This window comes from Reichenbachiella sp. (genome assembly GCF_965223055.1).
Taxonomy (GTDB): Bacteria; Bacteroidota; Bacteroidia; order Cytophagales; family Cyclobacteriaceae; genus Reichenbachiella.
Window position 1 is genome coordinate 1 of the sequence record NZ_CBDCVM010000011.1, and the last position, 115,343, is coordinate 115,343.

99 protein-coding genes, 1 tRNA gene and 1 pseudogene (1 of these 101 running past the window's edge) are annotated in these 115,343 nt (G+C 40.2%); 51 read left to right on the forward strand and 50 right to left on the reverse strand.

Annotation, left to right across the window (positions count from 1 at the left end; all coding sequences use genetic code 11):
- From ACOQO5_RS10960 to lepA, 3 genes are all read right to left on the reverse strand, one after another.
- Positions 1 to 224, reverse strand: a 224-nt coding sequence (locus tag ACOQO5_RS10960; protein ID WP_420581741.1) for a 7-carboxy-7-deazaguanine synthase QueE, incomplete at its 3' end; no start/stop codon positions are given.
- Positions 225 to 265: 41 nt separating this feature from the next.
- On the reverse strand, positions 266 to 1,138 hold the full coding sequence (locus tag ACOQO5_RS10965; RefSeq protein ID WP_420581742.1) for a bifunctional 5,10-methylenetetrahydrofolate dehydrogenase/5,10-methenyltetrahydrofolate cyclohydrolase: 873 nt from the start codon (positions 1,136 to 1,138) through the stop codon (positions 266 to 268).
- Positions 1,139 to 1,250: 112 nt separating this feature from the next.
- The gene (gene lepA, locus ACOQO5_RS10970) at positions 1,251 to 3,038 is read right to left on the reverse strand and encodes a translation elongation factor 4 (protein WP_420581743.1); all 1,788 of its coding nucleotides are present in this window, start codon (positions 3,036 to 3,038) and stop codon (positions 1,251 to 1,253) included.
- A 203-nt stretch (positions 3,039 to 3,241) separates the two neighbouring features.
- On the opposite strand from lepA, the gene ACOQO5_RS10975 reads away from it, so the two are divergent.
- From ACOQO5_RS10975 to hutI, 9 genes are all read left to right on the forward strand, one after another.
- Positions 3,242 to 3,757 carry a DUF4924 family protein gene (locus ACOQO5_RS10975; RefSeq protein ID WP_420581744.1) on the forward strand — a complete coding sequence of 172 codons (516 nt, stop codon included), beginning with the start codon at positions 3,242 to 3,244 and terminating at the stop codon, positions 3,755 to 3,757.
- A gap of 143 nt (positions 3,758 to 3,900) precedes the next feature.
- Positions 3,901 to 5,130, forward strand: coding sequence for a BspA family leucine-rich repeat surface protein (locus tag ACOQO5_RS10980; protein ID WP_420581745.1), 1,230 nt, complete (start codon positions 3,901 to 3,903; stop codon positions 5,128 to 5,130).
- A gap of 303 nt (positions 5,131 to 5,433) precedes the next feature.
- Entirely contained in the window at positions 5,434 to 5,769 is a 336-nt protein-coding gene (locus ACOQO5_RS10985; protein WP_420582547.1) for an arsenosugar biosynthesis-associated peroxidase-like protein, read from the forward strand.
- Between the two features lie 178 nt (positions 5,770 to 5,947).
- Entirely contained in the window at positions 5,948 to 7,003 is a 1,056-nt protein-coding gene (gene arsS / locus ACOQO5_RS10990) for an arsenosugar biosynthesis radical SAM (seleno)protein ArsS (RefSeq protein ID WP_420581746.1), read from the forward strand.
- 182 nt (positions 7,004 to 7,185) lie between these two features.
- Positions 7,186 to 7,539: a four helix bundle protein gene (locus ACOQO5_RS10995; RefSeq protein WP_420581747.1), complete on the forward strand. Its 354-nt coding sequence runs from the start codon at positions 7,186 to 7,188 to the stop codon at positions 7,537 to 7,539.
- Positions 7,540 to 7,594: 55 nt separating this feature from the next.
- A complete protein-coding gene (gene arsM, locus ACOQO5_RS11000; RefSeq protein WP_420581748.1) occupies positions 7,595 to 8,563 on the forward strand; it encodes an arsenosugar biosynthesis arsenite methyltransferase ArsM in 969 nt (322 codons plus the stop codon).
- A 92-nt stretch (positions 8,564 to 8,655) separates the two neighbouring features.
- Positions 8,656 to 8,943, forward strand: a complete 288-nt coding sequence (gene gatC, locus ACOQO5_RS11005) for an Asp-tRNA(Asn)/Glu-tRNA(Gln) amidotransferase subunit GatC (protein WP_420581749.1) — start codon at positions 8,656 to 8,658, stop codon at positions 8,941 to 8,943.
- A gap of 4 nt (positions 8,944 to 8,947) precedes the next feature.
- Positions 8,948 to 11,641 carry a tetratricopeptide repeat protein gene (locus ACOQO5_RS11010; protein WP_420581750.1) on the forward strand — a complete coding sequence of 898 codons (2,694 nt, stop codon included), beginning with the start codon at positions 8,948 to 8,950 and terminating at the stop codon, positions 11,639 to 11,641.
- 17 nt (positions 11,642 to 11,658) lie between these two features.
- Positions 11,659 to 12,891 (forward strand): imidazolonepropionase, encoded by a 1,233-nt coding sequence (gene hutI, locus ACOQO5_RS11015; protein ID WP_420581751.1) that lies wholly within the window; start codon positions 11,659 to 11,661, stop codon positions 12,889 to 12,891.
- Between the two features lie 4 nt (positions 12,892 to 12,895).
- On the opposite strand, the gene ACOQO5_RS11020 is transcribed toward hutI, so the two are convergent.
- The 3 genes from ACOQO5_RS11020 to rpsT form a co-directional block, all read right to left on the reverse strand.
- Complete coding sequence (locus tag ACOQO5_RS11020) at positions 12,896 to 13,477, reverse strand: DUF1684 domain-containing protein (protein ID WP_420581752.1); 582 nt, start codon at positions 13,475 to 13,477, stop codon at positions 12,896 to 12,898.
- Positions 13,477 to 14,172, reverse strand: a complete 696-nt coding sequence (gene radC, locus ACOQO5_RS11025; RefSeq protein ID WP_420581753.1) for a RadC family protein — start codon at positions 14,170 to 14,172, stop codon at positions 13,477 to 13,479. The genes ACOQO5_RS11020 and radC overlap by 1 nt, the downstream gene beginning before the upstream one ends.
- A 118-nt stretch (positions 14,173 to 14,290) precedes the next feature.
- Positions 14,291 to 14,542: a 30S ribosomal protein S20 gene (rpsT, locus tag ACOQO5_RS11030; protein WP_318172766.1), complete on the reverse strand. Its 252-nt coding sequence runs from the start codon at positions 14,540 to 14,542 to the stop codon at positions 14,291 to 14,293.
- A 167-nt stretch (positions 14,543 to 14,709) separates the two neighbouring features.
- Here rpsT and ACOQO5_RS11035 point away from each other — a divergent pair, with 167 nt between their 5' ends.
- Entirely contained in the window at positions 14,710 to 16,017 is a 1,308-nt protein-coding gene (locus ACOQO5_RS11035) for a serine hydrolase domain-containing protein (RefSeq protein ID WP_420581754.1), read from the forward strand.
- Positions 16,018 to 16,251: 234 nt separating this feature from the next.
- Entirely contained in the window at positions 16,252 to 17,802 is a 1,551-nt protein-coding gene (locus ACOQO5_RS11040; protein WP_420581755.1) for an OmpA family protein, read from the forward strand.
- Between the two features lie 45 nt (positions 17,803 to 17,847).
- On the opposite strand, the gene ACOQO5_RS11045 is transcribed toward ACOQO5_RS11040, so the two are convergent.
- Complete coding sequence (locus ACOQO5_RS11045) at positions 17,848 to 19,755, reverse strand: peptidase M61 (RefSeq protein ID WP_420581756.1); 1,908 nt, start codon at positions 19,753 to 19,755, stop codon at positions 17,848 to 17,850.
- A 282-nt stretch (positions 19,756 to 20,037) separates the two neighbouring features.
- Between ACOQO5_RS11045 and ACOQO5_RS11050 the strand changes: the two genes are divergently transcribed.
- Both ACOQO5_RS11050 and ACOQO5_RS11055 read left to right on the forward strand, forming a co-directional pair.
- Positions 20,038 to 20,574: a YceI family protein gene (locus tag ACOQO5_RS11050; protein ID WP_420581757.1), complete on the forward strand. Its 537-nt coding sequence runs from the start codon at positions 20,038 to 20,040 to the stop codon at positions 20,572 to 20,574.
- Between the two features lie 12 nt (positions 20,575 to 20,586).
- Positions 20,587 to 21,873 (forward strand): hypothetical protein, encoded by a 1,287-nt coding sequence (locus ACOQO5_RS11055; protein ID WP_420581758.1) that lies wholly within the window; start codon positions 20,587 to 20,589, stop codon positions 21,871 to 21,873.
- Positions 21,874 to 21,923: 50 nt separating this feature from the next.
- Here ACOQO5_RS11055 and ACOQO5_RS11060 read toward each other — a convergent pair whose 3' ends face one another.
- Positions 21,924 to 22,529 (reverse strand): hypothetical protein, encoded by a 606-nt coding sequence (locus tag ACOQO5_RS11060; protein ID WP_420581759.1) that lies wholly within the window; start codon positions 22,527 to 22,529, stop codon positions 21,924 to 21,926.
- 49 nt (positions 22,530 to 22,578) lie between these two features.
- Positions 22,579 to 22,959 carry a hypothetical protein gene (locus ACOQO5_RS11065; protein WP_420581760.1) on the reverse strand — a complete coding sequence of 127 codons (381 nt, stop codon included), beginning with the start codon at positions 22,957 to 22,959 and terminating at the stop codon, positions 22,579 to 22,581.
- Positions 22,960 to 23,150: 191 nt separating this feature from the next.
- Here ACOQO5_RS11065 and ACOQO5_RS11070 point away from each other — a divergent pair, with 191 nt between their 5' ends.
- The gene (locus tag ACOQO5_RS11070) at positions 23,151 to 24,218 is read left to right on the forward strand and encodes a VOC family protein (RefSeq protein ID WP_420581761.1); all 1,068 of its coding nucleotides are present in this window, start codon (positions 23,151 to 23,153) and stop codon (positions 24,216 to 24,218) included.
- 7 nt (positions 24,219 to 24,225) lie between these two features.
- The gene (locus tag ACOQO5_RS11075; RefSeq protein ID WP_420581762.1) at positions 24,226 to 24,801 is read left to right on the forward strand and encodes a PhnA domain-containing protein; all 576 of its coding nucleotides are present in this window, start codon (positions 24,226 to 24,228) and stop codon (positions 24,799 to 24,801) included.
- Positions 24,802 to 24,814: 13 nt separating this feature from the next.
- Here the strand turns inward: ACOQO5_RS11075 and ACOQO5_RS11080 are convergent, their stop codons facing one another.
- Together ACOQO5_RS11080 and ACOQO5_RS11085 are read right to left on the reverse strand one after the other, a co-directional pair.
- A complete protein-coding gene (locus ACOQO5_RS11080) occupies positions 24,815 to 25,207 on the reverse strand; it encodes an acyl-CoA thioesterase (RefSeq protein ID WP_420581763.1) in 393 nt (130 codons plus the stop codon).
- A gap of 131 nt (positions 25,208 to 25,338) precedes the next feature.
- The gene (locus ACOQO5_RS11085; protein ID WP_420581764.1) at positions 25,339 to 27,375 is read right to left on the reverse strand and encodes an ATP-binding protein; all 2,037 of its coding nucleotides are present in this window, start codon (positions 27,373 to 27,375) and stop codon (positions 25,339 to 25,341) included.
- Between the two features lie 538 nt (positions 27,376 to 27,913).
- On the opposite strand from ACOQO5_RS11085, the gene ACOQO5_RS11090 reads away from it, so the two are divergent.
- Positions 27,914 to 28,378: a hypothetical protein gene (locus ACOQO5_RS11090; protein ID WP_420581765.1), complete on the forward strand. Its 465-nt coding sequence runs from the start codon at positions 27,914 to 27,916 to the stop codon at positions 28,376 to 28,378.
- 36 nt (positions 28,379 to 28,414) lie between these two features.
- On the opposite strand, the gene ACOQO5_RS11095 is transcribed toward ACOQO5_RS11090, so the two are convergent.
- Positions 28,415 to 29,293, reverse strand: coding sequence for an SGNH/GDSL hydrolase family protein (locus tag ACOQO5_RS11095; protein ID WP_420581766.1), 879 nt, complete (start codon positions 29,291 to 29,293; stop codon positions 28,415 to 28,417).
- Positions 29,294 to 29,331: 38 nt separating this feature from the next.
- On the opposite strand from ACOQO5_RS11095, the gene ACOQO5_RS11100 reads away from it, so the two are divergent.
- Together ACOQO5_RS11100 and ACOQO5_RS11105 are read left to right on the forward strand one after the other, a co-directional pair.
- On the forward strand, positions 29,332 to 30,042 hold the full coding sequence (locus tag ACOQO5_RS11100) for a bestrophin family ion channel (RefSeq protein WP_420581767.1): 711 nt from the start codon (positions 29,332 to 29,334) through the stop codon (positions 30,040 to 30,042).
- Between the two features lie 29 nt (positions 30,043 to 30,071).
- Positions 30,072 to 30,245, forward strand: coding sequence for a hypothetical protein (locus tag ACOQO5_RS11105; protein WP_420581768.1), 174 nt, complete (start codon positions 30,072 to 30,074; stop codon positions 30,243 to 30,245).
- Positions 30,246 to 30,259: 14 nt separating this feature from the next.
- On the opposite strand, the gene ACOQO5_RS11110 is transcribed toward ACOQO5_RS11105, so the two are convergent.
- From ACOQO5_RS11110 to aspS, 4 genes are all read right to left on the reverse strand, one after another.
- Positions 30,260 to 30,652: a DUF2721 domain-containing protein gene (locus ACOQO5_RS11110; RefSeq protein ID WP_420581769.1), complete on the reverse strand. Its 393-nt coding sequence runs from the start codon at positions 30,650 to 30,652 to the stop codon at positions 30,260 to 30,262.
- A gap of 9 nt (positions 30,653 to 30,661) precedes the next feature.
- Positions 30,662 to 31,021 (reverse strand): response regulator, encoded by a 360-nt coding sequence (locus ACOQO5_RS11115; protein WP_420581770.1) that lies wholly within the window; start codon positions 31,019 to 31,021, stop codon positions 30,662 to 30,664.
- Between the two features lie 75 nt (positions 31,022 to 31,096).
- Complete coding sequence (locus ACOQO5_RS11120) at positions 31,097 to 32,209, reverse strand: BamA/TamA family outer membrane protein (protein ID WP_420581771.1); 1,113 nt, start codon at positions 32,207 to 32,209, stop codon at positions 31,097 to 31,099.
- A gap of 4 nt (positions 32,210 to 32,213) precedes the next feature.
- Entirely contained in the window at positions 32,214 to 33,968 is a 1,755-nt protein-coding gene (aspS, locus tag ACOQO5_RS11125) for an aspartate--tRNA ligase (protein WP_420581772.1), read from the reverse strand.
- Between the two features lie 114 nt (positions 33,969 to 34,082).
- On the opposite strand from aspS, the gene ACOQO5_RS11130 reads away from it, so the two are divergent.
- The 3 genes from ACOQO5_RS11130 (at position 34,083) to ACOQO5_RS11140 (ending at position 35,835) form a co-directional block, all read left to right on the forward strand.
- Complete coding sequence (locus ACOQO5_RS11130; RefSeq protein WP_420581773.1) at positions 34,083 to 34,643, forward strand: hypothetical protein; 561 nt, start codon at positions 34,083 to 34,085, stop codon at positions 34,641 to 34,643.
- Positions 34,640 to 35,095: a nucleoside deaminase gene (locus tag ACOQO5_RS11135; protein ID WP_420581774.1), complete on the forward strand. Its 456-nt coding sequence runs from the start codon at positions 34,640 to 34,642 to the stop codon at positions 35,093 to 35,095. The genes ACOQO5_RS11130 and ACOQO5_RS11135 overlap by 4 nt, the downstream gene beginning before the upstream one ends.
- Before the next feature lie 137 nt (positions 35,096 to 35,232).
- A complete protein-coding gene (locus ACOQO5_RS11140; protein WP_420581775.1) occupies positions 35,233 to 35,835 on the forward strand; it encodes a superoxide dismutase in 603 nt (200 codons plus the stop codon).
- A 73-nt stretch (positions 35,836 to 35,908) separates the two neighbouring features.
- Here ACOQO5_RS11140 and ACOQO5_RS11145 read toward each other — a convergent pair whose 3' ends face one another.
- The 3 genes from ACOQO5_RS11145 to ACOQO5_RS11155 form a co-directional block, all read right to left on the reverse strand.
- A complete protein-coding gene (locus ACOQO5_RS11145; RefSeq protein WP_420581776.1) occupies positions 35,909 to 37,441 on the reverse strand; it encodes a GNAT family N-acetyltransferase in 1,533 nt (510 codons plus the stop codon).
- A 73-nt stretch (positions 37,442 to 37,514) separates the two neighbouring features.
- Positions 37,515 to 38,270 (reverse strand): MbnP family protein, encoded by a 756-nt coding sequence (locus tag ACOQO5_RS11150; RefSeq protein ID WP_420581777.1) that lies wholly within the window; start codon positions 38,268 to 38,270, stop codon positions 37,515 to 37,517.
- Positions 38,239 to 39,345, reverse strand: a complete 1,107-nt coding sequence (locus ACOQO5_RS11155) for a cytochrome-c peroxidase (RefSeq protein ID WP_420581778.1) — start codon at positions 39,343 to 39,345, stop codon at positions 38,239 to 38,241. Before ACOQO5_RS11155 ends, ACOQO5_RS11150 begins: the two co-directional genes overlap by 32 nt.
- 109 nt (positions 39,346 to 39,454) lie before the next feature.
- Here ACOQO5_RS11155 and ACOQO5_RS11160 point away from each other — a divergent pair, with 109 nt between their 5' ends.
- From ACOQO5_RS11160 to ACOQO5_RS11210, 11 genes and pseudogenes are all read left to right on the forward strand, one after another.
- Positions 39,455 to 40,414: a cytochrome-c peroxidase gene (locus tag ACOQO5_RS11160; protein ID WP_420581779.1), complete on the forward strand. Its 960-nt coding sequence runs from the start codon at positions 39,455 to 39,457 to the stop codon at positions 40,412 to 40,414.
- A gap of 121 nt (positions 40,415 to 40,535) precedes the next feature.
- Positions 40,536 to 41,780 carry an ergothioneine biosynthesis protein EgtB gene (gene egtB / locus ACOQO5_RS11165; protein ID WP_420582548.1) on the forward strand — a complete coding sequence of 415 codons (1,245 nt, stop codon included), beginning with the start codon at positions 40,536 to 40,538 and terminating at the stop codon, positions 41,778 to 41,780.
- 16 nt (positions 41,781 to 41,796) lie between these two features.
- Positions 41,797 to 42,744: an L-histidine N(alpha)-methyltransferase gene (gene egtD, locus ACOQO5_RS11170; protein WP_420582549.1), complete on the forward strand. Its 948-nt coding sequence runs from the start codon at positions 41,797 to 41,799 to the stop codon at positions 42,742 to 42,744.
- Between the two features lie 372 nt (positions 42,745 to 43,116).
- Positions 43,117 to 43,416, forward strand: coding sequence for a hypothetical protein (locus ACOQO5_RS11175; protein ID WP_420581780.1), 300 nt, complete (start codon positions 43,117 to 43,119; stop codon positions 43,414 to 43,416).
- Positions 43,417 to 43,665: 249 nt separating this feature from the next.
- A tRNA-Leu gene (locus tag ACOQO5_RS11180) sits at positions 43,666 to 43,749 on the forward strand.
- 311 nt (positions 43,750 to 44,060) lie between these two features.
- Positions 44,061 to 45,110 (forward strand): annotated as a pseudogene (locus ACOQO5_RS11185) (M42 family metallopeptidase).
- A 62-nt stretch (positions 45,111 to 45,172) separates the two neighbouring features.
- A complete protein-coding gene (locus ACOQO5_RS11190) occupies positions 45,173 to 45,691 on the forward strand; it encodes a DUF6624 domain-containing protein (RefSeq protein WP_420581781.1) in 519 nt (172 codons plus the stop codon).
- Between the two features lies 1 nt (position 45,692).
- Complete coding sequence (locus tag ACOQO5_RS11195; RefSeq protein ID WP_420581782.1) at positions 45,693 to 47,189, forward strand: GH3 auxin-responsive promoter family protein; 1,497 nt, start codon at positions 45,693 to 45,695, stop codon at positions 47,187 to 47,189.
- Between the two features lie 216 nt (positions 47,190 to 47,405).
- A complete protein-coding gene (locus tag ACOQO5_RS11200) occupies positions 47,406 to 48,560 on the forward strand; it encodes a 1-deoxy-D-xylulose-5-phosphate reductoisomerase (RefSeq protein WP_420582550.1) in 1,155 nt (384 codons plus the stop codon).
- Positions 48,560 to 49,879 (forward strand): RIP metalloprotease RseP, encoded by a 1,320-nt coding sequence (rseP, locus tag ACOQO5_RS11205; RefSeq protein WP_420581783.1) that lies wholly within the window; start codon positions 48,560 to 48,562, stop codon positions 49,877 to 49,879. The genes ACOQO5_RS11200 and rseP overlap by 1 nt, the downstream gene beginning before the upstream one ends.
- A gap of 91 nt (positions 49,880 to 49,970) precedes the next feature.
- Complete coding sequence (locus ACOQO5_RS11210; protein WP_420581784.1) at positions 49,971 to 51,713, forward strand: transglutaminase domain-containing protein; 1,743 nt, start codon at positions 49,971 to 49,973, stop codon at positions 51,711 to 51,713.
- Here ACOQO5_RS11210 and ACOQO5_RS11215 read toward each other — a convergent pair.
- Positions 51,706 to 52,383, reverse strand: a complete 678-nt coding sequence (locus ACOQO5_RS11215; protein WP_420581785.1) for a hypothetical protein — start codon at positions 52,381 to 52,383, stop codon at positions 51,706 to 51,708. The genes ACOQO5_RS11210 and ACOQO5_RS11215 overlap by 8 nt on opposite strands.
- Positions 52,384 to 52,887: 504 nt before the next feature.
- The gene (locus ACOQO5_RS11220) at positions 52,888 to 53,424 is read right to left on the reverse strand and encodes a hypothetical protein (RefSeq protein WP_420581786.1); all 537 of its coding nucleotides are present in this window, start codon (positions 53,422 to 53,424) and stop codon (positions 52,888 to 52,890) included.
- Positions 53,425 to 53,526: 102 nt separating this feature from the next.
- Between ACOQO5_RS11220 and metG the strand changes: the two genes are divergently transcribed.
- Both metG and ACOQO5_RS11230 read left to right on the forward strand, forming a co-directional pair.
- Positions 53,527 to 55,617, forward strand: coding sequence for a methionine--tRNA ligase (gene metG / locus ACOQO5_RS11225; RefSeq protein WP_420582551.1), 2,091 nt, complete (start codon positions 53,527 to 53,529; stop codon positions 55,615 to 55,617).
- 168 nt (positions 55,618 to 55,785) lie between these two features.
- Positions 55,786 to 57,900 (forward strand): molybdopterin-dependent oxidoreductase, encoded by a 2,115-nt coding sequence (locus ACOQO5_RS11230; protein WP_420581787.1) that lies wholly within the window; start codon positions 55,786 to 55,788, stop codon positions 57,898 to 57,900.
- Positions 57,901 to 57,911: 11 nt separating this feature from the next.
- Here ACOQO5_RS11230 and ACOQO5_RS11235 read toward each other — a convergent pair whose 3' ends face one another.
- Positions 57,912 to 59,852: a YgiQ family radical SAM protein gene (locus ACOQO5_RS11235; RefSeq protein ID WP_420581788.1), complete on the reverse strand. Its 1,941-nt coding sequence runs from the start codon at positions 59,850 to 59,852 to the stop codon at positions 57,912 to 57,914.
- Positions 59,853 to 59,875: 23 nt separating this feature from the next.
- On the opposite strand from ACOQO5_RS11235, the gene ACOQO5_RS11240 reads away from it, so the two are divergent.
- Both ACOQO5_RS11240 and aroB read left to right on the forward strand, forming a co-directional pair.
- The gene (locus ACOQO5_RS11240; protein ID WP_420581789.1) at positions 59,876 to 60,007 is read left to right on the forward strand and encodes a hypothetical protein; all 132 of its coding nucleotides are present in this window, start codon (positions 59,876 to 59,878) and stop codon (positions 60,005 to 60,007) included.
- A 275-nt stretch (positions 60,008 to 60,282) separates the two neighbouring features.
- On the forward strand, positions 60,283 to 61,329 hold the full coding sequence (gene aroB, locus ACOQO5_RS11245) for a 3-dehydroquinate synthase (protein ID WP_420581790.1): 1,047 nt from the start codon (positions 60,283 to 60,285) through the stop codon (positions 61,327 to 61,329).
- Between the two features lie 77 nt (positions 61,330 to 61,406).
- Here aroB and ACOQO5_RS11250 read toward each other — a convergent pair whose 3' ends face one another.
- Complete coding sequence (locus ACOQO5_RS11250) at positions 61,407 to 61,586, reverse strand: hypothetical protein (protein WP_420581791.1); 180 nt, start codon at positions 61,584 to 61,586, stop codon at positions 61,407 to 61,409.
- Between the two features lie 278 nt (positions 61,587 to 61,864).
- On the opposite strand from ACOQO5_RS11250, the gene ACOQO5_RS11255 reads away from it, so the two are divergent.
- Positions 61,865 to 63,094 (forward strand): 3-phosphoshikimate 1-carboxyvinyltransferase, encoded by a 1,230-nt coding sequence (locus ACOQO5_RS11255; protein ID WP_420581792.1) that lies wholly within the window; start codon positions 61,865 to 61,867, stop codon positions 63,092 to 63,094.
- Between the two features lie 4 nt (positions 63,095 to 63,098).
- Positions 63,099 to 64,667, forward strand: coding sequence for a hypothetical protein (locus ACOQO5_RS11260; RefSeq protein WP_420581793.1), 1,569 nt, complete (start codon positions 63,099 to 63,101; stop codon positions 64,665 to 64,667).
- A gap of 9 nt (positions 64,668 to 64,676) precedes the next feature.
- On the opposite strand, the gene ACOQO5_RS11265 is transcribed toward ACOQO5_RS11260, so the two are convergent.
- From ACOQO5_RS11265 to ACOQO5_RS11275, 3 genes are read right to left on the reverse strand one after another with little or no spacing between them, the layout of a single operon-like run.
- Positions 64,677 to 66,437: a hypothetical protein gene (locus ACOQO5_RS11265; RefSeq protein ID WP_420581794.1), complete on the reverse strand. Its 1,761-nt coding sequence runs from the start codon at positions 66,435 to 66,437 to the stop codon at positions 64,677 to 64,679.
- Entirely contained in the window at positions 66,421 to 67,407 is a 987-nt protein-coding gene (locus ACOQO5_RS11270; protein ID WP_420581795.1) for a FecR family protein, read from the reverse strand. Before ACOQO5_RS11270 ends, ACOQO5_RS11265 begins: the two co-directional genes overlap by 17 nt.
- 33 nt (positions 67,408 to 67,440) lie before the next feature.
- The gene (locus ACOQO5_RS11275; RefSeq protein ID WP_420581796.1) at positions 67,441 to 68,013 is read right to left on the reverse strand and encodes an RNA polymerase sigma-70 factor; all 573 of its coding nucleotides are present in this window, start codon (positions 68,011 to 68,013) and stop codon (positions 67,441 to 67,443) included.
- A gap of 219 nt (positions 68,014 to 68,232) precedes the next feature.
- Here ACOQO5_RS11275 and ACOQO5_RS11280 point away from each other — a divergent pair, with 219 nt between their 5' ends.
- The 3 genes from ACOQO5_RS11280 (at position 68,233) to ACOQO5_RS11290 (ending at position 72,154) form a co-directional block, all read left to right on the forward strand.
- Positions 68,233 to 70,608, forward strand: coding sequence for an ATP-binding protein (locus ACOQO5_RS11280; RefSeq protein ID WP_420581797.1), 2,376 nt, complete (start codon positions 68,233 to 68,235; stop codon positions 70,606 to 70,608).
- A 154-nt stretch (positions 70,609 to 70,762) separates the two neighbouring features.
- Positions 70,763 to 71,881, forward strand: a complete 1,119-nt coding sequence (locus ACOQO5_RS11285; RefSeq protein ID WP_420581798.1) for a fatty acid desaturase family protein — start codon at positions 70,763 to 70,765, stop codon at positions 71,879 to 71,881.
- Positions 71,882 to 71,941: 60 nt separating this feature from the next.
- Complete coding sequence (locus ACOQO5_RS11290) at positions 71,942 to 72,154, forward strand: Kazal-type serine protease inhibitor family protein (RefSeq protein ID WP_420581799.1); 213 nt, start codon at positions 71,942 to 71,944, stop codon at positions 72,152 to 72,154.
- Between the two features lie 45 nt (positions 72,155 to 72,199).
- Here ACOQO5_RS11290 and thrC read toward each other — a convergent pair whose 3' ends face one another.
- The 15 genes from thrC to ACOQO5_RS11365 all read right to left on the reverse strand — a co-directional run bounded on the left by thrC (position 72,200) and on the right by ACOQO5_RS11365 (position 91,335).
- Positions 72,200 to 73,492 carry a threonine synthase gene (thrC, locus tag ACOQO5_RS11295; RefSeq protein WP_420581800.1) on the reverse strand — a complete coding sequence of 431 codons (1,293 nt, stop codon included), beginning with the start codon at positions 73,490 to 73,492 and terminating at the stop codon, positions 72,200 to 72,202.
- 45 nt (positions 73,493 to 73,537) lie between these two features.
- A complete protein-coding gene (locus ACOQO5_RS11300) occupies positions 73,538 to 74,461 on the reverse strand; it encodes a homoserine kinase (RefSeq protein ID WP_420581801.1) in 924 nt (307 codons plus the stop codon).
- Between the two features lie 3 nt (positions 74,462 to 74,464).
- The gene (thrA, locus tag ACOQO5_RS11305; RefSeq protein ID WP_420581802.1) at positions 74,465 to 76,909 is read right to left on the reverse strand and encodes a bifunctional aspartate kinase/homoserine dehydrogenase I; all 2,445 of its coding nucleotides are present in this window, start codon (positions 76,907 to 76,909) and stop codon (positions 74,465 to 74,467) included.
- A 216-nt stretch (positions 76,910 to 77,125) separates the two neighbouring features.
- Positions 77,126 to 78,385 carry a threonine ammonia-lyase IlvA gene (gene ilvA / locus ACOQO5_RS11310; protein ID WP_420581803.1) on the reverse strand — a complete coding sequence of 420 codons (1,260 nt, stop codon included), beginning with the start codon at positions 78,383 to 78,385 and terminating at the stop codon, positions 77,126 to 77,128.
- Between the two features lie 11 nt (positions 78,386 to 78,396).
- A complete protein-coding gene (locus ACOQO5_RS11315; RefSeq protein WP_420581804.1) occupies positions 78,397 to 79,722 on the reverse strand; it encodes a pyridoxal phosphate-dependent aminotransferase in 1,326 nt (441 codons plus the stop codon).
- A gap of 80 nt (positions 79,723 to 79,802) precedes the next feature.
- Positions 79,803 to 80,363 (reverse strand): acetolactate synthase small subunit, encoded by a 561-nt coding sequence (gene ilvN / locus ACOQO5_RS11320; RefSeq protein ID WP_420581805.1) that lies wholly within the window; start codon positions 80,361 to 80,363, stop codon positions 79,803 to 79,805.
- A 5-nt stretch (positions 80,364 to 80,368) separates the two neighbouring features.
- Positions 80,369 to 82,108 carry a biosynthetic-type acetolactate synthase large subunit gene (gene ilvB / locus ACOQO5_RS11325; RefSeq protein ID WP_420581806.1) on the reverse strand — a complete coding sequence of 580 codons (1,740 nt, stop codon included), beginning with the start codon at positions 82,106 to 82,108 and terminating at the stop codon, positions 80,369 to 80,371.
- A gap of 78 nt (positions 82,109 to 82,186) precedes the next feature.
- Positions 82,187 to 83,857, reverse strand: coding sequence for a dihydroxy-acid dehydratase (ilvD, locus tag ACOQO5_RS11330; RefSeq protein ID WP_420581807.1), 1,671 nt, complete (start codon positions 83,855 to 83,857; stop codon positions 82,187 to 82,189).
- A 110-nt stretch (positions 83,858 to 83,967) separates the two neighbouring features.
- A complete protein-coding gene (locus tag ACOQO5_RS11335; RefSeq protein ID WP_420581808.1) occupies positions 83,968 to 84,858 on the reverse strand; it encodes a branched-chain amino acid transaminase in 891 nt (296 codons plus the stop codon).
- Positions 84,859 to 85,262: 404 nt separating this feature from the next.
- Positions 85,263 to 86,345 carry a 3-isopropylmalate dehydrogenase gene (gene leuB / locus ACOQO5_RS11340; RefSeq protein ID WP_420581809.1) on the reverse strand — a complete coding sequence of 361 codons (1,083 nt, stop codon included), beginning with the start codon at positions 86,343 to 86,345 and terminating at the stop codon, positions 85,263 to 85,265.
- Entirely contained in the window at positions 86,335 to 87,873 is a 1,539-nt protein-coding gene (locus ACOQO5_RS11345; RefSeq protein WP_420581810.1) for an alpha-isopropylmalate synthase regulatory domain-containing protein, read from the reverse strand. Before ACOQO5_RS11345 ends, leuB begins: the two co-directional genes overlap by 11 nt.
- Positions 87,873 to 88,466, reverse strand: a complete 594-nt coding sequence (gene leuD, locus ACOQO5_RS11350; protein ID WP_420581811.1) for a 3-isopropylmalate dehydratase small subunit — start codon at positions 88,464 to 88,466, stop codon at positions 87,873 to 87,875. Before leuD ends, ACOQO5_RS11345 begins: the two co-directional genes overlap by 1 nt.
- Positions 88,467 to 88,470: 4 nt before the next feature.
- The gene (gene leuC / locus ACOQO5_RS11355; RefSeq protein WP_420581812.1) at positions 88,471 to 89,877 is read right to left on the reverse strand and encodes a 3-isopropylmalate dehydratase large subunit; all 1,407 of its coding nucleotides are present in this window, start codon (positions 89,875 to 89,877) and stop codon (positions 88,471 to 88,473) included.
- A 117-nt stretch (positions 89,878 to 89,994) separates the two neighbouring features.
- Entirely contained in the window at positions 89,995 to 90,165 is a 171-nt protein-coding gene (locus tag ACOQO5_RS11360; RefSeq protein WP_420581813.1) for a hypothetical protein, read from the reverse strand.
- A gap of 3 nt (positions 90,166 to 90,168) precedes the next feature.
- Positions 90,169 to 91,335 carry a 2-isopropylmalate synthase gene (locus ACOQO5_RS11365; RefSeq protein ID WP_420581814.1) on the reverse strand — a complete coding sequence of 389 codons (1,167 nt, stop codon included), beginning with the start codon at positions 91,333 to 91,335 and terminating at the stop codon, positions 90,169 to 90,171.
- Positions 91,336 to 91,477: 142 nt separating this feature from the next.
- On the opposite strand from ACOQO5_RS11365, the gene ACOQO5_RS11370 reads away from it, so the two are divergent.
- From ACOQO5_RS11370 to ACOQO5_RS11400, 7 genes are all read left to right on the forward strand, one after another.
- On the forward strand, positions 91,478 to 93,025 hold the full coding sequence (locus ACOQO5_RS11370) for a hypothetical protein (RefSeq protein ID WP_420581815.1): 1,548 nt from the start codon (positions 91,478 to 91,480) through the stop codon (positions 93,023 to 93,025).
- Between the two features lie 256 nt (positions 93,026 to 93,281).
- A complete protein-coding gene (locus ACOQO5_RS11375; RefSeq protein WP_420581816.1) occupies positions 93,282 to 94,460 on the forward strand; it encodes an acetyl-CoA C-acyltransferase in 1,179 nt (392 codons plus the stop codon).
- 170 nt (positions 94,461 to 94,630) lie between these two features.
- On the forward strand, positions 94,631 to 95,941 hold the full coding sequence (locus tag ACOQO5_RS11380; protein WP_420581817.1) for a toxin-antitoxin system YwqK family antitoxin: 1,311 nt from the start codon (positions 94,631 to 94,633) through the stop codon (positions 95,939 to 95,941).
- A 212-nt stretch (positions 95,942 to 96,153) separates the two neighbouring features.
- Positions 96,154 to 97,098, forward strand: coding sequence for a phosphoribosylaminoimidazolesuccinocarboxamide synthase (locus ACOQO5_RS11385; protein WP_420581818.1), 945 nt, complete (start codon positions 96,154 to 96,156; stop codon positions 97,096 to 97,098).
- A gap of 18 nt (positions 97,099 to 97,116) precedes the next feature.
- A complete protein-coding gene (locus ACOQO5_RS11390) occupies positions 97,117 to 97,494 on the forward strand; it encodes an STAS domain-containing protein (protein ID WP_420581819.1) in 378 nt (125 codons plus the stop codon).
- Positions 97,495 to 97,536: 42 nt separating this feature from the next.
- Positions 97,537 to 98,451, forward strand: coding sequence for a ribonuclease Z (locus ACOQO5_RS11395; RefSeq protein ID WP_420581820.1), 915 nt, complete (start codon positions 97,537 to 97,539; stop codon positions 98,449 to 98,451).
- Between the two features lie 667 nt (positions 98,452 to 99,118).
- Positions 99,119 to 99,934, forward strand: a complete 816-nt coding sequence (locus ACOQO5_RS11400) for a queuosine precursor transporter (protein WP_420581821.1) — start codon at positions 99,119 to 99,121, stop codon at positions 99,932 to 99,934.
- Between the two features lie 128 nt (positions 99,935 to 100,062).
- Here the strand turns inward: ACOQO5_RS11400 and ACOQO5_RS11405 are convergent, their stop codons facing one another.
- Positions 100,063 to 101,154 (reverse strand): o-succinylbenzoate synthase, encoded by a 1,092-nt coding sequence (locus ACOQO5_RS11405; protein WP_420581822.1) that lies wholly within the window; start codon positions 101,152 to 101,154, stop codon positions 100,063 to 100,065.
- Between the two features lie 226 nt (positions 101,155 to 101,380).
- Here ACOQO5_RS11405 and ACOQO5_RS11410 point away from each other — a divergent pair, with 226 nt between their 5' ends.
- A complete protein-coding gene (locus ACOQO5_RS11410; protein ID WP_420581823.1) occupies positions 101,381 to 102,577 on the forward strand; it encodes an S-adenosylmethionine:tRNA ribosyltransferase-isomerase in 1,197 nt (398 codons plus the stop codon).
- 95 nt (positions 102,578 to 102,672) lie between these two features.
- Here ACOQO5_RS11410 and ACOQO5_RS11415 read toward each other — a convergent pair whose 3' ends face one another.
- Entirely contained in the window at positions 102,673 to 103,485 is an 813-nt protein-coding gene (locus ACOQO5_RS11415) for an ion transporter (RefSeq protein ID WP_420581824.1), read from the reverse strand.
- Positions 103,486 to 103,704: 219 nt separating this feature from the next.
- Between ACOQO5_RS11415 and ACOQO5_RS11420 the strand changes: the two genes are divergently transcribed.
- Complete coding sequence (locus ACOQO5_RS11420; RefSeq protein WP_420581825.1) at positions 103,705 to 106,434, forward strand: triple tyrosine motif-containing protein; 2,730 nt, start codon at positions 103,705 to 103,707, stop codon at positions 106,432 to 106,434.
- Positions 106,435 to 106,493: 59 nt separating this feature from the next.
- Here ACOQO5_RS11420 and ACOQO5_RS11425 read toward each other — a convergent pair whose 3' ends face one another.
- The 7 genes from ACOQO5_RS11425 to ACOQO5_RS11455 form a co-directional block, all read right to left on the reverse strand.
- A complete protein-coding gene (locus tag ACOQO5_RS11425) occupies positions 106,494 to 106,940 on the reverse strand; it encodes a DoxX family protein (protein ID WP_420581826.1) in 447 nt (148 codons plus the stop codon).
- Between the two features lie 108 nt (positions 106,941 to 107,048).
- Positions 107,049 to 107,318, reverse strand: coding sequence for a hypothetical protein (locus tag ACOQO5_RS11430; protein WP_420581827.1), 270 nt, complete (start codon positions 107,316 to 107,318; stop codon positions 107,049 to 107,051).
- Entirely contained in the window at positions 107,318 to 108,661 is a 1,344-nt protein-coding gene (locus ACOQO5_RS11435; protein WP_420581828.1) for a PhoH family protein, read from the reverse strand. The genes ACOQO5_RS11430 and ACOQO5_RS11435 overlap by 1 nt, the downstream gene beginning before the upstream one ends.
- 141 nt (positions 108,662 to 108,802) lie before the next feature.
- A complete protein-coding gene (locus tag ACOQO5_RS11440) occupies positions 108,803 to 110,641 on the reverse strand; it encodes a peptidase M61 (protein WP_420581829.1) in 1,839 nt (612 codons plus the stop codon).
- A 75-nt stretch (positions 110,642 to 110,716) separates the two neighbouring features.
- Entirely contained in the window at positions 110,717 to 111,166 is a 450-nt protein-coding gene (locus ACOQO5_RS11445) for a GNAT family N-acetyltransferase (protein WP_420581830.1), read from the reverse strand.
- Entirely contained in the window at positions 111,153 to 112,745 is a 1,593-nt protein-coding gene (locus tag ACOQO5_RS11450; protein WP_420581831.1) for a M1 family metallopeptidase, read from the reverse strand. Before ACOQO5_RS11450 ends, ACOQO5_RS11445 begins: the two co-directional genes overlap by 14 nt.
- Before the next feature lie 58 nt (positions 112,746 to 112,803).
- Positions 112,804 to 113,967: a J domain-containing protein gene (locus ACOQO5_RS11455; RefSeq protein WP_420581832.1), complete on the reverse strand. Its 1,164-nt coding sequence runs from the start codon at positions 113,965 to 113,967 to the stop codon at positions 112,804 to 112,806.
- 73 nt (positions 113,968 to 114,040) lie between these two features.
- On the opposite strand from ACOQO5_RS11455, the gene ACOQO5_RS11460 reads away from it, so the two are divergent.
- Positions 114,041 to 115,343 carry the 5' portion of a VRR-NUC domain-containing protein gene (locus tag ACOQO5_RS11460; RefSeq protein ID WP_420581833.1) on the forward strand. The gene runs 350 nt beyond the window's last position, so the window shows 1,303 of its 1,653 coding nt (coding positions 1-1,303); its start codon is at positions 114,041 to 114,043; its stop codon lies off the right edge, out of view.

A 115,343-nucleotide genomic window follows, 5' to 3' on the forward strand; every position in this document is an offset into this window, starting at 1 on the left:
TCATACATCAATGGCTCACCTCCCGTAATAATGAGTGTCTTGCAAGGATATTGTTTTAGTTCCGTCAGGATTTCATCTATGGTAAGAAAAGGATGATCCTCCTCGTTCCAGGACTCTTTCACATCACACCAGACACAACCTACATCGCATCCTCCTAATCTCACGAATATGGCTGGTTTACCAGAATGAAAACCTTCCCCTTGAATGGAGTAAAAAATCTCCATGATGGGTAGTTTTTCTGATATTTTGGGTGTGAAAGCCAAACTTACAACAGGTTCTTCTTTGCAGCTTGGAGTGTATTCACCATAAGCATAGCAATGGTCATTGGACCCACACCTCCCGGGACTGGCGTAATATGACTAGCGATCGGCTCAATGTCCGCATAATCTACATCTCCCGACAATCGGAAACCTGATTTTTTTGAAGCATCTTCTACTCTTGTCGTACCCACATCTATCACAACAGCTCCTTTTTGAACCATATCCTTAGATATAAGTCCTGGCAGACCTACAGCTGAAATCAATATATCTGCCTGTCTGGTATGATTAGCCAAGTCTTTGGTGTATTTGTTGCAAAGTGAAACAGTCGCGTTCCCCTCTTTAGAAAGCATCAGAGCCAATGGTGCACCCACCAAGCGACTAGCGCCAACGATCACACAATTCTTTCCTTCTGTTTCGATTTCGTATCGCTTCAACAGCTCCATGACACCAAAAGGCGTAGCAGGCATCAATTTCGGATGATCGGAAGTAATACTGCCAAAATTTTCATTGACAAATCCATCGACGTCTTTTTCAGCTGAAATACTTTCGGTGACTTTATCCACTGAGATATGCGCAGGTAGTGGTAACTGCACAATAAACCCATCAATATCATCGTCGGTATTCAAATTATGTACGTGCTTCAGTAGTTTTTCTTCTGAAATACTATCTGCAAACTGCATCAAGGTGTATTCAAACCCTACAGCAGCACAAGCCTTAATTTTTCCACCCACGTAAGTATGACTGGCACCATCATCGCCTACAATAATGATTGCCAAATGAGGCGCTCGTTTGCCCTTAGCTTTTAGCTCATCTACCTGTGTTTTGATTTCTGATTTGATATCAGCAGATACCTTTTTACCGTCGATTATTGTAGCCATACTCTTTAGTTATCCTGTTTGCTTTGGGTCACTGAGGGATTATTACAACTACCAAAATACAAATCTCAAGCTCCAATATTGGAATTTGCCATCTGATTTTTGGAATTTGACATTAGTCTAATTTCAAAACTGCCATAAATGCATCCTGCGGGATTTCTACATTTCCCACCTGACGCATTCGCTTTTTACCTTTCTTCTGCTTTTCCAAGAGTTTACGCTTACGCGAAATATCACCACCATAACATTTGGCCAATACGTTTTTACGCATCGCTTTCACCGTTTCTCTGGCGATTATTTTATTACCAATTGACGCCTGGATCGGAATCTCAAACATCTGTCTTGGAATCAGTTCTTTCAGCTTTTCACACAATCGCTTGCCCCACTCATAAGCCTTGTCTCTGTGCACAATCGCTGACAAGGCATCTACCGGTTCACCATTGAGCATGATATCCAGCTTCACCAACTTAGAAGCTCTCAAACCAGTCAGTTCATAATCCAAAGAGGCATATCCTCTGGAAATCGTTTTTAATTTATCAAAAAAGTCGAATACAATCTCCGACAAAGGAATATCAAATGTCAACTCCACGCGTTCCGAAGTCAGGTAGACCTGATTCTGAATCGTACCCCGCTTGTCCATACAAAGTGAGATGATCGGACCAACAAAATCAGCCTTACTGATAATTTGCGCCTTGATGAATGGTTCTTGTACCTCTTTGATTCTACTCGGGTCAGGCATTTCTGACGGTGCGTTGATAAAGGTCTCTGTACCATCAGTCATTTCTGCTTTGAACTGCACAGAAGGCACAGTCGTGATCACAGTCATATCAAACTCTCGCTCCAAACGCTCCTGAATGATCTCCATATGCAGCATCCCTAAGAACCCGCATCTAAAACCGAAGCCAAGTGCCGCTGAAGTCTCTGGTTCCCAGATCAACGAGGCATCGTTGAGCTGTAGTTTTTCCATCGAGGCACGAAGCTCTTCATAATCGGTAGTTTCTACAGGATAAATTCCCGCAAATACCATCGGCTTCACATCTTCGAAACCTTTGATCATCTCCTGAGTTGGACGATCTACGTGGGTAATAGTATCCCCCACTTTCACTTCCTTTGCGACCTTGATTCCAGAAATAAGGTAGCCCACATTTCCAGCCGAAATTTCTTTCTGTGGCTTTTGTTCCAGTCCTAAAATACCGATTTCGTCGGCATCGTAAGTTTTACCTGTAGCCACGAATTTAACTTTATCTCCTTTTTTGATCGAACCATTGAATACACGAAAGATTACCTCGATTCCTCTAAAAGAATTGAATGTAGAATCGAAAATCATCGCCTGAAGGGGCTCGTCAGGATTTCCCTGCGGAGCAGGAATTCTATTTACAATGGCTTCCAAAATATCATCTACGCCAATGCCTGTTTTTCCACTGGCGTGGATAATGTCTTCTTTGTCGCAACCGATCAAATCAATAATCTGATCCGACACTTCTTCAGGCATGGCGCCTGGAAGATCAATTTTATTCAGGACTGGAATAATTTCCAGATCATGTTCTAATGCCAAATACAGGTTGGAAATAGTCTGCGCTTCGATACCTTGAGAAGCATCTACAATCAACAGCGCCCCTTCACAGGCTGCAATTGATCTTGATACTTCGTAAGAAAAATCTACGTGACCCGGGGTGTCAATCAAATTGAGCGTATAGTCTTTATTGTCAAACTTATAGCCCATTTGGATGGCGTGACTCTTGATGGTGATGCCACGCTCGCGCTCCAGATCCATGTCATCGAGCAATTGCTCTTGCATGTCGCGATCCGCTACTGTGCCGGTGTGTTGTAATAAACGATCCGCCAAGGTGCTCTTGCCGTGATCAATGTGTGCAATGATGCAGAAATTTCTTATGTTCTCCATTTTTTCAAAAAAGAATGCAAAAATAGGCAAAGTTTAGTTCAGTTTTGCATTCTGATTCAAAGATGAACTAGTGTTTTTTAATGTCATTTTCGCAATAAGGTTCGTGAGGATACGAACCAAGGCGATATAACTAAATCAAACGCCATAGATTGTGTCTCCACGAGCAGTAGAGATTAAAAAAAGTATAAATTTATAAAGCTATTATGACCGAACAATCCAACAATATATCCGAGTATATCATTTCCATTTATCGCAAAGAAGACCTGATGCGAGCCTATCAGTTCGACCTCGAAAAGTTTGGCACTCAGGTCATCAATTTCTTCCCGATCTCTGACAAGGAAAAACTGGCCGAAGTGAACCACTATGAAGAGTTCATGCAGAAAATGAAGGATCAGGGCATCGAAGAAAAAGGTCACCTAGAAGAAGTGAATGAGCTAGTAACAACGCTCAGCAAACTCCACGACCAGCTCAAATCTGACGATGAAGATTACTACGGCGTGTACCAAAAGGCCTTGCCCTTCATAGAAAACAATATGAGCCACGCCCAAGGAGCCATCCGTGATGAAATTCAAATCTGCCTCAACGGCATCTATGGCTTCCTACTACTCAAAATCGCAGAAAGAAACATAGAACCAGAAGATCAAGAAATGGTCGACAGATTCGGTGATTTGCTTTCACTGCTGAGTTATAAGTACGAGGAACAAAAGGCTTCTAACTAAAAACTAGCTTACCCGTTTGCGATTCGATTTGTGGTAGTCTTCCGATTCCCCTACTTTTGTTCCTGTTCTATAATTAACAAAACCTATCCGCTGCACTTCCGAGAAATTGCTCCCAGTAAGGAAATCGATCATATTTATTATCAATGAAAAAGTTTTCGCCTTTTATACTCACACTGTGTTTAATGATTTTATCCAACTGTGATGATGACGTATTTGTGGATTCTGATAAAGATGGCATAGAAGATTCTTCTGATAGATGTCTCGACACCTTATCAGGCCATGAAGTTGATTCTAGTGGATGTGCTGAATCTCAAAAAGACTCTGATTTCGATGGGGTTAGTAATGATTTTGATCTGTGTGATGATACACCATATAGAGATTTGGTAGATGAAAATGGGTGTTCCATATATATCTATCTTGATGACAATGGTGTTACAGTGAAAGCGTACCAAAATGCTCGAGCTGGTCAATCATATATTTTGAATGGCGTTTCATATTTAGTCGTGGATCGATATCAATTAGCTAATTTAATAGCTCAAGGAGATTCACTACCTCCAATTTGCACCTCACTAATTACTGACATGAGTGAGCTATTTCGTGATTCACCATTCAATCAGGACATCCGTTCTTGGGATGTGAGCAGGGTTACAAATATGGAACTTATGTTTATTCGATCATCCTTCAATCAAGATATAAGTGCATGGAATGTGGGCAGTGTTGTTGATATGAATTACATGTTCTATGAGTCACAATTCAACCAAAATATCAGCTCTTGGAATGTGAGTAAGGTTACTGATATGAGCGGTATGTTCTATAAGTCTCAATTCAATCAAGAAATCAGTGCTTGGGATGTGAGTAGGGTTACAAATATGGAACTTATGTTTCGTGATTCACCATTCAATCAGGACATCCGTTCTTGGAATGTAAGCAACGTCACCGATATGGAAGCCATGTTTGCTGAAACATCATTCAATCAAGATATTAGTTCTTGGGATGTGAACAATGTTATTACTATGGCAGGCATGTTCATTGACTCGCAATTCAATCAGGATATTAGTTCTTGGGATGTGAGTAACACAACCAATACGCTGGCTATGTTTGCAATATCATCCTTCAACCAAGATATTAGTCCTTGGGATGTGAGTAAGGTTACCAATATGAGGCATATGTTCTCTGAATCATCATTCAATCAAGATATCAGCTCTTGGAATGTGAGCAACGTAATAAATATGGTAAGTATGTTTCAAGATTCTCAATTCAATCAAGATATTAGCTCATGGGATGTTTCAAATGTAATCGAATGTGAAGATTTTAGTACTGATACGCCAAATTGGACTTTACCTAAGCCAAATTTTACCAACTGTACACCTTGACAAGCCAAAATCTCCTCAACCATAAACTTGGTCTTTCAACCGTGTGCATACTTTAAGATCGAATAAGTTACAACATTAGTTTGAGAAAAAACCTTCCCTTAAAACTGAGACATTACTCAGAATCCTTTTAAGGTGACTCTTAGAGATATTTCAATCATTTATCATTTCAAACGAACAGAGTGAAAGGGAAGTGAGAAATGACTCAATTAATTGGAATTATTTCCTATCGTTCATGGTTATTGGGATAGAAATTTTAAATTCAAGATTTTAAAATTCACCTACCTACTCATAACCAATACATACATGGAAAAGACATACTACGATCCGAAGGATCTAAAGAAATTTGGCAACATCACTGAGCTACAACCCAAGTTGGGTAAGAAATTTTTCGACTACTATGGCGACGTATTCAAAGAAGGCGCCTTGACGCAAAGAGAAAAATCGCTGATCGCACTCGCGGTATCGCATGCGGTGCAGTGTCCCTACTGTATAGACGCATACACTTCTGATTCATTGGAAAAGGGAGCCGATGAAACGCAGATGATGGAAGCCATCCACGTGGCCGCGGCCATCAAGAGCGGCGCGGTGCTGGTGCATGGCGTACAGATGATGAACAAGATTGATGATTTGACGATGTAATGGTGAATACAATATAAAGCCTCAAAAGTATTCCGTCATTGCGAACGCAGCGGGACGCGTAGTCTGAAGCAATCTTAAGATTAAATCCGTACCCGATCTTTAAGATCGCTTCGTTACCTCGCGATGACGATAATTTTATCTTTTGAGGCTATATGAAAAGAAGATTAAATCAGTATAAATGCTAAAAGAGCGAAAAATATCACTGCAAGGACAAGACCATCAGCTGAGTCATACGGATAAACAGATTGCCATTCTGGAAGAATTGGAGCAAACCAGCTTTTCGGATCAGCTAGAAGTCCTGGGTAAATCCCCATTTAAACCTTCTGGGATTGACATTTTTCAGGTGAACCTGGGAAAAATGTGTAATCAAGTCTGCAAGCACTGCCATGTAGATGCGGGGCCGGACCGAAAGGAGATCATGACCAGAGATACCATGCAACTGTGCTTAGATGCATTAGATCGATCGGATATTTCAACCGTAGACCTTACTGGTGGAGCCCCAGAGATGAACCCTGATTTCCGGTGGTTTGTCGAAGAGCTTTCAAAACGAGGCAAACACATCATGGTTCGCTGCAACCTGACCATCATTCTGGCCAACAAAAAATACAACGACTTACCAGAGTTTTTCAAAAATCATAAAGTGGAAGTCATCTCCTCCCTCCCTCACTTTTCCGCTCGAAGAACCAATGCCCAACGCGGAGACGGGGTGTTCGAAAAGTCGATTGAAGCATTAAAAATGCTCAATGCGGTTGGGTATGGACAACCAAGCTCTAACTTAAAGTTAATCCTGGTCTACAATCCTTCCGGTGCTTTTTTGCCAGCGGATCAGGGCGGCCTTGAAGCTGAATTTAAGCGAAAGCTGAAAGATGAATACGACATTGATTTCAATGAGCTGTATGCCATCACCAATCTACCAATTTCAAGATTCTTAGATTATCTGGTCGCTTCTGAAAATTACGAAGACTACATGCAGAAATTGATCGATGCTTTTAATCCAGCAGCCGTGGACGGCGTGATGTGCCGAAACACGATTTCTATTGGCTGGGATGGTTTTCTCTACGATTGCGATTTCAATCAGATGTTGGATTTGAAATTAAATGGCACTGCTCCGAACCACATTCGTGATTTTGATGTTGACCTGCTAACAAAAAGAGAAATTATTTTGAACAATCACTGCTATGGATGTACTGCAGGTGCAGGGTCGAGTTGTGGGGGTTCGGTTGTTAGTGAATAGTGTATAATGGCGAATGAATAATGGATAGAGTATATTGAAAAATGGATAATGATGAATGAATAATTGGTAGTGCACATTGAAAAATGGATAGGAATGAACAAATAATGGATAATAGATATAATTTACTCTAGGAAATATTCAATTCTCATTATTAATTTTTCATTCAAAAAGACCAACCTAACTTGAGTAAGAACATCCTAAAAGAAAAAAGTTATGACTTTGCACTTTCGATTATCAAGGAAGTATTAGTAATAAAAGATAGGCATAAAGAATTCGATTTATCCAGACAATTAATTCGCAGTGGCACAGCAGTTGGAGCTTTAGTTAGAGAAGCTGAATTTGGGCAAACAAAAAAAGATTTTATTCACAAACTTTCAATTTCTCTAAAAGAAGCAAATGAAACTGACTATTGGCTGAGTTTGCTCAAAGATGCAGGTCTGATGGAAATGTCTAGCTACAAAGAGTTGTCGCCTAAATGTGAGGAATTGCTCAAAATGCTAATTGCTTCCATCAAGACGGCAAGATCCAATTTATAGTACACAGTAATCATTAGTCACTCTACATTATTCATTAATCTCTAATCATTATACATTGAGTTATTTACAAACCACCAAAGACGTATATAAAGCCGCAGCAATCACTCCAGATGTAGGTCTTTGCTGCACCACTTCTCCTATATGGCAGTTGCCGGGACTAAGCATGCCGAAGATCATGCAAGAAATGAACTACGGTTGTGGTACCACGGTGCACCCAAGAGATTTAGTCAACAACCCTAACATTCTTTATGTAGGAGTCGGCGGCGGTATGGAACTGTTGCAGTTCTCTTACTTCAGCAGAAAAGAAGGTGGAGTCATTGGTGTGGATATAGTGGATGAAATGCTCGAAGCATCTAGAAAGAATTTCGTGCAAGCAGAAAAAGAAAACGACTGGTTCAATAGGAATTTTGTAGACTTGAAGAAAGGCGATGCATTGGATCTGCCAGTAGGTGATGAATCCATTGACGTTACCGCTCAAAATTGTCTATTTAATATCTTCAAAGCCGACGAACTCAAAACGGCATTGCAGGAAATGTACCGCGTACTCAAGCCGCACGGTCGATTGGTCATGTCAGACCCGATATGCAATCAGGTAATGCCCGAGCATTTGAAGGAGGACGAGAAACTCAGAGCCCTGTGCCTCAGTGGCTCAATCCCTATGAATGACTACATCAAAATGTTGACAGATGTAGGATTTGGAACCATCGAGGTAAGAGCCAAAAGGCCCTACCGTATTCTCTCCCCCAACCACTACGACATAGAAGAAAATATCGTCATCGAAAGTCTCGAGGTCTGCGCCATCAAAGACCCAATGCCGAATGACGGCCCTTGTGTGTTTACCGGAAAGGCAGCCATTTATTTTGGAAATGAAGCGTATCTGGACGACAAAAAAGGCCATGTTTTGATGCAGAATCAACCGCTGGCGGTTTGTGATAAAACGGCCGGAGCTTTAACCTCTTTAGGAAGAGACGATATTCATATCACTGAATCCACCTATTTCTATGACGGCGGAGGTTGTTGTTGACGTTGTTTGTCATCAGCAGATGCCTTTTTGTTCTCAGGACTAGTCGTCCAACACACATCTTTTGTTAAATTTGAGGCTTATAGCAGAATCAAATGGCAATAGATAAAAAGACCGTACAGAAATTGGCTCACTTGTCGAGACTGGAGCTTTCAGAAAAGGAACAAGAAAAGATGAGTGAAGATCTGGGTGACATACTAGATTGGGTGGAAAAACTTGAAGAAGTGGATACTTCTAATGTAGCACCATTGGGTAATGTCAATGAAGAACCTATTCACTTAAGAGAAGATAAAGCCGATAACTATTTTTCAGGAGACGAAGCATTGAAAAACGCACCTGAGAGTGATCAGGGGCATTTTATTGTGCCGAAGGTACTCAAATAATCTTATGAATAAATTTGCTTTCTGGACTGAATGGGCTAGACCATTCAAGCTCACTTTTATCCTACTCACCTCCCTTTTACTTTTATTTTGTATTGCATTTTTGGCTATTCAGTGGGGAGAGCTGAGTCCATTTTATTATTGGAAACTGACAGGATACATAGAAAATATATCCTTTCCTATATTTTCCAATCACTCTGATTTCATTGAAAGTACTATCACAATTGATTTGCCCCTCATCTTCCAAAAAGTATTTGGGGGGTCGAAAGTTCTACCTAGTTATTTCAGTTATGCATACCTCATACTATTATATATCTGTCTAGTAGGGTGTTTAACTATCTCCACTTATCTGGAAAAATTTTGGTACTACGTTGGAGTCGGATTTTGGATTTTGCTTATAGTTCTTAGCGGCATTGGCAATGTTGGCTTTTTTGGCATTTACAATCAAACGGCGATCATCATTGTACTTCTTCTATTCGTTCCTGTTTCATATTATTTCAATGCCATCAATGAAAATATTGGAATTGGCACGAGATTCCTTACTTTTTCTGGACTAATGGGTTTGGTCTTAGGAGTCATTTATTTCGGTAGCACCTACGAGGCTCCGCTATTATTTCTCACAAGATTTTCCTACTTGCCAGCGATTCTGATATGTGTGGTTTTTATCTTAATCATCGGGCACGAAATCATATATGGCATCCTATCTCTGACTACTCCATACGTTAAGTCTTCATCCAACAACACCAAACATTTTACCATATTAAGCTCGGTATACTTACTTAATTTAGTTGTTCTTTATTTGTACAGAGTGAATTATTTAGACTGGGATATTTATTATTTAAATGAATTTGCTCTGATCGCTATATCCTCTACTCTAGGCATTTGGGGCATCAAGTCTCGAGAAAATTTATACGTCAGATTTTTACCTCATTACCCGTATACTGCATTTCTATATTTGGCTTTGGGCTTCATCACTTTTTTGACACTTGCCTACCAATCTTACCATGGCAATGACGCATTTATATCAGCTATGCAAAGCATGATTCTATACAGTCATATTGGATTTGGTTTGATGTTCTTCCTCTATATCATTTTCAATTTTATCACCCAACTTCAACAGAATCTACCAGTTCATCAGTTTGCTTATATTGAAGATAATTTTCCGTATATCTCTGCGCGTATTGCAGGTTTAATCATTGTTGCCGCTCTATTCTTTCGTTCACATTTCAACAGTTTTTACTTGGGAACAGCAGGATATTACAACGGTCTAGGAGATCTCAACTTGACATTAGATAATAAATCGACTGCCAAATATTATTACTTAGAGAGTGTATCAAAAAATGCTTACAATCATCATGGTAACTTCCAAGCAGCGCAATTAGAAGATGAGCCTCTCAAGCGATTGAAGTACCTGAAAAATGCAGTGAAAAGTGTACCGACAAGCTATGCATACGCATCACTGGGTAGAGAATATGAAAACAACAGTCGTTTTTTCGATGCCTTATTTACCTATCAAGATGGATTGAAAGAATTTCCAAATGACTGGGCCATACAAAACAACATTGCGCTGCTCTACAACAAAACTAATGTAATAGACTCGGCACTTTTTTACTTGGAAAACAGCACACCGGGGTCTTGGAAACAAGCGGTAGTGGATGCGAACAAAAAAGCAGTAGGCAGCTTGCACGGATGGCAGGTAAAACCTGATGAAGGTCAAAACTTAGAGCGATTTGATTTGCAAAGCAACTCACTCGCCAATCAACTATTAAATGGGGATTCTACGAAACTTTCATTCATCACCCAACCACCTTCGACAGCACTTAATCTATTTACCTATAGTTATTTGAAAAATCTTGGGTTGTACTGCAACCAGAATCAACTACCAGCATTCATACAGCTTATTGATCCATTCCTCGATGCGCCTGACAATGCTGCATTCAGAAAAGAACTGACCATCGTTAAAGCGCTTAATCTTTATCAAAATGGACAAATAGCTCAAGCCATTGAGATTATTTTTCAACTTAAAGAAGTTTATGAAGAAGAGTCTGGAAAATGGAATGCCCTACTAGGAAAATGGTGTCTGGAGTTGGATGCTCCGTTATTGGCTTCCAAATACCTTGAAGCTGCACGTGAAGCTCATTACCCAAATGTATCGGCGGACTTGTCTCAAGCATATCATAGACTCGGGGATCAATCCTTAGCCTTGTTTTTATTAAGTAAGGAAAGCACAGCCAACGACTCGATCAGCCCTACAGTGGCTGCCGAATGGACAAAACTTTTTGATGCTATGCAGCAAAATAAAGTCTCTTGGAATAGGTATTCATTCGCTAGAGAAAAAGAAATGCTAACTCAGGCCAAAATGGCTAACGCCGATCAAAGGTTGTTATTCGAACGTATTGGGCTGGACAACCCCTTCTTCGAAGAGGGCGTTTTAGCTGCTGCTAAATATTTCAAAGAAACGGAAAATGACGAAGAAATGACTTATCAAATCTTACGAGAAGCGATTACAGTCAATGAATACTCCGAAGCGTTGATAAAGGCTTATATCGAGCATTGCTTAGCAACCAATCTTATTGATTTCGCTGACGATACCTTGATTAAATTGATTGACATTCTTTCTGAAAAAGAGTACCAAGCGTATGAAATCGCTTTTGAAGCTAAAAAAGAGCAGGCTCAAGCCCAATTAGACCAAGACTGGTAACCCCCAAACACAAACCCATGAAACGACCCCAAAAACGACTCATCGGCCCATTTAAAGAAATTATCACAATGGTAGAAGCTCCGCTAAAAGGAGCACTTGCTGAAGATTCCCTCGGACTGATAAGAAAGGGCGGTGTTTTGATAGAAGACGACCAAATCATAGAAGTGGGAGATTTCAAAAGTCTAAAGGACAAAGCCGATCAAACTGAATTGATCAAAGGCGATCACATTCTAATAGCCGGATTGATTGATAGCCATACACACATTTGTTTTGGAGGATCGAGGGCAGGTGACTACGCACAAAGAGTAGCGGGCAAAACTTATCAGGAGATTCTCAAAAACGGAGGTGGCATCCATGACTCCGTAAATAAAACCAGAGCAGCTTCAGAATCAGATTTAACTGACCTGGTTAAAATGAGAGCCAAAAGACATTTGGAAGAAGGTGTCACAACTATAGAAGTAAAAAGTGGCTATGGACTTTCTGTCGATGAAGAATTGAAAATGCTTCAAGCGATTCAGTCTGCCGACCGTCTGGTACCGGCAGACCTCATTTCTACTTGCTTAGCCGCTCATGTATGTCCAAAGGAATTTGATAGTCATGAGAAATATCTGGATCATATTGTAGAAAACCTATTTCCCAAACTAAAAGAAAAAAAACTCACCAATCGTATCGATATCTTCACTGAAGATGGTGCATTTGACACCACATTGTCAGCTAAGTATTTGGCTCAGGCTAAAGAAGCAGGATTCGAAATCACGGTTCATGCAGATCAGTTTACTTCTGGAGGCACACAAGTAGCCGTGAAAGCAGGTGCATTAAGTGCTGATCACTTAGAGGCTACATCAGACGAAGACGTAAAATTTCTAGCGAATTCAGAAACTGTAGCTACGGTCTTACCTGGTGCTTCTTTAGGATTAGGCATGCATTATTCTCCTGCTAGAAAACTATTAGATGCTGGTTGCTGTTTGGCTATCGCCACAGACTGGAATCCCGGTTCTGCTCCCATGGGAGATTTATTGATCCAAACGGCTCTGATGGGAGCAGCGGAAAAATTATCAATACCTGAATGCATCGCCGGCATTACTTTTAGAGCGGCCAAATCGTTGAATTTATCAGATCGCGGAAGAATCAAAGTAGGACAAAAAGCGGATTTTATTTCCTTCCCGGTCAATGATCACCGAGAGATATTTTATCAACAAGGTAAAATCAAACCAGATGGTGTTTGGAAGGGTGGAACTAGGGTAGTCTAAGCGATTATTTATACAACATTTCTCCCGCTTCAATAGCCACTTTCATGTAATTCTCCAAAGGAGGCAATGGACAGGAATATCCAGCATTATATTCGCAATACGGATTGTAAGCCAAATTGAAATCTAAAGTGATTTTATCCGCTTGATCTGAGAAGTTGAGATTGATGTACCGACCGCCACCATACGTGGTATCGTCATTAGTCAAATCAGCAAAAGCCAAAAAAAGTCCATCATCACCTTTCAACACCAACAATTGCTGAGGCAACTGAGCAAGTTCAAATTTTAGAAAAGCGTGCTTTTTGTATACTCTAGGTACACCGTCAGAGGTTCCCAGAGTCAATTGAGAGTCATCATTAATCCTTTCTATTTCCGCTATCACTTTGAAATTCTCATTTGGTGGATAGTAATTCAACTGAATGATAGAATCCGCACCTATAAAAGGTGAGTCTTCAGCGTTGTTCATAAACTCATCGATATCCTTTCGATCGTTAGCAATAAACTCTTCATAGGATAAAGATTTTTGTTTTGGTTCACAAGCCACCAAAAACAACAACCACCCAGCCAAAAAATAGATTCTGTTTCTCATTACATCATGGATTCATCCGCAAAGCTAAAATAGCCGTCATCGGTGAAAATAATGTGATCCAAGACCGGAATATCTAAAGTCTGCCCTGCTGATTTCATCTTTTTCGTCAATTGAACATCCTGCGTGCTTGGCTGCAAATTACCTGAAGGGTGATTATGAGCCAGGATCACATTCGAAGCCAGCACATCCAAGGCTTTCTTAAAAACCAGTTTGGCATCGACCACTGTACCTGACACACCTCCCGCACTAATCAATTCGGGCTTTATGATCTGATTGGCACGGTTCAAATACAGCACCCAAAACTGCTCATGATCGAGATCCATGAGGTATGGCTTAAGATATAGGTAGGCAACGCTCGATGAAGTTACTTTCGGTTTTTTTACAAATTCAGTTTCTTTCCTCCTTCGCCCTAACTCTAGCGCGCTAATGATGGTGATCGCTTTGGCTTCGCCTATTCCATTAAATTTTTTGAGATCGGCTAAGGAGAGTTTTGCCAATGCATTCAAATCATTGCCTGTGGCTGCCAATATGGTCTTCGCCAAATCCACGGCTGAGATTTTTGGAGTTCCAGATCCGATCAAGATGGCAATCAACTCCGCTTCTGAGAGCGAAGCTTTACCTTTAATAATTAATTTTTCTCTAGGTCTGTCTTCTTCTGCCCACTGCTTGATGGACAGATTTTCTGAACTGTACATAGAGATTCTGTTGGTGCTAGGCCGAATGTAAGAAAAAGCGGTTGAAACGAGAAGGGCTTAAACAAAAAAAGCTCCCTTGAAAAAGGGAGCGATCTATATCTTAATAAGAGACTCTGGCTTATAGAGAAGCTACTAACTTCGTCAACTTTGACTTCTGGTTAGCCGCTTTGTTTTTGTGGATGATGTTGTTTTTAGCCAACTTATCTATCATCCCAACTACTTTCTTCAATAGTTCTTCAGCCTCAGCCTTGTTCGTAGAATCCTTCAATCTCTTGATGAAAGTTCTAGTCGTTTTGTGCTGATACCTGTTTCTTAGCCTTTTAGCCTCGTTTGATCTTATTCTCTTTAAAGCCGATTTATGATTCGCCATTCTCTAAAATGTTATATTCTTTTTTTCGGACTGCAAATTTAGAGCTATTATGTATAAAAGCAAACACAATTTACTAAATAAATTAAGAAAGCTTTTGCTAGGTAAATGAGTCCATTTTACTGTAATTATGCTCTAGTTTATAATTGATCGAATATCTACAATATCTCATGCGACTAAACGGCCTCCTCTTTTTATTCTTTTTCCATATCGCATCATGTGGACTGTTGGCACAACAAGCCAAAATAGACACATTGACTTTTGTATCGCCAAGCCAAGTCAATATAGATTCAGCAATGCTTTATTCAGGCGTAGATTCTATCATTACCGAAGCGCTGGATTCAGGGGCGTTTCCAGGATGCCAAATTCTGTTAGCAAAAGATGGTCAAATATTCTATTATAAATCTTTTGGTTACCACACTTACGACAGTTTACAAACCGTTCGGAATTCAGATTTGTACGACTTGGCTTCAATTACAAAAATTACAGCCACCACGCTTGCCTTGATGAAACTGTACGATGAAGGGTTATTTGACTTAGATCAAACTTTGGACTACTACTTTCCTTTTTTGGCCAAATCAAATAAGAGTGACTTGAGTATTAGAAAGGTGCTGGCTCATCAATCAAGACTGAAAAATTGGATTCCGTATTATTCAGAATCTCAACGTAGAAATGGAAAATACAAACGAAAAACCATATCTGCAGACTCTTCAGCAAGATTCCCTAACAGAATCCCTGGGTCAGATCTTTTCCTACATAAAGACTTCAAAGAAGACAAGATTTATAAAATGATTAAAAAATCCGACTTGTATGAAGAGGAAGGCTATGTGTATTCCGGACTGGCCTTTTACTTGTTTCCGGAATTGATAGTACGACTTTCTGAGGTTCCTTTTGAGCAATACCTAGAAGATAATTTTTATGAGCCTTTAGGTGCAAATAGTTTAGGCTTTGATCCATTAAAGAAATATGATTTAAACCAAATAGTACCTTCAGAAGTAGATACTTTCTTTCGAATGAACAAACTACATGGTGTAGTGCATGACGAGGGAGCCGCTGTCATGCTAGGTATTTCAGGAAATGCTGGACTATTTAGCAATGCAGAAGATTTGGCCAAAGTGCATCAAATGCTTCTCAATGGAGGCACATACAAAGGAAACCAATACCTCAATCCAGAAACGATTAACGAATTCACAAGATGTCAATACTGCGATAAAAACAATCGAAGAGGCCTAGGGTTTGACAAACCATTAGTTGAATATGACAGCATCAAGACTAGTGTAGCCAAACTTGCAAGTCCAAATAGCTACGGTCATTCAGGATATACAGGTACTTTGGTTTGGGCAGATCCCGACAATCAGCTCTTATTCATTTTTCTAGCCAATAGGGTTTATCCTTCTAGAACCAATAGAAAAATCTATCAACTAAATATAAGACCTAGAATTCACGATTTGGTATATGGTTTGATAGAAAAACAATAAGAATGAAAGCCCCGGGGCAGGTTCCCGAGATCATTTCATTCCATATACACCTGGTTATATTTTTTAACTTGATTAGTTCAATTAAATATAAATATAATTATATTTTTAAATATTTTATTATGATTAATTCAATTAATTCTTTTTTAGATTATATAAATATTGAGTTAACAAATAATCGCTAGTTGCAATTAATAGCTAAGCTCATCAAATTTACCGTCTGAATTATCCAGCAGTATGAATATCAAAAACTCGCTTTTTTTCCTTTTTCTTTTAATCAGTGTCCATTCTTTCGCTCAAATCAAATTCTACTCCGAGCAAATATCTCTTGATTCGGTAACCAATAGCTCTTTTGATGAAAAGAACGTTGTACTGAGCCCAGATGGTCAAAATTTATATTTCACACGAAAAAACCACCCTGAGAATGTCGGAGGGAGCAATGACTCCGGAGACATTTGGGTAAGTGAAAAGAATGAGGATAACGAATGGACTCAAGCATACAACTTGAAGGAAATTAACGACAAGCAAAACAATCAGATCATTGGATTTATAAATGCTGGTCGATCCATGCTGATCAGCAATGAAAACCAATTATCAGTATCGCACAACAATGGTGGGCATTGGTCGACTCCAAAACCCTTTAGCATCCCATATTTGAACTCGAAATCCAAAACACTAAGCGCCAGTGTCTCACCTGATGGAAGACATGTTCTTTTTGGCATGGAGTCCTTTGGAAACTATGGAGTGGAAGACATCTACGTTTCCCGAATGAAGCCAAATGGCTCCTGGACCAGCCCTAAGAATCTGGGTTCAGCCATCAATACCCAAAATCAAGAAGTTACCCCATTCTTAGCTGCCGACAACAAAACACTATTCTTTGCTTCCAATGGTCTTGGAGGTGAAGGTAGCTTTGACATCTTTACGAGCACCAGACTCGATGACACCTGGCAAAAATGGAGCAAGCCTATGAACCTCGGGTCAAAGATCAACACTAAAGGCAGAGAACTTTCTTTCACCTTTCTATTAGAGGATGAATTCGCCTATCTCTCCAGCACACAAAACAGCGACGGCTATGGAGATATCAAAAAAGTAAAAATAGCTCCTGAAATTACTCCGATTGAAACCATAGCGGATACCATTCAAGCCATTGATATCGAGGAAGAAGAAAAAATCATTGCAATAAGCGGATTGGTAAAAGACAAAAAAACAGATGAATCCATCATAGGCGCCGAGGTATACGTTAACACAGAGCCGACCAACAAAGAATTCAAAACATTAACTAACTCTCAAGGAGCTTTTAATCTTACTGTAGATGAAGGCAACAATTATATTATAAAAGTGAAGGCTTTTAGGTATCTATCTGCCGAGACGATTGTAACAGATGCTGTGCTACTAAACAAAGAACAAATAAACTTTAGCCTTGATCCTATAGTAGAAGGAAATACCGTAACCTTAGATCATGTACTATTCGAACAAGGTAAGGCATTACTGATTGCAGGGTCGGAAAAAGAGCTGGATCTAGTAGTAGAAATGATGAAGTACAATCCAGATGTTTCGATATTTCTATCAGGGCACACGGACAATCAGGGCAAGTCGTCGTTGAACATCGCGCTAAGCGAAGAGCGTGTGCAAACGGTCATGAACTATCTACAATCCCACGGAGTAAGTAAAAAGCGAATATCAGGCAAAGGATTCGGCGGCTCCAAACCCATCGCGAGCAACTCAAATCCTGAAACCAGGAAGCTCAATCGCAGAGTAGAATTTACAGTACATAAAATAAAGAAATGAAAAAAGCACCGAACTATAAAGTTCAGTGCTTATGGTAAATTGAGGTTATTCGTTTTTGGATAGCCAGCCATTTCTGACGGCTAATTGTGCTTCGGTAGGCTCCTCACTCAATGAAAGTATATGTGTATACTCCACATCTACCTCAACAATCTCTGTGCTCAAATCAACTTTGGATTCTGAGCCATCTTCTCCCTGCCTCATCACAGTATAGGTCATTTGATTTCCCACTTTCATTTCTTCTCGTACTTCCTGAAAAAATGCCCCGATACCACTCAAAGGTATCTCTTTTCCATTAATACCCACTAATACATCGCCATTTTTTAATCCCAAAGATTTTCCAAATGCATTTAAAACATCTGCGTTGGCTATGAAAACACGACTTGTTTCAGGATTATAGCCATAAGATCCTTGGGTCAAACCCATATTCATTTCTTTTCTCATTTCCGAAGCAACATAGTCTACACCTACTAGCGCAAAAAACTCTTCGTAGTCCAATGGTGTAGTTCCTTCTACATAGGTCTTGAAAAAATCCCCGATTTCCGGGTAGGTCATCTCTGTAATGATATTGAACAAATCTTCATCATTAAAGGCTTGATCCTTTCCGAATTTCTCAGACAAATCAAACATCATATTCTGTACGCCATATTTCCCTTCAGACAAGCTTCGCAATTTCAAATCCAAACACAAACCAATCAAAGCTCCTTTTTCATAAACATTCCCGTATTGGTCAGAATATTTGTCAAGCGCATATTTACTCAAGTCAGTAAAGGCTAAAGTATCATTGAATCTAGTAGAAGCACTTACCATCTTTCCTTGCAAAGATTGTAAGTATTGCTCCTGAGTCATAATTCCATATTTCACCTGGACATTTCCGGCGAAGAATTCAGTTATGCCTTCGTACATCCACAAATGTTTGGACATCTTGGGTTCATTGAAATCGAACTGATGAATTTCTTCCGAATGAATGTTGAGCGGAGTAACGATATGAAAAAACTCATGGGCTGCAAAACGATTAAACATACCAATCATCGACTCTATCGGCTGGTTCTGCAAGGAATACAAAGAAGAATAAGAATGCTCTAAGGCACCTATAGATCGCACAGGTCTTTCTGTGAAGTAGCAGATGAAAGCATATTTATCAACCGGTAATTCACCTCCCAGATATTCCTTTTGCGCCATTAGGATTTGCTCAATGACACCACGCACTTCCTCAGATTTCACCACTTTACCTGGTGAATAGGTAGAAATGAGTATTTCTGCACCTGCTACATTCACGATACTCGTATCGGGCTCGCAGTACATCAACGGATTATCTATCAAATGGTCATAACTTTCCGTCAGGTAGGTATCCACTTCAGCTTGACTATTAGCAATTTTGATTTCGCTCTTATCCAGACTTGTATCCATTGACTGACCAGTACTCAAGGCAATCAATCCTGTAGAACCATACATGTTGGCATCTCTGATCACATTAAACTTGAACGGTTTCCGAGTCATGTTTTCGAAATAGCCAAAAAAGCCACCAGAGTTAATGACAAAGTTTTTCCCTTCTTCGATGTTTGTACCTGCCGGCTCAAAAATCGCTGGCCCATCGACATCATTATCATAGGAATCTTTTACCCAGTAGGTCACTTTGGCCAGTTTGTTGGCTTTGGATATTTTCCAAGAATTCACTGAGGATTTTTCCACGTTTAGTTCCTTTCCTTTTTTATCAAAGGCTTTAAAATCCTCCACAAATCGCCCGTAGTCCTGTACAGCATAGGTACCCGGAATCATTTTTGGCATATAGAATGTAATTTCTGATTCCTTGATTTTGGGTGGAATCAAAACGATCTGAACTTTGTCATTTTTCACAATGGTAAGATCAAGCGTGTATTCGTACTGATCTTGAGGAAGTGCATGAGAAACAAGCCCATAGGACATGCCTATCACTAGTAAAAGTAATTTTTTCATTGGAGTGTATTTTGAGTTTTACCTAAATTAAAATATAAACATAGTCATCAAAATGACCAGTTTCCTATCACATGTATCCTAATCGGCCGATTTATTACACCATTGGTCAAATACTAGGACTTTAGTGCCTAATGAAGACAAAATACCTTGAATCGAAACATGATCGATATCATTTTTTCGTGTGATATGGTACTTAGGATTTTGTTCTCTTCTAAGCTTGATTTGTTATGAAATCAAAGAAGAAAAATTCAAAATATTATATCCAAAATAATAATCGAAATCATGAAAAAAACATTCACCATATTGTCACTTTTACTCTACAGCACACTAGCTGTGTGTCAACCCGTGACAATCGACAAAAGCAAGAGTGACTTGGCGATTCAAGGCACATCATCCTTGCACGATTGGGAATCAAAAGTGGAAGATTTTCAAGCCACGGCGGATTTTTCAGAAGACCAGGTTTTAAATATTGCTTTTGAGGCGATTGTCAAATCAATCAAAAGTGGAAAGTCTGGAATGGACAACAACACTTATAAAGCACTAAATGAAAAGGAATATCCAAAGATCACTTTCAAAGCAAATCAACTAGATATAAAAGGTGATCAATTGGTCGGTAATGGTCAATTGACAATAGCAGGAAAAACTAACGACATACCCATCAACCTAACCCTTTCAAATGCTTCTGAAAGATCGGTCAAAGGAAGTATAAAATTAAAAATGACCGAGTATGGAGTAACTCCACCAACTGCAGTGTTTGGTACCATCAAAACAGGAGATGAGGTTACTATTCAATTCAATTTTACGCTAAAGAACACTTAAACAATTACAATCATGAAATTCAATTCAATAATCAAACCCATTGCGCTAACATTAGCAATGATGTGGGCCTTTCAAGCATTCGCCCAAACGCCAATCCAATATTATAGACCCGACAGTCAGGATGGTCTGAATATATTTGAAACTTCAAAAACTGACACCGTAGCATACGACGGATTGAAAGTAAAAATTGGTGGTGATTTTGCCATGCAATTGCAAAGCATCAACCAATCAAATGATGCAAACAATCTGGTTGAATTAGGTTCTAACTTGAATCTACCGACTGCAAACCTAAATCTTGATGTACAACTTGAAGACGGTTTAAGAATGCACCTTCGAACGTATCTATCATCTAGACACCACGAAGAAGCATGGGTAAAAGGTGGTTATCTACAAATGGACAATCTTAACTTCATCAGCGATGGATTCTTGTCTGGTTTCATGGAAGTAGCTACTATCAAAGTAGGGATGGATGAATTCAACTATGGTGACGCTCACTTCCGTAGAACAGACAACGCCAGAGCCATCTACAATCCATTTGTTGGAAACTACATCATGGATGCTTTTTCAACAGAAGCCTTCATGGAAGTTACTCTACAAAAAAATGGTCTAATTGGAGTTATTGGATTAACAAATGGCAAGTTGAATCAAAATGTTACCGTCAATGACAACACAGATAATAAAGTTTCTTTCTTTGGTAAGATTGGCTATGACAACCAAATCAATGATGACCTGAGACTGAGACTGACTGGATCTTGGTACATCAACAAAGGTACAACTACCGGCACTTGGTTATACAGCGGTGATAGATCTGGAAGTAGATATTACCATGTAGGTGATTATATGTATGACGACGGTACAGGCAACATTGTCACTGCTTCTGATGATTTCTCTGGCAGGTTGAGAGCAAGATTCAAAAAACTTACTGCCATTCAAATCAACCCTTTTGTAAAGTACAAAGGTCTTGAATTCTTCGGCATCTATGAAATCGCCGGAGGAAGTGCTGACGGCGAAGGTTCTTTTACTCAAGTTGCAGGAGAAGCCCTATATAGATTAGGACAAAAAGAACAATTCTATCTTGGCGGACGCTACAATTCTGTAAAAGGCAATCAGGTAGACGGTGCTCCTGATATTGAAATCAACAGATTCAATGTTGGTGGCGGATGGTTCATGACCAAAAACGTATTGACTAAGCTAGAATATGTGAATCAAACTTATGGTGGTGAAGGCTATGCCGGCAACGCCCAGTTTCAAGGATTAGAATTCAAAGGATTTGTTATAGAAGCTGCCATCAGTTTCTGATAATTAGAATCAACAATCAAAAAGCGAACACCTGTGGTGTTCGCTTTTTTTTATTTTACCAATTGAAGTATCACTTCAAAATTGATATCCAATTGTTCTTGAATGACAACAGTCCCAAAAAATTTTATTGGCGGTTCTATCTGATACCTTCTCATATTCAATTCATGCTTTCCTCCAAGAATCAATTCTTCATCATTTTCATATAAATAACTATTATAAACTTCTTCCAATTGATTTTCACCAGCAATCGTCAACATTGTATTGGCTGTCATATTCTCCAAAGCATTCAAATTGGGAGAAGGAGGAAGGTAAATTTCATTTACCTTCATGGATAGTTCAGGGTGCGCATCGTATTTGAGTAGTTTTCTAAAATCATGGGTCATCATAGGTAGCCCACAATTAAAACCTTCTACTGGAACCTTCAAGTATAACCCTTCAAACTCTACTGACTTTCCGTTCCATATACCACTAATTTTTAGCGTATCATTGGCTACATACTTCTTTAATTTGCAGCTAAACTTATTAACGTTTGTCTTGCCTTCAATTACAATGTTTATCGTTTTGACAACAAATTCTTTCCCAACATGCCCCTCTTGCCCACAAACGTCGAAGAGTGAACCTATTCCTACAAAAAGCAATAATATTTTTCTAATCAATTAATCTTTATTTACTGTTTCCCCTCCATGACCGCGTCCAGAATGCAACTCACTTTTGTACGTATTCTTCATTGTTTTGAATCAACCAATTCTTCGCTTCTTCCAATTCATCAAACAAAACTGTATTTCTACCAGTCAATTTTATTACTGATTTAGCTATTAATTTGGCTACTGAATTCAATCCCACAATCGCTGTAATAACAACATACGGTTCATTTTTTCGAGCGATGTCTGTCACCTTTGCAATAATCACTTTATTAAATCTCATTCCAGTCATATCTACCAATGAATTAACTGATTTAAGAGGATATTTTGAAATGACACTTACAGCCTCATCCATTACCGCAGGAGCATTCTCCACACTTAGATGGGCCAAATCTGTAAATACAATTACTTTGTCTTGTTCTTGGAAAATTGAAATGCCAGGCATAATTAGGGGTTGGTTATATCTTTTTTAAAGATAACGTGCCTTTTTTTACTTTAAAAATCAAATATCACTCCGTATGATTTAGAGCCATAAAAATTGAGTTCAACCCCTGAGTTTGAAAGAAATCACAATAGACAAAATAGAAATTTTACCTAATTTGCTCTTTCGTTTTTTTTGGTTTTAATGCTAGGAGCATGGATGGTAAATTAATATATGGGATTCAGCAAATTGGGGTCGGTGTAGACGATGCTGAAAAAGGATTTGAGTGGTATGCTAAAACACTAGGCGCAGACCTCTGCATATTTGATGATGATAACGAAGCCACTTTTATGGCTAAATACATGGGTGGTGAGACTCGATCCAAAAGAGCTATACTGGCCATGAACGCCCAGGGTGGTAGTGGTTACGAAATCTGGCAGCATACTGGTCGTACACCTCTTACCATCGAAGAACCTGTCCAACTTGGTGATTTAGGCATCAATGTAGCCAAAATCAAATCACAAAACATTCAGAAAAGTTACGATAGGCTGAAAACCAAAGGAGTTACCATCTGCACTGAAATTCATGAGGAGCCGGACGGGTCCAAAGGGTTTTATATCAAAGACCCTTGGGACAACATCCTGCATATTAAAGAGTTCGACTCCTGGCTCAAAAAATCAAAATTTGATGTAGGCGGTATCTGTGGAGCTACCCTAGGCGTTTCGGATATTGACCAATCATTGAAGCTGTATGCTGACATACTTGGATACAATCAGGTGATCTATGACAAAACTGGAACATTCGACGATCTAAAAGGGCTCAACAACGGAGATGGAAAATTCAGAAGAGTATTACTCACCCATGTGAAAGACCGAACCGGAGGGTTCTATCCTTTGCTGGGAGATGGGCAAATAGAGCTCATTCAAGCACTGGACCGCACACCAAAAAAACTATTCGAGGGTAGATTCTGGGGGGATATCGGATTCATTCATTTATGTTTTGACATTAGAAATATGAATGCGCTGGTAGAAGAGTGTAAAGAAAAGAACTATCCTTTTCAGGTGCTAAGTTCTGAACACTTTGATATGGGAGATGCTAACGGCCACTGGGGATATATAGAAGACAATGACGGCACACTAGTTGAATTCGTAGAGACACACAAGGTACCGTTGATTAAAAAAATTAATTGGAGTATAAAACTAAAAAACAGAGACCCACACAAACCTCTGCCTGGATTTATCTTGAAGGCTATGGCGATTACAAAAAGGAAAAAATTCGACTAACACGCTCATGAGTATTGTAAAAGAACTTCAAGAACGAAGCGAGTCTAAATGTGAATTGTGCGGTACGGCTTCTGACTTATCTCCTTATATCGTAGCTCCCAAATCTGGCGAACATGCGAATGAATGTGCCTATTTGTGCAATAATTGTCAGTCACAGATCAACGGAACTATTGAAGCCGATGTCAATCACTGGAGATGCCTGAACGACAGCATGTGGAATACTAATCCGGCTGTACAGGTTTTGGCTTGGCGCATGCTCCACCGACTCAAAAACGAAGGCTGGCCTCAAGGTCTATTGGATATGCTTTATTTGGATGAGGATACTCTTTCATGGGCTGGAGCTTCAGGAAAAGACGAAAATGAAGAAGACAAAATTGTACACAAAGACAGTAATGGTGCTATTCTCGAAGCTGGTGACAGTGTAGTACTAATAAAAGACCTAAATGTAAAAGGCGCCAACTTTACGGCTAAACGAGGCACTGCCGTTCGGAATATCTCCTTGGTTCACGACAATCCTGAACATATAGAAGGAAAAGTGAATGGTCAACAAATTGTGATTCTAACAAAATTTGTAAAAAAATAATAACTAAACAGGTTCAATCCTCTGCCAATCGATCCTTTACATATTCGACTTCAATCTTTCCATGCGGTGCTGGCTTACCATCTTCACCAATATTTACAAGAACAATCTTTTCTACAGTAATGATTGATTCACGTGTCATTTTGTTCCTTACTTCACAATTAAGTTCAAGCGAGGTTCTGCCAAACTTGGTAGGTTCAATGCCAATTTCAACAATGTCTCCTTGACGAGCAGAGCTTAAAAAATTGATTTCTGACATAAACTTGGTCACCACCTTTTTATTCTCCAATTGAATAGCTCCATACAGCGCCGCTTCTTCATCTATCCAAGCGAGTAGTTTTCCCCCGAAGAGTGTTTGATTTGGATTGAGATCTTCTGGTTTTACCCATTTTCTGGTGTGAAATCGCATTAGTTTTTTTTCACTAAAGTAAACACAAAGAAAATATCGAGCCTCCCGTGAAAGGGGAAAAATTCATGAGACATATCAGATTTAATCTCTCATTGTTTTGCCATTGCAGAATGTTACATTATCGTTCTAAATTATACAACAATAGTAAATTTAGTCCCTTCCCCAGGTTTGCTTTCCACCGAGATATGACCACCCATGGATTCGACCTGCGTCCTAACCATAAACAAACCCATTCCTTTTCCTTCCACATGATTATGAAATCGCTTATATAGACCAAAAATATCACTCTGATTATTGCTAAGATCGATACCAAGTCCGTTGTCACTTACCACCATTTTTACGTGAGCATCATTCATTTTTTCTGTGGTGATTTTAATAAAAGATTGAACGTCTCGCCTACTATACTTTATAGCATTGGAGATTAGATTGATCAGAATGCTATACCAATAAGCACCATTAGACATGATTTGTTTTATTTCTAGATTCAATTGAACCAACATTTCAGCATGAGTTATTTGATCATGAATCGACTTTTCAATTTTTACAATAAGCTGCTCAAAATCGACTAATTCATTAGGTAAGTTAATGTTTTGCTTCACTTCTAAAACAGTGGTCAAATCCTTCAAAACGTGGTCAAGAGCATGTACTGAATCTTTGATTTTATCAACCGCAATGAGATTATATGGATCTTGCACATCATCCTTGTTGTATATATTAGTCAACCCTAAAATATTGGAGACAGGCGCTCGCATATTGTGAGATACGATATAATTGAATTGTTCCAAATGGTTATTTCGTTCTTTCAAATCCATTACAACTTTCTCAAGCTCCCTAGTTCTTAACGCTACTTGTTTCTCAAGAAGATCTTTGGTTTTGGTTAAGAGATGGGTTTGCTCTGTGATCTCCATATTTTGCAATACTGCAACTTTCTGCTGATTGTCTTTGATTGAATACGATACAGAAAAACGTTTACCAAGCAAAAGCGCATTGATCATCAAAGCCATTAAATAACCTATGCTGACCAATGTACTATCCACCTCTCCCCAAAGATTGAAAGACATCATGTGGTAGGTCACTATCGCAATGCCACTTATAATTCCCAATAACCCTATTTGAGACTGCAAATTCTGTCTTTTTGTAGTCACCAATACAAACAACACATAAAGAATCAAACAAAAAATGATAGTAAAAAAAGGATACAACAAGTAAGTCAAATATTCACTTGGTAGCAGTACCGTTATCACAACAAAAGGAATTGTGATACTCGAAATGACTTTTGAAAAAAGCGTAGAAAATATTTTTGTGAATATCGTTCGGAGATAATGCAGTCCAAAATGCGCCCCAAGAAACAAACTCACATATTCCAATTTCACTAACCAAACCCATGGCAACTCTGGAAACAAATCCACCAATGGTGCATATTCATCACTTAAATATCGGTAGCCCCAACACAAGCTGAATAGGCCCAAATACAAAATAGCTTTATCTCTTCGCCAATAAGCAAAATAAAGTAACAACATAGATACCCCTAAGAAAAAAAGGCACCCGATTAGAATCATATCGCTAATCACTTTGTTTTGATTCTTTTGCCAAAACTCACTTGTAGGGCCTGCAATAATTGGCTTTAACATACCACCGCTTTTGTGAAAAAAATTAGCTACTTGTAATGTGAGCTGAACTGTATCTACATTCGTTGAAAGTGGAACAAATGCTTCTTTTCTACGATGAAGCACGTCTTGAGAATTTTTACTAATTCGACCAGCTTCGTATACCAGCCTGTTATTCACCCATAGTTTGGCTGCATAGTTTATTTTGGGAATTCGGATAGAAATGACTTGATCAGTATGCGGCAAAATCAGTCGATTGGTATAGGTAGCAACACCGAAAGATGGCAAAGTCTTACCCTTACTTCTTTCTTGAGTCCAGGCCCCCAAAGTAATTAAAGGAATCCCATCTATTCTGGATTTAGTTTCTTCAGGAGTAAGTAACTCATCCCAATACAAATACCATCCTTCACTGATTTCTAGAAACCCATCATCATCGAATTCTACTGTTAAATACTCAATATTAGAATTCGATGAAAAAACATTGATTGATGTAAAAAACATCAATAAAATAGCTACCAAAATCATTTTTGTACGACAAGTACGCGCGAATAGTTTATTCATTCGATGACTAGAGAAATCGCTTAATAACCAAGAAAATACAGGGGTGGGAAAAATGGATTCCGTAAATATAGTCGAATTTGAATGAAGCCCCTGGCTATAACAACAAGAAAAAAACTAACCAATGACCTCTGATATTTAAAAAGAATTTCAAGCAAAGTGTAGATTATCATGTGTCTTATGCTGTTGACCAAATGAACTTTTACCTAAAGTAATACCCTCACCACTCAATTACTTGGACTTGTGTGTGTCTGGTCTGTTGTCTTAACTGAATCAAACGCTAATCTCTAAATATTCAAATAATGGCATTTATAATACACCTCTGGCTGTGTCCGATTCGCAAGACCTTTACTGTATTCTTGCATGAAATCTTATGATGAGTTTTTTCCAAACTATGTAAAAACAGAAAAATATCTAGTTAATCATAGCTATTTGACCTTTCTGAAATAAAATTCCTCAATAGCTAATGTTTATCTTTACATTAGAACATTCATGCAAATCAAAAAACCACCTATTGTATCTCGAAATTCAATCTGTAAACATGAAAAAAACAATACTCTACTTTTCTATTTTTCTTAATTACACAACTGCCCTTTCTCAACCGGAAATCTTCGAGTTTCAATACCAAGAAATGGAGCTTGATGAAGCTTATATAGAATCGCTGTCTCCTCATCAACTTGGAGAACCATTCACAAATATGATGCAGTTATTGAAAGAATATTACATCTACGAGGAAACTAGTAAAATATCAGGCCAAACCACAAAATTCATACAAAAGCCAGCCATTTATTATTCAGTAAAAAAAGCTAATAAGTATGCTTTGAAAGCCATGAAAAAGAAGGTCATTTCTGAAGAACAGGCTAGAACCGAACTGGAACGTGTTTTTACAGTAGCTCTTAATATCCGACATCAAAACACCGAAGAACTTGAAAATGTACTATACAAAATTAAAGATGCTGAACGCATCATTGAGTACTACCAAAAAAACATTGTATTAACGGATTAATATGGGTTCAATATTTTTATGAATTGACAACTTTCATCAATCCATTTGTTGAGGTTCGGAGTAACCACTGAGCACTCCAGAATTTTTAATAAATTCCGCTAATTGTTTAGCCAGTGTCTGATAAGTCAACTTGGATGGATGCACACCATCACTAAAATATTGTGATCTATCACTTGACAAATTATACTTTTCCGACCAGCATTCGATACTAATTACCTCTGAAGAATAATAGACCTTCTCAAACTCAGCCACCACATCAATCAAAGCCTCTCCCAATATTTCTACCAGATTTCCAATGGTCCATTTCATAAGAGGAGTAAATGCGGGAAACTCTTTAATAGGCGGCATATTCGTAAATACCACCGGAGTATCGCCAAACTTATTTCTTAAATTATTAATTACTAGTCTTACTTGATTTTTCCAACGAAAAGGATTGTTGAGTTTGAATGCATCATTCCCTCCTATTCCAATTACTATCAGATCCCAATTCTTTTCATTAAAGCCATCAAGTAGTTCATCTTTCATTCTGCCTACTGTGATCCCGCTTTTAGCATGAACTTTCCATTCAACACAAAGATTTAAATTTTCTGCTAACTCATCCGCCAATGTTCCCGTGAAACCTTCTTTGTGCGTCTCTACACCTACGCCGGCCATAGTACTTTCTCCTAACACTAAAATCTTTATGCAGCGGTCGGATTTTGAACCACTGTCCCCTGTAGGTTCTATAGCTTCTGGCAGGTCTGGAATGGTTTGTTTAACCCTCCGTCCCTGCAAATACAAAAAAGGCAATAAAGGAATGGATAGAATAGCTCCAATTGAATATTTTATAGTCATTGTATTATTACTTAAATGAAAAAATACTTGTCGAGTATTTATTATGCAAAAAAACTTCATAAAGGTTTGGACTGATTCCACCTGATCTTATTTTTACTCAATTCAAAAAGTCCATTTTCATGATTATTAACAAACGGGTTCCAATATCCTTTTTATATTCTCTTTTTAAAAAAGAGCTTCCTTATGTCATCCTTATAGCGGGAGGCTTATCTTACTTGGATCAATTTATCGAACCAGTCTTAGGCCTGCAATTTCCATTGATGCCGATGACCATTCCATCCATCTTAGGTACACTTATCACTTTGATTTTAGCCTTCAAGACTTCTCAATCGTATGACCGCTGGTGGGAAGCACGTAAAATATGGGGTGAAGTAGTGAACGATTCTCGTGCGTTTATTAGAGAGATTTCGTTCCTTATGAAAGAGGACAATGAAGAAAGAAAAATATTGCGTGATGAACTCATCACTCAAATGATTGGATGGTGCTATACGCTAGCTCACAGTCTAAGAGGAAAACATGACATTTCTGACAATCCGTATATAGACGAAGAATTGAAAACAAAACTGGATCAAATAGATAACAACACACCAAATGCATTGCTCTATTTGATGATGAGTAATATCAAGCAAGTTTTTGACAAAGGATTTATCAATGAATACCAACAAATAAAACTTACCTCATCTATCAATAACATCAGCATTGCCATGGGTAAATCTGAACGAATTAAGCACACGGTATTCCCAAGACTATATGCGAGATTCATAGACTTTGCTATTTGGGCTTTCATGATCATATTTCCTCTCGCCTTTAGAGAAAAAATGATTATATAGAGTTCCCAATTGTAACCGTTGTTTGCATCATGTTTTTTTCACTTGCCAATTTGGCTAAAGACCTTAAAGATCCGTTTGAGAACAAACCTACAGACATTTCCATGCTAGCCATTGTTCGGAATATTGAAATTTTTGGATTGAAAGTAATGGGAAAAGAAGATATCCCTGAACCTTTAAAACCAGAGGGATTTTATTTGATGTAAAGTGAAACAGTTATTTACCCTTCCATATCACTCAATTCTATATTGAGTGCCTTAGTAGACATCTGAATTTCTATCAGTGAAAAGATGAGTGAGGTAATCAATGAAATTAGGCTACCTCCAAATAAATAATTGGCCAGAACAAACCCTTCCTGAAATAGTGCAAACATGCACGCGACAGTAAGGAGAAAACTCAATACACCAAAAGCCTGCATTCGACGAACCATGTTCAGCCGGACTCTCAGGTTCTTTATTTGACCAATAAGAACGTGTTGTGTATCAGTCTGTTGATATTTCGCGTGAAGGTTTCTGATAAGTGTGGCTAATGCTAAAAATCTATTGGTATAGGCTAGCAACAACAGCGTAATCGCCGGAAATAAAAGGGCCGGTGTAGAAATTTCTAATTGCAAAAGAAGAGTTTATTTTTTCTCAATAAGTTCCACCAGCTCATCCGCATCCCATGGCTTACCTACACTACCCGTAAAACCAAATTTTTTGATTGCGTTTCGAATGATCTCGTCATTTACATATTCTGAAATGATAATTCTTGTCATGTCAGGATATAGCTCTCCAACTTTTTCGAGCAGTTCCACGCCTGTCATTTCTGGCATACGATGATCAGATATTATGACGTCAAATTTTTCCTCCTCCATTAGTTTGAGTCCATCTGCTGCACTTTCGCATGTAGTGACATTGTACCTTCTTTTGAAGGCAATTCTGAAAACATTGAGGTTAGCTGCTTCATCATCCACATACAGCAACTTGATCTTATCTGCCATAATTAATCGTTCTTTCTCTTTTTCCTTAACTGGTTATGCAAAATACAAAATTATTACAACAATAAGGGACGTGTATCAAAAGGCCTCACGAACGGATAGATAAAAAGCATACTGTCCATTGTCGGTAAAGCCTAGATCCATTCTAAAGTTCATTTTTTCATCCTTGAGGGCTCGAAATCTACCACCAAGTCCATATACTACTCTTATTTTATCGGTACCAAAATCCCCGAACTTATCAAAAACCTCTCCTGCTCCTGCGAATATCACTCCGCCAAAACGCCAAAATAGCTCCTGTCTGGCTTCCACCTGAAAATACATCACCTGTTTATCTCGATAAAGATTGCGGTGCTCTATACCCCTCAATCGACCACTACCTCCCATTTTATTTAATTTGTAAAAAGGAATATCGCTTCCAGCAGTCATATTTGCTCGAAACTGTATGGCCAACACACTTTTTGGGCCAAAAAGTCTGAAATACTGGCGATAATCTAACAGAAAGCTCGTGTAGCTGTATTCTCCTCCTAATGCCTTTCCGTAAAAAGTGGCGTTGGCATTAATAAATCGACCATGTGTGGGCCAAAGCGTGCTATTTCGTGTATCATTTCGGAATGCCGGCCCCACTCCCATATTTCTACCACCATCTATGCCTACGGGCTGATCCGTGGCCAACAAACCAGAATCAACCAAATTGTCAATATTGTTGTATTGAAAGTCAAATCTAATTCCACCAAACCATTGAGGTGTTACAGGCTTGACTAGGCTTCCAGAAAGGGCAATATACCGATCGGTGTACTGTTCCACTATTTCGGGAACAGTTTCACTACCGATTCCATAATAATTGTCTGGAAAGTCAAAAACCCGAGCATCAAAATTCAAATTCATGCCATTTCCAAAAAACAGATCAAAATCAGATTTGATCAAGACCTGCTTGTTAGTTGTAAACACCACATAGGGGGTAATACTTGAAGGCCGATGAAAATCAGGGTTCTTCGACTTGGTATTGAATACAAAAAAAGCAATGGCTCCGATGTTGACTTTGGTCTCTGGAGAATATCCCAAGGCCGGATAGATGGCAAATTTGATACGCTTTTCTTGGACAGAGTCTTCACGGACAGAGTCTTGCACCTGTGCTTGTCCTGCAAAAAACGAGCACATCAATATAAAGCAACAAATCAGATATTTTGTCATCTAGTTATTCTGCAGGCAATAGATCAAGTCCCAACTCATCCAATTGATCCTTTGCAATTGGAGAAGGTGATTCTATCATTACATCACGTGCAGAAGTATTCTTAGGAAAGGCTATAAAATCTCTGATAGAATCTGAGCCTCCAAACATAGAGCATAATCTGTCAAATCCAAAAGCAATTCCTCCATGTGGTGGCGCTCCATATTCGAACGCATCCAGCAAGAAGCCAAATTGCTCTCTTGCTTCTTCGTCTGAAAACCCAAGGTGCTTGAACATCATGGCTTGCGTTTCTCTATCATGAATCCTGATAGATCCACCTCCAATTTCAACCCCGTTGATTACTAAATCATAAGCATTGGCATGCACTTTTCCAGGTTCAGTATCCAACATTGGAATTTCATCAGGTTTAGGAGACGTAAATGGATGGTGCATCGCGTGGTATCTTTCAGTTTCTTCGTCCCATTCCAATAACGGGAAGTCTAGTACCCAAAGCGGTTTGAAGTTCATTGGGTCTTTCAGCTCCAACAAATCGCCCATGTGCAATCTCAATTCACACATCTGCTTTCTGGTAGCATTCGTATCTCCAGACAATACCAAAATCAAATCGCCTGGCTTAGCCTGAGACTTTTCTGCCCATGCTTTCAGATCCTCTTGCGAGTAAAATTTATCTACAGATGATTTGAATGACCCATCTTCATTGCACTTGACATAAACCAATCCTTTCGCTCCGACCTGAGGACGTTTTACAAAATCAGTCAAGCCATCCAATTGCTTCCGTGTCCAGCTAGCACAGCCTTCAGCACAGATCCCTACTACCAATTCAGCCTGATCAAAAACATTAAATCCTTTGTTTTGTGCGACGTCGTTGAGCTCTACGAATGGCATGCCGAATCTAACGTCAGGTTTGTCTGACCCATACAACCTCATGGCATCGTCGTACTGCATGTGTACAAACTCACCCACTTCTACGTCCAATGCTTGCTTAAACAAATGGCGAGTCAGTCCTTCGAAAGTGTTCAAAATATCTTCTTGAGTCACGAAAGACATTTCACAGTCTATCTGAGTAAACTCTGGCTGACGATCAGCTCTTAAATCTTCGTCTCTGAAGCACTTCACAATTTGGAAGTATCTATCGAAACCAGACACCATCAACAATTGTTTGAATGTCTGGGGTGATTGTGGCAAGGCATAAAACTCACCTCTATTCACTCTTGATGGCACCACAAAATCTCTGGCACCTTCAGGAGTAGACTTAATCAATACCGGTGTCTCCACCTCCATAAAATTTTGATCAGACAAGTACGATCTTGTAGCCTGCAACATCTTATGACGAAGCATAAGTTTGTCTCGCACCTCATCTCTTCGTAAGTCGAGGTATCTATATTTCATTCGAAGCTCTTCGCCTCCGTCCGTATCATTGTCAATGATAAATGGAGGCACCTTAGAAGCATTCAACACTTCCAAGTCACTCACTTTTATTTCTATTTCACCTGTAAGGATTTTGTCGTTTTTGGCATAACGCTCTGCGACTTCACCGGACGCCTTTAGAACAAATTCTCTACCTACAGTCTTTGCTTTTTCCACCAATTCGGTTGGTGTTTGTCCCTCCTCGAATATCAACTGCGTGATTCCATATCGATCTCGAAGATCAATCCAAACCATTCCTCCTTTGTCACGTACCTTTTGTACCCATCCACAAAGTGTCACTTCTTTTCCGGCGTCAGCCAATCTCAATTCGCCACAAGTCTGCGTTCTCAGCATAATATTCGTATTATAAAAAATGAAGGCGCAAATTTAATCATTGTCTTGTTTTGGGCTTCATCACAAGGTAGTTTAATTTTGATTTTTCACTAGCTTTAAAAAATTCGCAAAATCATGGGTGTCTTTTTATTTCTAAGTTTATTCTTTTCAATTTTTTTGACGGAAAACCTGACGAAAGTCAATGTAACCGAAGAGATTACTATGATGATCCCAGGTCAATTCAGGCTAATGACAGACGACGAAATTGCGAGCAGATATTTTTCTACCAAAAGACCGGTAGCTATTTACACCAATCCATCTGTCACTATTGACCTTGGGGTGAACAAATCAGTTACTCAATGGAGCACTGATGACTTGGAGATCATGGTAAGTTTTCAAAAATCCAACATTTACAATTTTTATGATGAGATTGAAATGGTTAGCCAGGGCGTGAAAGAAGTAAATGGAAAAAAAGCAGCCTATTTTGAATTTGTTTCAACTGTTAAAGCCGACAGCAATACGCAATCCTTTAGATCACAAAGTGCTGTAAAAAAATACACATACATTCAATACATGATAGTAGGTAAGCATTCTTGGGTATTCAATTTTTCCAGTCCCCTACAACTACAAAACGAGTGGCAACCACAATTGGCTGACATCATGAATAGTGTTGAATTCATTAAAAAGAAAAAATGATACCAGGACTTCATAGTGATGAGGCATTCATGAAAGAAGCCCTCAAGCAGGCACAATATGCTTTCGAAGAAAATGAAGTACCCGTTGGGGCAGTAGTAGTTTGCGAAAACAAAATCATCTCTCGTGCCTACAATCAGGTAGAAAAGCTCAATGATGTCACCGCCCATGCAGAAATATTGGCGATCACAGCAGCAGAAAATTACCTCGGCACCAAGTATCTATCTGGATGCAAATTGTATGTCACTCTGGAACCGTGCACCATGTGTGCCGGAGCTACCTACTGGTCTCAGCTTGACGAAGTGATATACGGAGCAAGTGATGAAAAAAGAGGTTATTCTCAACTGGCTCCTAAGGCTATTCACCCAAAAGCAAAAATTACGTATGGCATTTTGGCCAATGAGTGCAGCGCATTAGTTACTGATTTTTTTAAACGCATGCGTGATAAAGGGTAACAAAACTCTTGGATCTTGATTCTTATATCTTGGTTCTATCATCCCATAGAATAGAATGATCAATTGATTCCGTTTATTTTAGATTTACAATTAACTTTACTCTCAAGAATTTTTTAAAACATAAATATAGATTTATCATGGCATTTGAATTACCATCATTACCCTATGCACACGATGCATTGGAACCACATATCGACAAACGTACAATGGAAATCCACCACGGAAAGCACCACAATGCGTACGTAACCAACTTGAATGGAGCGATTGCCGGCACGGATATGGAAGGCAAGTCTATCGAAGCACTCTGTGCAGAACATTCAGATGTACCTGCAGTAAGAAACAACGGAGGTGGACATTTCAACCACTCACTATTCTGGACTGTAATGAGCCCTAATGGCGGCGGCAACCCTACTGGCGATATTGCTGGTGCGATCGACGAGGCTTTCGGTTCATTTGATGCTTTCAAAGACGCTTTTGCTAAAGCTGGCGCAACTAGATTCGGATCTGGATGGGCTTGGTTATGCGTAAAAGATGGCAAATTAGAAGTTTGCTCTTCTGCCAACCAAGACAATCCATTGATGCCTGGTGTTGGATGCGGAGGCACTCCTATCCTTGGACTTGATGTTTGGGAACATGCTTACTACTTAAACTACCAAAACAGACGCCCTGATTACATCAACGCATTTTTCAATGTGATCAACTGGGAAGAAGTGAATAAGCGTTTCGCTGCTGCGAAATAAGCTAACGATCTACTTAACAAAGAGCCTGTCTCAAAAGCGATACGTTGTTGAGACAGGCTCTTTCTATTTCATTCTACTTTTCAGCCCCCTTCTTTTTCTTCAGGTCAAAAATATCCTTCCTTCGATCTTTCAAATTTTGCACACTACCGAATTGATTCAATTCTCTGAGTAAATCAATATCTACATCGGCTATTAGAATCATTTCAGCATTGGGTGTGGCTTCGGCCTTAATGCCATTGGTGGGGAACGCAAAATCACAAGGGGTAAACACCATCGACTGGGCAAATTGAATATCCATGTTGTGGACCTTAGGCAAGTTGCCCACACTTCCGGCGATGGCTACATAGCATTCATTTTCTATCGCTCTAGCTTGCGAACAATTACGCACTCTGGAATACCCGTTTTGTGTATCTGTCAAAAATGGAACAAACAAAATATCCATACCCTCTTCAGCCAATAACCGACTCAGCTCAGGAAACTCTGAATCATAACAAATCAAAACACCAATCTTGCCGCAATCAGTATCGAAAGCCTTGATTTCACTACCTCCTTGCATCCCCCAAACCTTAGATTCGTCAGGTGTCACGTGGATTTTCTCATAACGCTCTGTAGTACCATCCCGACGACAGAGATAACCTACGTTGTATAATAAATCGTCTTTGATTTCTGGCATACTGCCCGTGATGATATTGATATTATAAGAAATCGCCAACTCCGAAAATCGCCGAACAACTTCCTCTGTATGAGTGGCTAATTCTCGAATAGCCTCTGGCTCCGACATGTGGTTGTTTTCCGCCATCAACGGCGCATTGAAAAACTCTGGAAACAGGGCAAAATCACAGCGATAGCCTGATACTGCATCCACGAAATACTCTGCCTGCTGCATCAGCTCTTCCATGCCTTTGTACAGCCGCATTTGCCACTGCACCAATCCTAGTCGAACGATTTTCTTTTTGGTCTCAGCCTTTTTTGTGGGCTTCTTGTAATAGATATTGTCCCACTCCAACAATACGGCATATTCACTGGAAGCTTCATCCCCCTCCAAATACCCAGTAAGCACTTTAGACGGGTGAAAATCATTGGAAATTTGAAAGTTTAGCACCGGATCAACTATTTCCTTTCTTTTTACCCTTTCTATATACTCTTTGGGAGAAATCTCATCTGCATATTTGTGATAATTGGGAATTCTCCCTCCAAAGGCAATCATACGCAAATTCATGCGTTCGCATAATTCTTTTCGATAGTCGTATAATCTTCTGCCTAAACGCAGTCCTCTAAACTCGGATTTGATAAACACATCTATCCCATACAAGACATCGCCATCATCGGTGTGCGTGTCAAATGAATAGTCACCCGTAATTTCTTTATAGGTATGATGCTCGTCGAATTGGTTGTATTTCACAATTATCGACAAGGCACAACCAGCCAGCTGGCCATTGACTTTGATCACCACTTGACCATCCGGAAACTTATCTATCAGTGACTTTATTTCATCCGCCTTCCAGTATGCATCCTGAATACTACTATAAGCTTCAATCATGGCCTTTTTCAACTCTTTGTAATCCCCTAGAGTCAAATAGGTCAATTCTATATTTTCAATATCCATTTGTTTGTTTCATCGGAATAGTTGAAATAAAGCTAGCAGAAAAGAGTAGAAGGAATGGTAAGGCTATCTCAAATTATTTTACGAAGCCGAAGGTCTCTTCTAATAGGAGTAGCGCATTTTTGTAATTATCAGCCACTTGATCACCGCGTTCGTCATTCATAAATACGGTGCCTTCATCTAAATCCAATGTCCCAAAAGGAGCCATGGCGTCTACCGAATAAACCAAGGTAAAATCTTCAACTATCGAGAATGGCTCAGAAAACAACTGACTCATAACAAAGTAATTTTTGTCTGTCCCAATATGCATCTTTATTTCTTCGCCTAGTGGATCTTCTTCATCAAAATATCTTCCTTCCATTAAGAAAAACTTGTAGCCTGTATTCCAATCCCAGGCCATACCATTCGTAGGGTCCAAATCCCCCACATGATCAATAGATGTGTTGGCCTCCGCATCCACCCCAATGGCCATATTGAGCTCCGCTATCTCTATATCTGACGGAACACCTTCGACAGTTATCGTAGCAGAGAGATGATCAGCATCGAAACTCACGAGGTGATAGCTATCTGGTTCAGTATAGACGATATTTGAATTGGCGTTTTTGAGCTGGATATTGCTCAAATAAAATTCGATTCTCTCAAAGGTAACCTGTTGCTGGTTTCGGGTCACATATTTTTTTGACCCAAAAGTCAATGTTTCATCATCTGCTTTCACGGTAAAATTAAATACCAGAGAACCACTTCCTCCAGATTCGTCTGACGAACAAGCACTCAATACTAGCCATAAGCCAATGACTGTACTAATCTTCGAAAGGATCGGAAAATGCTTCATCAGAGATAAATTTTTGATCTGTTAAGGTGTGTAAAAATGCGATAATAGCTTTTTTTTCTGTATCAGTTAGTCCCAGCTTTACTGGTAACACATTTTTTGGATTATTAGTTGCGTCGGTAATCAACACATCCAAAGTAGCACTAGTCCGAACATTTTCATTGTAATGTTCTAATACATCCTCCAGTGTTGCAAATCTTCCGTCATGCATATAAGGAGCGGTTAGTGCAATATTTCTCAAGCTAGGTGCTTTAAATTTTCCTTTGTCTGTAGCCTCTCCTGTAACTGTCATCAGTCCATTTTCTAAATCCTCTTCAGTATCAATGCCGTTATTATGAAATCCTCGATAGCTGGTGCGATCTCCAGAAGTCAGAATATTTAAATGACAATCTCCACAGTTTCCTCCTCTCAGTCCGATCGTAGGCTCAGGATGCGTAAAGAACAAATCCATTCCCAGCTTTTCCTGATCAGAGAGCACATCCTCTCCGAGCAAATATTGATCATACCGTGAATTTGATGATACTAGTGTTCTTATAAACTGAGACAAAGCCTTGGCGATTAATTCAGGAGTAATTTCATCCGATTCAAAAGCTTGCTGAAATTGCTGACGATATAAATCTGAATTTGACAAGCGCTCAACGGCCTCCACCAACGACAGGTCCATCTCGATATGATCCTGAATGGGCTCCAGTGCTTGTTCTTCCAAACTTAAAGCTCGACCATCCCAGAAAAATTTGGACTGCCAAAATAGATTCACCAATGACATTGAGCTCTTACTAGTCAAAAGTTTGTCCACACCCGTACTAAATTTTGCGCCATCGGTAAAGGCCTTCGACTGCTGATGGCATGATCCACAAGAAACCTGATGATTTCTTGAGAGCATTTTTTCATAAAACAGATTTCGGCCCAAGGCAATTCCTTCTATAGTGAATGAGTTATCTTCAGGTAGCTCAAACCCATCCCCAAAATGAATGGGTGGCACGAAAATGAAAGGAGTAGGAGCCTTTATTTGAGTACCTTCTGTACATGAGCACAGTGCATATAAACCAATAAGTACTATAATCCACTTTAAATTCATCAATTAGTCAACATGTGGAAATTGTAATTCCATTAACTTAACATCATTTCCTGTTAGAACAAGACTACTGAAACTTCTCAGCACCATATCAATATCTTTAATTCTACTTATGCACTGGGGCTGTAATACTAACTCAATTTCTACAAATAAATTACAACTTAGCTATCCAGCCCACTTCCCAAAACCAATTTCTTCTCCTCCAAGAAATGAAACAACCAGCGCGGGTGTTGCCTTGGGTAAAAGATTATTTTTTGACCCAAAATTATCTGCCAAGGGTCAAATTTCTTGTACTTCCTGTCATCAGCCGAATCTCACTTTTTCAGACGCTCAAAAATTCAGTTTTGGGCACAGTGGCAAAGCATTAAAAAGGAATACACCTCCTTTATTCAATCTGGCATGGTCCGAAACTTTTTTTTGGGATGGTGGAGTAAAAAATCTAGAATCATTATCGTTTGCCGCACTAACAAACTCAGATGAAATGGGTTCCGATCTAACTCTACTAAGTGGACAGTTGAATAGAGATAAAAATTATAGAAAAGCCTTCAACAAAGCATTTGGTATCGATTCTGTTTCCTCCGCTTATGTCAGTCGAGCGTTGGCTCAATATATGCGAACTTTGATTTCAGCGAATGCCAAATATGATAGTGTCCAGTTGGCACTTGCCCAATTTTCGGAAGTTGAAATGCAAGGAAAAATAGTATTTGAACAAAACTGTGCCTCTTGCCATTCTCCTCCACTTTTCACTGATAATAAATTTCACCACAACGGTATAGCACAGTTTTACTCTGCAGAGAATCTTTCCTTGACAACCGGTAGATTTAGAATCACTAGAGATTCTGTCGATTTGGGTAAGTACAAAACTCCTTCACTTCGAAATTTGAAATATACAGCACCATATATGCATGATGGCAGATTCGCCAATTTGGATGAAGTTTTAAATCATTATCAAAACCTGAATGCTTCGAACCAAATTCAGGATTCTCTTGTTGATAACATCAAGTTTTCTGATTCAGAAAAAATCGCACTTGAAGCTTTTTTGAATTCCTTGAATGGTGGACCGATTAAGTAGAGTCTTTCTGAATTAGTTCAACTTTCGTACTAAATGTGCGTAAGAAATCATAAATTTAAGTTAACCAAAAACTCTAAGGATTATCTCAACCCATATCCAAACCACTCCGTCAATTTCATCCATTTCCTATTTCAAGGATAAGTATAAGAGAGTCCGAAATCAATCTATTCATCTGTGCGAGCCATTAGAAAAAGAAGACATGGTCGTACAGCCTATCGTAGATGTAAGCCCTCCGAAATGGCACCTGGGACATACCACTTGGTTTTTCGAAAAGATGATACTCGAAGAGCATTTCAAAGGCTATCAAGTCTACCATCCTGAATACAACTATGTCTTTAATAGTTATTACGAAAGTGTCGGTAAGCGAGTGCTCAGAACAGACAGAGGCAATCTCACTCGTCCCACCACGGAAGAAGTCTACAAGTACAGAACTTATGTGGACGAACAAATGGCTTATTTTTTAGATACTTTTTCCGAGATCCCTCAAAAGGTATCAGAGCTATTGGAACTTGGGCTACAGCATGAACAGCAGCACCAGGAACTATTGGTTTATGACATCAAGTATATCCTTGGCAACAATCCACTATTTCCTGCTTATACCAAAAAGGAAGTTGTCTCTAGTTCCGAATGCAGAACACTTAATTATCTTCCCATCTCAGCGGGAAACTATACCATAGGACATCAACGAGAAGGTTTTTGTTTCGACAATGAACTTGGTGTTCATCAGGTATATCTTCACGATTTCGAGATAGCCGACCGGTTAGTTACCAATGGCGAGTATTTAGAATTTATAGAAGCAGGAGGCTACCAAAATTTCAAATATTGGTACATGGAAGCCTGGGCTTGGGTACAAGAAAACAGCGAATCCGCGCCGATGCATTGGCACTACATTAATGGAGAGTGGTTTCAATACACTTTTTTCGGTTTGCAGAAGCTCAATCTTCACGAACCAGTAACACACATCAGTCAGTACGAAGCTGCAGCATTCGCACAATGGAAAGGCATGAGATTGGCTACCGAATTCGAATGGGAAGTAGCAAGCAACCTGTTTGAATCTGCAATTCATAAAAACGCGAACTTTATTGAGGGTGCAGCCTTAGCTACTCAAACGGCAGAAAAGGGTCATTTTCAATTTTTCGGAGATACCTGGGAATGGACCAATTCGGCCTATCTACCCTACCCCTACTTCAAAACAGAAACCGGACCTATTGGCGAATACAATGGAAAGTTCATGATCAATCAAATCGTACTACGAGGAGGTTCATTCGCCACTCCAAAAGATCACATCAGACCGAGCTATAGAAATTTTTTTCACCCTCAATTAAAATGGCATTTCACTGGAATTCGCCTGGCAAAACATGTTTGAAACCATAGAGAAATAAATCGTAAAGAATAAGCAATTCCTAACGGATGTCATTGAAGGTCTTTCGGCTGATACTAAACACATATCGTCCAAATATTTCTACGACAAAAAAGGAGACGCCATTTTCCAGCAGATCATGCACATGGATGAATATTACCTTACAAATGCGGAACTTGACATCTTTGAATCCTATAAAAGTGAAATAGCTCAACTATTCTCACCAGAGAAAAAACCATTCAACCTGATAGAGTTCGGCGCAGGTGATGGTATGAAAACCAAAGTTTTGCTAAAAGAACTTTTGACTCATGGGGTTCCATTCGACTATGTACCTATCGACATTTCTCAAAATGCACTGGATCAACTGAATAAATCCTTGACCAAAGAAATGCCCAACCTATCTTTTAAAGGGATACAAGGAGATTATTTTGAGGTTTTGAATAAGCTAAAGGAAAGCAATGGCCGAAGAAATGTGGTGCTATTTTTGGGTTCCAATATTGGCAACTTTACCAATAATGAAGCGAAGTCGTTCACATCTAACATCAGTGATAAGCTAAATCCTGGTGATTTACTTTTCATAGGAGTGGATCTAAAAAAGAACCCAAAAAAAATACTCTTAGCTTATAACGATCCTAAAGGTATAACCGCAGAGTTCAACTACAACTTGCTTAGAAGGATAAATAGAGAGTTAGGTGGAAATTTTGACGTAGGACAATTTGAGCATCACCCAACTTATGATCCTGTGACCGGAGAATGTAAAAGCGCACTCCTCAGTAAAATAGATCAAGAGGTGGAAATAGACAGTCAGACCTTCCACTTTGCAGAGTGGGAACCTATTCACACGGAAATATCTAGGAAATATTCACTCAAGCAAGTTCACCAGTTGGCCAAAGCCTCTGGTTTTAAAGTCAAAACGGATTTGTTCGATTCCCATAAGTATTTTGTGGATTCGGTTTGGGAGATTGTTTAACCTCCTTCGCGCACTTGTTGCGCGACCTGTCTGATTTAGCAACAGCTGTTCAAGAAGCAGATGCCGCAACAAGTGCGGCAAGTAATATCCCCCTTAGAAAAAGCGGGCTAGGGGGATTTTAGCATTGCCCAAAATCTTCATACATTATCTGCATTTACTTTGGGCAAAATCATAGAATTATTTAAGATAGTAGAATGAATACTCAACTACTCTTACTGATACTTTTTATCCGCTCTCTTTATACCCCAATTGAGGATGATGATGGTTAAAAACGGAGAACAGTTCAAGCCATCTAAAACAACTAAACTTGACCCTTGGCTTAATACTCAAACCTATTCAAGTTTTTTTCTCCCATTAGTTCTGATCGTATGTATGATAACATTCATATTTTTTCAACCAGCAGATGACTGGAAGATGTTAGCAATGATTATTTTTCTATTTTCTCTTCTTCCTGCAATAGTCTTAAATCACTTCATTACATACTGGAAGCACATTGCAATAGATTCTGTTGTTAATGATTATTCAGAAAAAAGTATTGAAATCAAGTTCAAGACAGGCGAGCAAATTGTTCTGACAAAATCAAATACAAAAATTGTAATAAATCATGCCATAAAGCGTGCTTGGAAAAGGCTTTTCTGGGGTGGATTTGAATATAACGTCATCACACCTTGATAATGACAAAAAAATTACAATCAACAGCTTAGAAACTGATGTTGCTACTTTGAACCTCCTGCTTTCTTATTATGGCATCAAAGTTATAGAAATAGAATATTTAGATACTAGCATGTAATTGAATACACCCTAGCATAAACTAGACTTTAACCGCCAAAATTTAAGCACAATCTCCACAATTACTTTGGGCAATTCGAGAATAAATCTATTTTTGCAACCCCGATCATTCGGGCTCATCACAATTGAAATGCGCACGTGGTGAAACTGGTAGACACGCCATCTTGAGGGGGTGGTGAGCTTACGCTCGTGGAAGTTCGAATCTTCTCGTGCGCACAATTTTTTCAAATTATTGTACAATTGATTCTTGGGAGCAATCCCGTGGAAGCCGAGCGTCGGTTCGATCGAATCTTCTCATACGTACAATTTTTTCAAATTTTCTGGCCTTTGTTGATCTTGTCCCGAAAGGATGTCTATGGCATGTCTGCCTTTGTTGGTCTTGTGACCCACAAACCTACCAAAGCCTATCTCTACTAAAGTAGGTTATCTTACAAATCACCAATATTACTTCAGCAATTAGATAGATATAGGTGCAATCCTTAAATTCGCACCACATTTAGAATTTTAATCAAATCGTATGGCTCTCAATATCCCCACTACTAAAAAACATCTGTGAAATCGCCGGTGCACCTGGCTTTGAATCACGCATCAGAAATCTGGTGATAGAAGAAATCAAAAACCATGTGGACGAATATCACATCGACAACATGGGTAATCTGGTGACCATCAAAAGAGGGAAAGGAGACGAACCCTAAAAAAGTGATGCTGGCTGCACACATGGACGAAATTGGGTTTATTGTCAACCATAATCGATGACAACGGGTTTCTAAGATTTCAGACTTTGGGAGGTTTCGATCCTAAAACTTTTACTGCACAGCGAGTGGTCGTCCATGGCAAAAAAAGACATTATCGGGGTAATGAGTAGCAAACCCATACATGTGATGTCTCCTGCGGAGCGAGAAAAGCCAGCCAAGAAAGAAGATTACTTCATCGACCTGGGCATGCCTAAAGAAGAGGTGGAAAAAATTGTATCTGTTGGTGATCCAGTGACCAGAGAAAGAGACTTGATAGAAATGGGCAACTGCGTGAATTGCAAGTCGATAGACAATCGGGTTTCGGTTTTCATCCCTGATAGAAGCCATAAAGCAATTAAAAAACAATGCGCATGATGTATATGCGGTATTCTCAGTGCAGGAAGAAGTAGGCATCCGTGGCGCCAATGTAGCTGCCCACAGCATCAACCCTGATTTCGGCATTGCTTTGGGACACCACCATCGCCTATGATCTACCAGGTGCTCAACCCCACGAATATGTCACCGAACTGGGCAAAGGCACAGCGATCAAAATCCTTGATGCCATGACGATTTGTGACACACGAATGGTCAACTTTCTCAGAAATACTGCCGACGATCACAACATCAAATGGCAGAATGAAATCCTGGTCGCTGGTGGGACGGATACTTCAGGTATTCAGCAAAAAGGAAAAAACGGAGCAATCTCTGGAGCGATTTCTATACCTACCCGTCACCTGCATCAAGTCATCGAAATGGCCGACAAAAGACGACATACAAGCATCTATAGACTTGACCGTTGCCGCGCTAGAAAATTTGCACACCTATAACTGGAGCTGGACTTGAAAAATTTGATCTTCTTTCTCTGCTTTATTTCTTGCCAAAGCATAGCGCAAGACTATTCCAGCATGCAAAAAAAACTGGAACATTTTGTAGATCAGAGCATAGAAGTCCGAGAATCGGTAATGCCGGTTGCTCAGGCATACGGTTTTGAGTCTTATCAGATGGATTCACTGAATCAATTGATCAGCTTTCGAGATTCCTTGCATCTGCAATATGTGGTAGCAGTATTGACTGAACATGGTTGGCTTGGGACGTCCGTCGTAGGGAAAAAAGCCAATATTTCCATCTTTCTAGCCATACAACAAGCACCCAATGATCAAGTCCGGGAGCGTTACTACCCGATGCTAGAGGCCTCTGCCCAGAGAGGGGAATCAAGCCTGGCGCAAATGGCTACCATGAAAGACCGAATATTAGTGAACAAAAAGCAACCCCAGGTTTATGGGACACAGTGGAATTATGTAGATGATAAATCAGTACTATTTCCATTGGAAGATGTAAATTCGGTGAACGAAAAAAGAATCGAAGTGGGTCTCCAGCCACTGACCGATGAAGAATTAAAAACCGTACAAAGCAAATACCAATAGCATGGGCATCCGATCGGTACTAAGCAAGCCATTCGCCAAATACATCGTCAAACAACAAAACAAATGGGCTTCCAACCCAAAACAGACGCAGGATAAAATTCTTTCGGCCATTACCTCCAAGGCGGCCATTACCGCATTTGGAAAAGACCATAAATTCAAGGACGTAAGCAACTACCAGGAATTTAAAGAAGCTGTACCTATAGGTGACTATGAAGTATTACGACCGTATGTGGATCGCGTGAAAGAAGGCGAACCAGATGTGCTCTGGCCTGGGCTACCCTCCTACTTTGCCAAAACTTCAGGAACCACATCTGGCACCAAGTACATCCCCATCACCAAAGACTCGGTACCCAATCATATCAATAGCGCAAGGAATGCTTTATTGAATTATGTGCATAACTCTGGTAACAGTCAATTTTTAGATGGCAATCTCATATTTCTTTCGGGTAGCCCCATCATGACGCAAACCAATGGCATTCATACCGGCAGACTTTCAGGAATAGTGAATCACCATGTGCCCGGCTACCTCCGAACCAACCAGATGCCGTCATATGAGACCAATTGCATCGAAGACTGGGAGCAAAAGGTCGATCAAATCGTAGAAGAAACTTATCAGAAAAACATGACGCTCATTTCCGGCATTCCGCCGTGGGTGCAGATGTATTTCGACCGATTGACTGCCAAGACAGGCAAAGCCATCAAAGATTTATTTCCTGACTTTTCGCTCTTTGTCTATGGGGGTGTCAACTTCGAGCCCTATAAAGCCAAACTATTCGAGAGCATAGGCAAAACCATAGACTCTGTAGAAACCTACCCTGCTTCAGAAGGATTCATAGCCTATCAAGACACCTTGGATCAGGAAGGGTTACTGCTATTACTGGATTCAGGGATATTCTTTGAATTCATTCCAGCGGATGAATATTTCGACGACAATCCGACTCGACTCAGCATCAACGACGTGAAAACTGGAGTCAACTATGCACTAATTATCAATAGTAATGCCGGCCTCTGGGGCTATTCTATTGGTGATACCGTCGCGTTTGTTTCTACTGACCCTTATCGCGTGGTAGTCACGGGTAGAATCAAGCATTTCATATCGGCCTTCGGAGAGCATGTGATCGGGCAGGAGGTAGAAAAAGCCATGAATGCGGCAGTAACAGAGCAAGGTCAAACGGAGATCACTGAATTCACTGTTGCACCTCAAGTCACACCTGAATCAGGGTTACCACGACATCAGTGGTTTGTAGAATTTGGACATCAGCCTGAGGACATGGAGCGATTTGCAAATACGATTGATCAAAAATTGAGAGAGCTCAACGCCTACTATGATGATTTAATTACTGGTAATATTTTGGAGAGGTTAGAAATCATTCCACTCAAAAAGAACGCATTCATTGACTATATGAAATCGCAAGGTAAGCTTGGTGGTCAAAACAAAGTCCCTCGTTTGTCCAATGATCGAAAGATTGCTGATGAACTTGTTAAGCTTAGACTCTAACATTTCCAAAGTTTAGAACTTTGGAGATTTCCATCACTCAGAGTTACTCGGAGAGAACTCTGAGTATTGCAAGTATAGCTTCAGAGTCCTTTTCAAGTAACTCTTAGCGAATTAAAATTAACTTTTCTAAAGTTTGAAACTTTAGAAAAGTTCGGTTCGGCTATTCTTTATAGTTTTGCAGCTGCTTTTTACTTTTTGAAAGAGGAAACACACCCAATATTGAAAAAGAAAATATCCATTCTTGGCTCCACAGGTTCCATTGGCACTCAAGCCCTGGAAGTCATAGAAGCCAATCCAGATCATTTCGAGTTGGAAGCCATTACGGCCAATGAAAATGCCGATTTACTGATCCGACAAGCCCGACAGTTCAAGCCCAACCTGGTAGTCATCGCCAATGAAAACAAATACCAAAAGGTATTTGATGCTTTGGACAGTGAGGACATCAAGGTTTACGCTGGCGAAAATGCACTATGTCATGCGGCGGAACTAGAAGAAGTGGATGTGGTGCTCACGGCACTCGTAGGCTATGCAGGTTTGAAACCTACGCTTAGAGCGATTGAGGCTGGAAAGGCCATTGCTCTTGCCAACAAAGAAACACTTGTGGTGGCCGGCGAACTGGTGACCCGACTAGCTAAAAAGAAAAGAGTGCCCATTCTACCAGTAGATTCAGAGCATTCGGCGATTTTTCAGTGCCTCACTGGCGAATTTACCAACCCTATAGAAAAAATAATCCTCACTGCCTCTGGTGGACCATTTCGAGGAAAAGATCGAAACTTTTTGACTAATGTCAAAAAAGAACAAGCGCTTAAACACCCTAACTGGGACATGGGAGCCAAAATCACTATTGACTCTGCCAGTTTGATGAACAAAGGTCTGGAAGTGATAGAAGCCAAATGGCTTTTCGATCTTAAGGACGAGCAAATTGAAGTAGTCGTACATCCTCAATCCATTATCCACTCCATGGTACAGTTTGAAGATGGATCGATCAAAGCGCAGATGGGACTGCCGGATATGAAACTACCCATTCAATATGCGCTGACGTATCCCGACCGCCTGAAAAATGATTTTCCAAGGTTTGATTTTATGGACTATCCACAGCTGACTTTCGAAAAACCAGACCTGGAAACGTTCAAAAATCTGGCATTGTCGTTTGAAGCATTAAAAAAAGGAGGCAATCAGCCTTGTATATTGAATGCAGCTAACGAAATTGCGGTATCAAAATTTTTGGAAGACCGTATAGGCTTTTTGGAGATGTCTGATGTGGTGGAATCCTGTCTGAATAAAATCTCGTATGTCTCTACTCCAAGTTTTGAAGATTACGTAGAGACTGATAAAGAAACTCGAATATTAGCAACAGAATTAATTAATTGATGGAAGGACTAATAATGACAGCCCAACTATTGTTGGGATTATCCATTTTGGTGGGTGTACACGAATTTGGCCACTTGATTGCAGCCAAGGCATTCGGCATGAGGGTAGAAAAATATTCGATCGGGTTTCCCCCTAAAATCTGGGGCTTTCAATATGGCGAGACTGAGTATTCGTTCGGCGCAATTCCATTAGGAGGATTTGTAAAAATCTCTGGAATGATTGATGAGTCTTTGGATACGGAAAGCATGTCAGCAGAACCTGAAGAATGGGAATTCAGAGCTAAACCAGCATGGCAAAGACTCATTGTGATGATGGGCGGTATCATAGTGAATGTAATCACAGGTATTATCATCTTCGTGTTTTTGGTTTATAGCAATGGCAACTCTTATGTTCCCAAAGAAGAGCTAAATAAGCACGGAATCGTGGCGTATGAATTGGGACAAGAGATTGGCTTACAATCGGGCGACATCATCTTAAAGGTAAATGGCAAGGACTATGATCGTTTTGCAGATTTACGTAGCATGGATGTGCTATTTGCAGACCAGCCTACATACAAAGTCCAAAGAGGGGATTCAGTATTTGATTTAGTTTTTCCAGAAGGGTTTTTAAATAAACTGACCGATAAAAAGTATAAAGACCGATTTATATCTTTTAGATTCCCTTATGAAGTAGGACAGGTAATCGCTGGCACCGCTGCCGCCGATGGAGGTTTAAAAGCCCAGGACAAGATTCTAACGATCAACAATGAGCCCGCTTTATATTTTGATCAATTGAAAGAAATTCTAACTTCTAACGCAGACTCTAATGTGGTAGCTACTGTAAAGAGAGCGGACAACAGTACCGAAACTTTGACTTTTAAAGTTTCTCCTGAAGGAACCATTGGTTTTCAACCAAGCCCCTTGATCAACTATCAGCATGATGAATATTCTTTTGGTGAAGCCATTCCTATTGGCACCACACAGGCTTTCAATGTCGTTTGGGCTAATATCAAAGGCTTAGGTAAAATTTTCTCTGGTGATGTAGCTGTGTCTAAATCATTAAGCGGACCGATCCGTATCGCACAGATGTTTGGCGGTACTTGGGACTGGAACAAATTCTGGAATATGACAGGACTCTTATCTATGGTCTTAGCATTTATGAACTTCTTGCCAATACCAGCACTAGATGGTGGACATGTGGTATTCTTGACCTATGAAATTGTATCAGGACAGAAGCCATCGGATAAGTTTTTAGAAAATGCACAGAAAGTCGGCATGGTGATTCTCTTAAGTTTGATGGTATTTGCCTTCTTCAATGACATCGTTCAGACCATATTCTAAATTGCCATAAAAAACATTCAAATTGAAGAGCACTGAAATATCAGTGCTCTTTTTTATTTATATTGTTTTCTTGATAGGAATCAACTTTTTAATGCACAGACTTTCTTTCACTTTATTCTTACTTGCGATAAGTCAAATTACTTGTGCTCAAGAATTTTCTTACCAAGTTGATGTAAATAACCATAGAGCAGGTAGCTACAGAGTAAGTACAGAAGTAGACCAAAACATTCACACTTTCACTTCACTTGACTTCAATTTGCTCACCCTTTATGATTCTTTAAATTTCCATTCTACTGCCCATTTCATTGAGTCAGATTCAGGTCACCTTGAATCAGTTTTCTGTACAACGATTTTAAAAGACACACTAAGTTTTAAAGTAAAGTTTGATTCAGATACGATTCACTTCACCAACCTTTCAGATAGCTCAATATTTTACACCGTGAACAATTCCATGATTTTTGGCCCAGACAAAATCAGAAAACTTAGCAAGATCAGACTTGACACGATTGGATCCAGTTTATGTTATCAGACTTTTTCAACAGAACTCAATCAAGTCATCGAAGTCACCAGAGAGCTTATAGATTTTTCGATAGAAAAAGCAAATAAATTAAGAATTGTAAAAGAGACGGTTGGCTCTAAATCGACGCTCAGAAAATTTGATAGTGAATTCAACTTGGTAGAAACCAAAAGCCAGTCAGCATTAGGTGAGATCAGATTGATCAGAACAAATAAAGTTGGTCCATCTCAATTTCTTGAGTCAGACTTATTCAAAAAAAATCATCTACTATCCAACATCCGATTTCCAGACCCAATTAATATCAATTCAACTAAAATCAAAGTTGAGGGATTGGACAGTTTATCCTCCCTACCATTCAAACAACACAATCAAAACATCACCTTTCAAGACAGCAACGCTTTCGTGCTAATCTTAGATAATATCAGAGAATCCTCCCATCAATCAGAAATCAAAAGTCATTCCAAAGCGCAGTTGTTTTTCAGTACTGCCAGAGCTAATGAGATTCTAGATTCATTAGAGATAAACACGCTCACTTTAAACGAAAAAATTAATCAAATCAAAGAATTTTCGAAACTCCACTACCACCCAAACCTGGTTCTATTCGAATTGCTCTCCTCCACTGATATTCCAGTTCGAATAGTTTATGGTTATTACTATGATCGATGGTTCTGGATGCCCAACACGTGGGTAGAAGTCGCGATTAATGATTATTGGGAGTTACAGGATTTAACATGCAGTTATTCTCCTAATGCAGCGCTGAGAATAGCCTTATTCAAGAGTCAGCCTGGCAGTCCATTAAGTCACTCGTATTTAGATCAATCTCCAACCATTGAGAACTTACACGTTCAATCCTTTAGCCTAAAGGACAAAAAGTATTCGGTATCGAGTCAAGTTTTTCCCTATTATTTTGAAAATCCCGTATATGAAAATGAAGGTCTGGGGATTCGTATGAATATTCCTGATGGCTTCTACATTTCAAATGACGGCACTGCATCTCCAGCTGATTTGTTTTTGAGTCTAGAAAACGACTACAATGAAAAAATAGATTTGTATCAAGTGTTGATATCTGATGAAGCTGTGATGTCAGAAATAGCAAAAGAAAAGATCTTTCAATTTGTAAAAGATAAGACCATCAATATTAATAAAGATAAAAAATTACCACTTTGGTATGGATTTAAAGGAAAGCGTGGAGCGATAGTGATACCTCAAGGGGAAAGCTACATTTTCATTACCATTGAGCATGAAGATCCTGAATTTATGATTTTCATTCTGACTCGAAAAAATTTGATGCTCAAATTCAAATCAATGACTAAATAGACTGTCTTACCTGATGCCACAAAACGTCGTTATATATTGTTCTAATTGCTGAATATATGAACCAAAACAATAATGATGCATAGACTAAATTTCTCAGACGAATCAAATTAACCGCTTTGAGATTTCTTAATATCCTATCGCAAAACAAAGCGACGAAAAGAAGAAAGGCCGGGAATAAAATACTCAAATAACGCTCTGACTCATGATAGTCAATCCGAGAATAATACGAACGGAGAATCACGTAACAAAAAAAGAGAATCAAAAGATTAATCAACTGACGATCTCTATTCCATTTAATTGGCTGTCCAAATAAAAAACCAACAGCCCATATACCCAAAACAGCTACCAAACGAATGTGAAAATCTAATTTCAAAGGCAAAAACCAAGCAGTAATCACATTTAAATAGTGAGCACCTAGGGACCTAAAACTACTACCACCTAACACCTGATGTACGTCCGAGTTGGAAAAATAGCGTGTCAGCCAAAAATGCACCAAATACAAAGCAAGTCCATAGCCCAATGCCTTCAACAGTCCCTTTTTGTTTCTTTCCTTATTGAGTAGTACCAATGCCACTCCAGGCGCCACGAGCATGAATCCATTTTTTGTCAAAACACCAAAACATCCAACTAACAAAAGGAGCAGATACTTTTGCCTGTTACTATCGGCCATCAATAATTTAATGGTTAACAAGACCCAAATCGTTACTAAAGATTCAGACCAGAGAAAACTATGAACTAGATGAACAGGGATCGAAAAAACAAATAAGCCAAAAACCAAGAGTTGGATAGGTCCATCGATTGAATGCTTCTCAAGTAGACCCCAAAACAAGAAACAAATAAAGGAAAACTGAAAATAGAGCATTAGGTATGGCCCAAAACGACCAACAAAAGAAAAAACAGTCAAAACAAGAGGAAATATGGGTGGGCGCCTTAATTCCTTTCCTTCAATTGTATTTAGGTTAAAAAAATCATGGAGATTTTGAGAAGCGTTCCAATAGTCAAATGAATCATAAGTGTAGCCTATGCCATACCAGTTAGCATAGACCAAAAATATGAAGGAAACAAAAAATAGAGCAAGGCTAAAAACCTTTAACTTTTTTTCACTAATTGTCAAGACGGGCAAATTGCTATTATTATAAGTTTAGGAGTTCAGATATTGAAAACAGCCAAGAGCTTAAGACAGTAATATTTGGAAATAATCTTTGAGTTCAAACATCAACCGTTCATTTTCTTCATTTCTAAATTTCAACGCAACAATCTCTTCCAGGTCTCCTCTATTCATATATGCAGTAATGGTGTAGTGAAATTCCTGATTAGAATCTGAAAACGCATTTGTATCAGCTTGTTTAGCCTGTACTTCTAGTTTCACATCTTTCACATCTGTAAATAAATAAGCTCTGGAATGTCCCGCTCTAAACAAAATAGTTTTGTCATTTCTATCTATTACCAAACTACGGTAAGAAGCAGTAAGGTAATTGAAAAATGGAGCCAGCAATAACACTATTCCGACCCCAAGCGCAAGTAAACCCTCCCAATTCCCAAATAAAACAAGAATCAATAATCCCAGCATAGAAAAGGTAAAGCCCAAAATCCCAAAGAGTATCAATAGTCCCCATGAACCAAAAATCTTCATTCTAATGATCAAACGACCCTCATTCTGATAAACTCGATATCCGTTTTTGCCAAGCTTCTTTATTAATTCTGGTTTCATTTTTAGGATGTTGGTTTCGCTTAAGTTACCAATATTTTTTCACCCACACTTTAGTCAACTTAAATATGTCCAAATAACGTCTCGTAGCTTTCGAATATTTCTATCTTTGCCGAAAAAAAATCCGTGCAAAAAGAGTTTAAAAGATACACCGTTACCTCTGCCCTTCCCTATGCGAATGGCCCTTTACACATTGGCCACATCGCTGGTGCCTATTTACCGGCCGACACCTATGTGCGCTATCTCAGGGCCAAAGGAAAAGACGTAGCCTATGTATGTGGAAGTGACGAGCACGGCGCGGCCATTACGCTCAGGGCTAAAAAAGAAAATACTACGCCTCAAGCGATCATCGATAAGTATCATCAGATCAATAAAGATACTTTTGAAAGATTCGGCATCTCTTTCGATATGTACCACCGTACATCTGAACAGATTCACCATAAAACTTCCCAAGAATTTTTTCTCAACCTTTATGAAAAGGGTGAATTCACGGAAAAAGAATCTGAACAGTTTTACGATGAGGAGTACAAGCAATTTCTTGCGGATAGGTATGTAACCGGTACTTGCCCTAAATGCAGTCACCCGGCTGCCTATGGTGACCAATGTGAAAAGTGTGGTACTTCTCTCAATGCCACAGATCTGATTAATCCAATTTCTACACTGAGCGGAAAAGCTCCAGTCTTGAAAACAACGAAACACTGGTACTTGCCTTTAGACAAATATCAGCCTTGGTTAGAGCAATGGCTGATTGAAGGCAAAAAAGGAGAATGGAAATCAAACGTATACGGACAATGTAGTTCCTGGCTCAAAGAAGGTCTTCAACCACGCGCCATGACCAGAGATTTGGACTGGGGCGTAGATGTACCGCTTCCTAAGGCGGAAGGTAAAAAACTCTACGTGTGGTTGGATGCACCCATAGGCTACATATCAGCTACCAAGGACTGGGCAAAAGAGAACAACAAAAACTGGGAGGACCATTGGAAGAAACAGGAGAATGAAGAAGACGATGCTTGTCTGATTCATTTTATTGGAAAAGATAATATCGTCTTCCATTGTATCATATTCCCTGCGATCCTTCAGGCGCATGGAGAATATATCTTACCTGAAAATGTACCTGCCAACGAATTCCTGAACCTTGAAGGAGAAAAAATATCAACTTCTAGAAACTGGGCCGTTTGGTTGCATGAGTATTTGGATGAATTCCCTGGCAAAGAAGATGAATTGAGATATGTGCTCACTTCAATTGCACCAGAAACCAAAGACAGTGAGTTTACCTGGAAGGATTATCAGGCCAGAGTCAATAATGAACTGGTAGCCATTTTTGGAAACTTTGTGAATCGTGCCGTTGTGCTTACGCACAAATATTTTGATGGAAAACTGCCAAAAGCTGCACTACAAGGCGAAGACGAGGCAGTCATTAAAGAAATGGCCTCTTTCCCAACCAAAATCGCTGAAAGCATTGAAAAATACAGATTCAGGGAGGCACTAGCCCATTTGATGGATTTGGCACGATTGGGCAACAAATACCTGGCAGACACAGAGCCTTGGAAGCTGATCAAAACAGATGAGCAGCGTACGGCTACCATTCTGAATGTGGCGTTACAAATAGCAGCTAACCTGTCTATTCTGTCTGAACCATTCTTACCAAGAACTGCAGGAAAAATAGCCACCATGCTCAATATGGATGGAGAAAAATGGGATGAAGCAGGCTCAGCGACCATCCTACTCTCAGGACAAAACATAGAGAAGCCAGCCTTATTGTTTGAAAAAATAGATGATAAACTCGTGGAAGAACAAGTAGAGAAATTGAAAGCAACAGAAGCCAACAAGCCAGCCGCTGTAGAAGATGTAGAAGTAGCTCCGCAAAAGCCAGAGGTTACCTTCGATGACTTCATAAAAATGGATATCCGTACAGCTACCATTTTGGAAGCCGAGGCCGTACCAAAATCCAATAAGCTTTTGAAGTTTAAAGTAGACACGGGAGTAGACACTCGTACCATACTTAGTGGAATCGCTAAGCACTATACACCGGAGGAGATGATCGGTAAGCAAGTCACTGTATTACTAAATCTTGCCCCTAGAAAAATCATGGGTGTAGAGTCACAAGGTATGATCCTGATGGCGGAAGACCACGACGGCAAACTTCGATTAGTACAGCCCAATGAGGAAACTCAAAATGGGATGGGGATTAGCTAGTACCTAGAAATTAACTTTTCTAAAGTTCGGAACTTTAGAAAAGTTGCACCATATAAACAGCTCAGGGCTTAAACCTTGAGCTGTTTTTTTTGATACCACTCCCTTTGTCCAAAATGATTTCCATTGTGGATTAACCACAAATGCCCTATCTTTTAAAAAAGATTCGGCATGACCCAAATTCACTATCGAACCTGTAACTTATGCGAAGCCATGTGTGGCCTGGCTATCGAGCATGATGGCAATAAAGTCATCTCCATCAAAGGTGATGTAGATGACGAATTTAGCCAAGGACACATCTGCCCAAAAGCACTTGCACTAAAGGACATTTACGAAGACCCGAATCGTCTAAAAAAACCGGTTAAAAAAACAGCAGATGGATGGGTTGAAATATCATGGGAAGCTGCCATTCAAGAAGTAGCTGATGCTTTAGCCTCTACAAGAAAGAAGCACGGATCAGACGCTGTCGGCGTGTACAGTGGAAATCCAAATGTTCATAATTCAGGCTCACTATTATCTGCCCCTGAATTCTTAAAAGAACTCCGAACCAAAAACAGATTTTCTGCTACCAGCGTGGATCAGTTGCCACATCAGTACATGGCTTACTTGATGTATGGCCATCAGCTCCAAATTCCAATTCCTGATATCGACCGAACCGATTTTTTAATCATTCTAGGAGCTAACCCGATTATATCAAATGGCAGCCTGCTATCTGCTCCCAATATCAAGAAGAGATTAAAAAACATACAAGACAGAGGGGGTAAAATTGTCAACATCGACCCTCGTTTCACAGAAACATCAGCTAAATCTGACCAACACCTTTTTATCCGACCTGGTGCGGATGTATTCATGTTATTGAGTATGCTTCATATTTTGTTTGAAGAAAACCTGGTTAAGCTTGGAAGATTTGAACAGCACCTTAAGGGCTATGAAGAACTTAAACATATAGCGAATGACTACCCCCCAGAAAAAACTGCCCCAATCACTGGCATTGATTCAGATGTACTCAAGGATTTGACCAGACAATTCGCAAGTACTGAAAAAGCAGTGCTGTATGGCAGAATGGGTGTTTGCACTCAGGAATTTGGAGGCATGTGCTTGTGGCTGGTCAATGTACTAAACATCCTTACCGGACATTTTGATGAACCAGGTGGTTATATGTTTACTACGCCTGCTATTGACTTGAAACCTCAGCTTTCCAGAGGACATATTGGTAAGTGGAAAAGTCGCGTCAGAGGTTTACCTGAAGTGGGTAGTGAACTACCTTCTTCTGTCATGGCAGAAGAAATTCTAACTCCAGGCGAAGGACAAATCAAAGCTATGGTCATCAGCGCCGGCAATCCTGTACTTTCTACTCCAAATGGAGTACAATTAGAAAAAGCATTTGAGTCGTTGGACTTCATGGTGTCCATAGATTTATATATCAATGAGACCTCCAAATTGGCCAATATCATTTTACCAACCGCGACGGGACTCGAAACTGATCTCTATGATATCATATTTCATACACTAGCCGTTAGGAATACTTCCAAGTATTCACCGGCACTTTTTAGTAAGTCTAGTGGTGCGAAATATGATTGGGAGGTTTTTAGAACACTGAGGATCGCCTATTTGAAATCGATGAACAAATTGTCATTCGCAAAACGTATCAAATTAGGCATTACTCATTTATTTTCACCTGAAAAGATGTTGGACATTCTGCTCAAAAGAGGGCCTTACAAAAAGGAATTGAGTATCAAAAAACTAAAGAAAAATCCTCATGGTATTGATTTGGGAGCATTAAAATCTCAAATGCCAAATTCACTTTACCACAAAGACAAAAAGATCGAATTATATCCAGAAGAAATCAAAGTTGACCTTCAACGTGTCAAGCAAAAGTCCGACACTTTCAATCCTGAAAATTTTCTACTCATCGGAAGACGACAATTAAGGACTTGTAATTCCTGGCTACATAATAGTCAGCGATTACTAAAAAATAATATCTGCGACCTTTTTCTACATCCAGCAGATGCTCAAAAACTAGGATTAAACAACGAAGCCAAAATTAAAATCACTTCGCGGGTGGGACAAGTGATCGTACCGTTCAAAACCACAGAAGAAATCATGCAGGGTGTAGTTAGTTTACCACATGGCTGGGGGCACAAGGGTAAGATTAAACTGGATGTTGCTACCACTTCGCCTGGCACAAACGTCAATGAATTGACGGATGACAATTTTGTAGATCAGCTTACAGGCAATGCAGCCGTCAATGGCGTGCCTGTAAAACTTGAAGTATGTGAAAATTAGAATGGCTTAAATTATCGCCTTCTGCTCTTCCCAGATCGTTTGCCAGAAAATTTCTTCTTACCAAATGGTTTTGACTTTCCTCCCCCTTCGGTTTTATGAGCAAACTGCTTTTTCTCTGGGCGACTATACAGTAGCCTTTCGATCAAATCCTCTCTACCTTTGCTTTGAAGTTTGTCCTTGATGCGATTTCTATATTCACTCTTATGCCAAAAGAAAAACATGTGCTGATTGCGCTTTTCCTTCTCTGACTTAGGCGTAAATAGTTTCTGCATGGTGTAGGGATGATAACCAGAGTAGTAAATCACTGTGGCCACTGTCATAGGAGTCGGCGTAAAGTCCTGCACCTGCTCTAGTCTAAAGCCCATATCCTTGGTCTCCGCTGCCAGATTTGCCATATCCTCTTCTTTGCAGCCTGGGTGACTGGATATAAAATAGGGGATCAACTGCTGATTGAGCTGGTGCTTTTCGTTGATTCTATCGTATTTCTTTTTGAATTCATGGAAGTGCTTGAATGACGGTTTACGCATGATCCTCAGCGTATCATCCGCAGTGTGCTCAGGAGCCACCTTCAGACGACCAGAAACATGCCTGGTAATAAGTTGTTCCATGTACTCATCTATACTGTCATTTGCGTCTTTGTTGTAGCTCTTGGTCAGCAAATCATAGCGAATCCCACTGCCTACAAATGCTTTCTTCACACTTGGGTGCTTGTCTACCTTTCGGTAAAGCTCGGTCATCTGGCTATGATCGGTATCCAGATTACTACATATTACCGGATGAATGCAAGAAGGACTTACGCATCGATCACAAATCTCCTGCACCTTGCCTTTCAAGCCATACATATTAGCTGATGGTCCTCCAAGGTCAGAAATGTATCCTTTGAAATCAGGCATTTGAGTTACCTGATCCACTTCTTTCATAATCGACTCTTGACTCCTACTGGCAATAAACTTACCCTGATGAGCCGAGATAGTACAGAAGCTACATCCTCCGAAACAACCACGGTGCATATTGATCGAAAACTTGATCATTTCATATGCGGGTATTGGCCCACGTTTATTGTACTTGGGATGTGGTAGTCGGGTATAATTCATATCGAATGACTGATCAATTTCTTGTTCAGTCATAGTGTAGAATGGAGGGTTGATCACGACGTTGAAATCACCAGCAGCTTGAATAATTCTATCTGCCTGGAGTCGATTCGATTCTTGCTCGACAAACTTGAAGTTAGCAGCATAGGATTTTTTGTCCCGCAAACATTTTTCATGCGTATTGAGAACAATGTCTTTCCAATCCTTGTGCTTAGGTACTTCCTCTTGTCGAGGCGTTTTGTAGCTGGTCTGAGGAATATTAGTCAATTGATGAAATGGAACACCTTTTCCCAACAAACTCATGATCTCTCGAAGCGGTTGTTCACCCATTCCGTAGACCAACAAATCCGCACCGCTGTCCACCAAAATAGATGGCATTAGCTTATCAGACCAATAGTCATAGTGAGTTACTCTTCGCAGGCTGGCCTCTACCCCACCAATAACCACAGGTACATCTGGGTAAAGCTCTTTTAGAATTTTAGTGTAAGTAATCGTAGCATAGTCTGGGCGAAATCCAGCATCTCCACCCGGTGTATAAGCATCATTGGATCGTTTTCTTTTGTTGGCAGTATAGTGATTGACCATCGAGTCCATACAGCCAGAAGTCACTCCAAAAAACAATTTTGGCTTTCCGAACTTCTTAAAACCTCTTAGATCATCTTGCCAATTTGGCTGAGGAATAATGCCCACTCTATAGCCTGCAGATTCAATGATTCGGCCTATTACGGCCCCACCAAAAGCCGGGTGATCGACATAGGCATCTCCGGAAATGATAATTACATCTAATTCATCCCACCCATGTGCTTCCAGCTCCTTTTTAGTAATAGGAAGCCAATCCTTCAATTCATGCTTCGCTGCCATTTTGCAAAGCTAGCGAAAAAGATATGAAAGCAGGGTTGTTTCTGGAGGTCGCTCAGGTTCGTGAAGACACGAATCCGAACAGCAGAAATGATAGTGCTTTTAACAAAGAAATGGGACTTATGGGAAACACGATTACATCCGTCGCTCAGGTTTGAGCCTAGCGAAACCATCTTAATTAGGTTCGTGAGACACGAACCACGGCACGGATTAGGATTCATGCCTGGCTCAAAAGTCCTTTTAATTGGTCAGGCTGAGCGGAACGCCATCGCGCGGCTAATCGCTCATTGCATCTGAGTTCTCTATCGAGTAACTCTGATGGAATAGCTCCGGTCGCTCAGACACGGATAATACCTATGAAATTGCTTTTGATATACAATTGGATGGATTTTAATATTGACCCGATTACATTTGCCGCTTATAAGCTAAACTCATGGAAAATCACCGTACAGAAATCACGAACAACATTACCCAAAGTATACGTAATTTCCTTGCCGGTAAAAAGTATAGCAAAATTGCAGTAATCTGTGATGAAAACACTGAAGCGCACTGCCTTCCACTGGTGCTTGAGGCACTTCCAGAACATTTTCTATTAAAAATAGATAGTGGAGAAGAAAACAAACATCTCGGCACTTGCGAACAGCTTTGGATGGCACTCACAGAGGCTGGATTCGATCGTAAAGGACTGGTGATTAACCTTGGCGGTGGAGTGATCGGTGATATGGGTGGATTTGTAGCCAGCACGTACAAGCGTGGTATGGATTTTCTCAACATCCCTACCACGTTACTATCTCAGGTCGATGCCAGTGTAGGTGGTAAGTTGGGTGTGGACTTTCATGGGTTTAAGAATCATATTGGTCTGTTTGCTGAGCCTCAAAATGTATTGATAGACACCTGTTTTTATGCTACCCTTCCAGAAAGAGAGCTTCGGTCTGGTTTTGCGGAAGTGATCAAACATGGGTTGATTTATGACCTAACTTACTGGCAAAAAGTAACATCTATTGATTTGGATGAAGCGAATTGGGGCGAACTGGTTTCTCGTTCCGTTCAAATCAAAAAAGAAGTAGTGACTGCCGATCCTTTTGAATCTGGGCTCAGAAAGATTTTGAATTATGGTCACACTTTAGGGCATGCTGTAGAATCCTATTTCTTAGACAAAGGGGATCAAAGATTGCTTCATGGTGAAGCCATAGCTGTAGGAATGATCTGCGAAGCTTACTTGTCTCATAAGTTCACTGGGCTTACCTCTGAAGAATTGGAGGACGTAGTTGCTTACTTAATAAAGATTTATAATCCTATAAGCATTGATAAGTCACTTTTCGATGAAATCATAGGACTGACTCTTCAAGACAAGAAAAATGAGGGAGGCGTTGTTCAGTTTAGCTTACTAAGTGGGATTGGCAAGTGCAAAGTTAACATTCCCATTTCAGCACCTGATATGCTTGACAGTTTGTTTTTCTTCAACAAGCAGGTAGAATAATATTCACTTGGCATCGTGAAGTCATATCCCTAATTGCTAGGACTAATTTATAATGGTTCAAGCTGACTTCTTGTCTCTTAGACAAAAAGGTCAGCTTTGGAATCTTGAGTCACGACCAAATCATCCACTTGCTTGGTTTCAATTTTGTCGTTTTTCAAATAGAGATAAGTAGCCAATCCTACCGTTGCTCCGGCAGTTGCCCCCGCAACCAGTTTGCTCAAAATTCCTTTTCTTTTTTTGTTCGTTTTTTGCTTCATCTTCGTATTCTCTGACCTATTATAATAACAACTTTCGAGACTTTACCCCTCAAGTTTTTGCTTCATTTATTTCAACGGATAATTCAAATAATAGATTTACAAAATTGAAGATGAACGATTGATTTGTTTAAGTCTGTGGTTTAGGGGATTAATCAATTGTTCATCCTCAATTAAGTTGGTTGTAAGTACGCTAGTATTCAAATTAAAATCCTGTCTAATAGCTTCAAATTCCTGCCTAGACTTTAATATTGCAACTTCAAAAAAATTCAATCAAGAACATGAGTGGATCAATCAAATTAAGCAGACCTACAACAACATTATCCCTCGATGTTCCATTGACTTCATCAAAAAGTGAAAGCAATCGCGCGCTGCTTTTGAATGAGTTGGGTGGTGGCACTTCAGAATTGAAGAATCTTTCAACGGCACGTGATACTGTCACCATGACCAAACTGATGGCGTCAGACGAATACTCTCTAGATGTTTTAGATGCAGGAACTGTAATGCGATTTACTACGGCTTTTCTGGCCATTGGAAAAAAGGAAAGAAGAATCACAGGAACACCTCGAATGTGTCAGCGCCCAATTGGTTTACTGGTAGATGCGCTCAATGAGCTAGGTGCTGAGATCACCTATGAAAAAGAGGAAGGTTTTCCTCCGCTTTTATTCAAGCCATTCACTAACCAAAAAACAAACCAGCTGACTATCCCTGGAAATATCAGCAGTCAGTACATTTCTGCATTACTGATGATTGCACCAACACTTCCAGAAGGTTTGACTATCACCTTGGAAGGTGAAATTTATAGTAGACCTTATATAGAAATGACTTTGAATCTGATGAAACACTTTGGGGTTTCAGGTGAGTTCAAAAACAATCAAATAAGTGTTGAACATCTATCCTACCAATCAAACAGTTACACGATTGAATCAGACTGGTCTGGGGCGAGTTATTGGTATAGTTTGTTCGCATTGGCAAACAAAGCTCAAATCACTTTGAAAGGTTTAAGATCAAAGTCAAACCAGGGCGATCACGCCATTGCTTCTATCATGGAAGGCTTGGGTGTAAAATCCACTTTTGATGGAGAGATTGTTACTCTGAGTAAAACTGACATTCAAGAAAAATTAGTCATTGATTTTAAATCTTGTCCAGACTTGGCGCAAACTGTGATGGCAGCGGCGGCAGCCTTGGGAGTAGACTTAAAAATGACTGGTTTAGAGAGCCTCCGGATTAAAGAATCTGACCGCACCGCAGCCATGGCTATTGAGCTTGGTAAAATAGGAGCTAAACTGGAGGAACATGAAAATGGGTTGTGGATACTTACTTCTCCAAAGAAATTGGAAGTTACTGAAGTGATCGAATTTGATACTTATGACGACCACCGCATGGCCATGGCTTTAGCTCCACTGGCTATGAAATTTGATTGTATTATACATGAACCAGAAGTCGTTGTAAAATCCTACCCAGAATACTGGGAGCATTTGGAGATGGCGGGGATGAAAATTACAAAATAGACTTATGAAAAAAATAGCCCACCTATCCTTTGCTTGTTTCTTCGTCTTTTCCGCTTATTCTCAGCAAAACCTAGAAATAGGATATTTTCTGAGTAATACTGGAGAACCTATAGATAATATGCTTGCACTTGATCCGCCAAATGGTGAGATTATCGATATCTCTATAAACAATTTAGAAGAATATGTTTATGGTTATTACATTGATAATTCTGGGAATAAAATAGAAGGGTATATCAAAAGGAAGCAAAGTAGGCCAGGGGAATTCAATTACAAAAAACTCACGACGGACGACCCCAAAAAGATTACTGTAAATGAAGCCAAAATTTTCAAAGTCGGTCTAGATTCATTCGTTGTTGTGCCAAAAGTTAACAGCCTCAATACGAATACAAGTTATTCAATGAATCATGATTCATGGTATCTTAGTGTTGATGTTTATGGTGATTCTTTGATATTGTATCAGGATATGTCAAGTAGTTTGACAAAGTATTATTTTCAATACAAAAACAAAATTTACAGTCTCCCCAATTCTCATAAAGTAGTCAATAAATTTCTACTAAAATTATTTGATGACATCGAGCCACTTAGAGAGTATATCAAAGAACATTATATCAACCAAACAAGCATTTCCAAATTTTTTGACACGTATGAAAATTACTATAAATACATAAATTCAGATACAGTTTTTCTTAATAATCAATACATCAAATGCACTAAACATGGTGCATCATTCTATATGATTATTGATGATTTTAATGGTTCAAATTTTGACGTCAGCTATTATAGTGACACAGGTACAAAACTACTGTCGGGATCATACAAATCTATCAACCCTCAAGAACGTCATGGGGATTTTCTTTGGTACTACCCAAATGGAAAAATACGCAAAAAAGCCACCTATGAAGATAACGAAATCACAAGCTCAGAGGTCTATTTTAAATCAGGTCAGATTCATTATAAAATCGGATATACTGAATACTCAGATGATTCATGGTATGAGAAAATTTATAATTATGCAGGAGATGAAATCATCAATAGAAAAACAAAAAATGGTTATGAATCTTTTTACGATAGTATAAGATCAAGAACTATTCAGCGGCAATATTTCAAAGGCAAATTAAAAGAGAGTATTGTATTTGGGGATAAAACATTTAGTCAAATAACAAAACGGAATCTGCGATACCCGAGCTTAACCGTTAATATTTGGGCTTATTTTAAGTCAAACTTAAAATATGACGATCGAATGGTTCGAGCTGAAGAACAAGGCACTGCCTATGTGAGAGTTTTGGTTGATTCCAATGGTAAGTTAGATGAAATTGAAGTTATTCAAGGCTTAAGTGTGGAAACGGACAAAAAAATCTTAGAAGCTTTCACAAAGACTGATGAAAAATTTATGATCTGGAAAGCAGCAAAAAGATTTGAAGATACACCTATTAGCCAGGAAGTAATAATACCTATCAACTTTAAAATCTTATCTCAAAAGAAAAAGAATAATTATTACTACTATGATCCATTTATGTTTCAACAGATGCACCAAATGCAAATGAACAACATCCCTGTTCCGCAAGGCTTTTAACAAATCCATTTAAAACCGCACAGAAACCGCATACCCTACCCAGGCTGACAAATGCAATCCATCATCTGTTGTAGATTGATAAAAACCAGATTGATGGAGGTCACCATAACGACCCGTGATAGGATCGTAAACTTTGGTTAAGTACAAATTCAATGTGGGTCCCGCATTAATGGATAGATGTTTACCTATTTGGTATCCCACATTAAGGTTCAACCGATTGAGCAAATTCAGTTGATCGTCAGCTTGCTCTCGTTCTGGGTTTTGGATGCTGTGCGCTACCAACTCTACATTTCCATACCATTTTTTCTTTATGTTGAATTGCGTACCGAACCCCAATCCATACTGCCATAAATTTTCCTTCGACGGATCTATACCTGCTGATAATACAGTGTAAAACTCATGTATTCCAGATCGGAAGGTGACATGATAAGGCATGAATTCATTGTGTTCAAAAGCAAATTGATGAAGACCATTTTTAACAAAGTTCAATAATCCAACAGGCACGCCATGAACAACCGTATCTGCAATATTCACCACGCCAAATTGAATGCCTTTCAATTCTTTGGTCATATTTAAAAAGCTGGCTATTTGAGCACCATCTGCTTCTTTAGTCAAATTGACAAAACCAGCAACTTGAACACCTTTCGTGGATTTGGCCATATTCACAAATCCGGCACCCTGAAAGCCATTCAATTCCTTAGTAGCCAGATTAACAAACCCTGCAGTTTGCACTCCGCCAACTTTTTTAGATAAGTTCACAAAACCAGCTGCTTGCACACCTTTCACATCATCTGTCACTACATTCAAAAATCCTGCGGCTTGCACCCCGTTGGTATAGCCTTTGGTCGTATTGAGAAATCCTGCCAATTGCACGCCCTGTGACTCTCTCCCAACAGCATTCCCAAATCCTCCCAATTGCACGCCCTTCATCTCTTTTCTGTCGATGTTGTAAAATCCGCCTAACTCAACGCCTTTCACTCCATAGGCATATCCTGCCAGCAAATTCACAGAAATATTATTTCTAACCTGTCCACTCAATTTTCCATTGGTACCCACCATTGGCACCAACGATAATTGGAAGAATCGATCTTCTTCCATGGAAACATTTCTAGCATTTTTTCTCGATTCATCTGGCGTGAAAAATTTTACGAGTTTTTTTGTTTCAATTTCAAATCGACTCGATTGTCTTCTTTTTTCTTTTTTTATTGGCTTCAGTGAAACTGACATTTCTGAAATACTGGATACTTGAATAATCGTATCCTCATAATTTTCCCTACTAACCGCAAAAGTCAAATAATCCGTTTTTGCCTGAACGGTGATATCAAATTCTCCACTGTTGTTAGTGAGCGTGGCATCTAGTTTACTCACTTCATATACAGTAGCATCTTTGATTACTTCACCCGTTTCTGCATCTTTTACTGAACCGGAGAGTTTAATCGGGTGCTTTTTTTTTTCGTCTTTCTTTTTTGGTTGGATAATGACATAGCTGCCTCTAAACTTGAGGTTGAAATTTGCTCCTAATAGCTTTTCTAGCACTTTAGAAAGTGGTTCTTGCTCAAACGACTGATCTACGATTTTATCTTTAGGTATTTGATCTGGATTGTAAGCCAACTTTACATTTTCCTGAGCATTAATTTTCTCTAAAGCCTGTTCCAGGGACACATTATTGAGAATAATAGAAATACGTTGTTGGGAAAGCTCCTGTGCGAACGATACATACCACGAACACATGAATAGTAGAGGGAGAAATATACTACTGCGGACAGCCATAGCCTGCTAATAAGTAGGAGTCCCCTTGATTGGACCAAACCAGATTCAATGTCTCTCCTATAATTTCCAAAACATGTTCGATTTCTTCGTCTTCAAAATCTACGTTGATTTTACAATTGGCAATATCTGGATGAGACAATGCTACCCTAATTCCATATACTTTTTGTATCGCAGCTATGGCCTCAGAGACTGTTGCTCCTTTGAATGCCAAAGTTTTTGTTCTCCAATAGTTATGCATCCCTGTTTTCGCCGTTTCGATCTTGATAAGAAGTTCAGTACTTCTGTAATATACTCCTCGATAGCCTGCAGTAAGGATCTCCTCTTTTCCTCCTACACTCATTCGTACTTTTCCACTATCTACGCTAACTACTACACTATCTTTATTGGTATTATTGACATTAAATTTTGTGCCCAATACTTGAACCTCTACCTCATCAGTTGCTATCAAGAAAGGTTGTTCAGGGTTATGAGCTACTTCGAAATAAGCTTCACCTTTCAGTTTGACTTTTCGCTTATCCCCTTTGAATTGGTCCGGATAAATCAGTTGACTACCTTCATTCAATGCAATTTTGGACCCATCTTCTAGCTCGATGGACTGCTGCTCATTTTGAGCTACTAATTCAATTGTTTCGACTTTATTAGACACATATGTATACCAGCCCGCGCCGAGTATCACTAGTATCGAAGCAGCTACTTTCAACCAACTAGAGCTGATTGACTTTGGCACTTCATTATGCTGTTGGAATTTTTTCCATGCTATTGATACATCATAATTCGCCGCTGTATTTCCAATACTTTTAATCGCCTTAGCATCTAAAAAGAAAATCCTAACCCGCTCAAATTCATTTAGATTCTCCTCAGACTCAGCCTTCCACGATATGACTCTATCTTCCTCATCAGGGCTCACTTCATTCATGAAATATCTAAACAACAGTTCCTCTGAAACGCTATGTCTGTTTTTCTCACTCATTTTCTCTTAGAATGTGGACAACTATCTCTCATTTTACCCCCACAAGTTTTTTTGAAGTACAGAAATAAATCCAATAATGTAGCTTGGCAGGTGCCTGCTCAAAGCAAATCTCATTACTTTCAAGGCCCTTCCCATCTGATTCTCTACTGTTTTGATAGACAACCCCAATTCTTCAGCAATTTCCTTATACTTTTTTTCTTCAAAACGGCTCATTTCAAAGATCTGGCGACATTTTTCAGGCAGCTGAGCCAATCCTGCATCTATTTCATTTTGGAGCTCATCCAATTCTAAAAAATCCGTTTCAAAGCTTTCTGTTTTCCATTGCTCTTGCTCCTCATACCGTCGCTCTATTTTTTTATGTTTCAAATAATTCAGGCAGGCATTTCGTACTGCTCCATAGAGATATGATTTGACGGCAGTTCGTATTTCAATACGATCAGATTTGGACCAGACGTTGGTAAAGGTGTCCTGAACAATTTCTTCGGCTATTTCATGACTTTCGACATAGGAATATGCAAAAGCCGATAATTGTTGATAATAATCTTTGAACACCTTCTCAAAGGTCCTCTTATCAGATAGATCGGTGATGTTTTTTGTAGATTCCAAATCAAATTTCAACAACTCGACGAAAGTATCAAGTTTTGTTAAAAATAGTAGCGAATATTGTCACTTTTAAGGCTGTATGACTTCATAATTATAATTATCCATTCTTTTCGTATAATTTTTTTTGGCGAATTGTATGATTTCAGTAGCTTAGTTTGAACCGATTAGTGAGGCGCAATCATATTTTGCACAAAACAAATATTCTAAATACCTAAATCCTGTATGAATTTACCACTTTCAAAATCAAGATATTTACTTCTATTCACCCTTATTGTAATGCTTTGGGGGCCAGTATGTCTTGCGCAAATTAGAAAAGATGGAGATAAGGAAAGGATCAACACTTTACTTTCAAATGCTAAAAGCAGTTTAAATCGAGCAAATCTTAGTTCTTCACTGAATCAAGCGCAAGCAGCTTTAAATCTTGCTGAGAAAAATGGAAACGTACAAAAAGCCTGGGAAGCTAAAAACCTAATCGGTGAAGTTTATTTAACTCAAAATGATTTCCAGAAAGCCATTCACATATTCTTGGAAATGAGCATGCAGGCAGAAAAGGTCAAGAATTTTAGTGTGTCGGCCAATGGATATTTATCACTTGCAAATATTTATTCTCATATGGGCGCCTTTTCCAAGGCAAATGAGACCTACGCGATAGCCTATGATCAATTCAATAAAATTGATTACGAACTAGGAATGATCGAAGTAAAGGCAGCAGCTAGTCTCAATCACTTAACTGCAAACGAACTCAAAAAAGCATTATCTGCATACGAGTCTTTATTGGTTTTGGCTCAAAAAGACAACTTAGCTTACTTTAAGTTGATCGCGCATGATGGTTTATTGGAAGTTTATCAAAAAACTCAAGACAATAAAAAAGGCATCGCAATTGGCAAGGCCTATCTCTCATTGATTGAGACAGAAGGAGGAAGCAAACAAATGGCTGCCAACGCATACAATAGAATGGCAGCTCTTTACCTTAATACCGGAGAAAACAACGAAGCTTTGGAAGCTTTGAAGCAAGCCGAAACAATAGGCCAAATCGGTCAAGCTGGCAACAAAATATTGGCCCAGACTTATGAACTACTTTCTCAGGCCTATCAGGCACTAGGAAACACAAACGACTCTAAACGATATCAAAACAAGTTTAATTCTCTGAAAAATAGACTGCCAGCAACAACTGATTATCATCCAGATGATCTTGAAGAGGCTGAAATATTCGCCAGAGAATTGGAAAAAACTGAAAGGGCTATAATTACAGAAAAACAACTCGCCAAAGACGCAGCTAATAAAAGTAAAAGAGAGCAAATTTTACAAGATGAGATAGCGCGATTGAAAAATTTGGAGCATGAAGCACTTGTAGGGAACAGAGAACTGGGTCATACCGCACTTGAAGCAGAATATATCCACCAAGACTTGATGGTAGCTCAGCATGAATTCGAAAGCACTGAACGCCAAGCTGAAATACTCAGATATAAGGAGAGCCTGATTAGGCACCAATTGGAACTAAAAGTGGCGGAGGAAGAAAAACTTATACTTAAACAAGAAGCTGAAATAAGCGAGAAAAGGCAACAAATTTACTTGGTGATCGGAGGTGCATTTCTACTTATCGCTGTCATTTTGGGTGTTGAATATGTGAGAATTAGAAAGCTGAACAAACTACTAAAATCGCAGCAAGCAACAATACATCAACGAAACGTTGAGTTACAACTCAGCAATGCTACGATCATGGAGAAAAATGCCAAATTGCATAAGGCTCACGATGAATTAAAACGGACTCAGGCAAACCTTATTCAAGCTGAAAAAATGTCAGCGCTTGGAATGCTTACCGCTGGAATTGCACATGAGGTTAATAATCCTATCAGTTTCGTCTCTAATGGACTTCAAATTCTAGAAGAGAATATTTCAGAAGCATTTGATACCCTATCTACTTTTGAACAAATCATTCAATTGAATGACCTGGATGAAATCAAGAGCAACTACAACATCCACAAGTCAGAAAATCAAAGTGTTTCAGTACTAAAAAAAGATACTGCAGATCTGGTAGGTGATGTAAAGTTCGGCGCAAGTCGAATCACAGAAATTGTTGATGGGCTTAGAATTTTCTCTAGAAAGGATGAGAAAAAATTTAAGAAAGCCCAACTTCATGACATCATAGAATCTGCCTTACTTATCTCTAAATCCAAGTATAAAGGTAGAATACAAATTATTAAAGAGTACGGAAACAACATTCCATCCATAGATTGTTTTCCTGGCCAACTCAATCAAATCTTTATCAACCTCATTGGTAACGCCTCTGATGCGATCGAAGGAGAAGGTTGGATCAAAATCATCTTACAAAATATTGACAACAAATATGTAAGAGCCATTGTACAAGACAGTGGCAGTGGAATGACACAAGAAGTCCAAAAGAAAATATTCGAACCTCTTTATACCACCAAAGAATCGGGCAAAGGAACAGGACTTGGACTATCCATCACCACCGATATCATTAAGACTCATAGAGGTCATATCGATGTCAGAAGTAAAATGGGTGTTGGAACAGCCTTCATACTCACCCTTCAGGTAGATTTAATGAAAGGTGCAAATAAAGAAGAGGAAAGCTAACATCTAGATGACAATAATCATTTCCTCTAAGAGGAGCTGAATTAGGCATATCGATCTATTCTCAGTAGATTTGTTGATTGGCCTACGGAAAAATTTTTCCTTGGTTGCCATAATGGCAAGTTATTTGACCTAACCAAAGAAAAATTAAGCAGCTATGATCAGATACAAGTTCTCTAAGAAACAGGACCAAGAATTTACAGCCACCCTTCGAACCAGAGTTAACAATTATTTTCAAGAAAACAACTTAAACCGAGATGCCAATTCCACTATGGTCATCAAGTCCATTTGTTTGTTTACTTGGTATCTCACTCCATATTTTGTACTGATATTCAGTGGCATCACCAGTATTCCCGTTCTCATGTCACTATGGGTAATTATGGGCTTAGGCAAAGCATTTATAGGTACTGCTGTAATGCATGATTCCCTACACGGCTCCTACTCCAACAATAAAAAAGTGAACTTTTGGATGGGATTGTCAGCTATGATTATTGGCGTCGACTCTTTGATTTGGAAAATACAGCATAACGTTATTCATCACACCTACACGAATATTGAGCATACAGATGAAGACATTCTTCCTCGATTTGTGTTTCGTTTTTCAAACCATCAGCCTAAAAAATGGTTCCACCGATTCCAGCATATATATGCACCTATATTTTACTGCGTTCCACTTCTAGAGTGGTTGACCACCAAGGATTTTTTGAAGGCCTTTGATTACAAAAATATGCGATTAATCAAACCAGGGGCAGAATTCAGAAAAGAACTATCATGGATTATTGTGAGGAAATTTTTCTATTATATCTTCTTTGTTGCCGTCCCAATGCTGGTTATTCCTATACCTGCTTGGATCACTTTAGTAATGATCTTAGTTTCTAGTGGAGTCACAGGTATTATGCTAGCGATGATTTTTCAAACGGCTCATGTGGTGCCATCAGCGGCATTTTATGAAATTGAAGGTGAAGAAGTGGATCATAGCTGGTCTGCACATCAGCTACTCACCACATGCAACTATGGCATGAATGACAAGGTATTAAGCTGGCTGGTTGGCGGTTTAAACTTTCAAGTCGAACACCATCTATTTCCAGATATTTGTCACGTACACTACCCGGCCATCGCCCCAATAGTACAACAGACTACTAAAGAATTTGGACTACCCTACTATGCGGTAGATACGTTCGGCGATGCGATAGCCAGTCACTTTCACATGTTGAAACAGTTGGGCAAACATGAAGAGTATGCAGGTCAGCCTGCATTTTTTGTAGCGAAGGCTTGAGCAAAAAATCCAATTCTTGCTTTGATGTATCTCGTATTCAGGATTAAAAAATAGATTTCAATGAAAACGCGCCTACTTTTTCTAATGCTAAGCATCTCAATTTTCGCCTGCTCTGAGGGTGAAAAAGAATGTATAGAAAAGATAGATCCTGCCTGTGGCTGTACGGAGGAATATGTACCTGTTTGTGGCTGTAATGGAAAGACCTATGGCAACGCTTGCATGGCAACATGTGCCAACATCACTGAGTATGAAGAAGGGGAATGTCCTAATTAATTTATAGCTCGGGATTTAAACCCTGAGCTATGAATGTTTATCCTTTTACAAACCCTTCAGCACCTCTTCCAGCTGTCCGAGATCTGCACTCATTTCTACTGCGACCTTTTTTCTTTCTATGTAGTCTTGAAGTCTTTGTGGGATCTCTACTTTTTCATTGATGATCGGCTCTACTACATCCAGAAATTTGGCTGGGTGGGCCGTTTCCAAGAATACGCCTACGGCATCATGGCCTTTGAGATAAGCCTTCAGTCCGAGGTATCCTACTGCACCGTGCGGATCGAGTAGATAACCGGTGTCTGCGTAGACTTTTTTGATCGTCTCGCTGGTTTCATCGTCCGAATAGGCGTAACCCTTCAGCTCGTTTCTAAAGGTCTCTACATCCGCGCCGAACAAATCATTCATTCGGTAAAAGTTGCTCGGATTGCCTACGTCCATAGCGTTGGAGATGGTCTCTACCGATCTTCTTGGTTCAAAATTGCCCGATTTCAAATAGGCTGGCACAATGTCGTTGGCATTGGCCGAGGCGATGAATTGTTTGATAGGTAAGCCCATTTTTTTGGCAAGTAAGCCTGCGGTCAGATTTCCATAATTTCCGCTGGGTACAGAGATCACCAAATCCTTTTCTTCACCAAGCATCGCATACGTCCAGAAATAATAAAACGACTGTGGTATCAGTCGAGCCATGTTGATAGAATTGGCAGACGTCAGGTTATATTTTTCTTTCATTTCCAGATTGAGAAATGAATCTTTCACCATTTTCTGACAGTCGTCGAACGTGCCTTCTATCTCGCAGGCTGTAATGTTTTCACCAAGTGTAGTCAGTTGCTGTTCCTGGATTTTACTGATCTTCCCTTTGGGATAAAGGATGACCACATTGATGTTTCCCATACCAAGGAAACCGCTGGCTACGGCGCTGCCTGTATCTCCAGAAGTCGCTACCAAGATGGTGGCTTTCTTATCGCTCTGACGAGAGAAGTAGCTCAGACATCTGGCCAAAAATCTGGCGCCCACATCTTTAAATGCGCAAGTTGGCCCATGATAAAGTTCCAATGCGTACACATTTTCCTCTACTTCCACCAGTGGCAAGTCGAAGGCCAATGTACCTTCTACTATCTTACGCAGTTCCGCCTCTGGGATTTCGTCTTCTATGAAGCACTTCGCCACTTCATACGCAATGTCATGCAAAGGCATGTCGTGGATATTTTCAAAGAACTCAGCTGGCAACTGCTTGATTTCTTTGGGCATATACAAGCCGTTATCATCCGGCAACCCTTGAAAGATGGCCTTTTCAAAACTGACTTCTGGTACTTGTTTATTGGTGCTGTAGTATTTCACTTGGAATTACGATTTTAGATTTACGATTGTAAATTGGATCATTGTTTATATTACTCTCACGCCTTCACTCCCAATCTTGGACATATACGAGTAAGCCAAGATGCCCACTTCGTCATATTTCGATTGCATCAAGGTTTTGACTTCGTTGGCTTTGTCTTCGCCTTTGCAAAACGCAAAAATAGAAGGACCAGAGCCGGCAATACTGCAACCCAGGGCTCCTGCCTCTACCACGGCGGTTTTCACTTCGTCGTACAGCGGAATCAAGATTTTCCGAACAGGCTCTACGATCTTGTCGACCATCGAGCGGCCAATCAAATCATAATCCGACTCGTATAAGCCAGACACCAAGCCACCTACGTTCCCCCACTGCTCCACGGCAGTCGATAAGTCCACTTGCTTTTTCAATATCTTCTTGGCATCCGTGGTTTTGATTTCCACCTGCGGGTGAACTACCGTCACGTATAAGTCTTCCGGCACTGGCAACGTCAGTATATCCAATGGTCCATAGCTCCTCACCAACGTAAATCCGCCCAACAGATTAGGCGCTACGTTGTCGGCGTGGGCTTTTTTAGAGACGGCCTTTTCACCTTCCATGGCAAATTCTACTAGCTGCATGGGTGTGAATGGTCTGTCCAGTAGTTCGTTTACGGCGAATACGCCACCAGCAGAGCTTGAAGCACTCGTGCCCATACCACTGCCTGGGTTGATCGTTTTCTTAATGGTAAATGAGAATCCCTGCTTGCTCCCTGCTGCATCGAGCAATGCTTGTGCGGCGACTGTAGCGGTATTCACCGTCGGATCTTTCGAAAGGTCGAACCCGATGATTTCGTCTATCACCAGCTTACCATCGTCTCTTTTCGTCACTTTCATTTCCTCTCCGATTCCAGCCAGGGCAAAGCCCAAAACGTCGTATCCACAGCCCACATTGGCTACGGTCGAAGGAGAGAATATTTTTATTTTGTCCGCCATTTTTTAACTATTTGCAATTCTCATGATGTCGGCAAATATACCCATGGCCGTCACAGCTGCACCAGCACCGGCGCCTTTTATCACGAGTGGATTGTCGGCGTATCGGATGGTGTTGAATAATACGATGTTGTCGCTGCCTTCCAGGTTGAAGAATGGATGGTCGCTGGCGATTTCCTTCAGTCCAACGGAAGCTTTTCCATTATCGTAGGTCGCAACCACTTTGAGCTGTGTTCCGTTCTTTTCGGCTGCATTGACCAAAGACTGGAATTGCGCTTCGTGCGCTTCCAACTTGGCGTAAAACTCCTCATTGTTGGCAGTGTTCATACACTCTTCGGGAATGAAGGATTCGCTCACAATATCGTCCAGTTCGATCTCCACACCACATTCGCGAATCAGGATCAAGATCTTGCGCATCACGTCCACACCACTCAAATCAATCTTCGGATCCGGCTCTGTATAGCCCTCCTCACCAGCCTGCTTCACAATATCTACGAAATTCACGCCTGGTTTGAAGTTGTTGAAAATAAAATTCAAACTGCCAGAAAGTACCGCTTCGATTTTCTGTACTTTATCCCCACTCTTGATCAAATCTTGGAGGGTCGTAATAACAGGTAACCCAGCACCTACATTCGTCTCGTAGTAGAACTTAGACTTGTACTCGCGTGAAGTGTTTTTCAGTTCTTGATAGTTGTCGTACGACGAGGCACAAGCGATCTTATTCGGTGTCACCACAGAGATATTCTTGCTCAAGATGCCGTTGTACAGTCCAGCGATTTCTGCGCTGGCCGTGTTGTCTACAAACACACTATTTCTCAGGTTCATATCCTGAATGGACTGAATGAACGCGGTATTTTCCATTTTCAGGTCACTGCCCATCAATAGGTCTTTCCAGTTGCCCAAGTCGATACCATCCACATCGAAATACATTTTCTTGCTGTTGGCCAGTCCGACGATGCGTAGGTCTACGTGCTCGTTTTCGCTGAGGTAGGCTTGTTGCTTGGCAATTTGCTCGATGAGCGTACCGCCCACATTGCCAATTCCTACCAAGAACAAATTGATTCTTTTCTTTTCCGAAAGGAAGAAACTCTCGTGCAGTACATTGAGTGATTTTTTGAGATGACGCTCTTCTATTACCACAGTGATGTTTCGTTCAGATGACCCTTGCGCAATGGCTTTGATGTTCACACCATTTTCGCCCAGTGCGGCAAACATCTGTCCACTGATTCCCACATGGTCGCGCATCTTGTCCCCTACCAAGGCCACGATGGCCAGGTTCTCCTCTACCTCTAGCGGATCTACCTTGTTGAGACTCAGCTCAAACTGAAACTCTTCGGCTATGGCGGCTCTACTGGCCTCCACATCGTTGCTGTCTACGCCCACACAGATCGAGTGCTCAGAGGACGCCTGCGTGATGATGATCACGTTGACCTTGGCTTCGGATAAGGCCTTGAACAAGCGGAAGGAGAACTTCGGAATACCTATCATGCCACTACCCGATAAGTTGAGCAGCGTTATATTCTTCACGCTAGACAAGCCTTTCACAAACTGTTTGGTGCCATTGGCATCAGCACTAATCGTTGTACCCGCATCCTGAGGCTTGAATGTATTTTTTATTTTAATTGGAATATTCTTGTCTAAAGCAGGCTGGATAGTCGGAGGATATATCACCTTGGCTCCGAAGTGAGAAAGTTCCATCGCTTCCTGGTAGGATATCTTCTTGATCGGATGAGCAGAAGACACAGCTCGCGGATCGGAAGTCATCATCCCACTCACATCCGTCCAAATCTCTAAAGTATCTACCTCCAGAGCTGCCGCCAAAATCGACGCAGTATAATCAGATCCGCCACGACCTAAAGTTGTGTTAACATTAACTTCGTTGGAAGAAACGAAGCCAGTGCAAACCACAAGATCAGCCGATGATTTGAAGAATTCTTTTATGTTTTTATTGGTGCTTCTAAAATCTACAATGGCATTATTGAAAGTGCTATCCGTTTTGATCATTGCACCAGTATTACCCCACTCGGTGGTGAGTCCTTCGGCGTTCAGGAAATCGACGATGATATTGGAAGACAAAGTCTCGCCCATGCCCAATACGCGATCCAGCGATCGAGGTGATAGTTCACCAATCAAGAAGATACCCTTCATGATATCCTCTAGGTCATTGAGCAAGATTTTGGTTTTGCTGAGGGTGCCCGACTGGCTCTTAACAGGCAACAGTTCTTTTACTGTATCGAGGTGTCTGGCTTCGATTTTAGCTAACAGCTCCTGGTAAGATTCATCTCCTGCAGCAGCCAGATCGCTGCACTCATGGAGCAAGTTGGTAACCCCACCAAAGGCCGATACTACACAGATTTGCTTTTCATTCTTTCCAGCTGACAGGATGTCTTTTACCACTCTCAGGTTATCCGGGGTACCTACGGATGTACCTCCAAATTTCAACACTTTCATTTATTTAGATTTTAGACGTTAGAGCCAAGACATAAGACTTTAGATATTAGTCATTAGACTTGGGTCTTTATTTATTTAAGTTTTGAACTTTCGCTTATTACGAACTAAGCTCCGGTTCAATATTTCTATTCTTCACTTTACATTCTACTCTGAGATTTCTCCCTCCGGTCGAAATGACAATCAAAAATTATTTTATTAATCACTTTTCATTATTCATTAAACCAAATACTGCATCAAATCCGGCTTTTCATTCAGGTATTCGAACACGAAGCTTTTAGCTTCTAATTTTTCGAACAGCTCCTGAAGGCTATCTTTGTTTTGCAGCTCAATCCCGATCAATGCTGGACCTTTTTCTCTACTGTTCTTTTTCGAATATTCAAAATGAACGATGTCATCCTTAGGTCCAAGCACCTCTGTGAGAAACTCGCGCAGGGCACCTGCCCTTTGCGGAAAACGCACAATAAAGTAATGCTTGATCCCTTCGTGGAGCAATGACCGCTCTTTGATTTCTTCTGTTCGGGTAATGTCGTTGTTGCTGCCGCTGATCACACAAACGACATTTTTGCCTTTGATCTGCTCGGCATAAAAGTCCAAGGCTGCCAGGCTCAGAGCCCCAGCCGGCTCCACCACGATTGCTTCTTGGTTGTACAACTGTAAGATCATAGAGCACACTTTGCCTTCAGGAACCAATACAATATCATCGAGACCTTCCTTGCAAATCTCCAGTGCTTTGGCTCCGACTTGCTTCACCGCCGCACCGTCGATAAAAGTGTCAATCTTTGGCAAGATGATGTTAGTATCTGCGGCGATCGACTCTTTCATGGCTGGAGCACCAGCAGGTTCTACGCCAATGATCTTGGTATTGGGCGATAGTGCCTTGAGCGTGGTGATGGCTCCGGAAGCTAAGCCCCCTCCCCCTACTGGCACGAATAAATAGTCGATTGGGCCGTCGGCGTCTTCCAATATCTCCAGTGCTACTGTCCCCTGCCCTTCGATCACTTTCTCATCGTCGAATGGATGCACGAACGTAGCCTGATGCTGCTCGCAATAGTCCATGGCCTGATTGTAGGCATCGTCGTAAGTGTCGCCGATCAGTACTACTTCGATCATGTCTTTGCCAAACATACGGACTTGCCCGATTTTCTGTTTAGGTGTTACACTCGGCATAAAAATAATGCCTTTAATCCCTAGCTTCTGACAAGAATAAGCCACGCCTTGAGCATGATTGCCGGCGCTGGCGCAGACGATGCCGTTGGCTCGCTCGTTTTCACCAAGGCTAGAGATTTTATTATAAGCGCCACGGATTTTGTAGGATCTCACAACCTGCAGGTCTTCTCTTTTGAAAGAGACTTGCGCTCCGTATCGCTCTGAAAAATTGAGATTTTTCATTAGTGGTGTACGTGCTACCACGTTGTTGAGCTTGACCTTTGCCGCCTGCACCCCTTCGTATGTCGCTATATCTGCTACTACTCCCATCCTTTGGCGATTTAAACCGCTACTTCTTCATTCACATCTGAGGTGCAAAATTCATTTATGGCGTCAGCGATTTTGCTGAACGTCTCATGCAATACTTCTTTATTTTCTTCTAATAGCGTAATTCTAAATCCTCTCAACTCAGACTGAAAAGACGATAGGGGCACCACGCACACGCCTTTGGCGGCAAGCAAATAATACACAAATCGTTTGTCTGGCTCACCGATACGCTCCACCCACGACTTAGCTAAATTATTTACCTCCTCGTTCTTAATCTGCAACGACTGATTGTTGTTCAACACGCCATCTTTGAAAACGATGGTGTTGTAAAACGCACCGTTGGTCCTATTGAACGTGACATAGGGTAGGTCTTTCAAATACTGTGAAATGATCTCACTCCTTTCGGAAATTTCTTGTCGCCGATGTGCCAAATATTCTTGATAGTTCGGGTGTTCCTGAATGAGTGGCAAGGCTTTTTGCGGCAAAGTAGTAGAGCAAACCTCCACCATCTTTGCATTTTCCAGTGTCTCGCAGTATTTATTGAATTCTTCGTCAGCATCGCGGTTGTAAAATTCCATCCAACCACATCGGCTACCAGGCCAAGGACAATCCTTAGAGATGCCTTTGAGCGCAATACCAGGCACGTCCCCTAAGACTTCGGCCAAAGCCTTGGTTTCTGTATTGTTGTAGATGATATTCGTATATATTTCATCACTAGCGATGAAAAGATTGAACTCCTTTGCTATCTCCACAATCTTGACCAAGTACTCCTCGGGATAAACCATACCCGTAGGGTTGTCTGGATTAATGATGAGAATCCCGACGATATTGGGATTGTACTTCACCTTTAGACGCAAGTCGTCTAAATCCGGATACCAATTGTTTTCTGGATCCAAATTGTACGTCAATGGTTCTTTGTTTGAATGTGCGGCTTCTAGTGCCGAGTGGGTAGAATACGCAGGCGATGGACCTATCACCCTCGAATAGGGATTCAAAAATTGGTATAGTTTACCAATTGCATCTCCCAAGCCATTGAAAAACAGAACATCGTCAGCCGTGATTTGCACGCCTCTCTTTTTGTTGTTCTTCTCTGCGAGATATTGTCTGGTCTCCAACACACCTTTTGAATGACAATACCCGTAAGTTGAGTTTTCATTGACCAATTCGGTCAATATCTCTTTGATCCAGGCAGGTACTACGGCATGCTTGAGTATAGGGTCTCCTATATTTTCCCAATAGATCCGCTGACCGAGCGTTTGCAGGGCTTCCGCTTTTTTGACTATGTCTCTGATTTCATAGTCAAGCTGGCTTGATCCTTCATGTAGTAGTACTTGGCGCATTTTACAATAGTATTTAGTACTGAGTATTGAGTAGTGAGATCAATTCGTCTCAATACTCAATACTAGTATCTCATGTCTAATTAGTAGTCTTTAATACTCAATAAATTCGACTTGGTCTCCTCCAGTTCTTTGATGTAAGCTTCTGTCTTTCGCTTGGACTTGGAAATGGCCACTCGACCTGAACGTACAAATTCCAACAAGCCTAATGGCTCAAGTTTTTTGTATAGATCATGTGTCTCTTCTATGTGGCCGGTCTTCTCAATCACGATGTGATCTTCTTCGATCACCAAGATTCTGGCGCCGTTGTTTCGAACCAATGTCTCAATTTTATTTCCATTGAGGAATATCTCAGTTGGCACCTTATACAAAGCAATTTCCTGATAGAATATTTCGTCTTCTTCATAGACAAATGCACCTAAGACCTCGATGAGTTTTCTGAATTGCTTACAACAATTGTCAGCACTGTCTCGAGTTGTTGTGATCACAATAGTAAACCTACTGATTCCAGCCACTTCAGTAGTCGAAACATTCAGAGAATCAATATTGATTTTTCTTCTGTTTAAGATAACAGTGAGATGATTGAGTAAACCCGCTCTATCCTCGGTCAAGACCGATATGGTATATTGTTTTTCTTGTTCCATTTGTTCTATTGTTCCAATTTCACTTCTGATACAGACGCCCCGGTTTGAACCATTGGGAATACATTCCCTTCCATTTCCACACACACTTCAAGCAAATAGGGTCCTTCGTGCTCCAAGAATACATCCAGTGCCACTGCCAATTCATCTCTATCGGTCACTTTGTTGCACGGAATGCCATAGCCCTTTGAGATCAATTGAAAATCTGGGTTGATCATCTCAGTATGTGCGTATCGTTTGTCAAAAAACATTTCTTGCCATTGACGAACCATGCCCAAAAATTGGTTGTTCAGAATCAACACTTTCACGCCGATATTGCTTTGAAATATAGTACCGAGCTCCTGGATGGTCATTTGAAAACCACCGTCGCCGATAACTGCAATTACTTGCTTCTCAGGACGAGCTACTTTCGCTCCCATTGCCGCTGGCAAGGAGAATCCCATCGTACCCAAACCTCCAGAGGTTACATTACACCTGGTATCGTCGAATGCGTAGTATCTACTGGCAATCATCTGGTGCTGCCCTACATCGGTCACTATTATCGCCTTGCCTTCTGTTTGATCAGAAATCATTTTGATCACTTCAGCCATTTTGATCTCATCTTTTTCAGAATGAAGATCTAGCTTTCCAACTTTTTCAAATTCTTTGGCATCACATTCTGCAAATTCTTGCAACCAGTCTTTATGTGTATTGGTTTCAATTTCTTTTTCTAATTGAATCAACGCTGCTTTGGCATCGCTTACGATAGCCACATCTGTCTTCACGTTTTTATCAACCTCCGCAGGGTCAATTTCGATATGTACGATTTTGGCCTGCTTCGCATACCGACTCAAGTCACCGGTTACACGATCATCAAATCGCATTCCAACGGCTATGATTACATCTGCTTCATTGGTTTTCACATTAGGACCATAGTTGCCATGCATACCCAACATTCCCACATAAAGTGGATGTTTGTCAGGGACGGCAGACAGCCCTAGCAACGTAGATGCCATTGGAATCTCAGCCTTTTCGGCGAAAGCCAATAACTCGCTTTGTGCTTGAGAAATCAACACACCATGTCCAACAAGCATTAAAGGCTTTCTAGCCTGATTGATCAATGCCGCTGCTTCAGTCACCTTAGATTTTTCCAAAATTGGAAATGGATGGTAACTTCTGATTTTTGTGCATTTTTCATAAACTGGAAAATCAAATTCCGTTACCTGTGCATCTTTAGTAATATCAATCAAAACCGGTCCAGGTCGGCCAGTGTTTGCTATATAAAATGCCTTGGCTATCGCCTGTGGGATTTCTTCCGCTTTAGTTACCTGAAAGTTCCACTTAGTCACTGGCATAGAAATACCAATCACGTCAGTTTCCTGAAAAGCATCTGTGCCGAGCAGGTGGGAGAACACCTGACCTGTGATCGCTACCATAGGTGTAGAATCAATCTGTGCATCTGCGATACCTGTGATCAAATTGGTGGCACCAGGACCAGAAGTAGCCATGCAGACACCTGTTTTCCCATTGACTCTGGCGAATCCTTGTGCCGCATGTGCAGCTCCCTGCTCATGACGAACCAAAATATGATTGAGCCGATCTGCGTACTTATATAATTCATCATAGACTGGCATAATTGCTCCTCCTGGGTAGCCAAAAAGTGTCTCCACTCCTTCGGCCAGCAAGCACTCAAGCAATGCCTGAGACCCTGTCAATCTTTTCGTACCTTGTTTTGGTTTTTCTTCCAATTCTAGTGTCGATGTGTTCATTTTGATAGATTCAAGATTCTAGAATCAAGAATCAAGACCTTCTTTTGCCTTGGTTCTTGCGTCTTGGTTCATTTTAGGTTATTCGTCAGTTACACAACCTTCAGAGGCTGATGCTACTTGATTGATATATTTTCTTAAAATTCCTTTGTCAGCTTTGTATGCAGGCTGCTTCCATTCTGCTTTTCTCTTGGCCATTTCTTCATCAGAAATTTTCAAATTCATTTCGTTTTTCACCGCATCGATACTGATGATGTCACCATCCTTTACCAAAGCTAGTGGGCCTCCTTCTTGAGACTCTGGTGTGACGTGACCGACCACAAATCCGTGAGATCCTCCAGAGAATCTGCCGTCTGTGATCAATGCTACATCCTTGCCTAACCCTGCACCCATAACGGCACTAGTAGGTTTCAACATCTCCGGCATTCCTGGAGCGCCCTTTGGCCCTGACTGTCTAATAACGATCACCTCACCTTTCTTCACCTCTTTGCCGATACCTTCGATAGCCTCAAACTCATCATCATAACATCTAGCTGGGCCTTCGAAGTACTCTCCTTCTTTACCTGTGATTTTAGCTACTGACCCTTCAGGCGCAAGATTTCCGTAAAGAATCTGCAAGTGACCAGAAGGTTTGATTGGGTCAGAGAAAGAATGGATGATTTTTTGTCCTTCTTTCAAAGAAGGCCCTTCTTCTATATTTTCTGCCAAGGTCTTACCAGTTACAGTCATACAGTCGCCATGCAGGTAGCCTTCGTGAAGCAAAGCTTTCATCACAGCTGGCACTCCACCGATAAAGTGAAGATCTTCCATCAAATACTTTCCGCTTGGTTTTAAGTCAGCGATGAAAGGTGTGCTATCTGATATTCTTTGAAAATCGTCGAGACCAATAGGTACATTCACTGATTTCGCCATAGCGATCAAGTGCAAAACTGCATTGGTAGAACCACCCAAGATCATGATGATACGGATGGCATTTTCGAATGCTTCCTTGGTCATGATATCTCTAGGTCGCAGGTCTTGTTCCAACAAGTGTCTTACCGCTTGCCCTACTCTATGTGTTTCTCTTTTCTTGTCTTCACTTTCTGCCGGATTCGAAGAAGACGAAGGTAAACTCATTCCCATGGCTTCGATGGCAGATGACATCGTATTGGCGGTGTACATCCCTCCACAAGCCCCAGGGCCTGGGATAGAATTTTTGATGATTCCGCTATAATCCTCCTCTGAGATATTGTTGGCTAGTTTTTGGCCATAAGCCTCAAAAGCCGAAACGATATTAAGATCTTCGCCTTTCCACTTGCCTGGCTTCACAGTACCTCCATAAACCATCAATCCTGGTCTGTTTAATCGACCCAAGGCCATAATGGAACCTGGCATATTTTTATCACAACCTACTACAGGCACTACCGCATCATAAAACTGAGCATTGACAACCGTCTCGATAGAATCGGCAATAATATCTCTCGAGATCAAAGAGTACTTCATCCCTGTGGTACCATTCGAAATTCCATCACTCACACCGATCGTATGAAAGATCAGTCCGACAAGATCAGCTTCACGCACACCTTTCTTCACTTGGTGTGAAAGGATATTAAGGTGCATGTTACACGGGTTTCCTTCGAACCCTGTACTTACAATCCCCACTTGCGCTTTTTTCATATCTTCCTCGGTCAAACCGGTGGCATACAATTGCGCCTGTGAAGCTGGCTGCGATGGGTCTTGTGTGATCGTTTTGCTGTATTTATTTAAACTCATGTTATTCGGATGCTAGACACAAGAGACAAGAGTCAAGACTATTATCTTATTGGTCCTCGTTTATACTATATTAATTTCTTGGTTCTATTTTTTTAGATTTCTTGCTCTGACTAAACCAAAGTGAATTCACTTAGCTCTTCGTTGCTCACTCGCTGACGATACATCAGAAACAGATCATACGCCACGGTCTCTTTCCAGTTCTTGGTGAACTCCATGTCGTCGATCGACGCGATACTTGCCACTTCAGTCGCCGTACCAGTAAAGAAGGCCACTTCAGCGCCTTTCATTTCCTCTGGCTTGAATAACTTCTCGACCACAGGATAGCCCAATTCCATCGCATACTCGATGATGGTCGCTCTGGTGATGCCTGGCAAGATATTTCCTAACGGGGGCGTGTAGATCACATCGTCCTTCACAAAGAAGAAATTCTGACCAGAACCCTCCGCTACGTACCCTTCAGAGTCTAGCAACAGCGCTTCGTCGTATCCATTTCGTTTGGCTTCGTTCGACGCCATGATCGAGTTGGTATAGTTGCCCGTTACTTTAGCGTCTACAGGAATCGACTTAGGATTGGGTCTTTCGACAGATGAAATCATCACTTTCAATGCTTCATCACCTAAATATGGCGGCCATTCCCAAGCGGCCATCATCACATGTACTTCACCACAAGAGAGTAGTTTCATGTTGGCACCGAGATAAACCATCGGACGGATGTAAGCATTGCTCAATCCATTTCTATCCAATAACTCATAAGAGACTTTGACTAATTCATCGACGGACTGGCTGATTTTGATACCCATCTTCTCAGCTGAGTATTTTAGTCTTTCGAAATGTTCCTTGGCCTTAAAAACACTTGGCCCAGCTGCTCCAGCATAAGAACGTATCCCTTCGAAGACGCCGTTGCCATAGTGCATGGTTTGGCTAAACAAGTCAACTTTTGCTTCAGATGCTCTTACCCACTGTCCGTCTAGGAAAAGGATCGAATTTTCGTTGTAATACATAGTCTGTCTCTTTAGTTAAAAATTTTACTCCTGACTTTCGTCCATAAAAAAAGCCTTTCTCGATGGAGAAAGGCTTTTAGAATCTTCTATTCTTATATACCTCTCTCACGTATTACCAATAATGGTAATAATCACGATGGCTAATACGGTGACAATTGTCGTTATCATTTTTTGGGTCAACATTTGGGTATAAAAAAAGCGCCATCCTGTTGGGAATGACGCTTCTGTATATCGTTTTATACTATTGCATATCATTCCCGACCTGAGGTGACTGTGACCTCGGTAATAATCGCTAATGCTATGACAATAATGTTCTTCATCTTTGTTGTTCTTTCGAATTCCAAAGGTAGAACATAAATTTTTTAACGTCCTAGCATTTTAGGCAATTTTTAATACTATTTTATCTAACCTTCTAATACTGTGCTATTTGCACGGATCAGTTCGGCTATTTTATCTCCTACCTCTGTAGTAGATTTTGCATTTTCTTTATTTAAGTCCTCGGTGAGATAATCCTCATCGATCACTTGATTCACAGCATTTTTGATCGCTTCTGCTTCCTTCATCAAGTCCAAAGACTCTAACAACATCGCTGCAGAAAGGATGGTAGCAATCGGGTTGGCTATGTTTTTACCAGCGGCTTGTGGATAAGATCCATGAATAGGTTCAAACACGGAAGTATGTATACCTACCGAAGCAGAAGGTAACAGCCCCATAGATCCTGTGATCACACTGGCCTCATCAGATAAAATGTCACCGAACATATTTTCAGTCACCATCACATCGAATTTTTTCGGCCATTGGATCAGCTGCATGGCTGCGTTGTCAACAAACATGTATTCCGTTTGGATGTCGCTATGCTCTTTTTCCATGCCTTGGGCTACTTCTCTCCAAAGTCTAGAAGTTCCCAATACATTCGCCTTGTCTACTACTGTCAAATGCTTCCTTCTTTTGGCTGCGTACTCATAGGCCAATTCCAGGATTCTTTCTACTTCTTCTTTTTTGTACACACAAGTATCGAAAGCAGTGTTACCGTCTTCAGATCTACCTCTAGGCTCACCGAAATAGATACCGCCAGTCAACTCACGAATCACGACGAAGTCAGAACCCTCTACGATCTCTTCTTTCAAAGGTGACTTGTAGTTCAACTTAGGAAAAGTAACTACTGGACGGATATTGGCATACAAGCCCAGTCTCTTTCTCATTTTCAATAGACCCTGTTCAGGACGAACTTTCGCTGATGGGTCGTTGTCGTACTTTGGATCTCCAATAGCTCCGAAAAGTACGGCGTCAGACTCCATACATAGGTTGTGCGTAGCTTCTGGATATGGATCACCTACTGCATCTATAGCTGAGGCTCCAACTTCAGCAAATTGAAAGTCAAACTCGTGACCGAAAATTTCGCCCACTGATTTTATGGCCTTGATGGCCTGCTCTACGATTTCTGGTCCGATACCGTCTCCAGACAGGGTAGCTATTTTATACTGCATATTCTTTTACTTCTTTACTTTCTACTATGTTCAACATTCGTGTGGTCGCCTTAATTGCTGCCACGGTTTGGTCAGGGTCTAGCCCTTTGGTTTTTAATATTTTTCCATTCCAATTCCATGAAATGGTCGTCATGACTAATGCATCCGTATTGCCGCCAGGTGGTATTCTTACTTCGTAGTCCACCAGCTTTGGAAAGGTTCTTCCTACTGTTGCGTAAATCTTCAGAAGTGCATTCATAAAGGCATCATACTGACCATCGCCCGGTGCAGTTTCTTCTTGTACGATACCATCCAGACTCACAGAAATAGTCGCCGAAGGCTTCAGTCCTTTTGCTACTGACAAGGAGTAATTCAAGATTTCAACCGTAGGATCGGAAACTGAATTGCCTAATACATCATTGACAATGAAGGGCAAGTCTTCTTGAGTAATCGTTTCCTTCTTATCTCCCAATTCAATGATTCGCTCAGTTACTTTTTTCGTCTCTTCGGATGACAGTTGAATGCCTAAAGCTTCTAGATTTTTGAGAATATTGGCCTTCCCTGAGAGCTTGCCGAGCGCATAAGTATAAGAGCGTCCGAATCGTGAAGGCTCCAATGCGGTCTGATACAAGTTGTCTTTGCTGTCACCATCAGCATGTACACCCGAAGTTTGTGTAAACACAAACTCACCGATCAACGGCTTGTTGGCCGGAATACGTACGCCAGAAAAAGCTTCTACTACTTTGCTCACCTTGTACAACTTGGTCTCGTCCAGATTGACCTCCAGATTGAGGTGGTCCTTCATGATCCCCACTACACTCGACAGCGGCACATTGCCCGCTCTTTCGCCTAATCCATTCAAAGTGGTATGTATTCCTTTCATCCCTGCTTGCAACGCCTCAAATACGTTGGCGACAGACAGATCGTAGTCGTTGTGGGCATGGAAGTCGAAGTGCACGTCGGGGAATCGCTTCACCATGTCTGTGCAGTACTTGCTTACGTCTTCGTGATTCAACACACCCAAAGTATCTGGAAGCATGATTCGTTTTACACTAGTTTTCTGAAGTCCTTCTACCATTTGGTAGACATACTCCGGAGAATCCATCATGCCATTAGACCAATCTTCTAAATATACATTGATGTCTATACCCAACTTATCAGCGTAGGTAATAGTCTCAGCGATATCAGCCAAATGCTCTTCTGGTGTTTTTCTCAATTGAGCCGTACAATGTTTCAATGAACCTTTAGTTAGTAAGTTCATCACTTGCCCATTAGCTTCTTTGATCCAATCCAGCGACTTGCCACCGTCTACAAAAACCGAGTATTTCGATTTTGTGACCATGACCGTTTTTTGATTGGCCCAATCGAGTATATTTTGCGCCCCGCGATATTCTCCATCCGACACACGAGCAGAAGCAATCTCCAAACGATCCACACCCAGCTCATCTATGATGAGTTGGGCGAGGGTAAGCTTTTCACTTTCTGTGAAAGCTACGCCAGAGGTTTGTTCTCCGTCCCGTAGGGTCGTATCTAGGATTTCTACTTTCATTAAGCTCTCGCTTCTTCGAAGGCTTCAATTTTATCTTTTAGCGATATCAAATAGTCGATATCATCATATCCGTTTTGCAGGCATTCTTTCTTGTAAGGGCTAATTTCGAATGACGTTGAATCCCCTGAAGAAGCAATCGTGAATGTCTGTGCATCCAAATCCACATCGAACTTGGCGTTTGGATCTGCTGCTATCGCAGCAAATACTTTATCAGCGAACTCAGCCGAAACCTGTACCGGCAGCACGCCATTATTCAAACAGTTGTTTCTAAAAATATCTGCGAAGAAACTAGATACTACTACCTTGAATCCATAATCGTGAACGGCCCAAGCTGCATGCTCACGGCTAGATCCACAACCGAAATTTTTACCTGCTACCAAAATGGTACCTGAGTATTTTTTATCATTCAATGGAAATTCAGGAATTTCATTTCCTTCTCCATCGTATCTCCAATCACGGAATAAGTTTTCTCCAAAGCCTTCTCTTGTTGTTGCCTTCAAGAATCTTGCAGGGATAATTTGATCTGTATCTACATTTTCGGTAGCTACTGGAACTGCCGATGAGTTTATTTTTACGAATTTTTCAATAGCCATTTGATTAAGCGTTTACAGGTTCACGAGGATCTACAATTTTTCCAGCAACGGCCACAGCAGCAGCAGTCAATGGACTAGCCAAAAGGGTACGAGAGCCTGGCCCTTGTCTTCCTTCGAAGTTTCTATTGGAAGTAGAAACTGCGTATTTTCCTTTTGGCACTTTGTCGTCGTTCATAGCCAAACAAGCCGAACAACCAGGTTGTCTCAATTTGAAACCTGCTTCTTCCAGCACTTCTACCAAGCCTTCCTCCTGCGCTTGCTTTTCTACTTGCTTCGATCCTGGTACAATCCATGCCGTAATGTTCTCCGCTTTTTGCTTGCCTTTAACATAACTCGCAACTTCACGCAAATCTTCGATACGACCATTGGTACAGCTACCTACGAACACGTAATCGATGGACTTGCCAACCAAAACATCTCCATCAGAGAACCCCATATAGTTCATTGACTTTTGGAAAGACTCTTGCTCAGATTTTTCAATTTCCGACAAAGCTGGGATAGACGACTTAATCTTTGTTCCCATACCTGGGTTCGTACCATAAGTGATCATTGGCTCTATGTCCGCTGCATCGAATTCCAATTCTTTGTCGAACACCGCTCCATCGTCTGTTTTCAACTTCTTCCACTCTTCAACGGCCTTGTCGAATTCAGCTCCTTTAGGTGCGTTTTCTCTTCCTTTCACATATTCAAAAGTAGTTTCGTCAGGCGCGATCAATCCGCCTCTGGCACCCATTTCGATACTCATGTTGCACACGGTCATTCTACCTTCCATCGTTAGGTTTTCGAATGCTGAACCAGCATATTCAATAAAGTATCCAGTTCCGCCACCAGCTGTCACTTTAGAGATGATGTAAAGCACCAAATCTTTAGCGGTTACTCCTTCTCCAAGCTCGCCGTTTACTGTGATTCTCATTTTTTTAGGTTTAGGCTGCATGATGCATTGCGAAGCCAATACCATTTCTACCTCACTCGTACCAATACCAAAAGCAATGGCACCAAAAGCGCCGTGTGTAGATGTGTGGCTATCGCCACAAACGATAGTCATGCCTGGCTGAGTCAGGCCCAACTGTGGCCCAACTACATGGACCACACCTTGATAAGGGTGATTCAATCCGTACAATGACACGCCGTGCTTTTCACAGTTTTCAGTCAATTTGTCTACTTGAAATTTTGACAAGGCATCCTGAATCGGCAAGTGTTGATTTTCTGTTGGTACGTTATGGTCCGGTGTAGCGAATGTTTGGTTTGGTCTGAAAACCGGCACTCCTCTTTTCTCAATGCCTGCAAAAGCTTGTGGACTGGTCACTTCATGAATCAAGTGACAATCAATATATATGGCGCTAGGCCCTCCCTCGATCTCGCTCACTACATGAGCATCCCAGATCTTATCAAATAATGTTTTTGCTTCCACGTTTAATTTAAATCTCTAATTAATTACCTATTAAAAAAGCCATTTCGATATCCGATGTTTCGAAATCCCGATTGCTATCGGGATCAGGATCAGGATCGGAATGACGTCTACCCTATTTTATTCGTAGCCGAAGGCATACAAAAAACTTTCATTGGTACCTCTACAATGAGAAGAAGCCAGAAAGACTCTGGCATTTAATTCTTTCTTCTCCATCTCGAAATCCTCTTGCACGGCTTCCAACTGTTGATTCTCTTCTTTCGGGTTATTTTTATTGTTGTAATTATCCATGTGTTACATTTCTACATTAGTCATCAAATAATCGCTCAACATGCCTTTGAGCAATTTATCATCCACTACATCGTGCTTGTCCGCCACTTTCAAAAATTCGTCGTAGACTTTTTCCAGATCTTCTTTAGAAAGGTTCACGTTAAGTTTTTCTACTCTGTAGTTCAATGCTGCCCTACCACTTCTGGCTGTCAAAACGATAGATGATTCATCTACGCCAACTTCTGCCGGATCGATGATTTCATAATTGTCTCTATTTTTGATTACACCGTCTTGGTGGATGCCAGATGAATGGGCGAAAGCATTGCTTCCAACAATTGCCTTATTTGGCTGCACTGGCATTCTCATGGTTTCGGAGACTAATCTCGACATCGCATTCAAGCGAGTGGCGTTGATGTTCGAATCAGATTTCATCCAATTATGCTTGCGCATGATCATAACCACTTCTTCCAAAGACGTGTTGCCAGCTCTTTCGCCTATGCCGTTGATCGTACATTCGATCTGACGTGCTCCATTTTGAATTCCTGCAATAGAATTGGCTGTAGCCAAACCAAGATCATTATGACAATGTGTTGAAATCACTGCTTTCTCAATTCCTTTGACGTTTTCAATCAAGTATTTGATTTTGGCGCCATATTCTTCTGGCAGGCAATAACCTGTGGTATCTGGAATATTAACTACAGTAGCTCCTTCTGAGATGGCCGCTTCTATAACTTGAGCTAAAAATTCGTTCTCAGTTCTACCGGCATCTTCTGCGTAGAATTCTACATCATCTACGAAATTCTTAGCCCACTTCACTGCTTGCTTGCTTCGTGCAATGATGTCTTCTCGGGTGGTTTTGATCTTAGTGAATACATGCTGATCAGAAGTACCAATACCTGTATGGATTCTTGGTCGTTTCGCATACTTCAACGCTTCAGCAGCACACTCTATATCTTTTTGAACTGCACGGGTTAATCCACAAACAGTCGTATCTTTTACTAATTTTGAAATCTCTGAAACAGATTCGAAATCACCTGGGCTGGAAATTGGGAATCCAGCTTCTATGATATCTACTCCCAGGTGCTCTAATTGCTCGGCAATCAAAAGTTTGCCTTTGGTATCAAGTCTGCAGCCCGGTACTTGTTCTCCATCACGTAGTGTAGTATCGAAAATGTGTATGCGATTGTCCATAGTTCTCATTTAATTCTGAATACAAAACTAAATAGCGACAATTCGCTAAAAAATACCTATTATTCTTTTAAATACGATTTCTAAAACATGTATTTTTGCTAAAATATTTGCAATAAACTTATTTGAGTTAATTTTAATTACAATGCCTAAAGAGAGATCAGATGCTTTATTCCATTTAATCAAGTCACTCAAAAAGAGTGAAAAGCGATATTTTAAGCTCTCAATGGCTAATGGAGAAGAAAAGAAATTCTCGAAGCTATTCAACATTATAGATAATCAAAGTGAATTCGACGATGAGGGAATATTAAAAAAGGATTCAACAATTAAGCCCTCACAGCTTTCAAATATGAAAGCACATCTGTACACCAAAATCCTCAATGCCCTTAGGGACTACAACGCCAATACACTTCCTAACATCAAAATTCGAGACATGATTGATCACGCCGAGATTTTGTTCAATAAGGGACTATACAAACAATGCGCAGAAGTAATTAAAAAAGTAAAGAAGATCGCTATCAAAGGTGGCAATCTGGAGATGCAATTGGAAATATTGAAATGGGAAAAACAAGTACTATTTCATACCTCAGGCAAAGAGAATGTAACTCGCACCAATGAGATCATTGTAGACGTACAACGTGTAAACAATCGCATCAATAACATCAACTCATTCTCCAACCTACAAGTAAAATTACAATCCCTTTATCAAAAAATTGGATTCATCAGAAGCGAAACGGACTACAACAAAATTCAAAATGTATTTGCGGCTACCCTACCTGTTTTTGTTGAAGAGGAGCTTTCTAATAGTGAAAGAATCAGTCTCTACAACCTATATATCGGCTACTACTTTTTCCTTCAAGATTTTGAAAGAGGCTACCAATATGCCAACAAACTCGTGAACCTTTTTACAGAGCATAAAGCTTTAATTAATTCCATGCTCGAAGCCTATATCAACAGCCTAAACAATTTGCTGATTGCTCAAAATAAGCTATTGAAATACAGAGAGTTTCAAGCCACAACACGCGAACTCAGGGCACTGAACAACCTACCACCTGCCCAACTCAATGAGAATATTCGGATGAAGTTGTTGAAATATACCTTCGTTCATGAGTTCAATAGGTTGTTTTTGATGGGTGACTTTGAAAGAGGGGTAAAACTCATGGAGCGGATAAAGCCTGGTATGGAGCAGTTCATTAGTCAGATAGATATGCACTCAAAAGTGATTCTGTTTTACAAAACCGCTTGCCTATATTTTGGGAATGACAACTACCAAACCGCCATCTACTGGTTGAATCAAATTATAAACTCTAAGGAAGTTGACCTTAGAGAAGACATCCATGGCTTTGCCAGAATTTTGAACCTGATCGCTCACTATGAACTGGGCAACATGGAATTAATTGAATATTATGTCAGGTCGACCTATCGATTTCTACTTAAGAAAGAAGATTTACACTTATATCAAAAGTACATTCTAAACTTCTTGGTTAGACTGAAGACTAATATTACCAAAGAGGAGCTAGTCAAGCGATTCCGTACTCTTCGGAACAACCTGATACCATTAGCGAAAGACCCTTATGAGCGTCGAGCGTTTATCTATTTCGACATCATTTCCTGGCTGGAGTCTAAAATCGAAAGGCGCCCAGTTAGGAGTATCATCAAAGACAAAGCGATGCTAAGATTGAGTGAGATCTGATATTTCTCCGTAGCCCCATAGCCAGTCTTAGCGTCTCACTGAAACCAACATATCCCTTCCAACAAACAATCTTTCGTTTCATCGACCAAACACACCCTAAATTCCTATCAGTATTTTTCAAGATTTGATAATTATTCTAGCAGGTCGACTTTCTTCAGGAGAGTATTCTTATTTAGTCAAATAATGTAGCTTATTGTCCTTAGAATGCGTAGTCCTATTTATTTTTACGATTGTAAAATATTAACCCAATAAGCACATGCAAGAAGTATATATAGTATCGGCGGTAAGAACGCCCATCGGTAGTTTTGGAGGAAGCCTATCAAGCCTAACAGCTACCAAATTAGGATCAATCGCTATCACCGGCGCACTCGAAAAAGCAGGCGTAAAAGCCGAATCGGTAGACGAGGTATTTATGGGCAACGTAGTGTCTGCCGGATTAGGCCAGGCACCTGCTCGACAAGCAGCTATCGGAGCAGGCATTGGATACAATGTACCGTGTACTACCATAAATAAAGTATGCGCTTCAGGCATGAAATCTGTAATGCTAGGGGCTCAAAGCATCATGTTAGGACATGCGGATGTGATCGTAGCTGGCGGAATGGAAAGTATGTCTAATGTACCCTACTATGTACCAAAGGCAAGATATGGCCATGGATACGGACATGGGCAATTGCTCGATGGATTGATGCATGACGGCCTTTGGGAACCATATCATCAATTTCCTATGGGTAGCTGTGCAGATAATACAGCCAAAGAAATGAACATCTCTCGAGAGGCTCAGGACGAATTTGCTATCAACTCCTACAAAAAAATTGCTGATTCAGTAGCGAATGGCTTGTTTAAAAATGAGATTGTACCTGTTGAAATTCCTCAAAGAAAAGGAGATCCAGTCGTGATGTCTGAAGATGAAGAATACAAGAATGTGAAGTTTGAAAAAATCCCTTCACTCCGTCCAGTATTCAATAAAGATGGATCAGTAACTGCTGCCAATGCTTCTACTATCAATGATGGTGCTTCAGCACTCATCTTGGTGAGCAAAGCGAAAATGGAAGAATTAGGTTTGACACCTGTAGCGAAAATCAGAGGATTTGCCGATGCAGCACAAGAACCACTTTGGTTCACCACTGCTCCCGCTTTGGCTATTCCGAAAGCCATCAAGAATGCTGGCATCGAAAAATCGGACGTTGACTTTTATGAAATCAATGAGGCATTCTCTGCTGTAGCTTTAGCTAACATCAAGGAATTGGATTTGAATCCCGAGAGCGTGAATGCCTTCGGTGGTTCAGTAGCCTTGGGTCACCCACTTGGATGCTCTGGTGCTCGAATCATCACAACACTCAATTCTGTGCTGCATGAAAAAGGAGGCAACATTGGTGTGGCAGGAATTTGCAATGGTGGCGGCGGTGCTTCAGCCATTGTGATAGAAAAAGCATAATAAAATACAATATTCGACGTAAGAGACTTTAGATTTGAGGCAACTCAGGTCTAAAGTCTTTTTTTGTTTTGGTTCGTGAGCACACGTACCAGGGTGAAATTCAAATTACTTTAAGATTTCTCTCCCGATCTATATCGGGAGAAATGCAGAAAAATCAGCTTGAAAAGTTAATGAGGTATTTAATAAGTTTTTTGTTTTTGTTGGGATGTGCGAGTAACCTTTCTGCACAGGAAAAAATAAAAACTTATTATGATGATGAGAAATACTCCTTAATGGAGGAGTATTATGTGATAGAAAAAGACACCGTAGTCTTAGAAGGGCCTTACAAAAAATACAGCCCAACAGGTCAAATCATCGTAACTGGCAATTATATTGACGGTAAACGAGAAGGCGAATTCCTCAACATCTACGAAAACGGTCAAACCCAAAGAAAAACTACTTATCAGCGTGGTTTACGCCAAGGGATGACTGAGGTTTTTGACCAAAATGGAAACCTTATCCAACAAGTTCAATTCAGAAATGACTCACTGATTGGTGAGCTAGTCACTTATTTCCCGAATGGGAAAACCAAAAACACTACTTCCTTCAAAAATGGCAAACCAGATGGTTTGGTGAAAGAATATTATCCATCAGGAATTCTCAAAGAAGAAGTCAACTACAAAAACGGCAAACAACACGGACTAAACACTACCTACTACGAATCCGGCTCGCCCAAATCCAAAATAAACTACACGTTTGGCGTGATCGATGGCGTGATGATCAGTTACTATCCCAATGGGCAAATGGACACCAAGGCTACACAGTCCAATCATTCTTTGCATGGTGACTATATCAAATATTTCAGCAATGGTCAGATCAAATTACAAGGCCAATATGAAAATGGCATGCGTAACGGTGAGTTTAAGTCGTATTATGCAGACGGTAGTTTAGAAAAAAAACTCAACATCGTGGACGATAAAATGACAGGCGCCAATTTCACTTACTTCCCAGATGGAGAATTGAAAATCAAGGCCAACTACTCCAATGATGAGAAAAATTGGACCGCTGAAGAATACAATCAGTCTGGTAAATTGATAGCCATACGACAGTACAAAGACGAATTCAAATCAGGTACCTGGAAATACTTCAACTCCAAAGGAGGTTTAGTCTTAAAGGAAAACTACGAACAAGGAAAACTAGAAGGAAAACGAATCGAATATGACGAAAAAGGCAACACCACCAAGGTGGAGCCATACGAAAAAGGTAAAAAACACGGCGAAGCGACAACCTACTTCAGTAATGGCAAAAAGGCCGAAGTGATGAACTACAAGTTCAACAGACTGGATGGCGATTACATCAAATACTACAAATCGCAAGACCTCGAAATCACCGGACGCTATACACGGAATGAAAAAAACGGTGATTGGATCTACTATGACAAAAAGGGAGAGGTTCTAAAAAAGGAGACTTACAAGTTTGGGAGGTTGGTTTCTGAGAAATAATTCAATCTGCACCATGTAGCACCTGTTGCGGCATCCGTCCCCAAAACAACTGCTGTCAGTTTATACAGATCGCAGTACATATCTGCGAAGAACTGGAGAGATTGATTTCCAGGCTCTCAGTTTTTCTAAAGTTCAAAACTTTGGAAAAGTTTGATGGCAAGATTTATCACTCACTTCGAAATGACAATAGCGATTTTATTTACTTTTGCCGCATGACAAAAGGGCTAAAATCTACCAACTATCAATTCGAAGGGCAGACCAAAAAATACACCGGCAAGGTGCGTGATGTATATGAGTTTGAAAATCAACTCGTCATGGTGGCTTCGGACAGAATTTCAGCATTTGATGTAGTACTCCCAGAACCGATCCCTTACAAAGGACAGGTGCTGAATCAGATTGCTGCGCGTTTTTTAGAGGCCACCTCAGACATAGTACCCAATTGGGTGGATGCTGTTCCAGACCCCAATGTAACCGTGGGCAAAAGATGTGAACCATTTCAGGTGGAGATGGTGATTCGTGGATACCTGGCAGGACATGCCGCCAGAGAATACAATGCTGGCAAAAGGCAGCTATGTGGAGTAGAATTACCAGAAGGTCTGAAAGAAAACGACAAACTTCCTGAACCGATCATTACCCCTACTACCAAAGCTCATGAGGGCCATGATGAAGATATCTCAAGAGAGGAGATTTTAGCTCAGGGTATTGTAGACGAAAATTTATACATTCAGCTCGAGGATTACACTCGCAAACTTTTCCAGCGTGGTACGGAGATGGCAGCCGAAAGAGGATTGATTTTGGTGGACACCAAATATGAATTTGGCATGTATGAAGGAGAAATTATTTTGATTGATGAAATCCACACACCAGATTCGTCACGATATTTCTATCAGGATACTTATCAGGAATTACAAGATAAAAATGAGCCACAAAGACAACTTTCGAAGGAGTTTGTTCGTCAATGGTTAATCTCCGAAGGTTTTCAGGGCAAAGAAGGGCAAAGCGTTCCAGACATGTCAGATGAAAAAATCAAATCGATTTCTGATCGCTACATTGAGCTTTTCGAAAAGATAACAGGAGACTCATTCGACCGCGTACCAACAGAAGATATCGAAGCACGTATTCAGTCGAACATTGAAAAATCGATTAAATTACAATAAGCGTTTAAATCAATAACTATGAAGTTTACACTAGACAGACAAGAAAAATACAATACACTAAAAGTAGATGAGGAAAAATTGGACTCAACCATTTCTCCTGATCTCAAATCAGAATTTTTGACCATTCAGGGACAGGGTATCAAGAACATCATAGTTGATCTGTCAGATGTAAAGTACATCGACTCGTCTGGCTTAAGCGCAATTTTGGTAGGCAACAGAGTTTTCACCGAAGCAGAAGGTTCTTTCATCTTGTCTGGTGTTTCTGAGCATGCGATGAAATTGATCAAAATCTCTCAACTGGATGGTGTCTTAGACATTTTACCTACCGTGGAAGAAGCCGTAGATGCTGTCTTCATGAATGAGCTAGAGCAGGGATTAGGAAGCGAGGAAGACTAGGTCTTTCTCTCCTTTCCCAACCATCAACTAAACCAACGCTTATTGTCATTTACCTTACAAATACTCGGCTCCAATGCCGCCATAGCGGCGCATCATAGACATCAGACCTCTCAGGTACTTACTATGATGCAAGTACCTTTCCTAATTGACTGCGGAGAGGGTACCCAAGCCAGACTCAAGAAGTTCAAAGTCAAATCGCAGCGTATTGACCATATCTTCATAAGCCACTTGCATGGAGATCACTTTTATGGTCTGATGGGGTTGATTTCATCCTTGCATCTATATGGAAGGAAAAAGGAGCTAAACATCTACGGCCCTCCGGGATTAAAAGAAATCATTGCCATTCAACTGAAATACTCTCAGTCTTCCCTGAATTATAAGATCAATTTGACCGAATGGACACCAGGTGAAAGTGAACTATTGTTTGAAAATGTAAACCTAACTGTACACTCTTTTCCTTTAGATCACCGCATCGACTGCTCAGGCTTTCTTTTTCGAGAAAAACCAAAAAAACGAAGAATCAAAAAAGGGCTGCTAGAAAAAGATGTCTCGCCGCTCAAAATCATTGCGCTCAAAGACGGAAAAGACGTGCTGGATGATGATGGGAATGTCTTGTTGGCAAATGAAAAATACACGATGGAACCAGCCCGGTCTTGCTCTTACGCTTTTTGTTCTGATACCAAGTACACGGAAAGCATTTTGCCTTTTATCAAAGAAGTGGATTTGCTCTACCATGAAGCCACCTTTATGGAAGACATGAAAGAGCGTGCGGAAGCTACCCACCACACTACCACCAAAGAAGCAGGCGAAATCGCCAAAAAGGCTAACGTAGGGAAACTACTGATCGGCCACTTCTCCACCCGATACAAAGAGCTCGAGCCCATGCTCGAAGAAACACGCAGTGTGTTTGAACGTTCTGAGTTAGCAATTGAAGGAGAAAGTTTTAGGGTGGAGTAAGTTGGAATGAAAAACTAAAAAGATTTCTGTGGAAACTATTTACGATATATCGGATTGGGAAATATATAATATCAATCTTTTGATAATATTCGTTTTATGGATATTTGCATTTACCATAACTTTTATCATTTCATATGATTCCCAAATCGATAGAAATGTTAGAAAAACTTTTTTTTCTTGGAAAGTGCTAACCATCAACTTCCTTTTTATGGCGTTGACCCTTAGTCATATTTACAATTTTTTCTATTATCGATCTAAACTAATTAATGAAGAAGTCTATGTTATTGAGGGATCAATCTTAAAATATAGACCTCAAGGTTTTTTTTCAAAAAAAAGTGAAATTATCCAGATTGACTCTATTACCGTTTACTATAACATGAATCATATAAATCACATTGGATTCAGACAGACGCAAGGGCTCGGTAATAATCTTAAACAGGGTGACTCATTGAAGGTTTATTATGTTGATAACCACATATTAAAATTAGAAAGGAGACACACAGTAAATTGAAAATTTTACTGTTTGAGTTCGATGATAATCGGACGAGTTTTAAAATTTTCTAGCCTTTTTGTTTACTTTTTTGGCAATGAAAAAAGTAAAAGCCCGCCCGGCTAGAGGGCAATGCTGCTCAATCCTACAATGTTGTTTATCATATTTTAGATCAAAATGAACACCCCCTCCCCTGATTTCCAAAACAAAAAAACAAACCTATTCCTTGTATTGGCTGGGATCTTCATCACAAGTGCACTACTGGCAGAATTGGTTGGTGTGAAGATATTTTCCGCTGAGAAATCGATAGGTGTCAATCCAGCCCAGATCCGATTGTTTGGAGATTTTGTATTGGATTTTAATCTTACCGCCGGAGTGATCCTTTGGCCCGTGGTGTTTCTCACTACCGACATTATCAATGAGTACTTTGGGAAAGCCGGCGTGAAAAAAATCAGCTTTCTTACTGCCGGATTGATCTCTTTTGCCTTTTTGATCATCTATGTGATCACGATTTTACCTCCTGCTGACTTTTGGTTAAGTGTAAATGGTACCGACCCTGATGGCCAAACCTTCGATATCGACTATGCTTTCAAAGCGATTTTCAGGCAAGGATTGGGCATTATAGTAGGATCATTGATAGCTTTTTTGATTGGGCAATTGCTGGACGTATATGTTTTTCAAAAATTGAGAAGAATCACGGGCACCAAAATGATATGGTTGCGGGCCACGGGCTCTACGCTCATTTCTCAGCTGATCGACAGTTTTGTTGTGCTCTTTATCGCCTTTTATTTATTGGCGCCTGAAAATACACAGTGGCCTTTTGCACAGGTGATGGCAGTCGGCACAATCAATTACATTTATAAATTTAGTGTGGCAATTTTACTCACGCCAATGATCTACTTAGGCCATCATTTGATTGACAGGTATCTGGGAAAAGAAAATGCTGAACGCTTGACTGACGAGGCAGCAGCATCCAGCAAATCCTTAATATAGAATGCAAAAATTCTTCCTTAGGTGGTTGTTCTCTGTTAATAAACGAACCTTGTTGCATTAATGAATAGAAGTTCATGACATTTAAGGTGAATGTCAATTCATTTCGATCAACACCTGAAAATCAAAGATTAATTGAAATTGAGATCACCATAATCCCAACTTAATGTCTGATTGAAGACAATTTCTTCGCCTTGTATCGCCAATGGTGAATGAATATTGTTTTCGAATAACTGGCCTGTACCTAGCCCTTGATGTCCTATGTACTCATATTCATTGGTAAATTGACAAATAGCATTCAGTCCAATATTGGACTCTAGTGCCGAGGTGATCCACCACCCGATGCCCTGGGCTTCGGCGATTTCAATCCACTCGGTTGTAGCTTCAAAACCACCAACCAAAGAGGGCTTGAGAATAATGTAGTCCGGCTTGATATCCTTCAGTAATTCTGTTTTTTCACGCCTCCCAAATACACCAATCAGTTCTTCATCCAGTGCGACAGGAACTTTTGATTTTTCACAAACCAATGCCATAGCTTCTGGCTGCTTGGGCATAATAGGCTGCTCTATGGAATGCAATTCAAATTCCTCTAGTCGTTCCAACTTTTTCAATACGTCCTGCGTCACAAATGCACCATTGGCATCTACTCTGAGTGTCAGCTGATCTGCTGGATATTGGGATCGGATGTATTTGAGCAGATCACATTCGGTATCAAAATCAATGGCGCCAATTTTCAGTTTAATACAATTAAACCCCAGTTTGAGTTTCTCATCTATCTGCTGCTTCATAAATTCTTTTGCTCCCATCCATATGAGACCGTTGATCGGTATGCCTTGCTCGTTGTTGAAAAAGTCATTCTCGAAAATTTTGAATTGTCCACCATGGTATAAATCCAAGAGTGCAGTTTCCAACCCAAATCTAATAGCTGGTCTATAAACTGAAACTGTCTTTCTGACCAGTGCAAAAACATCTTCCACTGTATTTGGCATCTCCTCCAGAGCGAATTTTTCACTCAACTCTTCCAGCTCATTTTCAAAATCCACGCTGTAGTCAAAGCTCAATCGCTCAATCGTGCTTGCCTCTCCTAGTCCATAGACCTTAGGTGAATTGGAATCATACACCTTTAATATCCAAGCCTCCTTAGTTTTTAATACGCCTCGTGAGGTACCCGCATCAAATTTGAATTTCAGAACGTGCTTAGTGAATTTGAGAGTTAAGGGCATAGTGCATTTGATTTAACAAGGCTGGCTCAAAAGCCTGATGAGCCGTCAGGCTGAGGTACTCGAAGCCTTTCTGCGCAACGAAGGCAGACATTTCGAGAACCTCAATGTGACTATTCTTAGATGACTTAGGCTTTTGAGACTTCCTCTATAAAGATTGAATAAAATTAGCCATTTGCTGCACATTATGACCAGAATATCAGAATTTTGAATCTTTAAAAATAATCAGATGGCTTCAGATTCTGCTTCGCTTGAAAAATACCTGTACGAACTCCCCGAACACCGAATTGCCAAACACCCTTTGGCGAATAGAGATGACTCCAAATTACTCCTCTACCAAACCGGCGAAATATCCCATCAGACATTCAAAGAGGTAGTAGACCTGGTGCCAGATAACGCCCTCCTCTTCCTCAACAATACCAAGGTCATAGCAGCACGACTATTTTTTCGAAAATCTACTGGCGCACAAATTGAAGTTTTTCTAACAGAGCCCATCTTGCCTCATACGGAATTTCAAAAAGCTTTGAAAGCCAAAAATAAGTGTACGTGGAAATGTATGATAGGAAATCTAAAAAAATGGAAAGATGAGAATATCCTTTCATTGAGATTGAATGATGACCTAAACATTGAGGCCCGATTAGCAGATCGCGAACAAAACCTGGTGGAGTTTTCGTGGGCAGGCGATCAAGAATTTCTATCCATAGTGGAAGCAGCAGGGCACGTACCGCTACCCCCTTACCTCAATCGCGAAGAAGAAGCTGAAGACAAAGAAAGATACCAAACTGTATTTTCAGAAAATGAAGGTGCCGTAGCGGCTCCCACAGCTGGTCTCCACTTTACAGATGAAATACTGGAGTCACTCCGTAAAAAAGGAGTAAACCAAGATCGCGTAACACTCCATGTAAGTGCGGGGACATTTCGTCCAATCAAAGACACTGATTTCAAAAACCATGATATGCACAATGAAAGGATCATTGTGAATCGAACCAACATTGAAAGTATATTATCTACCAATGGGCCGATTATTCCTGTAGGCACGACGGCTTTGCGAACTTTAGAAAGTTTGTATTGGTATGGTGTGAAGCTCTCTCAAGATAGTTCTAGCAAGTTTTTTGTCGAAAAAAATGATCCTTATGAAAATCACCTCCAGGGTGTCTCATTGGAGGATGCAATGAAAGCTATTTTAAAAAAAATGGATGGATTGGATTTGGATGAATTGAAAGGAGAAACAGAGATTTTCATCTACCCTGGCTATACCTTTAAAGTAGCCAATGGGCTATTTACGAACTTCCATATGCCTGCCTCTACTTTGGTTTTGTTAGTAGCCGCATTTGTTGGAGAAGATTGGCAAAAGATCTATAAAGAAGCTTTAAACAATGATTACAGATTCCTAAGTTATGGTGACACCTCATTGCTTTTGCCTTGAGACTAAACTTTCAGTCTGCTCTAATCGTATAAAGAAATAATTTTCCTAGTTTGATTTTAGAATCCCATCATTCGAATTGACGAGTGGTGGGATTTTTATTTTTTAATCTCCTTTATCAGCTTATCTATTTTTCTATTGAGCATCTCTATCTGATGCTGAGACTTGCGGTGCTCAGCCAAGGTGATCTCAGACTTTAGATCCTCCTCTTCTTTCACATCCTGCATATGCATCTCATTCATGGTGTTCACCACAATTGCTATAAAAATATTGAGCGTAGTATAGGTTGCAATGAGTATAAAAGGAATAAAGAAAATGTATGCATGCGGTGTTTGTTGCATCATTGGTCGAGCAATGCCGGAAGACCAACTTTCCAATGTCATGATTTGAAAAAGCGTAAACATGGACTCACCGATATCTCCAAACCACTGAGGAAAATCCTGACTATATAAGTTTGTAGCCAACACTGCAAATATGTAAAACACCATGACCAACAAGACCATAATCCATCCAATACTTGGAATAGATTTGATCAGTGCTTCAATAATAACCCTAAGCTTAGGCACATTTTTGATCAGACGAAGGGTTCTTAAAATTCGCACCGTACGGAACACAGAAAATGAACCGGCAGCAGGTATAGCGGCAATTGCTACAATTAAGAAATCAAAAATATTCCAGGCGCTTTTGAAAAATCGATAGCTAAAAGCATACAGCTTCAAGACAATCTCTATGACAAACACAGCTAAGATCGCATCATCGATCCACTGAAAGAAAGCCCCAAAACTCTTCATCAAGGGTTTAGAAGTTTCCATCCCAATAGTGATACTATTCAGGATGATTAGTCCAACGATAAAATTCTGGAATTTTGGGCTCTCAAGAAATTTTCCGAGTTTTTCTCTGTGATTGGCCATTTTCAAGTATTAAAGACTGTTTTTCAAAAGATAGGCAAATATATAAGACTCCCAAAGGAGCATGAATTTAAATCTTGATTAATTCATTACTCCTGCATAAATGAGCTGATTACTGAACTTATGTCAATATTCATTTTTTAATAAAAAATACCCGAAGGTTAATATTCGCAACCTTATTATATTTGACTAAGAAGTATTTCCATACTAAATCAAATTCAGATGCCAACGTCTAAATTAAAAAGCTACCTCCTCCTATTATTCATAGTGATATTCCATTGTGTTCAAGCACAAAAAGGTGACTTTCTTCTTTCTCATTATTCACTAGACGTTGATGGCTTGGATAACCTCAACTTTGAGTTGAAAGTAAATGAAGATGGTCAGCTATGTATAGCCAACAGATCAGGGGTTTTGCTTTATGAAGGCAACAACTGGGAGTTTAAAGCCACACCTAGCGCAGCGCTCTCTATCGACTTCGACTCCCTAGGTCATATTTTTGTTGGCTGTGCCGGTGATTTTGGGAAATTTGGATTCCAGGATGGCAAATATCAATTCATCTCATTGAACCCCAACAAAACTGATGAAAGCCTCTACTTCAAGACCATAGTTCGTGATTCATTGGCCTTTTTCATTAGTGAAACCAATGTCATTCGTTATCATTTGGGACAGCACAAATCATTCATCAACTACCTGGATGACCCGGATGAGCATTTCACTTATCTATTTGAAGCAGATGGTGACATCATGGTGCAAACCAACAAAAAGATTTACCGCTATCATGAAGATCAGTTGGTAGACGATTTAGACTGGAAACTACCAGAAAATGCTCAATTCCTATTTTTTGACAAGCACCCTACCAGAGAACAATATGTAGCTGGGACTATGGACAACAAGGTCTATATCTACAGAAAAAAGAATTTTTATGAATGTAAGATGTCTAAGTTCCTTACCGAGCATGAGTCGTTTGTGAACAACGGCGTATGGGTGGACGATAACCATTTTGCACTCAGTACACTAGAGGATGGTATTATACTTTACAGCAACAGAAAGTCAAAAATTGTTGATGTTATCAACCACGACAAAGGACTTCCTGACAACGAAATTTACACCATTGGCCGGGATCATGAAGGTGGCCTTTGGATCTCTCACGAGTTCGGATTGTCAAGACTGGAAATCGGTGTTCCATTTAGAAGTTTTACCAACTACCACGGTTTGGAAGGAAACCTCAAAGACATCTATTGGTTCAAGGGACATTTGTATGTATCAACCAGCAAAGGAGTCTTCTATTTAGAGAAAAGTCTCAACTACAAAAACACTGTTTATTATGTACCTGTAAAAGGGGGTAGAGCTACTGCTACCACTGCTTCTGTATCCAAAAAGCAACAAAAAGCACAGCGGTCCAGAGGAAAGAAAAAAGGCCCCACGTCAGGCGGAACTAAAGGATCCACAACAAAATATGAACGGCGTGTAAAAAAACATCTGGTGAGTTCTGGCTACGAATTTATCAAAGTGGAAGGCATAGAAGCTAAGTGTGAAAAATTTATTCGCTACAAGAAAAAACTACTTGTAGCTTCTTCAAACGGACTATACGAAATCATAAAAGAATACGATAGAAAGGAAAAAGAATACGAGCACACCGCGGAGCTAGTAGTTCATGAGCCCATTAGATTCACCTTTATCGACAATCATGAAGGTCGTCTTGTAATTGCCAATCACTACAATGAGATCAAGCTGTACAACCACGAAGACGAAATTTGGGTACAAGAAGATCAAATCGATTTTCATGGTGAAATGGTGTTGAGTGCACTTCATCAACACAATGGCATTACCTGGTTTGCGACCCCAAGTCACCTTTACAGATACGATTCATTGTCCTCCACCTACCATGATTTTCGCGAGTACAAATATCACAATCAGTTCATTGATGAAGTAAGAATAGCGGCTATTGACAACCAACTCTATCTCATCAACTCCATTGGATACTTCTATCTAGACGGCGCAAAAGACACCATTCTGGAAGACACCACCCTTATGCAGACAATAGGTCGGCCTGTCAAACACTTGCAAGAGCATGGAGGCAAAGTCTGGGTAAACAATGGCGAAGCCTGGTATCAAATCAATCGTAACAAGTCATTGGTCAAACGAGAGATATTCGGGCTGTTCCCGAATATGTCATTCATCACCAACTACAGAGACAATATTTGGTTGATCGACGACTCGCATGAATTGCTCAAGTATTATCCAAGCCAAGATGATTCGTTGGTTTGGAAAAATCACATGTATTTGCGCGAAGCCAAGAGTAACAAGGGTGATGTAAACATCAACGTAAAGGGTCCAATTGCTTTCGAACATGATGAAAATTCCTTCTATTTTGAAATGGCACGACCGGATTATCGCGGCCTTTTGCAAATTGAATATCAATATATGCTTAGTGGGCTAAATGACAACTGGTCTGAGTGGTCTACCAACAATCAGATCAGCTTCAATTACCTGCCACCAGGACATTACAAACTAGATATTCGCTCTCGTGATCACTTTGGCCAAATCCAGCAGTTGGATACAGTGAAATTCACGATCAAACCACCCTACTGGCAAACACTTTGGTTCTATGGGTTGCAGATTATTTTCATGACAGGGCTGGTCTTTGGTTCAGTGATTATGAATAGACAAGCTCAGCAAAAATACGTTTTAGTGACAGAGGGACTGACCATCCTGACCATAGTAATGGTAATCGAATTTTTGCAAACAGTAGCTGGTGGCACCTTGGGTATAGAGAGTACACCAGTCATTGACTTTGCGATCGATGTGATGATCGCACTCTGCGTATTCCCATTGGAGCAATTCTTGAAAAAATTGATGAAAGTTAGTCGACAAGGGCCTGGTTTAAATGGCATGGCCTTTTTAGACTTGTTTAAGTTTTCTAAATCAGAGACTCAAAAAGCAAAGGCCTAAACATTTACAGTCTTACAACGTGACGCAAGAAGAAGGAGCCAGAGAAAAGAAGTCTTTAGCTACTTTATCTTTTTCATCAGCCATCGGTCGATAGAAAACTTTCCCGATCCGCCTATAACAATGATTAGAGATAGGCCAATGGCCAGCAAGTGAAATTCGAATCCTTCGCCGCGTTGTTCGGAATACCAATTCATGAAGAAGTGATCATGAACGACATAATAGATGGCTCCCATCATCACGAGGATGAAGCTCCCAGCCATAAACCTTGAAAAAAGGCCAAGCAGGATAGCGATCATACCAAAGAATTCGGCAAAAGCAACAAGTGCAGTTATGAAAGAAGGTATACCAAACCACTGCTGGAAAGCATCCATAACCGGCTGCAATCCATGACCTCCCCAGATGCCCAATATTTTCTGAGCTCCATGTGGAAAAATGACAATGCCCAATGTAATTCGAGCAATGAATAAGATGAGTAAATCTTCTGTATTGATGAGTTTTTGAAACATTTGATTGAGTATTTGAACTATGAAGAAGATAGGTCACTGTAACCCAATAGCCATACCACATTACATCAGCGGTTGCCATTTGTAAAAAAACATTTCAATGCTCTAAAATCACATATCCATCAACCAAATGATCAAAATAACTACCGCAAGTAGCATAATAAATACTCCTATCTTATTTCGAACAGCTTGTTTGGCCTTAGCTTTTTTAACCATCATCAAGTAATGAATATCTTCTCTTGTAACCTTGAATTTGGTTTTTTTCTTTGAAAAATACTTGTCTTTTTTTGTTTTATAAAATGGCTGAGTATCCTTCAGGAGTTTTCGATTATCATCAAAACTCTGTCTGCCCTGCCTTGAAAACCCTATGCCGCCTGTCATTACAAAAGTTCATTTGCCAAGTTAGCCAACTCCGACCGTTCACCTTTTTCAAGGTTAATATTAGCAAAGAGTTCTTGCCCTTGCAGACGATCTACTAAATAGGACAAACCATTACTTTGAGAGTCCAGATATGGGGTGTCGATCTGATGGATATCTCCCGTAAATACAATTTTGGTATTCTCACCAGCTCGAGTGATAATTGTCTTCACCTCGTGCGGTGTCAGGTTTTGAGCTTCGTCTACGATGAAGTAAATGTTGGATAAACTTCTTCCTCGAATGTAGGCCAATGGAGTAATTAACAGTTTCTCTTGATTCACCATGTCAGTCAATCGCTTGTACTCTTTGTCGGTCTCTTTGTAGTGATTCTGTATAAATTTCAAATTATCCCAGAGCGGCTCCATGTAGGGGTTGAGTTTGGACTTGATATCGCCAGGCAGGTAACCAATGTCTTTATTGCTCAGTGGAACGATGGGTCTGGCCAGATATATTTGCTTGAATTCTCGCTTTTGCTCCAATGCACAGGCGAGTGCCAGCAAGGTTTTTCCTGTTCCAGCCATGCCGGTGATTGCCGCCAGCCTCACATCAGGATTCATCATGCAATGAATGGCAAAAGCTTGCTCTGCGTTTCTTGGTTTGATGTTGTAGACCGTTTTCTTTTCTACATGACCCAATTTTTCCGTCAATGGATTGTAAAAGCTTAAGGCCGAATTTTTAGGACTCTTTAGGATGTAGTATCCGTTATTATGGAACTCGTAGTCCTTGGATACTTTTTTAGGGTCTACTTCTCCTTTCTTATATAAGGTATCTATGGCAGTAGCTGGCACTTTGCTAATTTCATACTTACCTGTAACGAGTTCAGAAGCATCTTTAATTTTACCAGTCTCGTAATCTTCCGCAGTCAGGTCTAAAGACTTTGCTTTCAACCGTAAATTGATGTCCTTTGAAACCAAAATGACTTTACGACCCTTCTCTTCTTTTTTTAGTCTGAGTGCTGCATTTAGAATTTTGTGGTCATTTTTTCTATCGCCAAATATTTTTACCGCATCGAAATCGGGATCAGCCTCTGAATGCATCAACACCTTAAATTTTCCTTTGGTTTTTCCATTGAGTGGAATCCAATCCTGGAGCATGTGATCCTTTGCCAATCCGTCCAATAGTCTGGCAAATTCTCGCGCTTCAAAATTTAATGTATCGTTGCCTTTTTTAAAATTATCTAACTCCTCCAGCACCGTAATGGGTATCCCAATGTCATGCTCCGCAAAGTTCATGATGGAGTCATGTGAAAAGAGAATTACTGATGTATCAAGGACAAATATTTTTTTCTCACTACCTTTCTTCGCCATATCAATGTAGGAATTAGTTCTATAGTAAAATGGAAAATTTTACATTAATCTACAAGCGAACCCAATGATTATAGGAGAATTAATTTGAAGAAATTTCTAAATTTCTTACGTGCCAACTTTCTAGATGAATTAACACAAGAATTATTTATTAACCCACGCTTTTCTCAATTTCAACTGAGCATCAGTGGGGTTGTCCGAAAGCTTAATAGAAGCATCAAATTTTCGATTGATTTCAATAGCTTCCGCCTTCAGTTTTACTTTTTTAAGCTTCCCTTTTTCATCTCTTCGTAAAACTACTGCTTGAATCTTATCACCTACCTGATGGCGATCTGTAAAAGCCCAAAATTCTTCTTCATAGTTTTCAATATCAATTTCTACTCCATCGAATTTATAGATGATGTCGCCTACTTCATAACCCATTTGTATACCAAATACATTCATCTGATCTATGGACTGAATAATTAGTCGATTGTCTGATTCATTGACTGAAAAGCTAAGGTGCCCCAGAGAAAGTTCTTTTTCTGTTCGGGCAGGCTCAAATAATATGCCTACCTTGTCTAGCACCTCTTGATAAGGAATAGGCGTAGTCCCTTCTACGTATGTACTAAAAAACTCGCGAATCTGTGGGTAAGTCATTTCGGTAATGGTATCAAACAATTCTTCATCTTTAAACGACTGTGTCTTTCCATACTTTTTAGCGAGATCCTGCATCATATCCTGAACGCCATACGCTCCATAAGACAACTCTCTCAATCGAATATCCAGCGCCACCCCAATCAAAGCACCCTTTTGGTAGACATTGCCATATTGGTCTTTTGTCTCTCCCAGACAGTTGAGACTCAATTCGGTAAAAGGCAACTGGTCATCAAATCTGGAAGTCGATTGGTCAATCTTATTAAGCAAAACATTCAAATAATCCACCAGTGACATTTCTCCATATTTTACCTGAGCCAAGCCTGCAGCATATTCAGTCATTCCCTCATAAAGCCATAAGTGCTTCGACATTTTGGGATTGATAAAATCAAAGTTTCCAATTTCCTCAGAATGAACATTGAGCGGCGTGAGAATATGAAAAAATTCGTGAGCAGCTACATCGCGGATCACCTGAGTCAGGCGATAAGGGTCAATTTCAGGCAGGCTATAAAACGACGAATACGAATGCTCTAAAGCGCCTAACTTGCCTGAAATAGGACTGGTATCAAATAGATATATAATAAATGCATACCTAGCAACCGGAAGCTCACCAAGGTATTCGTATTGTGCTTTTAGCGTTGGCTCAATCTGTTCTTTTACGAATACTGGATCCAACACCTTATTCGGAGAATAAACTGCAATGAGTATTTCCGCCCCTCCTATTTCGAAGGTAGTGGTATCTGGCAAGGAATACATGATAGGTCCATCAACCAGGTCAATATAATTTGGCGCCAGAAAAACATCTGATGAGTCATTGATAGAATCCTTATTTAACGCAGAAGCTCCGTACATCCCTTTTGGGTAATCAATATGGAGCTCGTAGGCAAAGTTTTTCATGCCCTGCAGATAGCCTACAAAACCGTAAGTGTTGATCACATAATTCTTGCCTTCTTCTATATTGGTACCTGCTGGTTCAAATACAAAATTCCCTTTCTCAGAGTCAAAAGTATCTTCGATCCAATAGGAGACCAAAGCAAGTTTTTCACTCCCCTTTATTAAAATACGATTATCTGTCAACTGCTCTGTAACAAGTTCATTACCATCAGTATCAAATGCCTTAAAGTCAGTAAAAAACCGTCCAAAATCGTAGATGGAATAAGTGCCTGGTACAATCTTCGGTACACGAAATTCAATCTCTTCTTTTTCTACCTTTGGCACCTGACAGACAACTTTTACTTTGTCATCCACCACCTTGTTTAAGTCGATGGAAATAGTGTATTTCTCTTGAGCCAAAAGAGAAGTCGAAACACACAACAAGACAACAAGCAGTCTGATATTAATATTCATTTGATAAATTTTATTCAATAATATTGGGTATGACTCTAAAAACAAGAAAGAATTAAGCAAAAGAAGCAATGCTCGTTATTTTAATTGCTTCTTTAGTAGAATTCGGTTTTCTGACTGCTCGGGTCTGTGCTCCAAACCCACAATTCCGAACCCTGAACTAATAGCAAAGTGAAGCATGTTTTTATGACGGTTTCGAGTTTTTAAAATAACAGAATCAAATCCTTCTTCAACTGCAAACTGTTCCTGAAAGCCGGCTAGTGCTTTGGCCAATCCCATTTTTCTAAACCTTGGCAACACACCTCCCATCCAGGTATAAAAAGATGTATTCCCAAACTTATCATAGCCCACTTTAAATCCGGCCAACTCATTTTCCACTTTTGCTATAGCAATAAGATACTTTTTGCCATCCAATCTTTTCAGGTATTCTTCTCTACCATACGGACTGTCAAATTCGGGAATTTGATTGCTTATCTTAACGACTTCCTCAATGGTGCCTTCTCTTATGGTGGCTTTATTCGAACTCATTTCTTGTAAATTTTCCAAGGATAACATTGTTAGGATCAATCTCTACATCACTAACCCGTTCGCATGGAATTTCAATAACCTGTGTTTTATCGCTTAGTAAAACCCTCTTGTTTACAGTAGAGCCGCTTTTTTGTTCAACCTGAATATCAAATTCCAATTGATAAACGAAGTTTGTTTGTTGTTCAAAACTCAGATTCAATATTCCTTTTTTATAATTCCAGCTATACCATATTTCAGGTGCTCCAGGGGTATAAAACCATTGCTTAAAAAACTTATCCAAGTTCGCTTTTGAAATTTCATTAGCAGCAGCAATAAAATCCTGAGTGCTGGCAATATCATATTTGTACTGCTCATAAAAGGCGAGTATGATTTTTTGGAAGGTATTCTCTCCCACCTGATAACGAAGCATTCTCAGCATCCAGCCCGCCTTATCGTAGGTCATTGGATTCATGAGTTTATTCAAATTTTCTACAGGTTGTTGAACAATCATTTGATTAGGATTTTCTCTCTGAAAGTCTAGTATTTTTTTCTCCTCTTTTTGCAGTTTGGCAAAAAGACTATCTGGGCCAAGTGCTCTTTCCACCCAGTAATTTTCAAAAAAAGTAGCAAACCCTTCACTGATCCAAAGGTCAGCCCAATCGGCCTCGGTCACGGCATCTCCAAACCATTGATGTCCTATTTCATGAGCTATGGTTTGATTGATTTGTTGTTCTCCAGTTAAGGAAGTTTCAGGGTAGAATATATTTCCTGCATTCTCCATGCCTCCAAATCTTGTACTCGATTCTACCTGATCACACTTTGAAAAAGGATAACCTTTCATATAATCAACTAACATTTCGTAGATGGCTGGAGCTTCTGAAAAATCATGAAGTGCCAAGGCTTGTGACTCCTTGTATACCCAAGCTTTAATCATCCCCTCTCTATCTAAGGTTTTAGTAACAAATGGAGCCACACCAATTACCATGACTTTTGATGAAATGGGCTTACTCATCTTCCAGACGGTTTGTTTCCAACCTGCATCCACGAGTTCTTCACTTTGCAAATCTCCATTCGCCACTACCTGATATTTGGCGGGAGTAGTTACTCTAAATTCACAGGTAGCTTTCTCGGAAGGGTGATCAATTACTGGAAGCCAATGGTGCGCTCGATTCGGCCAATGTTCAGCGAAAAAAGTCCGCTCTCCATGTTTATTTTGAGAAATAACCAAACCATCCGAAGGGACTCCTTGATAAGTCACTATCAAGTCAGCTGATTCTCCGGATTGAATCGTATTCGGCGTAGAAATTCGCAACACATCTGAACGATGAACATAGTCGACCTCTTTTTCTCCAAAGAACATGGTCTTTACCTTCATCCCGGCATTAGCAAAATCTAAAACCGTAAACTCAGGAACGGAGCTTGGATAGTGAATTGAAAGTACTGCTGTGACAGCCACAACGTCACTGGTATCATTCAAAACAATATCGAACTGATAGTTTTGTATATCGAAGACAGCGGTCGCAGGTCTTTGACTATAAGAATAATTACTAAGGAACAGTAAGCATAAAAAGAAAAACTGGCAACTCTGGACTAATGACATGAGGAATAGCTTTTATCCAAAAATAAGAGTTAAACATTTGCTATAGGAAAAGATTTGACTAGCGGTCGTATGTATCTACATCTAGCATAAAATTGGGATCAATAGCTTTTGCCGCAGCAACAACTCTTCTTGCCGCAGAGGATCTGCCCATTGCTTGCAAGGCTCGGCCTTCAATCTGGTATTGCCACAAGCTATCCACCCAAATTTCTTTTGTCCATGCAACGGCATCGACAGCTTCCTGATAATGATTCAGCTCTAAATGAGTCTGAGCTACTTTCATGTAAATGTCATAATGCGTCGGTGGAACCATATTGGCATTGATTACTATTGGATATGCGCTGCCAATAGTTACCTCATATTCAGAAGAGGCCAAATCTGCCCCAATTTGGTAGTAATTCAACGCCATCTCTAAATCTTTCATTCCATCTTCATAGAGCATACCCATCTCCAAATAAAAACTAGTGGTTCGGTACCCATACAAGTGCATCATTTGGAACATCTCCAATGCCTTTCCTACTTCTCCCATGCCTTGATAGGCCGCAGCCATTTTCTTTAAGTATGAAATTGTATTGCTCACAGAATAATCTTTGAGCATATCATAGTGATTTATGGCCTCTTCATATTGACCTTCAGACAGGAACTGATCTCCCTTGTCCTTGATTTCCTTCAATAACAAATCCTTGAAGTCCTTCATATCCTCTTCTTCGAACCAAAAAGGCCCCATACTACTGATCATTTGAAGGCTTTGTTCGAGATCGCCATTATGATGCACTGATTTTACTTCATTGAAAACGGCTCTTCTTCCTGCTAATAACTCTGCTTTTTGACGCTCCTGATATTGCCTATTGAGGTACATGCCTGTGGTGATGACCAGCGCTACAGAAAAAGCAAATAGAAAGGCATAAGCCGTTGCTTTCCAGTTGCTCATTTGTGGTGCATAGTATCTTTCTCTTCTTTGCGATGGATATGTTCTTCTATAAATTGGATTGGCAATTCCGTGAGCAGAAGCTCCATATCTCAACATCATGTCATGCTTGGATCGTTTGTACGGGTTGGACAGTACCTGATGGGCCTCATTCACTTGCTTGAATAACTCCTCCATATTTTTATCGCCTGCATGCTTGTCAGGATGGTAGCTCAATGCCTTCGATTTGAATGCGGCCTTGATCTCTGCATCAGTCGCACTGGAAGAAACACCCAAGATGTGATAGTAATTGATCATTTCAGAGATTCGCGTGTCAAATAAAACGTAGGAAAATAAAAAAAGGTACTAGTTGCCTCTATTTTTGTAAGACATGGCCAATAATGACAAAATTATACTGCCTGAAAAATACTATCTGGACAATTTTAAATATGTTCTCAGTTTTGTCATGGACAAGTATGAACCGCTTCTTTCAAATAATGAAATAGCATTTGTTACCGGCTTCACAACACTCTCTGAAGATGCCCAGTGTCTGTACGTTAGGGTTAGCAATAGGAAGGGGCTATTCTTTAGAAAAGAAAAATTGATCTATTCTGAAATAGCGAATCTAAATGATGCTCATGAAGAATTATTGGATCAAAACTTCCTCATAAACAAGCCCTTCCTTGAGATTGAAGAGTGCTATCAGCTGATCAATATATACAACAAGCCGGAAATCATACAAATGCTAAATCCTTTGGATATTGAGGTCGATAAGAAACTAAAAAAAGACGAGTTGATTTTGGGTCTGCTTGAAGGACACGATGCTGAAATTCTACAACAAATTTTTTATACTAATTCCATTATTACCCAAGGCGCACGCGAGGAATTGGATATGATCAAGTTATTTTTCTTTGGGCATAACCATGGAGACATGTCTGACTTCGTCATACGTGATGTCGGTCATGCCAAATTCATGGAAATAGATGAGTCGAAGTTAGGCACCTCATTCGATTCAAGAGAAGAAGCCGAAGCCGTGATGCAACTCTCACAATTGAACAAAGAGTTTTATTTGTTAGAAGAGGCGCTTTCTCCATTATCCATGTATGCATGGTTCAAAGAAATTGAAATTGGCTATTTTCTCAACATGGACAAAGCCAAACAACGAGCAGAGAAACTAGTGCACAAAGTTGGCTACCACCTGGAAAAGCACAAACACTATGAGGAAGCACTTGAGTTGTATCATATCTCATCTGCTTCACCACTGAGAGAACGACGAATCCGAATCTACAACAAGCAAAAAGATTTTGACAAATCTTTGACTCAAGCAAAACAAATCCTGGAAGGCCCCAATGATAACAAAGAATACTATATCGCATTGGATGTCATCAACAAGCTGGATAAAAAACTAAAAACAACCACCCTTAGACAAAAAGAAGGGGTTTCTATTTCGGTAGACGAAAGCTACCTGCATCGGGTGGAGCAAGGTGCACTGGCTTATTTCGAGGCAAAAGGCTACCAAGGCTACCATTCTGAAAACTCTATTTGTAGAAATGTCTTTGGACTGTTTTTTTGGGAAGAAATTTTCGACCCCAAATACAACAGTTTACACCAACCATTGCAACGGAACCCTTCAGACATCTACGGTAAGGATTTTTACGCCAAGCGCAAAGAAGCTATTGCAGAAAAGCTACAAA

Bases quoted from the DNA above. Each gene is read 5' to 3' on its own strand.
- ACOQO5_RS10965 (WP_420581742.1), bottom strand. From the start codon at position 1,138: ATGGCTACAATAATCGACGGTAAAAAGGTATCTGCTGATATCAAATCA.
- lepA (WP_420581743.1), bottom strand. From the start codon at position 3,038: ATGGAGAACATAAGAAATTTCTGCATCATTGCACACATTGATCACGGC.
- ACOQO5_RS10975 (WP_420581744.1), top strand. From the start codon at position 3,242: ATGACCGAACAATCCAACAATATATCCGAGTATATCATTTCCATTTAT.
- ACOQO5_RS10980 (WP_420581745.1), top strand. From the start codon at position 3,901: ATGAAAAAGTTTTCGCCTTTTATACTCACACTGTGTTTAATGATTTTA.
- ACOQO5_RS10985 (WP_420582547.1), top strand. From the start codon at position 5,434: ATGGAAAAGACATACTACGATCCGAAGGATCTAAAGAAATTTGGCAAC.
- arsS (WP_420581746.1), top strand. From the start codon at position 5,948: ATGCTAAAAGAGCGAAAAATATCACTGCAAGGACAAGACCATCAGCTG.
- gatC (WP_420581749.1), top strand. From the start codon at position 8,656: ATGGCAATAGATAAAAAGACCGTACAGAAATTGGCTCACTTGTCGAGA.
- ACOQO5_RS11010 (WP_420581750.1), top strand. From the start codon at position 8,948: ATGAATAAATTTGCTTTCTGGACTGAATGGGCTAGACCATTCAAGCTC.
- hutI (WP_420581751.1), top strand. From the start codon at position 11,659: ATGAAACGACCCCAAAAACGACTCATCGGCCCATTTAAAGAAATTATC.
- ACOQO5_RS11020 (WP_420581752.1), bottom strand. From the start codon at position 13,477: ATGAGAAACAGAATCTATTTTTTGGCTGGGTGGTTGTTGTTTTTGGTG.
- radC (WP_420581753.1), bottom strand. From the start codon at position 14,172: ATGTACAGTTCAGAAAATCTGTCCATCAAGCAGTGGGCAGAAGAAGAC.
- rpsT (WP_318172766.1), bottom strand. From the start codon at position 14,542: ATGGCGAATCATAAATCGGCTTTAAAGAGAATAAGATCAAACGAGGCT.
- ACOQO5_RS11035 (WP_420581754.1), top strand. From the start codon at position 14,710: ATGCGACTAAACGGCCTCCTCTTTTTATTCTTTTTCCATATCGCATCA.
- ACOQO5_RS11040 (WP_420581755.1), top strand. From the start codon at position 16,252: ATGAATATCAAAAACTCGCTTTTTTTCCTTTTTCTTTTAATCAGTGTC.
- ACOQO5_RS11045 (WP_420581756.1), bottom strand. From the start codon at position 19,755: ATGAAAAAATTACTTTTACTAGTGATAGGCATGTCCTATGGGCTTGTT.
- ACOQO5_RS11050 (WP_420581757.1), top strand. From the start codon at position 20,038: ATGAAAAAAACATTCACCATATTGTCACTTTTACTCTACAGCACACTA.
- ACOQO5_RS11055 (WP_420581758.1), top strand. From the start codon at position 20,587: ATGAAATTCAATTCAATAATCAAACCCATTGCGCTAACATTAGCAATG.
- ACOQO5_RS11065 (WP_420581760.1), bottom strand. From the start codon at position 22,959: ATGCCTGGCATTTCAATTTTCCAAGAACAAGACAAAGTAATTGTATTT.
- ACOQO5_RS11070 (WP_420581761.1), top strand. From the start codon at position 23,151: ATGGATGGTAAATTAATATATGGGATTCAGCAAATTGGGGTCGGTGTA.
- ACOQO5_RS11075 (WP_420581762.1), top strand. From the start codon at position 24,226: ATGAGTATTGTAAAAGAACTTCAAGAACGAAGCGAGTCTAAATGTGAA.
- ACOQO5_RS11080 (WP_420581763.1), bottom strand. From the start codon at position 25,207: ATGCGATTTCACACCAGAAAATGGGTAAAACCAGAAGATCTCAATCCA.
- ACOQO5_RS11085 (WP_420581764.1), bottom strand. From the start codon at position 27,375: ATGAATAAACTATTCGCGCGTACTTGTCGTACAAAAATGATTTTGGTA.
- ACOQO5_RS11090 (WP_420581765.1), top strand. From the start codon at position 27,914: ATGAAAAAAACAATACTCTACTTTTCTATTTTTCTTAATTACACAACT.
- ACOQO5_RS11100 (WP_420581767.1), top strand. From the start codon at position 29,332: ATGATTATTAACAAACGGGTTCCAATATCCTTTTTATATTCTCTTTTT.
- ACOQO5_RS11105 (WP_420581768.1), top strand. From the start codon at position 30,072: ATGTTTTTTTCACTTGCCAATTTGGCTAAAGACCTTAAAGATCCGTTT.
- ACOQO5_RS11115 (WP_420581770.1), bottom strand. From the start codon at position 31,021: ATGGCAGATAAGATCAAGTTGCTGTATGTGGATGATGAAGCAGCTAAC.
- ACOQO5_RS11120 (WP_420581771.1), bottom strand. From the start codon at position 32,209: ATGACAAAATATCTGATTTGTTGCTTTATATTGATGTGCTCGTTTTTT.
- aspS (WP_420581772.1), bottom strand. From the start codon at position 33,968: ATGCTGAGAACGCAGACTTGTGGCGAATTGAGATTGGCTGACGCCGGA.
- ACOQO5_RS11130 (WP_420581773.1), top strand. From the start codon at position 34,083: ATGGGTGTCTTTTTATTTCTAAGTTTATTCTTTTCAATTTTTTTGACG.
- ACOQO5_RS11135 (WP_420581774.1), top strand. From the start codon at position 34,640: ATGATACCAGGACTTCATAGTGATGAGGCATTCATGAAAGAAGCCCTC.
- ACOQO5_RS11140 (WP_420581775.1), top strand. From the start codon at position 35,233: ATGGCATTTGAATTACCATCATTACCCTATGCACACGATGCATTGGAA.
- ACOQO5_RS11145 (WP_420581776.1), bottom strand. From the start codon at position 37,441: ATGGATATTGAAAATATAGAATTGACCTATTTGACTCTAGGGGATTAC.
- ACOQO5_RS11150 (WP_420581777.1), bottom strand. From the start codon at position 38,270: ATGAAGCATTTTCCGATCCTTTCGAAGATTAGTACAGTCATTGGCTTA.
- ACOQO5_RS11155 (WP_420581778.1), bottom strand. From the start codon at position 39,345: ATGAATTTAAAGTGGATTATAGTACTTATTGGTTTATATGCACTGTGC.
- ACOQO5_RS11160 (WP_420581779.1), top strand. From the start codon at position 39,455: ATGCACTGGGGCTGTAATACTAACTCAATTTCTACAAATAAATTACAA.
- ACOQO5_RS11175 (WP_420581780.1), top strand. From the start codon at position 43,117: ATGATAACATTCATATTTTTTCAACCAGCAGATGACTGGAAGATGTTA.
- ACOQO5_RS11190 (WP_420581781.1), top strand. From the start codon at position 45,173: ATGCAAAAAAAACTGGAACATTTTGTAGATCAGAGCATAGAAGTCCGA.
- ACOQO5_RS11195 (WP_420581782.1), top strand. From the start codon at position 45,693: ATGGGCATCCGATCGGTACTAAGCAAGCCATTCGCCAAATACATCGTC.
- rseP (WP_420581783.1), top strand. From the start codon at position 48,560: ATGGAAGGACTAATAATGACAGCCCAACTATTGTTGGGATTATCCATT.
- ACOQO5_RS11210 (WP_420581784.1), top strand. From the start codon at position 49,971: ATGCACAGACTTTCTTTCACTTTATTCTTACTTGCGATAAGTCAAATT.
- ACOQO5_RS11215 (WP_420581785.1), bottom strand. From the start codon at position 52,383: ATGGCCGATAGTAACAGGCAAAAGTATCTGCTCCTTTTGTTAGTTGGA.
- ACOQO5_RS11220 (WP_420581786.1), bottom strand. From the start codon at position 53,424: ATGAAACCAGAATTAATAAAGAAGCTTGGCAAAAACGGATATCGAGTT.
- ACOQO5_RS11230 (WP_420581787.1), top strand. From the start codon at position 55,786: ATGACCCAAATTCACTATCGAACCTGTAACTTATGCGAAGCCATGTGT.
- ACOQO5_RS11235 (WP_420581788.1), bottom strand. From the start codon at position 59,852: ATGGCAGCGAAGCATGAATTGAAGGATTGGCTTCCTATTACTAAAAAG.
- ACOQO5_RS11240 (WP_420581789.1), top strand. From the start codon at position 59,876: ATGAAAGCAGGGTTGTTTCTGGAGGTCGCTCAGGTTCGTGAAGACACG.
- aroB (WP_420581790.1), top strand. From the start codon at position 60,283: ATGGAAAATCACCGTACAGAAATCACGAACAACATTACCCAAAGTATA.
- ACOQO5_RS11250 (WP_420581791.1), bottom strand. From the start codon at position 61,586: ATGAAGCAAAAAACGAACAAAAAAAGAAAAGGAATTTTGAGCAAACTG.
- ACOQO5_RS11255 (WP_420581792.1), top strand. From the start codon at position 61,865: ATGAGTGGATCAATCAAATTAAGCAGACCTACAACAACATTATCCCTC.
- ACOQO5_RS11260 (WP_420581793.1), top strand. From the start codon at position 63,099: ATGAAAAAAATAGCCCACCTATCCTTTGCTTGTTTCTTCGTCTTTTCC.
- ACOQO5_RS11265 (WP_420581794.1), bottom strand. From the start codon at position 66,437: ATGGCTGTCCGCAGTAGTATATTTCTCCCTCTACTATTCATGTGTTCG.
- ACOQO5_RS11270 (WP_420581795.1), bottom strand. From the start codon at position 67,407: ATGAGTGAGAAAAACAGACATAGCGTTTCAGAGGAACTGTTGTTTAGA.
- ACOQO5_RS11280 (WP_420581797.1), top strand. From the start codon at position 68,233: ATGAATTTACCACTTTCAAAATCAAGATATTTACTTCTATTCACCCTT.
- ACOQO5_RS11285 (WP_420581798.1), top strand. From the start codon at position 70,763: ATGATCAGATACAAGTTCTCTAAGAAACAGGACCAAGAATTTACAGCC.
- ACOQO5_RS11290 (WP_420581799.1), top strand. From the start codon at position 71,942: ATGAAAACGCGCCTACTTTTTCTAATGCTAAGCATCTCAATTTTCGCC.
- ACOQO5_RS11300 (WP_420581801.1), bottom strand. From the start codon at position 74,461: ATGGCGGACAAAATAAAAATATTCTCTCCTTCGACCGTAGCCAATGTG.
- thrA (WP_420581802.1), bottom strand. From the start codon at position 76,909: ATGAAAGTGTTGAAATTTGGAGGTACATCCGTAGGTACCCCGGATAAC.
- ilvA (WP_420581803.1), bottom strand. From the start codon at position 78,385: ATGGGAGTAGTAGCAGATATAGCGACATACGAAGGGGTGCAGGCGGCA.
- ACOQO5_RS11315 (WP_420581804.1), bottom strand. From the start codon at position 79,722: ATGCGCCAAGTACTACTACATGAAGGATCAAGCCAGCTTGACTATGAA.
- ilvN (WP_420581805.1), bottom strand. From the start codon at position 80,363: ATGGAACAAGAAAAACAATATACCATATCGGTCTTGACCGAGGATAGA.
- ilvB (WP_420581806.1), bottom strand. From the start codon at position 82,108: ATGAACACATCGACACTAGAATTGGAAGAAAAACCAAAACAAGGTACG.
- ilvD (WP_420581807.1), bottom strand. From the start codon at position 83,857: ATGAGTTTAAATAAATACAGCAAAACGATCACACAAGACCCATCGCAG.
- ACOQO5_RS11335 (WP_420581808.1), bottom strand. From the start codon at position 84,858: ATGTATTACAACGAAAATTCGATCCTTTTCCTAGACGGACAGTGGGTA.
- leuB (WP_420581809.1), bottom strand. From the start codon at position 86,345: ATGCAGTATAAAATAGCTACCCTGTCTGGAGACGGTATCGGACCAGAA.
- ACOQO5_RS11345 (WP_420581810.1), bottom strand. From the start codon at position 87,873: ATGAAAGTAGAAATCCTAGATACGACCCTACGGGACGGAGAACAAACC.
- leuD (WP_420581811.1), bottom strand. From the start codon at position 88,466: ATGGCTATTGAAAAATTCGTAAAAATAAACTCATCGGCAGTTCCAGTA.
- ACOQO5_RS11360 (WP_420581813.1), bottom strand. From the start codon at position 90,165: ATGGATAATTACAACAATAAAAATAACCCGAAAGAAGAGAATCAACAG.
- ACOQO5_RS11365 (WP_420581814.1), bottom strand. From the start codon at position 91,335: ATGGACAATCGCATACACATTTTCGATACTACACTACGTGATGGAGAA.
- ACOQO5_RS11370 (WP_420581815.1), top strand. From the start codon at position 91,478: ATGCCTAAAGAGAGATCAGATGCTTTATTCCATTTAATCAAGTCACTC.
- ACOQO5_RS11375 (WP_420581816.1), top strand. From the start codon at position 93,282: ATGCAAGAAGTATATATAGTATCGGCGGTAAGAACGCCCATCGGTAGT.
- ACOQO5_RS11380 (WP_420581817.1), top strand. From the start codon at position 94,631: ATGAGGTATTTAATAAGTTTTTTGTTTTTGTTGGGATGTGCGAGTAAC.
- ACOQO5_RS11385 (WP_420581818.1), top strand. From the start codon at position 96,154: ATGACAAAAGGGCTAAAATCTACCAACTATCAATTCGAAGGGCAGACC.
- ACOQO5_RS11390 (WP_420581819.1), top strand. From the start codon at position 97,117: ATGAAGTTTACACTAGACAGACAAGAAAAATACAATACACTAAAAGTA.
- ACOQO5_RS11400 (WP_420581821.1), top strand. From the start codon at position 99,119: ATGAACACCCCCTCCCCTGATTTCCAAAACAAAAAAACAAACCTATTC.
- ACOQO5_RS11405 (WP_420581822.1), bottom strand. From the start codon at position 101,154: ATGCCCTTAACTCTCAAATTCACTAAGCACGTTCTGAAATTCAAATTT.
- ACOQO5_RS11410 (WP_420581823.1), top strand. From the start codon at position 101,381: ATGGCTTCAGATTCTGCTTCGCTTGAAAAATACCTGTACGAACTCCCC.
- ACOQO5_RS11415 (WP_420581824.1), bottom strand. From the start codon at position 103,485: ATGGCCAATCACAGAGAAAAACTCGGAAAATTTCTTGAGAGCCCAAAA.
- ACOQO5_RS11420 (WP_420581825.1), top strand. From the start codon at position 103,705: ATGCCAACGTCTAAATTAAAAAGCTACCTCCTCCTATTATTCATAGTG.
- ACOQO5_RS11425 (WP_420581826.1), bottom strand. From the start codon at position 106,940: ATGTTTCAAAAACTCATCAATACAGAAGATTTACTCATCTTATTCATT.
- ACOQO5_RS11430 (WP_420581827.1), bottom strand. From the start codon at position 107,318: ATGACAGGCGGCATAGGGTTTTCAAGGCAGGGCAGACAGAGTTTTGAT.
- ACOQO5_RS11435 (WP_420581828.1), bottom strand. From the start codon at position 108,661: ATGGCGAAGAAAGGTAGTGAGAAAAAAATATTTGTCCTTGATACATCA.
- ACOQO5_RS11440 (WP_420581829.1), bottom strand. From the start codon at position 110,641: ATGAATATTAATATCAGACTGCTTGTTGTCTTGTTGTGTGTTTCGACT.
- ACOQO5_RS11445 (WP_420581830.1), bottom strand. From the start codon at position 111,166: ATGAGTTCGAATAAAGCCACCATAAGAGAAGGCACCATTGAGGAAGTC.
- ACOQO5_RS11450 (WP_420581831.1), bottom strand. From the start codon at position 112,745: ATGTCATTAGTCCAGAGTTGCCAGTTTTTCTTTTTATGCTTACTGTTC.
- ACOQO5_RS11455 (WP_420581832.1), bottom strand. From the start codon at position 113,967: ATGATCAATTACTATCACATCTTGGGTGTTTCTTCCAGTGCGACTGAT.